The sequence below is a fragment of the Pseudomonas sp. SIMBA_041 genome, assembly GCF_046535095.1.
GTDB classification, from domain to species: Bacteria; Pseudomonadota; Gammaproteobacteria; order Pseudomonadales; family Pseudomonadaceae; genus Aquipseudomonas; species Aquipseudomonas mucoides.
Map to the genome: position 1 here is coordinate 230,273 of NZ_JAWRXJ010000003.1, position 115,343 is coordinate 345,615.

A 115,343-nucleotide genomic window follows, 5' to 3' on the forward strand; every position below is an offset into this window, starting at 1 on the left:
TGCGACTGGTCGATTTTGCGGTTGTTGCAGGACTTGGACGTCAAGGTCATTGAGGTGTCGTTACAAGCGGATGGCTGCCTGGACCTTGATCATCTGCAAACGCTGCTGGAGACCGAACCCGTTCGACTGATGATGTTGTCATCCGGCCTGAACATGCCGCGCGGCAGTGTGGTCGATGAAAGCAACAGGCTATCAACCGTGCAGTTGCTGGCGCGGCACGGCAGTTGGGTGCTTGAGAACGACTGTTACGGCGATCTTGAATTTGAACCCGCTGGCCCACGGTTCCGCGATTTGCTGGACCCGGACCGACTGATCGTGTTTTCCACATTCGAGAAGGTTATCGGGCCTGAAGCGCCTTACGGCTATGTGCTTTCGCGGCAACTGCGAGGTGAGCTGCAGCGACACTTCCTGCTGCGCTCGTTCCGGTTGTCGCCGATCCGTCAGAAAGCCATTGCGCGCCTGTACAACAATGGTCGCATCGATCAGCACTTGTTGGTGCTGCGCCGGCTCCTCAAGGAGCGCAAAGTACAGATGACCCAATTGCTGGAGGAACGACTGGCAGACGCGTTGCACTTCGTCGACCCCCAGGGCGGCGCGACGATCTGGGTGCGCTCGTTACGTCAGGTTGATGTGCGCGGCGTGTTCCACCGCCTGCTCAAACAGCAGGTAGTGGTGGCCCCCGGGGAATTATTCAGCTTGCGCGGGCTGCATGCGCAACATTTGCGGCTGAGCCATACCTTTGGTGGTGAGCATGACCTTGGCGTAGCGTTGGGTTTGCTGGGGGATGCCTTGCGTCTGGAAGCGATCGATTGAGCGACGCGGGATAACATCCGCGAGCCTCATGGATCTATAACATCGCGTTGCGGTCGAACTGCCAGTAAACTGCGATCCAATTCCTGAACCACTCAATTTCAGAGGTTTTGCATGACACTCAGTCCTTTTGCGGGCAAACCGGCACCGGCAGAATTGTTGGTCGATATCCCGCGACTGGTAACGGCCTATTACACTGGCCAGCCTGACGCCGCCATCTCAACCCAGCGTGTAGCCTTTGGCACTTCCGGGCATAGGGGCAGCTCGTTCGACTTGAGTTTCAACGAGTGGCACGTCTTGGCGATCAGCCAGGCGATCTGCCTGTACCGTGAAGCCCAGGGAATCACCGGTCCGTTGTTCGTCGGGATCGACACTCACGCACTGTCCACGCCAGCCGGTGCCAGCGCCCTGGAAGTGTTGGCCGCCAACGGCGTCACGGTGATGATTGCCGAAGGGGACGAATACACACCGACCCCGGCCATTTCCCACGCAATCCTTTGCTACAACCGTGGCCGTACTTCGGGTCTGGCGGACGGTGTCGTCATTACGCCGTCGCACAACCCGCCGCAAAGCGGTGGCTACAAATACAACCCTACCAACGGTGGTCCGGCCGATACCCACATCACCAAGTGGATCGAAGCCAAGGCCAACGAGCTGCTGGCGGCCAAACTCGCTGGCGTCAAACGCATCAGCTACGAGCAGGCGCTGAAAGCCAGCACAACCCATCGCCACGATTACCTCAACACTTACGTGGCTGATCTGATCAACGTGATCGACTTCGACGCCATCCGTGACGCCAAGCTGCGTCTGGGCGTTGATCCATTGGGCGGAGCAGGGGTGCGCTACTGGTCGGCGATTGCCGAGCATTACCGTCTGGACCTCGACGTGGTCAATACACAGGTCGATCCGACGTTCCGCTTCATGACCGTCGACTGGGATGGTCAGATCCGCATGGACCCATCGTCCACCCACGCGATGCAAGGCTTGATCGGTCTGAAAGATCGCTACGACGTCGCGTTTGGCTGCGACCCGGATCACGACCGTCACGGCATCGTTACGCCGTCCGGTGGTTTGTTGGCACCGAACAACTACCTCGCGGTATCGATTGACTACCTGTTCCAGAACCGTCCGCATTGGCGCGCCGACGCTGCCGTGGGCAAAACCGTGGTCAGCAGCGGCTTGATTGATCGCGTGGCCAAGCGTCTGGGCCGTCGTCTGTATGAAGTGCCGGTGGGCTTCAAATGGTTTGCCGACGGCTTGTTCGACGGTTCCCTGGGTTTTGGCGGAGAAGAAAGCGCTGGTGCCTCGTTCCTGCGCAAGGACGGCGGCGTCTGGAGTACCGACAAGGACGGCCTGATCCCGGCATTGCTGGCCGCAGAAATGACCGCTCGCACCGGTCGCGACCCAAGCCAGGCCTATCGCGCGTTGACCGATGAACTCGGCGAACCGTTCTCGGTGCGCGTGGATGCCAAGGCCAACCCTGAACAGAAAGCCTTGCTGAGCAAGCTGTCGCCAGACCAGGTCACCTCGACTCAACTGGCGGGCGAAGCGATCCAGAGCATCCTCAGCCACGCACCCGGCAATGACCAGGCGATTGGCGGCCTGAAGGTCATGACCGAAAATGGCTGGTTCGCGGCTCGTCCGTCGGGCACTGAAGACATCTACAAGATCTACGCTGAAAGCTTTGTGAGCGATGACCACCTCAAGCAGTTGGTGGCAGAGGCTCAAACGCTGGTGGATGGCGCCATCGCAGCCAAGTAATCCAGACAGTAAAAAGGGGCGACCATCACGGTCGCCCCTTTTTTGTGCCTGGCGTTTACTGAATCACGCGAGGTCTACCAGGACAATTTCGCTGTCCTCAATCGCCGTCACTCGCAACACCTGCTCATCGGCCACCGCAACCCCGTCTCGAGCTTGCGCACGTAAGCCATTGACTTCAATCACACCCGTGGCCGGAACCAGGTAGGCGCGACGCCCATTGTCCAGATGATACTCGGCAGATTCCCCAGCCTTCAGGTTCGCCGCTACCAGCCGCGCATCAGCACGGATGCGCAGGCTCTGATCATCGCCGGACTTGCCGCTGGCCAACGTGACGAAACCTTCACGATCACCTTTGGGGAATGGCTTGGCTCCCCAGGACGGCGCAAGCCCGGATTCGTTGGGGATGATCCAGATCTGGAAGATCTTGGTGGGTGTCGCTTCCAGGTTGTACTCGCTGTGGGCGATGCCGGTGCCGGCACTCATGACCTGAACGTCGCCGGCTTCGGTGCGGCCCTTATTGCCCAGGTTGTCTTCGTGAGTAATCGCACCTTCACGGACGTAGGTAATGATTTCCATGTCCCGGTGCGGGTGTTTTGGAAACCCGGTGCCGGAGGCAATCACGTCATCGTTCCAGACCCGCAAATTGCCCCAGTTCATGCGCTTGGGGTCATGGTACTCGGCGAACGAAAAGTGGTGATGAGCATCCAACCAGCCATGATGGGCACCGCCCAGGGAGTTGAAGGGTCTGAGTTCGAGCATGATCGTCTCCTGAAAGGGGGTTAATGGCGAGCATCATCTATCAGGCACTCATCGATAAAAAGCGTAAAAAATGCTGCATTACCATCGAATTGATTGATGTGAAATAACCTCGAAAGTTTCTCATCCAGCCTTCACTTCATCGCATAAGCCAATGACCTGTAAGCATTTCACTAGAACTCAAAGGCAAATGCAGACACCATAGCCCGCAACAGCCTCACACCCTGGAGTCAGCCCGCGTGCCGCAACACACCCCCGATCTTCCGCCCGAACTTCGTCCCTTGGCCGAGATGCCGTTGCTCAAGCGCCTGGCCGCCCGGTTCTTCGGTCATGGCTTGACCCGACTGCGTGCGCAGCACCGCGCTTCCTGGCTACACGGGCAAGCCGACGGTTTTCGCAGCGGTCACAGCGCGGGGTTTGATTACGGCTTCAAGGAAGGCAAGGACGAAGGGCTGGAGCAAGGCCGGCAAGTGCTGCTGATCCGCGATTCGCGCTCAACCGAACATCGGCCGCCCAATGTCGATGACAATCTGTTTGACGACTGGCGCCTGCCATTAAGTGCGGAGTTAAAGAAGCGCATGAAGGCCGATGTGGCCCGGCTGCTGCCACCCCATGCCCAGCCGAGCGTTGCGCAGTGGAAGATGATCTTCAGCGATACGCCGTCAACGTCGGTGATTGCCGGGGCAGGCGCCGGCAAGTCGACCACGCTGGTGCTGCGTATCCTGTTGCTGACCCACTATCTGGGCTTCGAACTGGATTCGATGACCGTCGTGACCTTTACCCGCGAATCGCGCAAAGACTTCATTAATAAGCTGATCGAACTGTTCGCGCTGTGGGGCCGGCCGCTGAGCCTCAAAGAGGCGCGTGATCTGGTGCGCACCTTCCATTCGCGCATTCTGCCGATGGTTCGCAGCCTGCCGGGGTTCGAGCGCCTGCAAGCCTTCGAAAACCTAAGCAACCGCACGCAAAACGCCGACGAAGACGTCGACAGCAATCCGTTCGACCTGCGAATCAATGACGCTCAGCGACAGCAGCTCAATGCCTGCTATCACCAGTTGCATACCCGCAATGAACGCTTTCGCGAGTTGATCAGGCCTTTGTCGCGCCATGCCTTGCAGCTCAAGGAGCTGGAACGCGACCATCCCGACGTGCAAAAACGCGTGGCCGTGACCGAACTGGCGGCCAGGCGCGATGAAGAACTGTGCGACGCCATTGAAGACCTGTGGTTTCGCGCGGGTGCCTGGCCGATCAAGGGTATCGAACCCAATCGGCAATCCTTCGATATCAACGGCGCGACGTTCCATTGTCACGGTTACATCCCAAGCCTCGATGCGTGGGTCGTGCTGGGGTTTGATCCGCGGGAAAACCCGCAGGTCTGCCGCCCGAATGCCAAGTTGACTGTCCGTGCAGAATGGGCAGTAAAGCGTACCCTGTTTCAAGCTTTCTGCCGTAAACCATTGATATGGCTGGATAGTTACGAGTCTTCAAAGCGTGTTTTGGCCTCGCTGGCAGGTGATGCCAGCGCCGGTCCGGGCTTTGATTACAAGGTCAAAGGTGAGCTGGCTTCGGCGCCGTTACTCGACTGTTTTGTCGCGGCTGCCGGTTTTATAGAAAACCTCGGCCTGGATGTTCCGAACGCTGTTGGCCAGATGAGTTTCGCCAAGGACGACCCTGACCGATTCTTCTTCGAGGCCTTGAGCTTGTTCTGGCGAGCGCTGGAAGATCATCTGCTCGATCAGAAACCACCGGTGATGACCTACAACCGGATGTTTGCCTTGTTCAGCGAGCACTCACCGGAAAACCTGAAGTTGTTGAGCGATGAACTGCTGCGGCCACTGTCACACCTGATGATCGACGAATTTCAGGACGTATCGCCACAAATCGTCTCCTGGATTCGCGCCAGCCTGACCGAGATCCGCAGTCGAGGCCCGGCAATGCACGTTGGGCGCGGTGCGCAACGCTCATCTCTGCTGTGTGTGGGGGATGACTGGCAGTCCATTTATGGCTGGCGCGGCAGTTCGCCGACGTACTTCATGGAGTTCAACAAAGAGTTCCGGTCGCCCAGCACCACCAAAGTCATGCTCAGCGACAACTATCGCAGCCATCAACACATCATCGACGCCGCCGAGCATATCGTTCGCGCGGCACCGGCCATCGCTGGCAAGAAAGCCAAAGCCAGCGGCGAGCCTAAAGCGCTATTGCCGGTAAACGTCCTGGACCGGGACGATCAAGGCATGGCCCAGCGCTTGATGGAGCATTACCGAAAGGGTGATTCAATCTTGATGCTTTATCGAAAAAGCAGCGATAAGTTATTGATTGAACAGCATATTCAGCCTGTAGTTAATGTGGATTCGAGCTTACCTTATGAGTCACGCCGACTAAAACAACTGACGTATCACAGTGCCAAAGGCTTGCAGGCCGACGCGGTGTTCTTGCTCGGCGATTGCCAGCATCTGACTAGCTCACCGTACAAGAATCAGGTGTACAGGATGGCGGGACTCGGCAAGTCCGGGGACAGCGAGCCCTATGACAGCGCGCAAAGGGACGAAATCCTGCGACTGGCTTACGTCGGCATCACCCGTGCCGTCAGTCATTGCTACTGGTATGTCGAGGGGCAGGACACGGCGGCGAATATGCCCAAGGCATCTGACCGGATCGGCAGCGGCAAAGCGTTTTTCGCCGATCATCGGGTCGGCCAGAAAGGGGCGTGATCCTGAGTCGTCCCCCACTAAAAAGCCCACATGATGTGGGCTTTTTGTTAAGTGTTCAGCCTTCAGGCATAGCTTCTGAGGGCCACAGGTGGAATGAATGCTTCAAGTTCATCCTCGACGGCTTCAATGATTCGCTCGACATCCGCTGCATTCATGACCGTTGCGCAAGGGATACCGGCAATGGCAATCATGGTCTCGCCACTGGCGCGATCAAACAGCCGGGCGATCATGCTGCCCGGTGCGTCCATGCTCGCCTCAAATCCCATGGGATGAAAATGCCAGCGCATCAGCTGGCAGGCGTTTGGAAACGTGACTTTGCTGAAAGATCCTTTATTCATATGTTGCCCGCCTTCTTCATCGAGCGCTTCCTTTAGCTCATGTTAGGAGGGAAGAGCCTTCAATGGCTCAACCGGTGACTGCCTTTAAAAGTAGCATCGGTATGTGAAAACCATGTGATTTTTTTCGGGCCGTTCGGCAGTTAATGGGATTTTCATGATCGAGGTCATGTCCCGGCACGCATTGGCTCGGCGACGGGTCTTGCCGGGTTGGTATTTCAGCAATTGAACCCGGTGGAGAACTTCGGCAAGCTCGGCGTTTTCCCGTCGAGACCTTTATGCACGCCGATGATGATGGGCCGCAACAAACCCGGGCCACGGGCGAGACGGTCATGCGCTACCACTTGTGCTGGAAGCACCGCGACCTGGACGGCGTCATGGCGCTTTATCACCCAGGCATCCAGTACCACGATTTTTTCCAGAACCGCGTGATGGGGCTCGACGAACTGCGCGAGTACGTGCGCGTCAGCATGCCGCGCAATCCGGGCGAAGCGCTGGAGCACTCGGACCGGATTCGCCTGGACGGTAATACCGCGTTTATCCAGTACCGAATGACGTTGCGTGGCGGTGAAGGGCTGGTGTCCTTCCACACCAGCGAAGCAATCACGGTCCGCGACGGGTTGATCTGGCGGGTCAACGAATACGCCACGCTGGTCCACGAGCAGCCGTCCAGCACGGCGACTAAAACTTTGCGCCCAGCGGTCAGTCGACTCGGGCTGTCCCCGCGCCAATTGAGTTTCATGGCCGACGACTTGCAGCAGTATTTCCAGCGCCAGCAGCCATATCTTGACCCCGAACTCGACCTGCAACGGGTGGCGAAGGAGTGCGGCTACAGTCGCAATCAGATTTCCTACCTGTTGAATCAAGTGTTGGGCCAGAGTTTCTATCGCTACGTGAACCAGGCGCGCCTGCAACATCTGCTCGACACGCTGGACACCGCGACGCCACCGCTGCGTATCGACGAACTGGCGTTTGCGGCGGGATTCAATTCGCTGTCGGCGTTTTACAAGTGTTTCCGCCAGCACACCGGCCTGTCGCCCAAGGCCTATGCCAAACAAATTTCCTTGCGTGCCCGCGCGCAAGACAGCCCCTGAGTTCACGCACTAGGATCGACGCCATCGAAGTTTGAGTGGCGGAATCCTGCATGTCAGCGTGGCGCACTATCAGTTTATGGATGGATCAACTCGACGAGCCGTTAGCGGCGCGTGCGGCGCTGGAACACGATCTGGATGTCGACGTGGCCATCATCGGCGCCGGTTACACCGGGCTCTGGACCGCGTATTACCTCAAGCGCCAGGCACCGGGCCTGAACATTGCCATTGTCGAAGCGCAAACCGCCGGTTTTGGTGCCTCGGGCCGTAACGGTGGCTGGTTGATGGGCAATATCCTCGGTGAAGACCGGCTGCTGGCCGGCCTGTCTCCCGACCATCGCCGCGCTTCATTTGACCTGCTGCACAGCATCCCTGATGAAGTAGAACTTGTCGTCGAACGTGAAGGTATCGCCTGCGATTATCGCAAAGGCGGGGTGCTTTACTGCGCCGCACGCTACCCCGAGCAAGAAACCAGCCTTCGGCGTTATCTGGACGATCTCTACCGCCAAGGCCTGACCGAAAGTGACTACCGCTGGCTCAGCCCCGAACAACTGGCGCAACAGATCAGAGTTGCGAAGCCTTATGGCGGTATCTATGCACCGCACGTCGCGACCATTCACCCGGCAAAGTTGGTGCGAGGTTTGGCACGCACGGTGGAGAACATGGGGGTCAAGATCTATGAAAACAGCCCGGTCACGCAGTGGCAGTCGGGGAGTCTGCGCACGGCCAAGGCCTCGGTTCGCAGTCGCTGGATCGTCCCGGCGGTAGAAGGCTATGCGACGACGTTACCGCCGCTGGGTCGCTATCAAATGCCGGTGCAAAGCCTGATCGTTGCCACCGAGCCTCTGTCCGCCGGGACTTGGGACGATATCGGCCTGGATCGCGGCCAGGCCTTCAGCGAAAGTAGCCGTCAGGTGACGTACGGCCAGCGCACCGCCGACAACCGTTTGGTATTCGGGGCACGGGGCGGCTACCAGTTTGCCGGCAAGCTGCGCCATGACTTCGACCTGACCACTCATGAAGTGGAGCTACGGCGCTATCTGTTCGGCGAGCTCTTCCCGCAACTCAAGAATGTACGGATTACCCACGCCTGGGGCGGCAACCTGGGCATGTCGCGGCGCTTCAAGCCGCACATGCTCTGTGATCACGCCAGCGGCATCGCCTTGTCCGGCGGTTATGGCGGGGAGGGTGTCGGGGCCAGCCACCTGGGTGGCAGAACCCTCGCCGATCTGATGCTTGAGCGCGATACCGAACTGGTCCGCCAGCCCTGGGTCATGCCCCAGGGCGGGCTCGACACGCTCAAGGCCTGGGAGCCGGAACCCTGCCGCTGGCTCGGTTACAACGCGATCATTCGCAGCTTCGTCCACGAAGACCAGACCCTGGCCAACCCGACCACCGCACCCTGGCGCCGAAAACTGGCCAGCGGGGTTGCGGGGTTCATGGAAGGCTTCATGCACTGAACAGCGCTTTATCCATCGACAGGTACGCCCATGAGCATCACGCAATTGAAGAATACCGCCACCCTGAAGCTCGAAGAGTCCAACCCGGTTGCCGTGCCACTGGGAACACCGGTGGCCGTGGCCTCGACCACCAGCGTCGAACGCGACGATGGTGTCGAAACGGGTGTCTGGGAATGCACGCCCGGACGCTGGCGTCGGCAGATCGTCGCCCAGGAATTCTGTCACTTCATCCAGGGGCGCTGCACCTTCACCCCGGACGATGGCGAAACCCTTTTCATAGAAGCCGGCGATGCACTGATGTTGCCGGCCAACAGTCTCGGCATCTGGGATATCCAGGAAACCGTGCGCAAGACCTACGTTTTGATTTTTTGATCTTCTGATTGCCTGCCAATAACAAAAGCCCCTACAGGAATCGACTCATGATCCGAAAGACACTGACACTGGCGCCCCTTGCACTCGTCGCGACCCTTGGCCACGCTGCTGAAACGGTCAAAATCTACAACTGGTCAGACTACATCGCCCCGGACACCACCAAGAACTTCCAGAAAGAAACCGGTATCGCCTTCACCTACGACGTCTACGACAGCAACGAAACCCTCGACGGCAAGTTGATGACCGGCAAATCGGGATACGACGTGGTGTTCCCGTCCAACCATTTCATGGCGCGACAGATTGAAGGGGGAGCGCTGAAGAAGCTCGACAAGGCTCAATTGCCGAACTGGAAGAACCTCAATCCGGTATTGCTCACAGCGTTGCAGACCAACGATCCGGGTAACGAACATGGCTTTCCGTACCTGTGGGGCAGCACTGGCATCGGCTACAACATCGCCAAGGTCAAGGCCGTACTGGGTGACAACGCGCCCGTGGATTCCTGGGACCTGATCTTCAAACCCGAAAACATGCAAAAGCTGCAGAAATGCGGCGTTGCCATCCTCGACAACGGCCCGGAACTGTTGCCCGCCGCCCTGAATTACCTGGGCCTGCCGCACCACAGCAAAAAACCGGAAGACTATAAAAAGGCCGAAGCGCTGCTGCTGAAAGTCCGGCCGTATGTCAGTTATTTCCATTCATCCAAGTACACCAGCGACCTTGCCAACGGCGACATCTGCGTGGCGGTCGGCTTCTCCGGTGACATCCTGCAAGCCGAAAACCGCGCCAAGGAAGCCCACAATGGTATCGACATCGGCTACTCGATTCCCAAGGAAGGCGCGGCCATCTGGTTCGATATGGTTGCCATGCCCGCCGACGCACCGGACGAGAAGGCCGGCTACGCCTTCATGAACTACCTGCTGCGCCCGGACGTCATGGCCGGTGTCAGCAACTACGTGCACTACGCCAACGGCAACCAACAGGCCGACAGCCTGATCGACCCGACGATCAAAAACGACACCAAGGTTTATCCGAGCCCAGAGATGATGGGCAAACTGTTCGCGCTCGAGGCGATGCCGCTGAACATTGACCGGGTGCGTACGCGGGTGTGGAACAAGATTCGGACGGGGAGTTGAGGGTTCATATTTTGTAGTGATTGGTGGCACACCGACTGCAGGCTGCGCCAGCTGCTACAAGGATCGCGGCGTACGAAAATCCTGTAGCAGCTGCCGAAGGCTGCGTTCGGCTGCGCAGCAGTCGTAAATAATCAAATTCAACACACATTTAACTGATATCAATCCGCTGGCACTCCTATTAATAAGTCCAACAAAAGTGAGACCTCTTAGACAAAAAACAAACTTACCCCTATTTAATATTTAAATATCAAATCGTCAGACAATTTGCGCAAACGCACATGCCTCCAAACAAACTTTCGACACCTCAGGCATTGTTTACGGGCACTTGCTGGAACAACACAATTTGACGTCAAAAAAAATGTAGACGTTTGATTTCGAATTGTGTCAGTTTTCTTTCGCCTGCATTGGGCGAGTGATAGGACGATCTCGCCAGAGATTGTCGCTATCTGAAAAAACTGTTCCATAGCCAAACAAGGAAGTGTGTTTATGTCGAAAGTAAAAAACAACGCTATTGATCTTGCTGAACTGGCCTTTGCCCCCTCGCATGCATTGGCAGCACCGAGTTCTGCTTTCAGCCAGATCGACAGCTTCAGCCATCAGTATGACCGCGGCGGCAATCTCACGGTCAATGGCAAACCCTCCTATTCCGTCGACCAGGCAGCGACCCAATTGCTGCGCGACGGTGCTGCCTACCAGGACAAGGATGGCAGCGGCAAAATCGAACTGACCTATACGTTCCTGACCTCGGCGTCGTCGAGCACCATGAACAAGCACGGGATTACCGGTTTCAGTCAGTTCAGTGCTCAGCAAAAAGCCCAGGCGGTGCTCGCCATGCAATCCTGGGCCGATGTCGCCAACGTCACCTTCGCCGAGAAGGCCACGGGCGGCGACGGGCACATGACCTTCGGCAACTACAGCGGTGGCCAGGACGGCGCTGCGGCATTTGCTTATCTGCCGGGCACGGGCGCGGGTTACGACGGGACCTCCTGGTACCTGACCAACAGCAGCTATACGCCGAACAAGACGCCGGACCTGAACAACTATGGTCGTCAAACCCTGACCCACGAAATCGGTCACACCCTGGGCCTGGCCCACCCTGGCGACTACAACGCCGGTGAAGGCGCGCCGACTTACAACGACGCCACCTACGGGCAAGACACCCGCGGTTACAGCGTCATGAGCTACTGGAGCGAAAGCAATACCAACCAGAACTTCAGCAAGGGCGGTGTCGAGGCGTATTCGTCCGGCCCGCTGATGGACGACATTGCTGCCATTCAGAAACTCTACGGGGCCAACACCACCACCCGTACTGGCGACACTACCTACGGCTTCAACTCCAACGCCGGTCGCGACTTCCTGAGCGCGTCTTCGTCGTCGGACAAGGTCGTGTTTTCGGTGTGGGACGCGGGCGGCAAGGACACTCTGGATTTCTCCGGCTTCACCCAAAACCAGAAAATCAACCTCAATGAGGCCTCGTTCTCCGACGTTGGCGGCCTGGTGGGCAACGTCTCCATTGCCAAGGGCGCGATCATCGAGAACGCAATCGGCGGTTCGGGCAACGACCTGTTGATCGGTAATGGCGTATCCAACGAGCTGAAGGGCGGTGCCGGCAACGACATCCTCTACGGTGCCGGCGGTGCGGACAAACTGTGGGGGGGTGCCGGTTCGGACACGTTTGTGTTCGCCGCCAGCAGTGACTCCAAGCCAGGTGTTGCCGATCAGATCCTCGACTTTGTCAGTGGCCTGGACAAGATCGACCTGACCGGTATTACCAAAGGCGCGGGCCTGCACTTCGTGAGTTCGTTCACGGGGGCGGTCGGTGATGCCGTGCTGACTAACTCGGGCGGGAACAGCCTGCTGTCGGTGGACTTCTCAGGGCATGGTGTGGCGGATTTCCTCGTCAGCACCGTAGGCCAGGCGGCGTTCTCGGACATCGTGGCCTGATTCAAGGCTGAAAAGGAGCGCGGTGCACGTTGCGCCGCGCTCTGTCCTTGCATCGATGCGCGCACTGCGTAAGGCTACGCGCCGGAGTGACAGATCCTATGGCCCCTGACGCCTTTACCTACAGAATGACCGCGTGGCTATTGGCGACGCTGATGATGTTTCTTGGAGATGTAGCCATGGCAAGCAGCCTGAAATTAGCGGACCCCTCTGAACTCGCCGGACATTGGCGAGCCACCTTGATGACCAAAGAGGATGCGTCCGAGCCCCGCACTGTGCAGGACAAACCGTCGAACGTTTGCCTGATTGACCTTCAACCCAACCAGACCCTGGCCGAGGGCGCCGAGTGCCTTGGGGCCTGGCTGCAAGTGTCGGCCATTGGCTGGTTCACAGAACCGGACGGGATTGCGATCACCGGCAAGGAAGGCTCAAGAATTTTCTTTTTCAGCCGACAGCATGATGGGCTTTATCAAGGCAATTTGAAGTCCGGTCTGATCATTACGCTTGAGCGCGCTGCGCGTAAGAGCAATTAGTGGGCGGACCGTGCAAATTTAAATAGAGAGCCCGCTGTTGTAGTTGTAAGTAGCAAAACAATACGCCAACTCTTTAGCGAGCATGGAGGTGGGTTGTTAATTTGTAAGCGATTACCGACAAAAAATGTCTCGAACCGCGCACACACAGTTAATTAAACCTCGTCAGATCAGGACGGGGAATTTCACCTCGGGAAAAATCAATGAAGATGGCTAAGGCCCCAGCCACCGCTCCGTTATTCAAGGCACTGGGCGACTATAAAAGCATCTTGATCAGCGTCGGTTGTTTTACCGCATTGATCAACGTACTGATGCTGGTCCCGTCGATTTATATGCTGCAAGTCTATGACCGTGTGTTGTCTTCGCAGAACGAAACGACCTTGGCCATGTTGTCGCTGATGGTGGTCGGCTTCTTTGCCTTCATCGGCCTGCTTGAGATCGTGCGCAGCTTCATCGTGATCCGCATCGGCAGCCAACTGGAACGACGCTTCAACCTGCGGGTGTATCAAGCCGCGTTCGAGCGCAACCTGTTCAAAGGCGAGGGCAATGCCGGGCAATCCTTGGGGGACCTGACGCACATCCGCCAATTCGTCACCGGACCCGCGCTGTTTGCCTTCTTCGACGCGCCGTGGTTTCCGGTCTATCTGTTCGTGATCTACCTGTTCAATGTCTGGCTGGGTGTCTTCGCGACGGTGGGGGCTGTGGTCCTGATCGGCCTCGCTTTCCTCAACGAAACGATGACCAAAAAGCCCTTGGGCGAAGCCGCCGGTTTTTCCCAGAAGTCCAGCCAGTTGGCCACCAGCCACTTGCACAATGCCGAGACCATCCAGGCGATGGGCATGCTCGGCGTGTTGCGCAAACGCTGGTTTCAAGTGCATTCGCGCTTTCTCAGTTTGCAGAATCAGGCCAGTGACACCGGCGCGGTTATCAGTTCCCTGAGCAAAACCTTGCGTCTGTGCTTGCAATCCCTGGTACTGGGGCTGGGTGCGTTGCTGGTGATCAAGGGCGAGATGACTGCCGGGATGATGATCGCCGGTTCGATCCTGATGGGCCGAGTCCTGAGTCCCATCGATCAGTTGATTGCGGTCTGGAAACAGTGGAGTGGCGCGAAGCTGGCCTACCGTCGCCTGGATGCGTTGCTGCAAGCCTTTCCACCGTCTGACGAAGCCATGGCGCTGCCGGCACCGAAAGGGCAGATCACTTTCGAACAGGTCAGCGCCGGCCCTCCGGGGCAACGTGCGGCGACGCTGCACATGGTCAACTTCAACCTCGGTGCCGGGGAGGTGATGGGCGTGCTCGGTGCCTCCGGCTCAGGCAAGTCGACACTGGCCCGGGTACTCGTCGGCGTCTGGCCAACCCTCGGCGGCACGGTTCGGCTCGACGGCGCGGACATTCATCGCTGGAACCGCGACGACCTCGGGCCCTACATCGGCTACTTGCCACAAGACATCGAATTGTTCAGCGGCAGCATTGCCGAAAACATCGCCCGGTTTCGCGAAACTGATCCGCAGAAAGTCGTCGAGGCTGCGCAACAGGCCGGCGTGCATGAATTGATCCTGCGCTTGCCGCAAGGCTACGACACGCTGCTCGGCGAAGACGGCAGCGGCTTGTCCGGTGGCCAGAAACAACGCGTGGCACTGGCCCGTGCGTTGTACGGCAACCCGAGCCTGGTGGTGCTGGACGAACCCAATTCCAACCTCGACACCGTGGGCGAAGCTGCGTTGGCCAGCGCCATCGCGCACCTGAAAGCCCAGGGCACCAGCGTGATTCTGGTGACCCATCGGTCCTCGGCCTTGGCCCAGGCCGACAAATTGCTGGTGCTCAACGAAGGACGCTTGCAGGCCTTCGGCCCGAGCCAGGACGTGCTCAAGGCACTGTCCGGCGCTCAGGAACAACACCGTGAAAAAGCCGCGCAGGCGCCGGGCGGGCTCAGCATGAGTCGACAGTATCAGCCCACGACAAGGAATTCGGGTGTATGAGCAGCGCACGCATGAACTCTGAAAGCGAAGCCCTGATGGAACACGATTACATCGCCGAACGGCCCGAGCGTGATGCGCGATTCTTCGCGCGCATGGGCTGGATACTGGCCATCGTCGGCGCTGGCAGCTTCTTCACCTGGGCCAGCCTCGCGCCGCTCGATCAAGGTATACCGGTGCAGGGCACGGTAGTGGTGTCGGGCAAACGCAAAGCCGTGCAATCGATGAGCCCCGGTGTGGTCAGCCGGATCCTGGTGCGCGAGGGTCAAGTGGTGACGTTGGGGCAGCCGCTGTTCCAGCTCGACCAGACCCAGGTCGCGGCCGACGTCGATTCGCTGCAGGCGCAGTACCGCATGGCCTGGGCCAGCGTTGCGCGCTGGGAAAGTGAACGGGATAACCTCAAGCAAGTGAATTTCCCGGCCGAGCTGAGCAAGGATGCCGACCCGCGACTGGCGCTGGTGCTCGAAGGCCAGCGGCAATTGTTCAGCAGCCGCCGCGAGGCGTTTTTCCGCGAGCAGGGTGCGTTGCGCGCCAACATGGAAGGCGCCAGCGCGCAATTGGCCGGCATGCGTCGTGCGCGCACCGACCTGACGGCCCAAGCCAACTCGCTGCAACAACAACTGAGTAACCTTCAGCCCTTGGCGGACAACGGCTACATTCCGCGCAACCGCTTGATGGAATACCAGCGTCAGCTGTCGCAAGTGCAGCAGCAACTGGCCGAGAACACCGGTGAAAGCGGTCGGGTGGAGCAGGGCATCCTCGAAGCGAAGCTCAAGCTGCAACAGCACATCGAGGAATATCAGAAAGAAGTCCGCACCCAACTGGCTGACGCGCAACTCAAGAGCGTGACCCTCAAAGAGCAACTGACCTCCGCCGGGTTCAACCTGCAACACAGCGAGATCGTCGCCACGGCTGATGGCATTGCGGTCAACCTCGGGGTGCACACCGAAGGCGCCGTGGTGCGTCAGGGCGATACCTTGCTGGAAATCGTTCCGCAGGGCACTCGGCTGGAAGTCGAAGGGCACCTGCCGATCAACCTGATCGACAAAGTCGGCACCCATTTGCCCGTGGATATCCTGTTCACCGCGTTCAATCAGAGCCGCACACCGCGAGTGCCCGGTGAAGTCAGCCTGATTTCCGCCGACCAGATGGTCGACGAAAAAACCGGCGCGCCTTACTACGTGCTGCGCAGCAGCGTCAGCGATCAGGCGATGGAAAAGCTCAATGGCCTGGTGATCAAGCCCGGCATGCCGGCGGAAATGTTCGTGCGCACCGGTGAACGTTCACTCCTCAACTATCTGTTCAAACCGCTGCTCGACCGGGCAGGCTCCGCGTTGACCGAGGAATAAGGATGTTCGGCTGTATGAATAAGCTTTCCCTGCTCGCAGCGACCCTGGCGTTGCTGACGTGCAACAGTGTGATGGCCATGGGGCCGTTCGACATTTACGAGCAAGCGTTGCGCAATGATCCGGTGTTCCTCGGCGCGCTCAAGGAACGCGATGCCGGCCTGGAAAACCGCCTCATTGGCCGTGCCGGCTTGCTGCCAAAGCTGGGATACAACTACAACAAGGGGCGCAACTCGTCCAAGGCCACCTACCTCAATGACCGCGGGCAAAACCAGACCGATGACCGCAACTACAGCAGTTACGGCTCGACCCTGACCCTGCAACAGCCTCTGATCGATTACGAAGCCTACGCGGCGTACCGCAAAGGCGTGGCGCAGTCGTTGTTTGCCGATGAAGCCTTTCGCGGCAAGAGCCAGGAGTTGTTGGTGCGGGTGCTGGAGAACTACACCAAGGCGCTGTTCGCTCAGGATCAGATCGACATTGCGCTGGCGAAGAAGAAAGCCTTCGAGCAGCAGTTCCAGCAGAACGAGCAGATGTTTCGCCAAGGCGAGGGCACGCGCACCGATACACTTGAGTCCGAGTCCCGTTACGAACTGGCGACCGCCGAGGAGATCGAGGCCCGCAACGAACAGGACGCGTCCTTGCGTGAACTGGGCGCGTTGATCGGCGTACCGACGATCGACATCGCCGACCTGGCGCCGCTGGACCAGAATTTCCAGACCTTCAGCCTGCAACCGGCCAATTACGACACCTGGCACGAAATGGCCGTGGCCAATAACCCGAACCTGGCCTCCCAGCGCCATGCGGTGGACGTCGCGCGTTACGAAGTTGAACGCAATCGCGCCGGGCATCTGCCGAAAGTCAGTGCCTACGCCTCGGTGCGCCAGAACGAATCGGAAAGCGGCAACACTTACAACCAACGTTACGACACCAACACCATCGGCATCGAAGTCAACGTGCCGCTGTATGCCGGTGGCGGGGTGTCGGCGTCCACCCGTCAGGCCAGCCGCACCATGGAACAGGCCGAGTACGAACTGGACGGCAAGACCCGCGAAACCATGATCGAGCTGCGCCGACAGTTCAGCGCCTGCCTGTCGGGCGTGAACAAATTGCGCGCCTATCAAAAGGCGTTGGTGTCTGCCGAAGCGCTGGTGGTCTCGACCAAGCAAAGCATTCTGGGCGGCGAACGCGTCAACCTGGATGCTTTGAATGCAGAACAACAACTATTTACCACCCGCCGCGATCTGGCGCAGGCACGCTATGACTACTTGATGGCCTGGACCAAATTGCACTACTACGCCGGAACCTTGAGCGAGCAGGACCTTGCCAAGGTAGACGAAGCGTTCGGCCAGGGCCCAAAGACTCAATGATGGATCTGTAGCAGCTGCCGAAGGCTGCGTTCGGCTGCGACACGGGACGTGTGAATTTGCAGGCGCCTTTCGAGGCAAAAAGGGATTTTGGCAACACAACTAAGGACGGTAGCTGGATGAATAACAAGCACAACACACTGGCCGTGCTCTGCGCACTGGCCGCACTCGGTCAGGCGCACGCCGCGCCTTACGTGGAAAGCGGACGCGCTGGCGACCCCAACAGCTGGCGCAGCGCCGAATTCAACGCCGATTGGGGCGTAGGCGCGATCAACGCACAGGATGCCTACGCTGCCGGTTACAGCGGCAAAGGCGTGAAACTGGGGATCTTCGACCAACCGGTCTACGCCCAGCACCCGGAGTTCTCCGGCGCCAATAAAGTCGTCACCCTGATCACCAGCGGCATCCGTGAATACACCGATCCGTACATCCCGGTCAAAGCCGGGGATGCGTTTCGCTATGACGGCGCCCCCACGGTGGGCTACGACGGCAAGCTCGGCTCCCACGGCACCCACGTCGGCGGGATCGCTGCCGGCAGCCGCGATGGCGGGCCGATGCACGGCGTGGCGTACAACGCGCAAATCATCAGCGCCGATAACGGCGACCCGGGCCCGGAGGACGGTATTATTCGTGGCAACGACGGTGCGGTGTACAAGGCAGGTTGGGATGCCCTGATCGCCAGCGGCGCGCGGATCATCAACAACAGCTGGGGCATCGGCATTACCGATCGCTTCGACCTCGGCGGACGCGATCCGGCGTACCCGCACTTCACCGTGCAGGATGCGCAGTTGCAGTTCAACGAGATCCAGCCACTGCTCGGAACCAAACCGGGCGGTGCCTACGACGGTGCGATCGCCGCCGCCCGCAGCGGCATCGTCACGATCTTCGCCGCCGGCAACGACTACAACCTGAATAACCCGGACGCCATCGCCGGCCTCGGCTATTTCATACCGCAGATCGCGCCGAACTGGGTGACCGTCGCGGCGTTGCAGAAGAACCCGGACCTCACCAGCCCGGACCTCTACAACATCAGTACGTTTTCGTCGCGCTGCGGCTACACCGCCAGTTTTTGCGTGTCGGCGCCCGGCAGCAAAATCTACAGCTCGATCATCGGCGGCACCAACGCAGATAACCTCACCACCGGTTACGCCAATTACAACGGCACCTCGATGGCCGCGCCGCATGTTGCAGGCTCCATGGCGGTGCTGATGGAACGCTTCCCGTACATGACCGGTGCGCAGGTCGCCAGTGTTCTGCGCACCACGGCCACTGACCTCGGGGCACCGGGTGTCGACGCGTTGTACGGTTGGGGCATGATCAATCTGCGCAAAGGCATTGATGGCCCGGGGATGTTTGTCACCGAGCAGGACATTCCCGAGGAATTTCGCATTCAGGGCGCCTACGGCTCCAGCCAGTTTGTGGCCGATTTGCCGGGCATCGGCGCGATCATCGACGCCGGCAAACCGACCGAACGTGTGTGCACGGACGTGCACTGCGGACTCGACGTCTGGCGTAACGACATTTCCGGCCATGGCGGCCTGACCAAGCAGGGCATCGGCACGCTGGTCCTGACCGGCGCCAATACCTACGCTGGCCCGACGCTGGTCAATCAGGGCCGGTTGGCCATCAACGGTTCGCTGGCTTCGACGGTCACCGTCAATGACAGCGGTATTCTCGGCGGTAACGGTCGCATCGGCGGGTTGATCGCCAGAAGCGGCGGCACTGTGGCGCCGGGCAACTCTATCGGGACCTTGCAAGTGGCGGGCGACGTGACCTTCGAGCGCGGCTCGACGTACGCCGTGGAGTTGTCGCCGACGAGCAGTGACGAGATCGTCGCCAGTGGCAAAGCCGTCATCGACAACGCCACAGTCAGCCTGTCCCTGGAAAACAGCCCGACATTATTGACTACCCGCGAAGTGAAATCCCTGCTCGGCCATCAATACACCATTCTGCAGGCGGCCGGCGGGATCGAAGGGCGTTTCGGCGCGGTGGTGCCGAACTACCTGTTCCTCGGGGGCACCCTTGATTACTCGGCCAATGGCATTCAACTGTCGGTAGTACGCAACGCCACTTCGTTCAGCAGCGCTGGCCAGACACCGAACCAACGCGCGGTCGCGGCGGCTGCCGAGCAACTTGGCGCCGGCAATGTGCTGTACGAAACCTTGCTGCTGTCACCCACCGCCGCCGTGGCCCAGCAGGCCTTCCAGCAATTGTCCGGCGAGATTCATCCGGCCATTGGCACGCTGCTGATCAACGACAGCCGTTACCTGCGCGATGCCGTCGGCGAACGCCTGCGTGAGCGGGACCTGTTCAACGCCGCCGCACCCACCGATGACCGCAGCAACGCCTGGCTCAAAGTCCTCGGCGCCTGGGGCAAGAGCGATGGCGGGCACGACAACGCCAGTTCCAACAGCTCCATCGGCGGTTTGCTGGCGGGGGTTGATGGTCTGATCGCTGACCACACGCGACTGGGTTTTGTCACCGGTTACAGCGACAGCTCGTTGAGCATGGGTGATGGCACGCATTCGTCGGCCTCGGTCGACAGCTATCACTTGGGCGCGTATCTGGGCCATGAAATCGACGCCCTGCGCTTGAGCGTTGGCGGTGCTTACAGCTGGCATCGCATCGACGTCAAACGTGACCTGCAATTCGGCGACGTCAGCGGCAAACAGAAATCCAAACGCGATGCGACCACGGCGCAATTGTTCACCGAAGCGGCCTATCGCCTCGACGTGCAACCGTTGGCGCTGGAGCCGTTCGCCAACCTGGCTTACGTGCACTTGAACAGCGACAGCTTCACCGAAAAAGGCGATGCCGCCGCCCTGAAGGGCGGTGAAGACAACCGTGATGCGGTGCTTTCAACCCTGGGCCTGCGGGCGAGCAAAGCGATTGCCCTGTCGGACAAACAACAGCTGGAACTGTCCGGCACCCTGGGCTGGCAGCACAACTTGAGCAGTACCCAGTCCGAAGATCACTTGGCGTTCGTCAATGGCAATACTGCGTTCAGCGTGCAAAGCGTGTCGCTGGACCGCAACGCCGCCGTGATCGGTGCCCGCGCCGGTTTGGCGGTGGCGCAGGATGTTCGCGTGAGCCTGGATTACAACGGTCTGATCGGTTCCAACGAGAAAGACCACGGTGTAGGCCTGACGCTGGACTGGCGGTTCTGATCATGCACTAAAGGCTCCGGGGCGCTTCGTGATCGAGGCGTCCTGGTTGTGAGCCATCTCTGACAATTCCAACAAAAGAGAGGCAATACCAATGGGTGTGTACGACTACAAAAACTTCAGTACTGCGGACTCCAAAGCGTTGTTTACTGACGCCATGGCAATCACGCTGTATTCCTATCACAACCTCGACAACGGCTTTGCCACCGGGTATCAGCACAACGGTTTTGGCCTGGGCTTGCCCGCGACATTGGTCACCGCGCTGCTCGGCGGCACCAATTCCCAGGGCGTCATTCCCGGCATCCCCTGGAACCCCGATTCGGAAAAAGCCGCACTGGATGCCGTGCAAAAAGCCGGCTGGACACCCATCACCGCCTCCCAACTGGGCTATGACGGCAAGGTCGATGCGCACGGAACCTTCTTCGGTGAAAAAGCCGGCTACAACACGGCGCAAGTCGAGATCCTCGGCAAGTACGATGCCCAGGGGCACCTGACCGAAATCGGCATCGCCTTTCGCGGCACCAGCGGCCCACGGGAAACCCTGATCGGCGATTCCATTGGCGACGTGATCAACGATCTGCTGGCAGCGTTGGGTCCCAAGGATTACGCGAAAAATTACGTCGGCGAAGCGTTCGGCAACCTGCTCGGCGACGTTGTGGCGTTTGCCCAGGCCAATGGCTTGTCGGGAAAAGACGTCCTGGTCAGCGGCCATAGCCTCGGCGGGTTGGCGGTCAACAGCCTGGCGGACTTGAGCACGGACACCTGGGGCGGGTTCTTCAAGGACTCCAACTACATCGCCTACGCATCACCCACCCAAAGCGCCACCGACAACGTGCTCAACGTCGGCTATGAAAACGATCCGGTGTTTCGTGCGCTCGATGGTTCATCGTTCAACCTGTCGTCGGTGGGGGTTCACGATGCGCCCAAAGAGTCGGCCACCGATAACATCGTCAGCTTCAACGATCACTACGCGTCGACGGCGTGGAATGTACTGCCGTATTCCATCCTCAACATTCCGACCTGGATCTCACATCTGCCCACCGCTTACGGCGACGGCATGAACCGGGTAATTGAATCGAAGTTCTACGACCTCACCAGCAAGGACTCGACGATCGTCGTGGCCAACCTGTCCGACCCGGCACGGGCCAACACTTGGGTGCAAGACCTCAATCGCAACGCTGAAACCCACAAGGGCAGCACGTTCATCATCGGCAGCGACGCCAACGACCTGATTCAGGGCGGCAACGGCAACGACTACCTGGAGGGGCGCGACGGTAACGACACGTTCCGTGATGGCGGCGGCTACAACATCCTGTTGGGTGGCAAGGGCAACAATGTCCTGGACTTGCAGCAGTCTGTGAAAGCCGTCGAATTTGCCCATGACGGCGCCGGCACGCTGTACCTTCGCGACGCCAATGGCGGCATCAGCATTACCCGTGACATTGGCAGCATTGTCAGCAAGGAACCGGGATTTCTCTGGGGGCTGTTCAAGGATGACGTGACGCACAGCGTGACGGCCAATGGCCTGGCGGTCGGTAACCATTTGACCGCGTACGCCTCATCGGTGAAGGGCGGTGGCGGGGCGGATACGCTCAAGGCGCAGGCGACGGGCGACTGGCTGTTTGGTCTGGACGGTAATGACCATTTGATCGGCGGCAAGGGCAACGATGTGTTTGTTGGCGGCGCAGGGAATGACGTGATGGAGTCGGGCGGCGGGGTCGATACGTTCCTGTTCAGTGGTTCGTTTGGCCAGGATCGGGTCGTGGGTTATCAGGCGAACGACAAACTGGTGTTTCTCGGCGTTCAGGGCGTGGTGGCCAATGATGACTTTAGGGCGCACGCCACGGCGGTGGGGCATGACACGGTGCTGACGTTTGGTGGAGATTCGGTGACGTTGGTGGGGGTTGGGCTGGACAGTCTGGCTGGTACAGGGATTGTGATTGCCTGATGCTTTTGGGGCGCCGGTAAGGGCCTCATCGCGAGCAGGCTCACTCCTGCAAGGGATTTGTGAACGGCACAAAACCCCTGTAGGAGTGAGCCTGCTCGCGAAGAACGATAACTGGGTCCTCAGTCTTCCTGGCGAACCGTCGCCACATCCTTGGCATTGACCTTGATTTTCGCCCCGGAAATATCCTCGAATTCGTAGAAGCCGTCCTTGGTCTTGGTTTTCGGCATGTCCTTGGTCAAATACTGGGTGCCGTTCTGCAGGGTTACCACCGTTGGCGTCGAGCAACCGGCCAGCACCAACAAGGCCGCTGCGGCCAGCGGAAAACCCAGGGCTTTGATGTTCATGTCCACCTCTCACAATGCTGAAAAAAACCTCTATGCCGGTTGGTGCCATCGATTGGCAGAAAGTTCGATGCCCGCCCGAAAATGACCGAATAACGCCGCCGCTTATCTTTTTCCGTTTGCACCACACGGTGGGTAGCTGTTATCTGTACGCATAACCAGTACTCGCTTGCCATGGCGCTTTTCCTTGTGACTGCAAATCCCCTCGATGACCCGTTCTATTACCTCAACAACTTCATGCAAGTGCTTGACTGGCTTGAACATCGTTATGCCGATGTATTAAGTGTAGAAGAGCAAGCGTTCATCGGTGATTTCACTCGGCTACCCAAGGCGTCGCGGGGGCTGCTGGTCAGGATGGTGATGCGTAAGGGTGTGCATTTCAGGGCCGGCAAACTGAGTTATGCCGAAATCGGTGACATCGTCAGCGCGGCCGAACCGTTGCTGGCGGCAGGCTGGATCTCTGATGAGTCGCCGTTGCACATCGGGGAGTTGTTCGACGTGCTGCTCAAGGCCGAGATTGTTCACTGCCTTGGCGCTGCGATTGATCAGCCCAAAGGCAAGAAAAGTGACTGGCTGCCGCTGTTAAGCGAGCAGTTTCCAGAACCAAAAAGCTTTGCCCAATGGTGCCCGGCACTGGATGACCGACTGTTCACCCTGACCATCAAGGACCTGTGTGACCGGCTCCGACTGATGTTTTTCGGCAACCTCTATCAGGACTGGTCCGAGTTCGTGCTGGCCGACCTTGGCATCTTTACCTACGAAAAAGTTGAATTCAGCGCCGAATCCCGGGGTTTGCGCAGCCGTGACGACGTGGACGCCTGTCTGTTCCTCCATCAGTGCCAACAGCATTTCGAAGCGGGTGAGCCGCTGGCAGCCATCGTCGAGCAGGTCAACGGGCTGATACTCGGCAACCCGTGGTTGCAGCGTCGACGTGGCAAGTTGCTGTTCCAGATCGGTCAGCACTGCGAGCGTATTGCCGATTTCTCCAGCGCGCTGACAATCTACCGCGATTGCGCCTACCCCGGCGCTCGGGTGCGGATGATTCGTGTGCTGGAGCGCTGCGGTGAGTACCAGCTCGCCCTGGACCTGGCGAACCACGCACAGCAGTTGCCGGAAAGTGCCACCGAGCATCAGCATTTACTGCGTGTACTGCCCAGACTGCGTCGCAAACTCGGCGGTCCGGCGCTCAAGCGAGCCGCCCCGCGGCCCATGCAACGGCTGGATCTGCAGTTGCCCAGAACCGATCTGGCGCTGTCGGTGGAATATTACGTACAGGCGCATCTGGAGGAAGAACAGGCACCGGTGCATTACGTCGAGAACAGCCTGATCAATTCGCTGTTTGGGTTGTTGTGCTGGCCGGCCATTTTCGCGCCGCTGCCGGGGGCGTTCTTTCATCCGTTCCAGCGTGGGCCGGTTGACCTGTTGAATGAAGACTTTTGCGCGCGCCGTGCCGAGCTGTTCGAGGCATGCCTGGCCGAACTCGATGACGCTCGTTACCGGCAGACGATTCGCGAACGTTATGCCGCCAAGTGGGGCGTGCAGTCACCGTTCGTGTTTTGGGGCATCCTGAACGAAACGTTGCTGGATCAGGCGCTCGATTGTCTGCCGGCAGAACATCTGAAGCACTGGTTCAACCGCCTGCTGCTGGACATCAAGGCCAACCGCGCCGGCATGCCCGACCTGATCCAGTTCTGGCCGCAGCAAAAAACCTACCGCATGATCGAAGTCAAAGGCCCGGGAGACCGCCTGCAAGACAACCAATTGCGCTGGCTGGAATTCTGTCATGAGCATCAGATGCCCATCGCGGTCTGCTACGTGCAATGGGCGGAGCAGAGCGCTTGAGCTATAGCATCGCGGTCCGGGCCCTGTGTGAATTCACCGCCAAGGTCGGCGACCTGGACTTGCGTTTCACCCCGTCACCGACGGCGCTGGAAGGCATCGTCGGGCACCGCACGGTCGCGTCCCGGCGCAGTGACGGATATCAAAGCGAAGTGGCCCTGGAAGGTACGTACAAAACCTTGAGCGTGAAGGGCAGGGCGGACGGTTATGATCCAGCTCAAAACTGCCTGGAAGAAGTCAAAACCTATCGTGGCGACCTGAGCAAACAACCGGCCAACCACCGACAGCTGCACTGGGCGCAGGCCAAGATCTATGGCTGGTTGATGTGTCGCAAGCTGGACCTGGCGCAGATCAACCTGGCGCTGGTGTATTTCGACATCGTCAGCGAAAAGGAAACCTGTCTGGTCGAGGCGTTCAGCGCGGCGCAACTGCAGCCGTTCTTCGAACAACATTGCGCGCTGTTTCTGCACTGGGCCGAGCAGGAAATGGCCCATCGCGATGTGCGCAATCAGGCCGCGCAACAATTGGCGTTTCCCCATGCGGGCTTTCGTCCGGGTCAGCGTCACCTGGCCGAATCCGTGTTCAAAGCCGTCAGTACCGGGCGCTGCCTGATGGCGCAGGCACCGACCGGCATTGGTAAAACCGTGGGCACGCTGTTCCCGATGCTCAAGGCTCTGGCGCCGCAAAAACTCGACAAGGTGTTCTTTCTCACCGCCAAGACGCCGGGACGCAAGCTCGCGCTGGATGCGGCGCAGGTGATCCTGCAAAGCACCGGTGCACCGCCGCTTCGAGTGTTGGAGATGATCGCCCGGGACAAAGCCTGCGAGCACCCGGACAAAGCCTGCCACGGCGAATCCTGCCCGTTGGCGCGAGGGTTCTATGATCGATTACCCGCCGCTCGCCAAGCTGCCAGCCAATTGAGCCTGTTGAATCAGGCGGCCTTGCGCGAGGTGGCGCTGGCCCATGAGATCTGCCCTTATTATCTGAGCCAGGAAATGGCCCGTTGGGCAGACGTGGTGGTCGCAGACTACAACTATTACTTCGATTTCAGTGCGTTGCTGTTCGGTCTCGCCCAAGCCAACAACTGGACGGTCGCGGTGCTGGTCGACGAGGCCCACAATCTGGTGGAGCGCGGCCGGCAGATGTACAGCGCCAGTCTCGACCAGTCGACCCTCAACGGCGTGCGCAAAACCGCGCCTGAAGTACTGAAAAAATCCTTGCAGCGGGTCAACCGGGAATGGAATGCCCTGCATAACCAGCAACCCGGTGCGTATCAGGCGTACGACAAGGCACCGGAAAAACTGCTCCAGGCTTTGTTTACATGCAACGCGAGCATTGGCGACTACCTCAACGATCACCCGCAGGGACTGGACAGCACGCTGCAAAGTTTCTACTTCGAGATGCTGCAGTTTTGTCGGGTCGCCGAACTTTTTGATGAACAATTCCTGTTCGACATCAGCAAACGCGACCTCGACCGCCAGCGTCCGTTGTCGCAACTGTGCCTGCGTAACGTCGTGCCGGCCGGTTTCATCCGTCCACGCCTGACCGCTGCGCGCAGCACAGTGCTGTTTTCGGCGACACTGAGCCCGCGACATTACTACAACGATTTGCTGGGCACCCCGGCGAACACGGTATGGATCGACGTGGAATCACCGTTCCATGCCGACCAGTTGCAGGTGCACATCGTCAGCCAGATCTCCACACGCTTCGTTCATCGGCAGGCGTCGCTTGAGCCGATTGTCGAACTCATCGCCCGACAGTTTGGCCAGCGCCCCGGCAACTACCTGGCGTTTTTCAGCAGCTTCGACTATTTGCAGCAAGTCTTGCAGTTACTGGCCGAGCGTCATCCGCATATCACGCTGTGGTCGCAATCCCGGGGAATGGGTGAAGCGCAGCGCCAGGACTTTCTCGACCAGTTCACCGCGCACAGTCAGGGTGTCGGCTTTGCGGTGTTGGGCGGTGCATTTGGTGAGGGTATCGATTTGCCGGGCGCACGGTTGATCGGCGCGTTCATCGCCACACTGGGCCTGGCGCAATTCAACCCGATCAACGAACAGATTAAACACCGCATGACCGCCATTTTTGGTGCCGGTTATGACTACACCTACCTGTTTCCAGGCGTACAAAAAGTGGTGCAGGCGGCAGGACGGGTGATCCGCACCCAGCAGGATCAGGGGGTGGTGATGCTTATTGATGACCGGTTTGGCGAGAGCAAGGTTAAACAGCTGTTCCCACGTTGGTGGTCGGTTGAACCGACGCATTTTCGCGCTATCGAGTAGGAACATTCCTTTTAAAAAACAGTGATATATCTTGAAAGACACACCGATTTGAACAAACGCCCAATCAGCGCTTTATTGAAAGGGCAGGTCATCACTTCCAAGCGATTCTTTGATAAGGAAATCAAGGTATGTCACTAACGCCGCAATACGTTTACACCCAGGAGCAGGTCACTGCCGCCTTCAATGAGATCAAAGCGACGTTGTTTCGCGGCATCACTGCCCAAGCGACGCCCAAAGTCCTGATCGTTGCCGGTTTGCAAGGCTCGGGCAAAACCTATCTACTGGAAAAAAACCTTCTGCCTTCAAAGCGCTATGAGCATTTTGTTCGCCTTTATTTGCCCGAGTATCGAGAAAAACACCCCCAATACGCCGAGATGATCAAGCGTGGCGTCCTGCATGCGTATAAGCATACGGAAGCTTTTGTCCGGGAGGTCAGCGGTAAGATTTTCACTGAAGCCTTCACCCTCAAATACAACATCATCATGGAATGCGCGTTCGACAGCCTCGACTTCGCCACTTTTCCTCCCTTGGCAACCGCCGCCGGCTATCAGTTCGAGACACATATCGTTGGATGCATTCAAGCGTTCGCTCACGTGTCGAGCATCAAAAGAGCCCTGAGCAGCCTGGAAAAAAAGGAACTGGAAAGGTTCGTCACGCTCGCCTCGCTCGACGCCAGCATGAGTAATGCACAGGCGATCATCCTGGCTTTTGAAACCGCTTCCAAAGCGGTGAGCGGCTCACAGATCACGGTGTATGAACGCGGCCTCGGCGGGTTGAAAGAGCGGGTGTCGCGCTTCCAGAAGACTTATACCAAAGACGCGACCGAGGTAACCCCTCCAACGGCTCCGACCGCGTACAGCACCTATGCCGACATCATCAATAACCACGTCTACACCAAGAGGGAGCGTGACGAGATGCTGAAGGAATGCCACCTGGCATTACTCAAAACCCAGGCACACGCCACACTGGTGCCTGACTTCGTTTACAACGACCTGTATGCCTACATCGTCAAATACGTGTACCGATAAGCCGTACCCATTCGGCGGCAAAGCGATGACAGTCTCCCGGCCAGCGAGCGGTCAATAACTGGCCATCGCTGACGACAAAACCTCGTCGTGGCTGGTCCGCCGAATCACGTACGGCGAGAAAGGGGCCCCGCAGGAAATCTGCGGGGCTGGAAAGGGCGGCAGTGACTTGCGCCTCGACCGTCTGCGGGTAAGTTCGGTAATAACGACCAAGCCAGGGCGCGGTCATTGCCCAGGCAGGCAGCTCCATGGTGTTGGCTAGCAACGCGGTAACCTTGCGCCCCCGAAGTACAGATAATCCAGTTTCGGGGTAGAGGGTGCGGGCCAGCAGCAGAACACCGTGACACACTGCGGCCACCGGTTTGTCTGCGTAAAAAAAGTGCAGGGCGATCCGCTGTGCCTGAGCAGATTCCAGCAAGCTGCGCATGCCCTTGGCATGGCCACCAGGAATCAACAACCCGTCGAACTTGCTCGGGTCCACAGCGTCATAGGACAGCGGTTTACGAAATGATGCGTCTTCGGTCATTTGCCTGTAGCTGGCAAGGTCGGGCTTGCGTGTCATCAGCAACGGGTTGAGCGGACCAAAGCCAATCTCCACCAGGCGCGAATCGGCGTAGGCAGGCAACCCCTGCGGTGTGGCAAAACGTACCTCGATCCCGGCGCTGCGCATCGCTTGCCAGGGCACGCTGCTCTCGGTCGGGTCGTAGTCGCAGGTCGGCAATAACATCAGGATCATGGAGGCGCCTTTTATCTGCCGGAAATGGCCGTTGGCGTCGAGCATAGGTGGTCTGCAGCCTGTACTCCACTGAACAAGCGAGTTGTGGCTTTCCAAACCCATGGTTTGCCGCATACTCCATAAAAACGATAGTCGCGAGTGTGATCGATGAGTGATGTGCCGTCCAAAACCAACTCCATCGAGGAGATGCGTTTTCGCCTGCTGATTGATGCTGTGGTGGACTACGCGATCTACATGATCGATCCCGATGGCATCATCACCAGCTGGAACTCCGGCGCCCGGCGTTTCAAAGGCTACGAGGAAGCGGAGATTCTCGGCCAGCACTTCTCGCGGTTCTATACCGAAGAAGATCGACGTGCCGGTTTGCCCCAGCGCGCACTGGACACGGCCATTGATGAAGGCCGTTTCGAAGGCGAGGGCTGGCGGGTGCGCAAGGACGGTACGCATTTCTGGTCGCACGTGGTGATCGACCCCATTCTCGACCCGACCGGCAAGTTGCTGGGGTTCGCCAAAATCACCCGGGATCTCACCGACCGTAAAATGGCCGAGGAAACCCTCAAGCAAAGCGAGCAACAGTTCCGGTTGCTGGTGCAAAGCGTCACTGATTACGCCATCTATATGCTCGCTCCGGATGGATGCCTGACCAACTGGAATCAGGGCGCCCAGCGCATCAAGGGCTACCGGCCCGAAGAGGTCATCGGTAAACACTTCTCGATGTTCTATACCCCTGAAGACCGAGAAGCCGGTGAACCGCAACGGGCATTGGAAACGGCCATACGAGAGGGACGATTCGAAAACAAGGCCTGGCGCGTGCGCAAGGACGGTACACGGTTTTACGCTCATGTCGTGGTGGACCCGATCTGGGGCGATACCGGCACGCTGCTGGGTTTTGCCAAGATTACCCGCGATATCACGGAGGCGACCCTGGCCCAGCAAGACCTTGAGCGAACCCGCGAGGCGTTGTTCCAGGCGCAAAAAATGCAGGCCATCGGCCAACTCAGCGGCGGGATTGCCCACGACTTCAACAACTTGTTGACGGTGATCCTTGGCAACCTTGAGATCGTGCGCAAACGCGTCGCTGATGATCCGAAGGTCATGCGGCTGATCGACAACGCCACCCAAGGCGCCTTGCGCGGTGTTTCCCTGACCCAGCGCATGCTGGCGTTCGCCAGACGTCAGGAACTCAAATCCGAATCACTTCAAATACCCGGATTGATCGAGGGAATCAGCGGTCTGTTGCGCAGCGCTCTCGGCCCGTCAGTGCAACTCGAGACCCGCTTTTCACCAGGATTGGTGCCGGTCATGGCGGACAATAATCAGCTCGAACTGGCGGTGCTCAACCTTGCCACCAATGCCCGCGATGCCATGCCCCATGGTGGCAAAATCGTCATCGGCGCCCAGACTGAAGAGGTTCACGAACATTGCGCGCTAGCCCTGGCGCCGGGCCAATATGTTTGCATGAGCATCACCGATACGGGCGATGGCATGGATGCCGTTACCCTGGCGTCGGCAATGGACCCTTTCTTCACCACCAAAGGCGTCGGCAAAGGCACCGGCCTCGGGTTGTCGATGGTTCATGGATTTCTCGAACAACTGGGCGGGCGATTTATCCTCAAGAGCCAGGTGGGCAGTGGCACTCGAGCCGAACTGTGGATACCTGCCGCCACGACGGCTTCGATCATTCCCGAGGTTGCCGATGACGAGGCAGTGTCCCCCGAGTACAGGCTGTGCGTCCTGGTCGTGGACGACGACAGCCTGGTGTTGACCAGCACCGGCCTGTTGCTCGAAGACCTCGGCCACCGGGTGATCAGTGCGACATCCGGCGCCCAAGCGTTGGAGCTGTTCGCGAGCACGCCGGGTATCGATCTGGTCATTACCGACATGGCCATGCCGCTGATGAATGGCGCACAACTGGCACACGCGATCCGGATCCTGCAGCCGGACCAGCCGATTGTCCTTGCCACGGGGTATGCCGAGCGGCTGGAAGGCTTTGCGGTCGAACTGCCGCGGTTGTCCAAGCCGTTTACTCAACTCAACCTTGTTGAAATCATTGCCCAGGCCATGAAGTGACAACGGGTAACTTGTGGCGAGGGAGCTTGCTCCCTCGCCACCGATACAGCGTCGAGTTTAAGTGAATGTTCAAGCGGCGAGATTACGGTCGCTCAGTTCTTTTTTGTACTGAACCTTCAGCGTTTCCATCTGCGCGCCCAGTTCGTCCAGCGTCGCTTTGCCCAGCAGTTTTTTCGCCTGCGGGAACATCTCGGTTTCTTCCTCTTCGATGTGGTGTTCCAGCAGTTCCTTGACCACTTTGACTCGACCGGCAAACTCCGGGGTGGAAGGGTCGGTGACTTTAAGGTCCGGTAGCACCAGCGAGTCCACGGTGCGGTGCTCTTCCTTGGCTTCGTAATACATCACGTCCTGCTCCTTGCCGCCGGCCTTTTTATAAGCCGGGTACAGGACTTCTTCCTCAAGTCGCGTATGAATGCTGATTTCCATCTCAAGCTTGGCCAGCAACTCCGTGCGTTTTTTAACGCCGCGTTCAGTGGATTCGCTCAGTTGGCTCAAGATGCCTTTTACACGTTCATGGTCAGCTTTCAACAGATCGATGGCGTTCATGGTCAAGTCTCTCAAGTCGTCACGGGGATGAGCGCACACGGTCTCAGTGGCCGATAGTCGCTTGAGGGAATAGAGCAGGAGTCGTGCCGATTTTTGGCTGGAATCAACCGTCTTTTAAATCAATTAGTTAAGCCGCCTAATGGGCAACTTCACCCGTGCAGGCTGCATGAGTCCGGCATTTGCCTCATGCAGTTCGCAGTGCCGCACGAGCAACCCGGGCAACGCGTCGTTTCGGAGGCAAAAAAAAACCCGGCAATCGCCGGGCTTCTTTTACGCTCAGGCTCGGTGTTCAAGTTGCTGGCGCAGAGGATGAGAATTGCTGACGGACAGCGGAATCGGCGGGAAGTCCTCGTTGAGCAGGCGCAAATGCTCAATCGCTTCCTGAAACTTCAAATCGGCTTTACGGCGTAATGCACGATAGCGATCAAACAGTTCCACATCCAGATCGCCGCCATCAAGCATCTCGAACGCACATCGGCTCAGGTCCTGGGCCTCTTCGAACATCTGACGGTTACGTTCCAGGGCGAATGCCCGGCAGGCTTTGATTTCATCGGGGGAGGAACATTCGATCATGACCGGCACCTTTTTCTTTTCCAGGGTTCCTTTGAATAGGCGTCGTTGCCACAGTGGAACCGAACCTGTCGGAGCCCGCGCGACACAAACACAGCGGGATTGAATATGTGACTGCCGGGAGAAAAAGGGATTTCAATTTTTTGCAGGCGAAAATTCGATAAATCCGCAGATGAAATGCAGAGAAAAAATCAAATAATCTGTTTTTTCAGGCGTTCGTAACGGGCGAGGGTCGGCTGGGTGGTGATGCCGTGAATCAGGATACTCAGCGCGACCACCGATAAGGTCAGATCAGTGCACAGCGACGCAACCGACTGCCCGAGCCCGTGGTTCAACGCATAAAACAGATAATAAAGACTGCCGATGCCGCGTATGCCGAACCAGCCGATCAAGGCTCGCTGACGCCAGTCAAGCAAGCGGCCCCAAGGCATGACGGCCACACTCAGCGGTCGGATCAGGCAAAACAGCACGCCACCGATGGGCAGGGCGCGCCAATCCCAGTGGGCAATCAGCACCACGCCCAGCAGCGTGACCAGAAACACCTCCATGGCCCGCTCCACGAGGCCGCCGAAGGCGAGCATGTCACTCATCATGATGCCCGCCGCCACCTGGCCGTCCTCCAGATGGTCGGTGTCGCCACGCATCGCATGTTGCGGTTCGACATTCTGATGACCCACCACGGGCTGGACCAGATGCTCGGCGGGCTCTTGCGATTCGCCCGTGGTACTGACTTCCGCCTGACGCAAGCCGAGGCCGGCGGCGAACACCGAGAGAAATCCATAGGCATGAATAGCTTCGGCCCCGACATAGGCCAGGGCAATCAATGCAAGGGCGAGGTAGTCATTCGGCGACAGCGTACTGTCATCATTCTGGATACGCAGCGTCAGCGTCACGCGCCCGATGCCGCGCCCCATCCAATAACCGGTGAGTAAACCGGCAGGGACGGCCCAGAGCAGACTGTTCAGCGCCCAGTGGCCCAGCCAGCCGGGATCGCCGTCGTGTTGCAACAACAGCAATCCTAGAATCACGAACGGAAACGCGATGCCATCGTTGAGTCCGGCCTCGCCCGACAGACCAAAGCGCACCCGGTCGTCATCCCGTGCATCGTTGACCTGTACGAGGGCAGCCAAAACCGGGTCGGTCGGCGCCAAAATCGAGCCGATCAGGACCGAGGCGCCCCACGATACGCCGAAGCCGTAGTGCAACAGCAGGCAGACGCCGCCAATGGTCAAGACCATGACCGGCCCGGCCAGCCCGACAGCGATTCGCCAGGTCTTGTCCTTGAGCGGCAGGCGCAATTTCAGCCCGCAGACGAACAACGAAAAGAGCACCGCGACTTCTGTCAGGTGCTCCATCCAGTCAGCGGCGTCATTGGTGTTGAGCTTCAGCAAACCAAGTGCACCCGGTCCGATGGCCACGCCCAGCACCAGGCACACTGCCGAGGTGGTCACCGGCATCCAGCGCAGGTACGACGACGTCAACGCCAGTGTCAACAGCACGGCACCCAGCACCGCCACCCATAGAATGAAGCTCATGTCTTAACTCGCCGGGCAGGAGGTGCGGTACAGGAATTGAGGCGATCACCCAACCGTTGCGCGCAGGTATTCAGGCGACAGCAGGTTGAACCACACCAGAATCATTTCCACCAGAATAGTCACTAAAACCAGCAAGCCCACGCCCCACACGCTGGCGGCGTACAGCAGGCCTTGTTCCTTGCGCTCGTGCATGAAGGTCGGCAAGCCGACAAACAGCAAGAACGTCGAGTAGATCGACGCGGCGCCTAGCACCAGAATCGCGAGCCAGCGACTCGGGTACAGCCCGGCGATGCCTGCCAGGAAGAACGGCGTCACGGTATACGCGGCAAACCCGATGCATTGATTGAGAGTAGGGCGCGCGTCAAACGTGCGCGACATCCAGCGGATGAAACCGCCCATCACCGCGACGCCGGCAACAATAGTCATGTACAGCAATACGCAGAGCTGCAGGGCGCTGGCACTGCTGAGCTTGACCGTTTCGTTCTCGGCCAGGCTCCAGCCGACATAGGTGGTCCCGATAAACAGGCACACGGCGGGGATCAAGGCGAGCAGCAGCAAATGAGCGAGATAGTGGCGCGGCTGCGCTTCTTCTTCGCGACGGATATCAGTCCACGCGAAGTTCGGTTGGGTGAAGAGTTTCACGATAGGTGCGGACATGACGACCTCCTCAGCGGCCCGTGATGGGGGCTTAACACTATTGAGGGGGGATATTCGCCGGGGGTTCATTTTTTCCGCTGAAACCCGCGCCCTGTAGCAGCCTTCGGCAACTGCTACAGGGGCCGGTTTCGGCAGCTGCTACAGGTCGGGTTCACAGGATCGGCTTGCCGCCCGTGATGCCGTAGCGTTGGCCGGTGATGTAACTGGCCTCATCCGATGCGAGCAACACATAAATCGGCGCCACTTCCACCGGTTGCCCTGGCCGCCCGAGCGGGGTCTCTGAACCAAAATGCTGCACTTCGTCATCGGGCATGGTCGAGACAATCAATGGCGTCCAGATCGGCCCCGGCGCCACGCTGTTCACCCGGATGTTTTTCGGCCCGAGCATCTGCGCCAATCCACCGGTGAAATTGGCAATCGCGCCCTTGGTGGTGGCGTAGGCGAGGAGTGTGGGTTTGGGCAGGTCCGAGTTCACCGAACTGGTGTTGATGATCGAACTGCCGGCCTTCATGTGTTTCAGTGCCGCCTTGCAGATCCTGAACATGGCGGTGATGTTCACGTCGAAGGTCATCACCCATTCTTCGTCCGTGATGTCCTCGATGCTGTCGTGGCTCATCTGGAACGCGGCGTTATTGACCAGAATATCGATGCGCCCGAACCGCTCGACCGTCTTGTCGACCAAGGCCTGGCACTGGGCTTTGTGCGCGATGTCGCCGGGCAGCAGCAGAGTTTGACGACCGGCCTGTTCGACCCAGTTCGCAGTTTCCTGCGCGTCTTCGTGTTCATTCAGGTAAGCAATGGCGACGTCTGCGCCTTCACGGGCGAAGGCAATGGCCACCGCACGGCCGATGCCGCTGTCGGCTCCCGTAATCAGGGCGATCTTGCCCTGCAACCGGCCCGAGCCTTTATAGGACTGCTCGCCACAGTCAGGCACCGGGTGCATGTTGCGCTGCGAACCGGGGACGGCTTGCGGTTGTTTGGGGAAGGGTGGTTTTGGATAGTCAGTCATCTTCAATCTCCGGATTCAAGGCAATCGGGTCAAAGGGTTGACCCTGGGGTTTTGTCTTGAGTTCGGTTGGATTTGAGGTGCCGACAATTCCAAATTCCCCACACATCCCCCTGTAGGAGTGAGCCTGCTCGCGATAGCGGTACACCCGTCAGCATTTATGTCGACTGACTCTCAGCTATCGCGAGCAGGCTCACTCTTACAAGGGAAATGTGGTGTGGGTCAGGTCCTGCGATTACGCAAGCTGCGCTCCATCCGCGCGATACCTTCTTCGAGCAACGCCCGTGGGCAACCGAAGTTCAGACGCACGAACTGCCCGGCGTCATCGCCGAAGTCCAGGCCCGGGCTCAAACCGACTTTGGCTTGCTCGAGGAAGAACTGCTGCGGGTTGTCCAGGCCCAGCGCCGAGCAATCGAGCCACGCCAGGTAGGTGCTTTGCGGCACGTTCATGGTGACGCCCGGCAGGCGGGTGCGAACGGCGTCGACCAGGTAATCGCGGTTGCTTTGCAGGTACGCGCTCAGTTCCGCCAGCCACGGCCCGGCTTCGCTGTAGGCGACGCGGGTGGCTTCCAGGCCCAGCGGGTTGACGCTGTCGACCATGCCGCAACGGGCGTGGTTGACCTTCTCGCGCAGGGCGCGGTCCTGAATGATCATGAACGAGGTTTTCAGGCCGGCGATGTTGTAGGCCTTGCTTGCTGACATCAGCGTGATCGTGCGCCGGGCAATGTCCGCGCTCAGGGTCGCCATCGGCACATGCTTGCGTCCGTCGAAACACAGCTCGGCGTGGATCTCGTCCGAGACGATCCAGGCACCCTGTTCCAGGCAGATGTCGGCAATCGCTTGCAGCTCTTCGCGCGGGAAGGCTTTGCCCAGCGGGTTGTGCGGGTTGCTCAGCAGCAAGGCGCCGCCACCTTGCAGCGATTGTTTGAGGGTGGAGAGCGGTGTGGTGTAGGTGCCGTCCGCCTGCGCATCGAAATTCAGCTCGACCTTGTTCAGGCCCCAATGCCCCGGCGCGTGACGCAGCGGCGGATAGTTAGGCACTTGCACCACAACGTTCTGGGGCGGCTGGACCAGCGCTTTCAGGGCCATGTTGAAACCCGACTCGACCCCCGGCAGGAAGATCAGCTCTTGCGGTTCGACGCGCCAGGCGTATTTGTTCCAGAGGTCGGCGACGATGGCGTCGCGCAGGTCATCCGGGGCCACGCTGTAGCCGACCATCGGGTGTTCCAGGCGTTTTTGCAGGGCCCGGATGATCATCGGCGGCGCGGCAAAATCCATGTCGGCCACCCACATCGGCAGCACGTCGGCCGGGTAGCGGCTCCATTTGGTGCTACCGGTGTTATGGCGGTCGAACACCTGATCAAAATCGAAAGTCATGCGCGGTCTCGTAACTACGGGCTGGTAATGGTCGCCATGATAATCGCCAATCCCTGTGGGAGCGAGCTTGCTCGCGATGAGGCCGCTACAGTCGGCATTGAGGGGGGCTGATACACCGCTATCGCGAGCAAGCTCGGCTCCTACAGGTTTTGTGGTTTGGCTGATGTCCCGGCGTGCCCGACGGTCGGTTTTCACACCGGGCGCGTCGGCGTTGTCTAGAGTTTCTAGTGTCGGCAGCCCGGCTGCCGTCACCGTGATTGATTGAAAAGTCCGGCAACGTCCCGGATTTCCACCTGATCAGGAGTGCACGATGGACCTCAGCCGTCGTCAGTTCTTCAAGGTCGCTGGTATCGGCCTTGCAGGCTCGAGCCTGGGCGCGTTGGGCATGGCCCCGACGCTGGCCTTTGCCGAGCAGGTGCGTCACTTCAAGCTTGCCGCCACCCATGAAACCCGCAACACCTGCCCGTATTGCTCGGTCGGTTGCGGCTTGATCATGTACAGCCAGGGCGATACGGCCAAGAATGTCGCGCAAAGCATCATCCACATCGAAGGTGACGCCGACCACCCGGTCAACCGCGGCACCCTGTGCCCCAAAGGCGCGGGCCTGCTGGATTTCATTCACAGCCCCGGTCGCCTGCAATACCCGCAGGTGCGCAAGCCCGGCAGCAGCGAGTGGACGCGCATCTCCTGGGATGAAGCGCTGGACCGCGTCGCCGACCTGATGAAGGCCGACCGCGACGCCAACTTCATCGAGAAGAATGCCCAAGGCCAAACGGTGAACCGCTGGCTGACCACCGGTTTCCTCGCCGCCTCAGCGGCATCGAACGAAGCGGGCTACCTCACCCACAAGGTCATTCGCAGTCTCGGCATGCTGGGGTTTGATAACCAGGCGCGTGTCTGACACGGCCCGACGGTGGCAAGTCTTGCCCCGACGTACGGCCGTGGTGCCATGACCAATACCTGGACCGATATCGCCAACGCGAATCTGGTTCTGGTGATGGGCGGCAACGCAGCAGAAGCGCACCCGTGCGGTTTCAAATGGGTGACGGAAGCCAAGGCGCACAACAAGGCGCGGCTGATCGTGGTCGACCCGCGATTCACCCGCACGGCCTCGGTGGCCGACTATTACGCGCCGATTCGCACCGGCACCGACATCGCCTTCATGGGCGGGCTGATCAATTACCTGCTGACCGAGGACAAGATCCAGCACGAATACGTGCGCAACTACACCGACGTGTCGTTCATCGTCAAAGCCGGTTATGGCTTCGAGGACGGGATCTTCAGCGGTTACGACGTGGCCAAGCGCAGCTACACCGATAAATCCGGCTGGGGCTATGAACTCGGTGAGGACGGCTTTGCCAGGATCGACCCGACCCTGCAAGACCCACGCTGCGTCTATCAACTGATGAAGCAGCATTACAGTCGCTACAACATCGACCTGGCGAGCCAGATTTGCGGGATGCCGGTCGATGCCATGCAAAAAATCTGGGATGAGATCGCCACGTGCTCGGTGCCGGGCAAGACCATGACCATCCTGTATGCATTGGGCTGGACCCAGCACTCGATCGGCTCGCAGATCATCCGCAGCGCGGCAATGGTGCAATTGCTGCTGGGCAATGTCGGCATGCCCGGCGGTGGCGTGAACGCCTTGCGCGGACACTCCAACATTCAGGGCCTGACTGACCTTGGCTTGCTGTCCAACTCGCTGCCGGGTTACCTCACCTTGCCGACCGACGCCGAGCAGGAATACGCCGCCTACATCACCAAACGCACGCAAAAACCGTTGCGTCCGGGGCAACTGTCCTACTGGCAGAACTACAGCAAGTTCCACGTCAGCCTGATGAAAGCCTGGTATGGCGGTAACGCCTCGGCCGAGAACAATTGGGCGTACGACTACCTGCCGAAACTGGACATTCCCAACTACGACATCCTCAAAGTGTTCGACTTGATGGGCCAGGGCAAGGTCAATGGCTACATGTGCCAGGGCTTCAACCCCATCGCGGCGTTGCCTGACAAAAACCGGGTGATGGCGGCGCTGGCCAAGTTGAAATGGCTGGTGGTGATGGACCCGCTGTCCACCGAAACCTCGGAGTTCTGGCGCAATGTCGGGCCGTACAACGATGTGAAGAGTGCCGACATCCAGACCGAAGTGATTCGCCTGCCCACCACCTGTTTTGCCGAGGAGGACGGCTCGCTGGTCAACAGCAGTCGTTGGCTGCAATGGCACTGGAAATGTGCCGACGGGCCGGGTGAAGCACAAACCGACATCCGGATCATGGCCGAACTGTTCCTGCGCCTGCGTCAGCGTTATGAATCGAAGGGCGGCGCCTATCCCGATCCGATCCTGAAACTGTCGTGGCAGTACAAGGTCCCCGACGAACCTTCACCGGAAGAACTGGCCAAGGAAATCAACGGCTACGCCACCACTGACTTCACCGATGCCACGGGCGCGGCGATCAAGGGCAATGCGCAACTGGCCGCGTTCAGCCAGCTCAAGGACGACGGCAGCACCGCGTCCGGTTGCTGGATTTTCTGTGGCAGCTGGACCGAAACCGGCAACCAGATGGCACGGCGCGACAACAGCGATCCGTATGGCATGCACCAGCACCAAGGCTGGGCGTGGGCCTGGCCAGCGAACCGGCGGATTCTCTACAACCGCGCCTCGGCCGATCCACAAGGCAAGCCCTGGGACCCGAAAAAACGCCTGGTGTGGTGGAACGGCAAGGTCTGGGGCGGCACCGACGTGCCCGACTACAAGGCCGACGTGCCACCGGAAGCGGGGATGAATCCGTTCATCATGAACCCCGAAGGCGTGGCGCGGTTCTTCGCCGTCGACAAGATGAACGAAGGCCCGTTCCCCGAACACTACGAGCCGTTCGAAACGCCGATCGGCATCAACCCGCTGCACCCGACCAACAAAAAAGCCACCAGCAACCCGGCGGCGCGGATCTTCGATTCGGTGTGGGATTCCCTCGGCGTGGCCAAGGATTACCCGTACGCGGCCACCAGTTACCGCTTGACCGAGCATTTCCACTTCTGGAGCAAGCACTGCAAGCTCAACGCGATTGCCCAACCGGAGCAGTTTGTCGAAATCGGCGAAGTGCTGGCCAAGGAAAAAGGCATCGTCGCCGGCGACCGTGTGCGGGTCAGCAGCAAGCGCGGGCACATCGAAGCGGTAGCGGTGGTGACCAAGCGGATTCGTCCGTTGCAGGTCAACGGCCAAGTGGTGCACCAGATCGGTATCCCGCTGCACTGGGGGTTTACCGGGCTCACGCGTCACGGTTACCTGACCAACACCCTGGTGCCGTTCCTCGGCGATGGCAACACACAGACCCCGGAATCCAAGTCATTCCTGGTCAACGTGGAGAAAGTCTAGATGGCCAGCCAAGACATCATTGCCCGTTCGGCCACCACGACTGTCCCGCCTTCGGTGCGCAATCAGGAGGAAGTGGCCAAGCTGATCGACACCACCAAGTGCATTGGCTGCAAGGCGTGTCAGGTGGCTTGTTCTGAATGGAACGAGCTGCGCGACGACGTCGGCCACAACCTCGGCACCTACGACAATCCGCAGGATTTGAGCGCAGAAACCTGGACCCTGATGCGCTTCACCGAGCATGAAACCGACGCCGGCAACCTTGAATGGCTGATCCGCAAGGACGGCTGCATGCATTGCGCCGAACCCGGTTGCCTGGCGGCGTGCCCCAGCCCCGGCGCGATCATCAAACACGCCAACGGCATAGTCGATTTCGACCAGGACCACTGCATCGGCTGCGGCTATTGCATCACCGGTTGCCCGTTCAACATTCCACGGATCTCGCAAAAGGATCACAAGGCGTACAAATGCACCTTGTGTTCGGACCGGGTTGAAGTCGGACTGGAACCGGCCTGCGTGAAAACCTGCCCGACCGGCGCCATCGTCTTCGGTACCAAGGAAGACATGAAGGAACATGCGGCCGAACGGATCGTTGATCTTAAAAGCCGTGGTTTTGAAAACGCAGGCCTCTACGACCCGGCCGGTGTCGGCGGTACTCACGTGATGTACGTGCTGCACCACGCCGACACGCCGCAACTGTACGCCGGGCTGGCGAAAGACCCGGCGATCAGTCCGTTGGTGGGGCTGTGGAAAGGCGTGAGCAAACCCTTGGGCTTGCTCGCGATGGGCCTGGCGGTGCTGGCCGGGTTCTTCCATTACGTGCGCACCGGGCCGCAGGTGGTGGAGGAGGATGAGTTGCCGCCGCTCAAGGACAATGCGGTGCACGAAGTCGATCCATCGGTGCATACCTTTGATCCGCGCGGGGAGGACAGACCATGATCCGCAAACAGATCCTGCGCTACACCGCTGGCCAGCGCACCAATCACTGGCTGGTGGCGATCCTGTTTTTCATGGCCGCACTGTCCGGGCTGGCGCTGTTTCATCCGGCGCTGTTCTGGCTCAGCAACCTGTTTGGTGGTGGCCCGTGGACGCGCATCCTGCATCCCTTCATGGGCGTGGTGATGTTCGTGCTGTTCCTCGGGTTGGTGTTTCGCTTCTGGCGGGCCAACTTCTTCATCCGCAATGACGGCTTGTGGCTCAAGCGGATCGACAGGGTGATTCAAAACGAGGAGGAGGGCGTGCCGCCCATTGGCAAGTACAACCCCGGACAGAAGCTGCTGTTCTGGACCTTGTTGGCCTGCATGCTTGCGCTGTTGTTGACCGGACTGGTCATCTGGCGCGCGTATTTCAGCGATTATTTCGGCATCACTGCGATTCGCTGGGCCATGCTGCTGCACGCGTTGGCGGGGTTTGTGCTGGTGTTGAGCATCATCATCCACATCTACGCCGGTATCTGGATCAAGGGCTCGGTCAGCGCCATGGTGCATGGCTGGGTCAGCCGCGCCTGGGCAAAAAAACACCATGAACTCTGGTACCGCGAAGTGACGCGCGACGAACACCCCGATCCGCCGATCAGCAAAAAAGGATAAGCCCTTGGCGACGATTCTTGAACCTGGAGAGATTGAAGCGGCGGCGAGTTCACCGCCGTTTCTGTACCTGCCGCCGCACAACCTGTTCACCTTGCGTGCCTTGAGGCTGGAACGATTGGCCGAAGGGCATCCGCTGGCCGATTACCTGCGTCTGGTGGCCGGTTTGTGTCATGTGCAGCAGCGCCTGATCGACGCTCCGCCGGTCACCACCTTGCCTGATCCTGAACGTATCAAGGTCTGCCAGGCGCACGGCCTGCCACCGTTGGCCGCCGACACATTGGTGCGCGAGGGCCATTGGTTGCCGTACCTTGACGCCTTGTTGCAGCACTGCCCGCCAGCGCCGCAACCGGCGGTAGCAAAAGCCCTGGCGACGTTGCGCAGTACCGACGCCGGGCAACGCAAGGCCTGGGCGGTGGCGTTGGTCAGCGGCCAGTTCACGCTGTTGCCCGCGGGGCTGGTGCCGTTTCTTGGCGCCGCGTTGCAAGCGGCCTGGAGTCATTGGCTGCTGAGCACGCCGGACCTCGCGCTGAAACCCGGCGACAGCCTCAATCAATGCCCGGCCTGCGGTTCACCGGCGATGGCCGGGGTGATTCGCCATCGCGGTAAACACAACGGTTTGCGTTATCTGGTGTGCTCCTTGTGCGCCTGCGAATGGCACGTGGTGCGGGTCAAGTGCGTGTATTGCGAGCAGAGCAAAGGCCTGGAATACGTCAGCCTCGATGACGACCGCCACGCTGCCAATCAAGCGCCATTGCGCGCCGAAACCTGCCCCGGCTGTCGCAGTTACCTGAAACAGCTCTACCTGGAAAACGACGCAGAAGCGGAAGCGCTGTCGGCAGACTTGAGCAGCCTGATGCTCGACATGCGCCTGGAACAGGAAGGCTACCTGCGTCCCGCGCCGAACCTGCTGCTGGCCCCCGGAGGCGACTGAACACTCAACGGCTACACTCAGGCGCGACGGTCAATCGTTTCCAGGAGCGCCTGATGCCTTCACCTTCCGCCAGCCAAACCTTGCGGCTGCCTTCCATCGACAGTCTGTTGCGCCATCCCGCCTGCCAACCCCTGGCCGAGCGTTATGGGCGTGACGCGCTGCTGGGAAGCCTGCGGCAATTGCTCGATGACTTGCGCGAACCGGTGCTGACCGGGCAACTCGATGCCGTGGAAATCAGCCCGCAGGTCTTGGCGGGGCGGGCCGGTGAGCGTCTGGCCCGGCATCACCAAAGCCATGTGCGCCGGGTGTTCAACCTGACCGGCACGGTGCTGCACACCAACCTCGGCCGGGCGTTGCTCCCGGATGTCGCCATCGAAGCCGTGCAAATGGCCGCACGTTATCCGCTCAATCTTGAATTTGATTTGAGCAGCGGCAAACGTGGCGACCGTGATGACCTGATCGAAGGCCTGATCCGCGAACTCACCGGCGCCGAAGCGGTGACCGTGGTCAACAACAACGCGGCAGCGGTGCTGCTGACGCTCAACAGTCTGGGTGCGCGCAAGGAAGGGATCATTTCCCGGGGCGAGCTGATTGAAATCGGCGGCGCGTTCCGCATTCCCGACATCATGGCGCGGGCCGGGGTTCGCCTGCATGAAGTCGGCACCACAAACCGCACCCATGCCCGTGATTACGAGGCGGCCATCGGCCCGCGCAGCGGTCTGGTGATGAGCGTGCACGCGAGCAACTACAGTATCGAAGGATTCACCGCACGGGTGCCGACCGCCGAACTTGCGCAGTTGGCACACCGTCATGGATTACCACTGCTGGAAGACCTCGGCAGCGGCAGCCTGCTGGACCTGACCCGCTGGGGCCTGCCCGCCGAACCGACGGTGCGCCAGGCGCTGCTCGATGGCGCGGACATCGTCACTTTCAGCGGCGACAAATTGTTGGGTGGCCCGCAGGCGGGGTTGATTGTCGGGCGCAAGGACCTGATTGCGAAGATCAAGAAGAACCCACTCAAGCGTGCGCTGCGGGTCGACAAACTGACCCTGGCCGCGCTCGAAGCGGTGCTGGGGTTGTACCGCGACCCGGATCGCCTGGCCGAACGCCTGCCGAGCCTGCGCCTGCTGACTCGCCCGCACGCCGACATCCTCGCGCAAGCCGAACGGCTGCAACCGTCGCTGGCCCACGTTTTGGGTGAAGGCTGGAGCGTCAGTGCGCTGCCGGCGCTGGGCATGATCGGCAGCGGCAGCCAACCGGTGGCGCGCTTGCCGAGTGCCGCGTTATGCCTGCGGCCTAACGTGTCCAAACGTCTGCGCGGCCGGCAGTTGCTGGGGCTGGAAGCCGCGTTCCGTCAGTTGGCCATTCCGGTACTGGGCCGCATCGACGACGACGCGCTGTGGCTGGATCTGCGCCAACTGGACGATGAAGTTGCATGGCTGGAGCAACTCGATCAGTTAGCCGTCGAGGGGCGGGCAGGGTGATCGTCGGCACCGCAGGGCACATCGATCACGGTAAGACTGCGCTGTTGCAGGCGTTGACCGGGCAGGCCGGTGACCGGCGCCGGGAAGAACGTGAACGCGGCATGACGATTGATCTTGGCTACCTGTATGCCGCGCTGGAACCGGGCGCGGAATTGACCGGGTTCATCGACGTGCCCGGTCACGAACGTTTCACCCACAATATGCTGGCCGGGGCGCAGGGCATTGATCTGGTGGTGCTGGTGGTCGCGGCGGATGACGGCGTCATGCCGCAGACCCGCGAACACCTGGCGATTGTTGAACTGCTGGGCATTCCCCGGGCGCTGGTGGCGATCACCAAGTGCGACCGGGTCGAGCCAGCCAGGGTGCAAGTCGTCCATGAACAGATGACCACGCTATTGGCGCCCGGCCCCTATGCCGATGCGCCGCAAATCGCGCTGTCGAGTGTGAGCGGGGAAGGTGTCGAGACGCTGCGTCAGGCATTACTCGACGCACAGCGTGACGTGCATCAACGCAGTACCGACGGCGGTTTTCGTCTGGCGATTGATCGCGCCTTCAGCGTCGCCGGCGCCGGCATTGTGGTGACGGGTACGGCGTTGTCGGGGCAAGTGACGGTGGGCGACACACTGGTGTTGAGTCCATTGGGCAAACCTGTTCGAGTGCGCGGTTTGCATGCGCAGAATCAGGCGGCGAACACCGCGGTTGCCGGCCAACGCGTGGCATTGAACCTGAGTGCAGAGCGCCTGGCGCTGGAGCACATCCACCGTGGTCAATGGTTGCTGGCGGAGTGGCTATCTGCGCCGACTCAACGACTGGACATCGAGCTGCGTTTGTTGGCCAGCGAAGCCAAAGCCTTCGAACATTTTCAACCGGTGCATGTTCACCTTGGCACTCAAGACGTGACGGGGCGGGTGGCGTTGCTGGAAGGTGCGAACCTGGCACCGGGCGGGCGGATGTTTGCGCAAATCCTGCTGAATGCCCCGGTGCACGCGGTGACAGGCGATCCGTTGATCCTGCGGGATCAGAGCGCCCAGCGTACCCTCGGCGGTGGTCGGGTGCTTGATCCGTTTGCCCCGACCCGACACCGTCGCAGCCCCGAACGACTGGCGCAACTTCAGGCGCTCGCCACCCGCCATTCACTGGAAGAACTCCTGCCGGCCTTGTTGGCCAACAGCGAGAGCGGCCTTGATCCACGGCAACTGGAGCGCCAGTTCAACCGTCCGCGCGGGACTTGGGTGTTACCCGATGACGTGCGCTTGATCGAGACCCGCCAAGGTCCGCTGCTGTTCAGTTCGGCCCGCTGGGAAGCCCTGAAGGCCCCTTTGCTGGAACACCTCGCACGCTTTCATGAACTTGAGCCGGATCAAATGGGCCCGGACCGTGATCGCTTGCGTCGCTTCACCGCCACCACGCTGGAACGCCCGACCTTCCTCCGTCTGCTCGACGATTTACTCGCCAGCGGCGCTATCGCCACCAGCGGACCCTGGCTGCATTTACCCGGTCATCAAGTGCGCCTGAGTGAAGAAGACGAGGCCCTGTGGCAGCGCTTGCAACCGTTGTTTGAACAGGCCGCTTTCGATCCGCCATGGGTGCGTCAACTGGGGCATGACGAGGCGAGCGTGCGCCTGCTGTTGCGCAAAATGGCGCGGCTGGGGTTGCTGCATCAAGTGGTGCGGGACCTGTTCTACACCGACGCGATGATCCGTCGATTGGCGGCTATGCTGTTGCAACTGGCCGAGCACGACCCGGTGATTCAGGTCGCGGCGTTTCGCGATGTGGTCGGCCTGGGCCGCAAGCGCAGCATTCAGATTCTGGAGTACTTTGACCGCATCGGCCTGACTCGACGCCTGGGCGACAAACGCCAGATCCGTCTCGACAGTGCCTTGGCGCAAAAAGACCACCACTGAGTTCAAGGAAGGCAATCGCGCCCGGTGGCGCGGCCGGGCTTCAAACCCGGTTGGGGACGGCATCCGTTCCCGGGCAGGTTCGACTCCGGCTGCCTTCCGCCATTTTTTGCTGAGCGGGCTTGCGAGGCGCCGAACAGGCTCGTGGCTTATTGCATCACATATCGCCCGGGTGCCGACTCCAGCGCCGGGTATTGCGCATTCCCGGTGTGCAGCACCGACGGCTGGCGCTCACCGGCATGTTCGTCGAGCCAGGCGAACCAGTCATTCCACCAGCTGCCGGAATGCTGCTGCGCGTTCATGAACCAGGTTTCGGGGTTTTTGGAGAGTCGGTTATTGGTCCAGTAGTGACGTTTTTCCTTCGCCGGTGGATTGATCACCCCGGCGATATGCCCCGAGGCGCCGAGCACAAAGCGCTTGGTCCCGCAGAGCAGCTCGGTGCTGGCATAGGCACTTCTCCACGGCACGATGTGATCGTCATGGGTGGCGAGGATATAGGCGGGCGCATCAATGGCGCGCAGGTCCAGCTTGACCCCGCAACAGTCCAGCTCGCCTGACTTCAAGTCGTTCTGCAAATAGGTGTGGCGCAGGTACCAGCAATACATCGGCCCAGGCAGGTTGGTGCTGTCGTTGTTCCAGAACAGCAGGTCCAGAGCCATCGGCTTCTGGCCCTTGAGGTATTTGTCGACGTTGTAGTTCCACCACAAATCGTTGGGACGCAATAGCGAGAAGGTATTGCCCATGTCCTCGCCCTTGAACAGGCCGAGGGGGCCATTCACGCCGCCGATGGTGCGCTCGCGGTAGTCCACCAGTTGTTCGTCGACGAAGATGTCGATGGGGCCGGTGTCGAGGTAATCGAGGAATGTGGTCAACAGGCTTATGCTGCCGACCTCTTTGTCCCCGCGCGCCGCCAGTACCGCCAGCGCCGTACTCAACAGTGTGCCGCCGATGCAGAAACCCACGCAGTTGGGACGTTGCTCGCCGCTGATTTCGCGGGTGACCTGCAAGCCTTTGATGATGCCGGTTTCGATCAGATCATCCCAGGTGGTGCCTGCGTGTTCCTGGTCGAAGTTGCGCCACGACATCAGAAACACCGGATGCCCTTGTTTCAACAGATGGGCAACCATCGAGTTGTCCGGTCGCAGGTCGAGTATGTAGAACTTGTTGATGGCGGGCGGTACGACAAAAACCGGGCGCCGGTACTGGGTTTCGCTTTGCGGGTAGTACTGAATCAGCTGGAACAGTGCGTTCTCGAACACTACGTCGCCGGGGGTATTGGCCACATCGACGCCTACCTTGAACGCGCCGCTGTCGCAGTGGCGCATCTTGCCTTCTTGCAAGTCGCTGGCCAGGTGCAGCATGCCGGTGAGGAGGCTGCTGCCTTGGGTGTCGACGACCCGTTGCAGCGCATCGGGATTACTCGCCAGAAAGTTGCTGGGGGCGCCGGCAGCGATGGCTTGTTCCACCAGGTAGAGCAAGCGCTGGCGCGGCTTCTTGTCCTTGATCGGCTTCTTGTCCTTGATCGGCAGCTTGTCGAGCAGTTTCAGCAAAAAACCGGCGTTGAGCAGGTAAAACGCGGCGAGTGAGCCGAACAGGGGATCACTCCAGTTTCCGCTGGCGAAACGGCGGTCTTCAAAGGCGAAGGGCTGACCGATCAACATACGGTGGCCGAGGTCGCTCCATTGCAGCTGATAGTCCGACTGAAGGCTGTCCAGGACATCGCCCGGCAGCTCGAACCACTCGTTGTACTCCTGGCCGTCAAACCACGGATTAGTGCTGACCCACACACGTAATTGTTGCACTGCAAAGGATGCAATGAACGGAACCTGGCCTGACCAGTAGGTGTTGAAGGTGTGTGCGTTGTTGTCCATGGAACTCCTTGCCCATATACGTAAAACGGGCAGAAAAAAAGCAGCGGCGCCGGACTTCGGCACCGCCGTCAGCAAGCACGCAGGCAGTTTTGAGTCTTTAGCATCGAGCGAGAGCTGGGGGCCATGCCCACAGGTCTACTGCATGTTCATGCCGCCGTTGACCGAGAAGTCGGCACCCGTGCTGTAACCCGACTCGCCGGACGCCAGCCAGGCCACGATCGAGGCGATTTCTTCGGGTTGACCGAGGCGCCCGACCGGTGTGGACGCAATCATGGTGTCGAGAATGTCCGGGCGGATGGCCGCGGTCATGCTGGTCTGGATGTAGCCTGGCGAAACGGTGTTGACGGTCACGCCCTTGCCGGACACTTCCCGGGCCAGTGCCATGGTGAAACCATGGATGCCGGCTTTGGCCGCGCTGTAATTGGTCTGGCCGAACTGGCCACGCTGACCGTTGATCGAGGAGATGTTGATGACCCGTCCCCATCCCTTGGCCAACATCCCTTCGATCACCTGCTTGGTGGTGTTGAACAAGCCGCTGAGATTAGTGCCGATCACGGCGTTCCAGTCTTCGGGGGTGAGTTTGCGAAAGGAGGCATCGCGAGTGATTCCGGCGTTGTTGACCAGCACATCGACCGGTCCGAATTGCTCCCGCGCGCCCTCAAAGGCCTTTCGCGTTGATTCCCAATCGGTGATGTCGCCATAGATGCATTCGAACTGATAACCCGCTACCAACTGAGCGGCGATCCAATCGTTCTTGCGGGCTGAATCAGCGCTGCAACCCACAATGACCTTGAATCCCTCGGTGTACAGGCGTCGGCTGATTGCCGTACCAATCCCACCCATACCACCGGTGACCAACGCAATACGACCAAGCGACTTCATAGATTGCTTCCCTTTTATTTTTTGCGCTGCAAGATGGGAAGATTGTTCGGTATTGGCGGGGTGTGCGGAAGTGTTGGGAGGTGACTGTCTGGTGTCCATAGGTGCCATGCAGGTGTTTTCGGATCACTGGCAGTCAATGACCTTTACCGGTACCGGGATCAATTCTTGGCATTGAACGGTCGGTTACTCTTTGATTCAACGTAGATCAGTCATGGCTCCGGACAGGATGTCCGGTTCCACAGGTCAGTGAGGACCCCATGTACAGAATGAGTTCAGGCTATGCCAACGTGTTGGTCAATACGCTTTCGGCCGAAGGACTGGATGTTGCCAGCCTGTGTCGGGAAGCCGGACTGGACATGCAGATCGCGAACACACCCGGGGCGCTTTGTGAGCGAAGGGTGATCTATCGGTTGTGGCAACTGGCCGCCCAGGCCAGCGGTGATCCGGACATCGGCTTGAAGGCCTACGGGCACTTTCATCCGGGCAGTTTTCAAATCGTCGGTTACACCATGATGTCGAGCCTCAACCTCAAACGGGCGCTGGAGCGCCTGGTGCGCTTCAGCCCATTGATCGGTAACGGGTTCAGTCTGTTTTTTGTTCCGGAGCAGCAGCATTACCGGCTCGCCTCGCTCGATCATCAACAGTCCGGTTCCATCAAGCCCCGTCAGTATGCCGATGCCGGGTTGGCTTCTTTGCTCGGCTTCTGCCGTTGGCTGGGCGGTGGCAAGTTACCGCAACCCTTGAGCGTCGAGTTCAGTTACCCCGAACCGAAAGACATTTCCGCGCATCAACGGCTTTTTGATTGCGACCTGACTTTTGGTTCGGCCTACGACAGCATTCTGTTTGACGGGCAGGAGCTGCTGCGACCGTTGAGTATGGCCAATGAGGCCTTAGCGGTATTGCATGACAGTTTTGCCGAGACGCAATTGGATCTGCTGTTCGGCTTGTCCATTACCGGCAGGATTCGGGCGCTGATTACCGAGCGATTGAGCCATGGACAGGGGCAATGCGACATGGAATCGATCGCTGCCGCCTTGAACATCAGTAAGCGCACGCTGCAACGGGCCCTGGAAAAAGACGGGACGCAATTCAAGGACGTGCAGAACGCTGTGCGCCGGCAATTGGCCGATTTCTACCTGCGCCATTCTCACTTCAACATGAAGCATGTCGCGTACCTCCTTGGTTTTCATGACCACAGCAGCTTCAACAAAGCGTGCAGCCGATGGTTTGGCATGACCCCGGGCCAGTATCGGGCTGACGAGTCGTTCGAGATGGAAGAAGCCGCGCCCGTCTGACGCGCTTCTCGCCAACCACTCAGCGTTATGTCACCGGCGGTTTCTTCGCGCCTTTTTTGCCCTTGGCAGGGGGGCGTACCGGATTCTTGACCTTGGCGACGGGCGTCGGTTGTGGGGGCTCCGCGGCGAGTATCTGCACGATCGGCTCAGGCGTCATGACCGGGACCGGTGCTGCGATGACATCGGCTTCAGCGGCTGGCTGGGTCAGGATGAAACCAGGCAGCGGGACGTCGAGCAGTGCGTGCAGTTCACACCATAACGCGTTATGGGTGCCGCTGATCAACAGTTCCGGCAACAAATTGGCGACGGCCGCCAGCACTTGTTGGCGTTCCTCAACCTCGACAAGCATCAAGGACAGGCTGTTAAGGCTTTCTTGCGGGTGAGTGGCGACCAGCAGTTTTTGCAGGCGCAACGTTTCGCGCAGGTCCAACGGCTGGGCACTGTAGTCCTGGAGCAGTACCTGCAATTGCTGGATCAACCGTTCGACGATTTCCTTGCCAGGCTCGTCGCTGTCGCGGTCCAGCAGAAACAGGATCCGTACCAAGGCTTCCATCAGACCGCCCAGGGGCAGGGCGTCCTGAAGACGATCGATCAAGACCTTGTCGTGCTGCTCGGCGTGCGCCTGCAGATCTCGCCCAGGCGCAGTGCCGGCGAGGCTATTGAGTACGCCATATACGCCGTAGAAACACATTTCCTGTGCTGCATCACGCAGGTCTCGATAGCCGTTCAAGGCGTCCTGCACCTGGTTGGAAAACAGTTCCTGCCAGACCAGCAACGGGTTGTTCTGGCTGGCGGGGTGACGATCCTTGTTCACCTGAGCGGCACTGCCTGCCAGCCACCACAGCGCCGGGTTCAAACTGCTCCAGGCCACTTGCTGCTGATGGAAAGGGTGGGTGCGGCGCAGCATTTCGGCGCTCGGTTCGTTGATCAGCTGGCGCAACCACGGGCGTATGAATTCGTCGTACACGCCATTGTTGATTGTGGACGCGCGCTGGACCAGCGCAAATTCCCGATCGTCATCACGGGGCGGCTGCACCTGGCCATGGATGTCGGCGATCCGCCGGCGTTCGAAACGCACGGCATACGGCGTCGGCGAATTCTCCGGCAGGTCTTCGATCAGCATCTCATACAGCCCGGCCGACAGCGCATTGATCGCATCGACCGCACCGAGCAATTCACGGTGTTCACGCCGCGCCACTTCACCGGACACGAAGATGCCCAGGTGACCGATGCTCGCGTGTCGCAGGTACACGATGGTGCGCCCGGCATTTTGCAACGCGAGATCGCTGGGATAGACGTCGGTGATCCAGTCCAGTGCCTGCTGCGGGGAGGTGATGTTGTCGCCATACGAACAGAACACCACCACCGGCGCTTCGATCAGCTTGAGGTCAAGCCCGGTGCTCTTGCGACCGAGGCCACCAGACAGCCGATTGCCGATGAACAGGTCGTCGACAATCATCTCGATCTCTTCGCCATTGAGCAGGGTCGGGCTGCCCCACCAGCGTTCGAAATCCAGAAAGCGTGCGGCCTCGCTGTCGACTTCACTGAACAGGTGGTAGTACTTGCCCCAATACGTATTGGCCGGGTCCAGGCTTTCGAAGTTGCTGACCAGCCAGGTACCGTCGAAACGGCCATTACCGAGGTCGCTACCGAGGCGTGCCATCCAGCCACCGCCTAGCAAACCACCGGTGTAGCGCATCGGATTGCGGCCATTGACACCGGCCCAATACGATAACGGCGCACCATTGACGATGATCAACCCCGGCAGCTCCGGTCGGGTAGCCGCCAGCCCCATCAATGCCCAACCGGCCTGGCAATTGCCAATCAGCACGGGGTTGGCGCTGTCCGGATGGCGGGCGCTGACGACCTCGATGAACTTCGCTTGGGCGTCTGTGATATCGGCAAGGGTTTGCCCTGGGCGAGGCGAGTGACTGAAGGAGATGAAGTAGGTGGGGTGGCCGGCTCTCAGGCTCTCGCCGATGACCGAATCCTGTTTGAAACCGCCGATGCCCGAGCCGTGACCGCCGCGAGGGTCAATGATGATCACGGGCTGTTTCTTACTGTCGATCGGTTGCCCCGGGCCGCCGAGGATTTGCAACAACGAATAGTTGACCGGGCGGGGCAGGGCTTCCCCGGCGACCAGCGTTTCATGATTGAACTTGAGCAGCAGCGGATACCCGGCGCGTTCGTGGGCCAGGGTGTTGTCGCCGCGCTGACGCAAGGTATCCCAGAACAACACGCTGCGTTGGCCAAGGTCCGTGAAGTATTCCTGCCAGTCAGCAGGCGTTGGCTGCCGGAGTTGCCCAAGGCTTAAAGGCGCGAAGGTTTTTGCCTGGCGCTTCTGTACGGCGTCGAGGACGTTGCGGGTATTAAGGCGTTGCAGATGATTGAGGTGTTCAAACAAGCCAGCGGGTTCGGAGAATTTTTCATCTTGCAGCGCAATATTTAATTCCTGACCCATCGTAATCTCCTGACGCGGTGCATGGGGACCGGCCCGTCTGAACCCTTTGGTTAAAGAGCGCTAGCCTGGCCGTTCGATGAGCAGGAGTCTACAGCGTATAAGGAGGGCTTTAGCAAAGTATATTTTGCACTGCACAAAAATAGGCGTTGCCAAATGGTTTTGTGCACTGCAATATCAAGGCTAACGCGATGACTGGCCGGATCGCTATCGCGTCCTCAGGCCCATCAGGGCCTTCCAGTACCAGGAGATTCAAGCATGTCTTTTTTCAATACGGAAAAACTGCAAACCGCTCAGAAAGCCAACCTCGATCTTTTGCAGCAAATCAGCGGCAAAGTCTTCGCCAGCGTTGAACAGCTCAGCCAGTTGCAGTTCAAGGCACTGCGCGACTCCACCGAAGAGCACTTCGAAGGCGTTCGCAAGCTGCTGGCCGTCCGTGATCCACAAGGTTTCGCCGATCTGCAGGCTTCTTTCACCCAGCCGAGCGCGCAGGCCGAACGTCTGGCCGAGTTCAATCGTCAGGTTCAAGCACTGATCGTCGGTACTCAGTCGGACATCGCCAAATTGACTTCGAGTCAGGTCGAAGCGGGCACCCAACAGGTGCAAGAGTTCGTTGAAACCATCGGCAAGAATGCACCGGCCGGCTCCGAACCCGTTGTGGCAGCGTTCAAGTCGAGCCTAGCGAATGCCGGTACCGTGTTCGAAAGCGCACAGAAAGCCGTAAAACAGGCTGCCGATGTGGCTCAGAGCAATTTCGACGCAGCGACTGCCGCGGCCACCAAAGCGGCCCCGGAAGCAAGCGCCAAGGCTACCAGCGGCAACAAGTAAGTCACGTCAAGCAAGCGGCACCAATGGCGATGGGTTTATTCCCCATCGCCATTTTTTTTCGGCCCGTTATCGGTGCCGGGTTTACCGCCGAACATGCCAAACAGGTTCTGGGTATTGAGGTACAACGCTTTGGACTGGTCGACATACTGGCGCATCAGGTCCTGCATCACTGGGGCCTGTTGATGCATGAAGTCGCTCCAGGCTTCGGACGACTGCGCGCCGGTCTGGGACTGAACGTCGATTACGGTCTGAATGCTCTTGTCCAGGTAACTGCCGAGTACACCCTGGTAAGGGCCGTAGAACTGGATAATCCCCATCAGCATTTCGGTAGTGAAGATCGGCTCACCGCCACTTTCAGCTTCCAGAATCACTTGCAGCAGGATGCTGCGCGTCAAGTCCTCGCCGCTCTTGGCATCGACCACCTGAAAGGCAATTTTGTCGACCACCAATTGCCGTATGTCCGCCAGTGTCAAATGACTGCTGGTGTGGGTGTCATACAGTCGGCGATTGGGGTACTTCTTGATCAGGCGGGGGGAGGTATCAGTCATGCGGGGCGTCTCGCGGCGGGCCTGGTTTGTAGGCATCTTAACCTACATTGGTGGTCTTCAGGCCGCCATCGCGGGCAAGCCCGCTCCCACAGTATTCTCTGTTGTTCACAAATTCTGCATTCAAAGAAGAACCCTGTGGGAGCGGGCTTGCCCGCGATGAGGCCCTCCAGCACATCGAAATTCCCAAGTCGTAAAAAGGGGAGCCCGCCGGTAGCGCGCCCCCCCTCAGAGAAATTGAATCGGCTTACCAGATCGGCAAGGTGTAGCTGACGATCAGGCGGTTTTCATCCAGATCGTTGCCAAAGTTGGTCGAGCGAACCGTCGCATTACGCCATTTCACGCCGACATTCTTCAGCGGCCCGCCCTGCACGACATAACCGATGTCGGTATCACGTTCCCATTCCTTGCCTTCCGGGCGGTTGCCACCCAGATCGATATTATCGCCGGTGAGGTAGCGGGTCATGAAGGTCAGGCCCGGAACGCCGAAGGCTGCAAAGTTGTAGTCGTAGCGCGCCTGCCAGGACTTTTCGTCCTTGCTGGCGAAGTCGCCGATTTGCACGAAGTTCACCAGGAAGGCGTCGGTGCCGTTGATGTAGGCGTAGCCGGTATCGCCGCTCATGCCTTGATAGCCCAGGCCCAACGCATGCCCGCCAAGGTTGTAGGTGAACATCGCGCCAATGGCATTGTTATCGACATTACTGCCACCATCGTCCGTGGAGCGGGCGAAGCGCAGATCCGTCTTCAGCGACTGGCCGGTTGTGACCGGCAACACGTAGGTCAGGTTGACCAGGTGCTGGCTGTAGAAGTTGTCGAGGTGACCGTAGCTGTAGCCGGTGGCGAGGTTGCTGGTCCATTTGTAGTTCAGGCTGGCGAAATCGAAGCTGTCGCTATCGACATGACGTGTGGTGATGCCCTTGGCGCCAGTGCGGGTGATGCCCATGTCCTCGTAGTTCGAGGAGTCGCGCTGATTGACCTGCGTCAGTCGCCCGGCATCCACGGTCAAGCCTTCGAGTTCCAGCGAGGTCAACTGACCGCCCTTGAAGGTTTGTGGCAACAGCCGTGAATCGTTGGCCAGTACCGTCGGCAGTTTCGGCAGCAACGTACCGAGTTTCAGCGTACTTTTTGAGGCGCGCACTTTGGCGGTCAGCCCCAGTTCGCCATACTCGTCCTGCGCACCTTGGCTCGTGTCGCGGTGGCGTTTTAGCAGGCCGGAGCCTGCCCGATCAGGGCTGGAATCGAGCTTGACGCCGACCAGTCCGATCGCATCGAATCCCACGCCAATCAACCCTTCGGTGAATCCCGATTCATAGCGCAGCAGGAAACCCTGTGCCCATTCCTCTTGTTTGGATTGCGCAGCGTTGTCCTGGCGATAGTCACGGTTGAAATAGAAGTTGCGCAGCTCAAGGCTGGCCTTGCTGTCTTTGACAAAGTCAGCAGCGGCGGGGGCCGAGAGGCTGATGACGCCGCCGGATAGCAACAGTCGGGTAGCGAGGATGCGGGTGTTGCGGTCCATGGTGAAGCCCCTTTATTTTTATTATGGAAAGACAGGTCCCGCGGCCCTCGCCAGGTGGGCGAGGGCTTATCAATAAAAAACGCGAACGCCAAAAGAGAGGAGCGTGGCGCCGCGTGCGGTTCAATCGTTAGAACTGTTCGGCGCAAAGGCCAAACAAGGAGGCACTGCCCGCGCGAATGGATTGCTCCAGACTCAAAATGCGTGGCAGCAGGCGATGGATATAGAAGTCGGCGGTGGCGATTTTCGCGCCATAAAACCCTTCGTCTTCGGGCAGCTTTTGCTTGGCAACCTGTGCCATGCGCGCCCAAAGCCAGGCGTAGGCGACGTAACCGAACAGGTGCAAATACTCCACCGAAGCGGCGCCGACTTCGTTGCGGTTGGTCGCGGCCTGATCCTGTAGCCAGTCGCTCAGGTCTTCCAGACGCTGCACGGCATCGAGCAGTTGAGCGCAGTAGGGCGCATCAGGCTGATCGGCGAAATGACGAATCTCACTGGTGAACTGGCGCAGCGCGAAGCCTTTGTCGGCGAGCACTTTGCGTCCGAGCAGGTCCAGGGCCTGAATGCCGTTGGTGCCTTCGTAGATCTGCGCGATGCGCACGTCACGGACCAATTGTTCCTGGCCCCATTCGCGGATGTAGCCATGGCCGCCGAACACTTGCTGGCCGTTAATGCAGCTTTCGAGGCCGGTGTCGGTGAAGAACGCCTTGGCCACCGGAGTGAGCAGCGCAACCAGGGTTTGCGCGCTGTCGCGTTCCTTGGCGTCATCGGAAAACTTCGCCAGGTCCAGTTGCTGCCCGACATAGCTGGCAAACGCACGGCCACCTTCAGTCATGGCTTTCATGCTCAGCAGCATGCGGCGCACGTCGGGGTGAACGATGATCGGGTCGGCCACTTTGTCTGCAGCAATGGCACCCGTCGGCGCGCGGCTCTGCACACGTTCGCGTGCATAGGTGACAGCGCTCTGATAGGACGCTTCGGCGCAGCCAATGCCTTGAATGCCGATGGACAAGCGCTCGTAGTTCATCATGGTGAACATCGCCGCCAGGCCTTTGTTGGCTTCACCGACCAGCCAACCGCTGGCGCCGTCGAAGTTCATCACGCAGGTGGCCGAAGCCTTGATACCCATCTTGTGTTCGATCGAACCGCAACTTACGGCGTTGGCATCGCCGAGGGAACCGTCGGCATTGACCAGCACTTTGGGCACGACGAACAGCGAGATGCCTTTCGGCCCCGCCGGTGCGTCCGGCAATTTGGCCAGCACCAGATGGACAATGTTTTCGGTCAGGTCCTGATCGCCACCGGTGATAAAGATCTTGCTGCCGGTGATGCTGAAGCTGCCGTCGGCCTGAGGTTCGGCGCGGGTGCGGATGATCCCCAGATCGGTGCCGGCGTGGGCTTCGGTCAGGCACATGGAACCGGCCCAGCGGCCTTCGTACATCGGCGGCAGGTAGAGCTTTTTCAAGGTGTCGCTGGCGTGGGCATCCAGCGCCAGGCAGGCACCGGAACTCAACGCTGAATAGAGTGCAAAGCTTGAGTTGGCGCCATAGAGCATTTCTTCGAACTGCACGGCGAGCATCTTCGGCATGCCCATGCCGCCGAAATCGGCGCTACCGGAAAGACCCACCCAGCCGCCTTCGATGTAGGTGGCATAAGCCTGTTTGAAACCGATTGGCGTGCTGACCTGGCCATCGACCCACTGGGCGCCTTCCTCGTCGCCGCTGCGATTCAATGGCGCAATCAGGTGCGAGGTGACTTTGGCCGCCTCCTCAAGAATCGCGTCAGCGGTGGCGGCGTCGACACTGTCAGCCAGGGCTGGCAGGCGTGCCCACAGGGCCGGGGCGTCGAATACTTCATGCAAGACAAAGCGCATGTCGCGCAGCGGGGCGTTGAATTCGGGCATAGCGTGAACCTCAAAAGGTTGTGCGATGGGCACGGCGCCGCTAGAGCAGGCCGTGCCCTTTCTATCAATGAGCGGAAGCGCTGGCGGCACCGAGGCCGGTCTGGGCGCGAACGAATTGGTCGGCGTAAGCGTCGCGTTCCTTGTCGGCGCGCACGCTGCGGTCGAGTTTCGACACCACGACGATCACGAAGAACGCCAGCGGCATGGAGAACAGCGCCGGGTGGTCGTACGGGAAGATCGCGTGAGCATGGCCGAGCACGGTGACCCAGACGGCTGGCGACAGGATCACCAACACCAGCGCACAGATCAGGCCGGCGAAACCGCCGGTGATTGCGCCTTTGGTGGTCAGGCCTTTCCAGTACATGGCCATGATCAGCACCGGGAAGTTGGTCGACGCAGCGATGCCGAAGGTCAGGCCCACCAGGAACGCGACGTTCATCTTCTCGAACAGAATGCCCAGCAGAATTGCGATGATGCCCAGGCCGACAGTGGCCATGCGGGTCACGCGCATTTCCTGTTTCTGGCTGGCTTTGCCTTTCTTGAACACCGTGGCATAGAGATCGTGAGATATCGCCGAAGCACCGGCCAGGGCCAGACCTGAGACCACCGCCAGAATAGTGGCGAAGGCCACGGCCGAGAGGAAACCGAAGAACAGGTTGCCGCCCACGGCTTTGGCCAGGTGCATGGCGACCATGTTGCCGCCGCCAATCAAGGCGCCGCCGACTTCACCATTGACGTAGTACTGCGGGTCAGTGCCGATGATGACCATCGCGGCAAAACCCAGGGTGCAGACAACAAGGAAGAAGAAGCCGATGAAACCGGTGGCGTAGAACACCGACTTACGCGCTTCCTTGGCGTTAGGCACGGTGAAGAAACGCATCAGGATGTGCGGCAGACCGGCAATCCCGAACACCAGGCCCAGCGACATCGAAGCCGTGTTGATCGGGTCGGCGAGCATTGAGCCAGGGCCCATGATGTTCCAGCCGCTGGCGTGGGCTTCGACGGCTTTGGTGGCCAGGGTTTCGTAGCTGAAGCCGAATTGCGACATGGCCATGAACGCCAGGGTCGTGCCGCCGGCAAGCAGCAACACTGCCTTGATGATCTGCACCCAGGTGGTGGCGATCATGCCGCCGAAAATCACGTACACCAGCATCAACGCGCCGACGATCACCACGGCAACCGGGTAGTCGAGGCCGAACAGCAATTTGATCAACTGACCGGCACCGACCATCTGCACAATCAGGTAGCAGCACACCACCGTCAACGAACCAAACGCGGCGAAGATCCGCACTTTGTTCTGGTCCAGTCGATAGGACACGATGTCGGCAAAGGTGTAGCGCCCCAGATTGCGCAAGCGCTCGGCCATCAGGAAGGTGATGATCGGCCAGCCGACGAAGAAACCGATGGTATAGATGAAGCCGTCGTAGCCCTTGGCGAACACCAGGCTGGACAGCCCCAGCAGCGTGGCGGCGGACATGTAGTCGCCGGCAATCGCCAGACCGTTCTGGAACCCGGTAATGCCACCGCCTGCGGTGTAGAAGTCAGAGGTGGATTTGGTTTGTCGCGCGGCCCACCAGGTGATGGCCAGCGTGCCCAGCACGAAGACGAAGAACATGCCGATCGCATGCAGGTTGAGGGGTTGTTTTTCCACCGCACCCAGCGCGGGTGCAGCCAGCACGACGGAGGCCGGCAATAGCCCGGCAGCGGCAAGGAGAAGTTTACGCAGAAGAGTCATTACTTGCTCTCCTCGAGAATGGCGGCACCCAGTGCATCGAAACGCGTGTTGGCGCTGTAGACGTACCAACCGGTCAGTAGCCAGGAAAAAATGATGATCGCCGCGCCAACCGGCATGCCCAGGGTCAACATCCGATGCTCGGCGAGCGGCGCATGCAGCCACTGCGGGGCAAACGCCACCACCAGCATGAACGCGTAGTAAGTGCCCAGCACCGCAGCACTCAGCGACCAGGCCAGGCGCGAACGGCTGCTCACCAATTGAAGGAATTTCGGATTGGACCGAATGCGTTCGCAGCGTTGGGTATCGGTTGAATGGATGTCGATCATGGGTGGCTCCACCTTGTTATTGTTATCGATGCTTTTGGCATTTAAGGGCAGGGCAGCGCCGAATCCGGCCCGCACGAGCCCGAAGCGGCCGGTAAATACACCGGCCGCTTGACGGGTACAACGTCGATTCGGTTAGAGCGCCTTGGCCCTGTCGCGCAGCACGTACTTCTGGATCTTGCCGGTTGAAGTCTTCGGCAGCAGGGTGAAAACCACCGTGCGCGGCACTTTGAAACCGGCCAGATGCTCGCGGCAGAAACTGATGATGTCGGCCTCGCGAACGTCCTGGTGATCAGCCTTCAACGTGATAAAGGCGCAGGGCGTTTCGCCCCACTTCTCATCGGGACGGGCGACAACGGCCGCTTCCATGACGGCTGGATGGCGATAGAGCACACCTTCCAGTTCGATGGTGGAAATGTTCTCGCCGCCGGAAATGATGATGTCCTTGAGTCGGTCCTTGATCTCGACATACCCGTTCGGATGACACACCGCCAGGTCGCCGGTGTGGAACCAGCCGCCTTCGAACGCTTCGGCCGTGGCGGTCGGGTTCTTCAGGTAACCCTTCATCACGGTGTTGCCGCGCATGAAGATCTCACCGATGGTCTGACCATCTCGCGGGGTCGGCTCCAGCGTCTTCGAGTCGCCGACCATCACGCCTTCGAGCGTCGGATAACGCACGCCCTGACGGGATTTGATTTGCGCCCGTTCGTCCAGCGGCAACTCATCCCATTCGGCATGCCAGGCGCAGAGCGTCACCGGACCATAGGTTTCGGTCAGGCCATACACGTGGGTGACCTTGATGCCCATTTCTTCCACGGCACCGATTACTTTGGCCGGTGGCGCGGCACCGGCGACCATCGCGTTGACCGGGTGATCAATCGCGGCTTTAGCCGACTCCGGCATGTTGACCAAGGCGTTGAGCACGATCGGCGCAGCGCACAGATGGGTGACTTGATGCTCGCGGATCAGCGTGAGGATTTTCTGTGGATCAACACGGCGCAGGAACACATGCACACCGGCCATGGCGGTAATAATCCATGGGTAGCACCAACCGTTGCAATGGAACATCGGCAGGGTCCAGAGGTACACAGGATGATTGCCCATGGCCCAGGTCATCTGGTTGCCCAACGAGTTCAGATAAGCACCGCGATGGTGGTAAACCACGCCTTTGGGGTTACCGGTGGTGCCTGAGGTGTAGTTCAGCGAGATGGCTTGCCATTCGTTCGCCGGCCACTGCCAGGCAAAGGCTGGATCGCCTTCGGCCAACAGCGCTTCATAATCCAGATCGCTGACCGCCTTGCCTTCGCCGTATTCCGGATCATTGACGTCGATGACCAGCGGCGGGTGATCCAGCATCCCAATCGCCGCGTGAATCACATCATGGAACTCGCGGTCGGTAATCAGCACCTTGGCTTCGCCATGCTGCAGCATGAAGGCGATGGCTTCGGCATCCAGACGCACGTTGAGCGGGTTGAGCACCGCGCCAATCATCGGCACGCCGAAGTGCACTTCAAGCATCTCGGGAATGTTGGGCAGCATCACCGCCACCGTGTCGTTCTTGCCGATGCCGCGACCGGCCAATGCCGAGGCCAGGCGGCGGCAGCGGGTGTAGGTCTGCGCCCAGGTGCGGCGGATAGAGCCATGGATGACGGCGGGGTAGTCCGGATAAACGCTGGCGGTGCGCTCGATGAAGCTGAGCGGAGACAAGGCAATATGGTTGACAGCCGCAGGGCCTAGCCCTTGTTCATAGATCGACATGTGCGGGTACTCGGTGGCTGATTGTTAGCTCTATAGATGTCCTTGCAGCGTCGCCGCTGAGGGCATCTTTTATGTCCGATCTGCTTTATATAACATTCAGCTACAGATATGGAAGTACAACCTACGTCATATAGGATATGTACTATATTTGATTCCAGCCGTTCTAAATCAATACAGTCTTACCGCCAAGGCCGGTATATCCTTGGCTTCCCCAACGAAGCGGACCTGTGATGACCCTGACTCCCGTTCGATTGCACAGCTGGTTGCGCCTGCAGCGCGAGGGTGTGTCTCTGGCCGCCCGGGCTGATGCGTTGTGCCGTGCCTTGCAGGAATGTCCCGAGGTGCGCCGCGCGGTTTATTTGAGTTGGCAACCCAATGCCCGGATTTACAGCCATGAGGGTGCTGCCCAGCACTTTCCACCGGGGCTGGGCGACCCTTCGCTGGCCAGCGATCAGTTGTTGTTTGATCGGCTGGTCGAAGCGGGGCGACTCGATCTGGCGCAAGTGCGGCAACTCGATTGCTGGTTGTCCGGTCGATTGCGTCGGGCCGCAATCAGCCATGGCCAGGTGTTTGATCTGGCCTTGCAATCGGGACTGCCGGGGTTGTTGCTGGTGGAGGTGTGCGACGGCGTGAGCCTTGGTTGGCTGGGTTGGGTCCAGGATTTGCTGACGACCTTGCTGAGTAGCGTCAACGGTATGCTGCGCGGCTCGCCGCTGTTGGGTCACGATCCGCAACCGAGTCTGTTGCTCGACGCGCAGGGCCGGCCGCTGGAGTTCAACGGAGCGCTGCTGGCACTGCTCGCCGAAAAACCGCTGACTGATGTGCTGGGCTTTTTGCCGGTCAATCACCGCGTGCTGGTGCGCGCCTGCCTGGACCAGAAGCGTGCCATCGAAGGGGTTGAGGCGCAGTTCGAAACACAGATTCTGATCTGGACGTTTATCCCCGATCCTCAGGACAACCGCGTGCTCGCCCGTTGCCGCGACGCCACCCTCCAGGTGTTGGCCGAACGTGAAGCGGCCACGGCACGCCGGCTGTACCGGTTGATCATCGAAAACACCACTGACCTGATTTCCCGGCACACTCCAGACGGGCGCTTTCTGGATGCTTCGCCCGCGTCCTGGACCTTGCTCGGCTACTGGCCGGAAGAGTTGCGCGGGCAAATGGCCCAAGGCCTGTTCCATGGTCAGGACCTGGCCAGCCTGGTGCAGCGCGCACGGGATGCCCTGGAGCAGGACGGTTATCACACGATGACCTATCGCATTCGCCATCGAGACGGGCATTACCTGTGGTTCGAAACCGCGAGCCGGGCGATTCGTGAAACCTACACCGGTGCGGTGGTCGAAGTGGTCAGCGTGTCTCGGGACATTACGGCGCGGGTGCAGGCGGAAGAGAACAAGCGACGCCTGGCCGAAGTCGTCGAGGCCAACATCGACCCGGTGTTGTTCATCGCCCCTGAAGGGCAAGTGACCTACCTTAACCCGGCGGCGCGCCGCATCCTCGGAATCGAGGAGCAACAGGCGATGCCAGCGCTTGCCGAACTGTTCGCGAGCGCGGACCTGATACGTCTGCAGCGTGATGGCTGGAGCAGCGCCGAACGTGATGGAGTCTGGAGCACCGATGCACGCTTGCAACCCCTCGGTGGCGGCATGTCAGTGCCAGTGTCGCTGGTGCTGTTGGCGCACCGATCTGCAGGCGGTGAGCGCTACTACTCGTTGGTGGCGCGGGACATGACCGAACGCGAATTGCGTGAGGTGCAACAGCGTCGTCATCAAGACGAACTGGCGCACACCGCGCGTTTGGTAACACTGGGTGAACTGGCCTCGGGCATTGCCCACGAAATCAACCAGCCATTGGCCGCGGTGGTCAATTATGCGAATGCCAGCCAGCGCTATTTACAGACTCTGGATTCCAATCCTCAGGCCGCCGAACGAGTGGCACAGGGGCTGCAGCGCATAACCCAGCATGCCACCCATGCCTCGCAAGTGATCAGCCGTCTACGGGCGTTTCTGCGCAAGGGCCAACGCCGCATGCAAGCCCTGAATTTCACCGACGTCGCCCGCGAGGCCGTGCGTTTGTGTGCTTGGGAGGCGAGCAATTGCCAAGTGACAATCGAGGATTGTCTGCCGGATAATCTGCCGCCCGTTTATGCCGACCGGGTGTTGCTGGAGCAGGTGCTGCTCAATCTGTTGCGCAATGCCATTGACGCCAACCGCGAACAACATCCGGGGCAACCGTCACTGATTGTGATGGCCGCGGGGCAGGGTGCTAGTGCAACCGTGGAAATCAGTGTGCAAGACCAGGGACCGGGTGTCAGCGAGCCGGAGCTGGAGCAGATATTTACCCCGTTCTATACCAGCAAGGCTGATGGCCTGGGGCTTGGTTTGTCCATGAGCCGCAGCATCATCGAAGGTTTCGGTGGCGAATTACAGGCCCTGCGCCAACCGGTCGGGCTGCTGATGTGCTGCCGTCTGCCGCTGGCCGGCCCAACAAAACAACAACAGGAATAACGTAATGGCAGGTGTGACGGAGCACGTGGTGTATGTGGTCGACGATGACCAGGGCATGCTTGATTCAACCGTCTGGTTGTTGGAATCGGTCGGGCTCAAGGCCTTGCCGTTTACCAGTGGTGTGGCGTTTCTCAATGCTTGTGATGCCACGCTCGATGCCTGCGTGCTGCTCGATGTTCGCATGCCCGGCATGGGCGGGCTGAACGTGCAGGAGGAAATGCGCGCGCGTGAACTGAATCTGCCGATCATCTTTGTCAGCGGGCACGCCGATGTGCCGATCGTGGTTCGCGCTTTCAAGGCCGGCGCCCATGACTTCATCGAGAAACCCTACAACGAGCAGTTGCTGCTGGACAGCGTCCAACAGGCGCTCAGCAACTGCGCGGCCAACCGCTCCGGCAGCCAGGGGCACGATGCGTTGCAGGCGCGGTTGCTGACGCTGACCCCACGTGAGCGCGATGTCTTGCTGCCGCTGGTACAGGGTTACACCACCCGGGAAATAGCGGAGCAACTGGGCGTCAGCGCAAAAACCGTCGACCTGTACCGCTCGCGTGTGATGAAACGCATGCAAGCCACTACCTTGCCGGACCTGGTGGGCATGGCGATCGCGGCCGAGATGGTCGACCCACTGAAACTGCGTTGAAGTTTCGCGTTTCGTACTTCCGCCAACTTCCCGATCAAAAAGGCCCGAAGTTCAACGGGTACTGGATCACCACATACACCCGGTCGATGTCATCGCCTGCCTGCGCCGCGTTGGCGCGGTGCGACACATGGGACAGTTGCAGCGACAAATCCTTGGCCGCTCCTGATTGCACGATGTAACGCAAATCGATGTCGCGCTCCCAATGCCGTCCGCCGTCGCCTTGTTGCGGTACGAAGGTGCCGGTCGCCTCATCGAAGGGGTTGTAGGCGCCACCCTGGGGCGCATGGGTTCCGTCGATCTGCGTGCCTTTGACGTAACGCGTCATGAAGGCCAGGCCGGGGACGCCGAAGGTGCTCAGGTCGAGGTCGTAGCGCACTTGCCAGGATTGTTCGTGGGCGCCGTTGAAGTCCGCGTACTTGATCGAGTTGGCCAGGTAGATGGAGTCGCCACCGACGAAATCGAAGGGGGTGTCACCGTTGACTTTCTGATAGGCCAGGGTGAAGCCGTGGGCATTGACCGTGTATTTGCCGGACAGGCTGAACGCAGTGTTGTCGATGGCGCCGGCCAATGCCTCACCCGTGTCCCGCGTATGGTAGAGATTGGCGTCGACGAAGACACCGGGCTGCTTGAGGTGAAGATTGCCGTAGTACTGGTGCCAGGTGTCGGTCAGCGTTGACGCATAGAGCGCGCCGCCGACTGGGCTTTGGGTGAACAGGTCGGCGCCGACAAACGAAATGCCGCCAGCATCGGTGTTGGCCCCGTAACCGGAAAAATTGCCCTTGCTCGATGAACTGTCCTGATTCTTGAACGCCGTGAAGTGACCGGCCTGCACATTGATGCCATCGATTTCGCGGCTGTTGAGCAGGAAACCGGTGGCGTATTCCGGTTGCAGGCGTTTGTCGGCAGTATCGAACACCGGCGTTTCAACCATCATTTCGCCGTACGCCACGGTGGTTTTAGACGCCTTGATTTTCAGCGCGCCGCCAGCGCTGGAATAGTTGTTCTCACTGCGGCCGTCACTGTCCACCGGCAGCAATCCGGTGCCGGAACGACCCTTGCCACTGTCAAGCTTAACGCCCAAAAAGGCGTGGCTATCGAGGCCAAATCCGAGGAGGCCGGGGGTGAATCCAGACTCGAAAGCGCCAATGAAGCCTTGCGCCCATTCCGCCTTGTAGCTTTTGCCGGAAGCTGAAGGGGACCGGTAATCACTGTTGAGGTAGAAGTTGCGGCTGAGCACATTCAGCGTCGCACCGTCGAGGAACCCTTGCCCGGTTTGCATCGCTTCATCCGCGTGCGCCGTTGCGGTCGTGCTGGCGACTATCACCGATAACCAGAAAGGCAGACCGGATTTGCGCTTGGAAAACGTCATCGATCAATCACCACCGGGCAGCGACTCCGCGATTACGGAGTCGCTGGTTGTTGCTTAATGGGCTTCCGAGGCACCGAACATGCTCTTGGCATAGATCAGGCCCAGACCGTAGGCACCGCCGTTGGCGATCGAGGTTTTGACGGTTTCGTCATAGGTTTCGCTGCGCGCCCAGTCACGCTGCAGTTCCAGCAGGTATTGCAGGGACGTCATCGGGCGAGCGCCGATCTGGATCATGCGCTGCATAGCCATTTCGTGGGCTTCGGTGGTGACGTCGCCACAGGCGTCGGCGATTACGTACACCTCGAAACCCTGGTCGATGGCCGACAGCGCCGGGCCGACAATACACACCGAGGTCCAGAGACCGGCCAAGACGATTTTCTGCTTGCCGAACTTGTTGACTTCAACGGCGATGCGCTCGTCTTCCCAGGTGTTCATGCTGGTGCGGTCGATCACGTTGTGATCCGGGAACACCGATTTGATTTCATCAAAAATCGGCCCGGAAAAGCTCTTCTCGGCCACAGTGGTAAGGAGGGTCGAGACCTTGAACCCACGAGCCGCCTTGGCCACGAGCGCGGCGTTGTTGCGCAAGGTCACGGCGTCGATTGACTTGGTCGCAAAGGACATCTGCGATTGGTGGTCAATCATGATCAGGGTGTGGTCGGAGGGGGTCAGCAGGGTTTTGCCGGGAACTGCTTTCGCAATGGCCATGATGAGGTCCTTACGGGGTGAGTGAGGGGGCCATGGTTGCGTGGTTTGAGCAGCGGATATTGAGTCCATGTGCTGTTTTTGCGGTTTTTTTCGCAGCGCAGCGATACAGAGCACATTGTGGATGTCGCACGGTGAAATCAGCGTCTATGCTGCCCTAACCGTTCCCCAACTGTTCTTTGCAGCTATCAGCAAGGAGGCATCCATGGTGCCCTTACCACTGTCCGAGAAATCGCTGACCCGCAGCATGCTCGATGTCCTGATTCGTGCCGGGTTGATTGTCGTTTTGGTACTGTTCTGCTTCGAGATTTTCCGTCCGTTTCGCGACCTGATGCTGTGGTCGGTCATCCTCGCAATCACCCTCTATCCGTTGCAACTGCGACTCATGGGCTCGATGGGGCGTAGCGAGGGGCGTGCTGCAACCGTAATTGTGGTGATTTCCATCGCGATTCTGGTGGTGCCGGTCTATCTGTTGGGGACCTCGATTGCGGAGTCGGTGGCCAAGGTCGTCGACCTGGTGAAGGAGGGCAGTTTCCATATCCCGCCGCCACCGGATACGATCGCAACCTGGCCGCTGGTGGGTAAATCGATCTCGGCGATATGGCTGCAGGCCTCAACCGATCTTCCCGACCTGATGGTGAAATACCTGCCGCAAATAAAAGGCGTCACGCTGGGCGTGTTGGCCAAAATCGCGGGCGTCGGGGCAGGTTTGCTGATGTTCATTGTTGCCTTGATCATCGCCGGTATTTTCATGGCCCATGGCGAAGCCGGCGGCCGTTGTGCGGTGGATATCGCGTCACGCATCAGCGGTCCGGACAAGGGGGCGCAGATCGCCGAGCTCTGCACGGCGACCATCCGTGCCGTTGCACTCGGTGTGGTCGGTATCGCGTTTATCCAGATGATGCTGGTGGGGATCGGCTTTGTGCTCAAAGGCATCCCCGGTGCCGGTCTGCTGGCCATCGGCGTATTGCTGCTGGGCATCATGCAGTTGCCGGCCACGCTCATTACGCTGCCAGTGATCGCCTATGTCATGGCCACCGAAGGGCCCAACACGAGGACCATTATCTTCTCGGTCTTTGTGTTCGTTGCGGGCCTGGTGGACAACGTCCTCAAACCACTGTTGCTGGGGCGCGGTGTGGATGTGCCGATGCCGGTCGTGTTGATTGGCGCGTTGGGCGGCATGGTCACCAGCGGCATCCTCGGGCTGTTCATCGGGCCGGTGGTGCTGGCGGTGGGTTACCAATTATTCTGGCAGTGGGTTAAGGATCGACCGGAGGGTGTCTGACGTCCTCAGGTCATGAGGAGGTGTGTTGAAACCATTCCAGCCCGGACCCGGTGCGTCAACGTGGAACATGTTGCGCCAGGCGTGCCTGCAACGCCGGGATGCCGTGCCGCCGACCTTGACGGAACTGGCGGTCGTCCCCGGCATTCCCGAGGCGCGTTACTGGCTGGACCGGGACCTCGCGCCGCTGATTCGGGATGTGCACCAGTCCAACCTGCGTGAGGCCGAAGCGCTGGCCAGGGCAGGGGAGCCGAATGACACCTTGCCACTGGCCAACATGCTGGCGATTTCCGGCGGTGGTGATGCCGGCACCTTTGCGGCGGGGATTATCGCGGGATGGACGTTGCATGGTTCGCGTCCACCTTTCAAAGTCGTCACGGGCATCAGCGCCGGGGCCCTGGTGGCCCCGTTCGCGTACCTGGGGCCTCAGTACGACGACATCATCCTGCGCATTTGCAGTGCCATCGGCCCCAAAGACGTCTTCCATTCACGCAGTGTGCTGACCCGGCTTGCCAGCGACGGCATTGCGGACAGCAAGCCATTGGCGCGGCTCGTCGCGCAGTGCATTTCTGCGGACATACTGGCGGCGATTGCCGCGCAATACGCCAACGGACGCTTGCTGATGATCGGCACCACCGACCTCGATGCGGGGCGGCCCGTGACCTGGAACATGGGCGCCATTGCTGCCAGCGGCGCACCAGGAGCGCTCGACTTGTTCCGGCGGATCCTGATCGCGTCGATGAGTATTCCCGGCGCCGTTTCTCCAGTCATGATCGACGTGGAAGTGAACGGCCAACCGTTTCAGGAGATGCACGTCGACGGCGGTGTCATTACACAGGTCTTCCTTTATCCGCCAGGCACCGTCATGGCACTGAACAGCGTGACCGGCGCGCGTTTGCGCCGTGATCGGCATTTTTATGTGATTCGTAACGGCAAGATGGAACCGCAGTGGTCGGGGACCAAACGCCGCACGTTGAGCATTGGTGGTCGCGCCATCAGCGCATTGATTCAGATGCAAGGTATCAGCGACCTGGAGCGGATCTACCGAATCGCACAGCAGGACGGGGCGGATTTCAATCTGGCGTACATCGGGGCGGATTTTCTTCACCTGCGCAATCGCCAGTTCGATGGGGAGTACATGAAGCGGTTGTTTGATTACGCCTTTGAGCAGAGTGCGAAGGGGTATCCGTGGCATAAGTCGCCCAATGCCTGAGACACGTCGGGATTTTGGGTGGTCTGGGCTGGCCTCATCGCGAGCAAGCTCGCTCCCACAGGTGATCTTGGTCGCGCACAAAATCTGCGTCTGATGGAGATCTACTGTGGGAGCGAGCTTGCTCGCGATGGCGTCAGCCCAGGCATAGAAAAATTACGCTGGTTGCCCATATGAAATTAATCCTGTAGTTTTTCATGAAATTATAAAAACATAATTTCATGAGGCTTGTATGTTCCAGCAGTCCACGCAGCATGTCGCCAGCTACTACGCCCACAGCTGCGCGGATCGCCTGACCACTCGGCCCGCACTCGCCGGTGAACACGACACCGACATCCTGATCATCGGCGCCGGTTTCAGTGGCCTGCACACCGCGTTGCGCCTGGCGCTGGCCGGCAAACGCGTGACACTGCTGGAAGCCAGTCGCGTGGCGTGGGCCGCCTCGGGTCGAAACGGTGGACAGGCCATCCTCGGCTGGTCGTGTGACATGCCACCGCTGGAAGCCGCGCTGGGTTATGAGCGTGCACGGCGGTTGTGGGACGGCATGCGCTGGGCGGCGCAGGAACTGCGTGAATTGCCAGCTCGCCACGGCTTCGATTGTGATTATCGCGCCGGCCATGTGTGGACCTCCGTGTTGCCACGACGTATCGGCCTGCTGACCGAGTGGCAGCGCGAGGCCAGTCACAAGTGGGGGCACCACGGTTTGCAGCTCATCAGCCGTGAACAGTTGCCGGAATGGATCGCCAGCGAGCGCTATCAGGCAGGGTTGTACGACCCAGAGGGCGCTCATTTGAACCCTCTGAAACTGGCCATCGGCCTGGCCGCCGCCATCGAACGCGCGGGTGGCCGTATCCATGAGCAAAGCAAAGCGTTGAGTTATCGCGAGGAGGGTGGCCGCTTCGTGGTGAACACTGAGCGCGGGGCGATTCGCGCCGACGTTCTGGTGCTGGCCTGCAACGCCTATCTCGATCGGCTCGACCCACAACTGGCCAGTTGCGTATTGCCTGTCGGGACGTATCAAGTGGCGACCGCGCCCCTGACGCCGGAGCAAGCCACTGCGCTGCTGCCGAGTAATGTCTGCGTCACCGACAACCAGTTTGTCCTCGACTATTTCCGTCGCACACCCGACAACCGCCTGCTGTTCGGCGGCGGCTGCACCTATCTGGGCGGCATGCCCAAGGACATCGCCGGTGCCACACGACCGTTCCTGGAACGGGTGTTCCCGCAGCTCAAAGGTGTGGAACTGGAGTTCGCCTGGGGCGGGCACATCGACCTGACGCTTAAACGAACGCCCGACGTTGGCCGCTCCGGTGATCGCTATTGGATGCAAGGTTATTCCGGGCATGGCGTGCTGCCGACACTGGCCGCGGCCCGTGCGGTGTCCGACGCCATTCTGGGCCAGGACGATGAATTGTCCTTGTATCAGGGCCTGGACAACGGCAGCTTTCCCGGCGGCAAATACCTCGCCGCGCCACTGGAAGCCATCGGCAAAGCCTGGTATCGACTGCGCGACAGTATCTGATGAGTCATCTAACGGAATTCCAGGCATGAACAAGCAAGAAGAAATCGCTGCGCTGGCGATCCTGATTCACGATTTGCGCAAGCACAAGAAATACACCTTGAAGGAACTGGCCGACAAAATCGGCCGCTCCGTCGGCTTTCTTTCGCAGGTCGAACGCGGCCTGTCACGGCCCACCGTGGCCGACTTGACGGCGATCAGCGAAACCCTGGGCGTACCGACCACGTACTTCTACAGCCTGCCAAAACCCAAGGAGTTGCCATGGGTCACACGGCCCGATGAACGCCGCACGCTGTACTACGCCAACGGCATTACCGACATTCTGGTTTCGCCAAAAATGCGCGCGTCATTTTCCATGCTCGAAAGTCATCTGGAAGCGGGTGCCAGCAGCGGCGACCGGCACATGAGTGACAGCTCGGAGCAGGGCGGCTATGTGCTCGAAGGCGAGTTGACGCTGTGGCTGGGCGACGACGAAGAACCTGTGACTTTGGTGGCTGGCGACAGTTTCCAGTTCGACAGCCATACCCGTTGCCGCTACGGCAACCTCACCGGACAACTCACGCGAGTGCTCTGGGTTTACACCTGATAACAAGACAAGGACCCACAATGATGGATGCTACCTGCTCTGACCTGCTGGCCGAGGTGCGTGCTTTTCGCCAACGCTACCCTGACGTGCGTTATGTCGACCTGATTTCCCTCGATATCCCCGGGCATTTCTACGGCAAGCGCTACCCGGTGGACATGCTGGAAAAGGTCGCGGCCGGCAGTGCGCTGAAACTGCCGCAGAACTGCGTGCTGCTGGGCGTGCAAGGCGGGTTGTTCAAGATTGGCGACTACTGCTTCAACGATGGCGACCCGGACGCCGTGCGTCGGCTGGTACCGGGTACGCTCAAGCCAGTGACCTGGGAAGCGCAACCGCTGGGGCAAATGCTGATCACCTCGGACGGCACCGCAAAACCCATCGTGTTCGAACCGCGCCAAGTGCTGGCGCAGGTCCTGGACAGGCTTGCCGGCAAAGGCATTCATCCGGTGGTGGCGTTCGAGCTGGAGTTCTACCTGTTCGATAAAAAGCTGCGCGACGGGCTGCCGCAATTTCCCCGCGATGACCTGACGGACGATGCCGACGATCAACCCAACATGCACATCGAACGACTGTCGCGCTTTGCGCCGGTACTTGATGACATGGTCGAAGCCTCGCGGGCCCAGGGCATCGACAGCACGGTGATCACGGCTGAACTCGGACCGGGTCAGTTCGAAATCAATTTCGGCCACCTGGACGATGGCTTGCGTGCCGCCGACTGGGCAGCGCTGTTCTGTCGCAGCAGCCGTGGCGTGGCGCTCAAGCACGGTTACCGTGCGAGTTTCATGGCCAAGCCTTACTTGCAGCATCCGGGCAGCGGCATGCATGTGCATGTCAGCCTTTACGATACGGCCGGGAATAACATTCTGGCGGCCAACCAGCAGCAATCGTTACGTCACGCAGTGGCGGGTTGCCTCCAATTGCTGCCGCATTGCATGCCGGTTTTCGCCCCGAACCAGAACGCTTATCGACGCCTGGGCGGCACGACCAACATCGCCACCCAAGCGAGCTGGGGGTTTGAAGACCGCGATGCGTGCCTGCGCATTCCGGAATCGGACTCGAAGAACTTGCGCATCGAACATCGCCTGGCCGGTGCCGATGCCAACCCCTATTTGGTATTGGCGGCGATTCTGGTCGGATTGGAACATGGGCTGGAGTCCGGCAAGGAACCGATTCTGCCGCTGAACGAAGACCGCAACAGTGGCGTCGACTTTCCTAAGGAAATGCTCGAAGCCGTGCGCGCAATGCAGCATCAGCCGCAATTGCGTGAAGGGCTGGGAGCGGAGTTTGTGGACGTTTATTGCGAGAACAAACGTCAGGATCACCTGGCGTTCATGCAGGAAATCAGTGCCCGGGAATATCGCTGGTATCTATAAAGCGAGGTCGCGGGCAATCGCCATGATTGCCCGCGAACCTAGCGCACGGGCCGGCGATGGCCCAGACGATTAATCGCGAGCAGGCAACCGCCAATCAACAGTGCGGCGCCGATGACCAGCAGCGGCGAAGGTCGGATGGGCCTGATGGGCGCCAACGGGGACGTGTTTAGAATGTCATCAGTCATTTCGGTGGGCAGGTATCTGGGGGCGTCGTATGCCATCTCGTTCAGTTTCAGGCGCGCGCCATCGGCGAGGACCAATGTCAGGTTTTCAATAGTGCCGGCGACACGCCCGGGATACACCGGTTCGCCCGTCGGATCGAGTTGGTCATACAGAAACTGCTGCCCTTCAACCCAGCCGACCGCCGTCTGCAACTCGGGTCCGAGGTAATACTTTCCATCGAGGAAGAAGCCGGGAAAATGCGGCGTGCGTTCGAGGCACTCGACGTTATAGCGCTCGCCCGCCCTCATGCCGGTTGCTGGGTCGATCATGGTGAATTCCTCCGTCTGCTGGTCCTGCAATAGAGAGCGAGCTGAATCTTTAGGTTCCGTTGGGCTGATCGAGTTTATCTCGCAGTGTTCAGGGTTAAATGATCGATTGGACTGCCTGCTCGTGCAGTTGCCGCCCTCATTGGCATTTGATCATTCAGTAGCTGACAGCTTTTTCATTGAACGCAGACAGCAGTATGCCGGCCACGTAGTGCCCGAACCCCGGCACGAATCCTGGCTCGATGCCGAGCGGCTGTTGATCCATCACCGTATTACCCGGGCCACGGTTGATCCATCACGCATCAGCCATGACGCGCTGCCGGGGGGCTGGCCGGGATTGAAGTATTGGCGACTGCACGGATCGCCCCGAACTTACTTCAGCCCCTACGAACTGCTCACGCTGCAAAGCCTGGCAATCACTCTTCAAACAGCCACCACCGACAGCGAAGCGACGTGGTGCATGTTCGACAACACTGCCAGTGGTGCTGCATTGGGCAGCGCGCTAACGCTCTCGGCATTGCTCCGCTGAGGGGGGCAGGGCCGTTCGTCGGCCGCGATGAACACCTTTGAGCGCTCGCGGCTCTCTACTTTTTATTGGGTGGAGACCGACTATGTCTTGTTTGATCTGTGAAAATCCTTTTGCACGAACACTCTGCGCAGGCGTTGGGCAGGAATTTCATTGCCCTGAATGCGGCCAGGGACGTATTTCCCAAGAACTGCTAAGCCTGATGATGTTGTTGAATCTGCAACTGGATATTGGACGCAGCCGCCAATGGCTTAAAGAACGTCGCCAGACCGACCCGCTGCCGATCATGCGCGTGTCCGACATCTTGCTGTGCTGCGCCGCCAAGGACGCAACCGGTCCGGCCACCGGCGCCGAGGGCTAGCCACTCGTCTGTTCGAACGCACGCTGCAACTCGGTCCACTTCCAATTTGTACGGCCCGGAGAATCCGGACCCTTGAGCGGTGAGGTGGGTATGTCCGACGATTCGACTTTCCAGCAACAACACCAGTACCCGGTGCAAGACGCGGTTCCATCCAGACCGGAGCCAGGCACTGATGACCCGATGGCCAATCCTGACGATCCCGGTCGATATGATCCGCTGACACGGCCAGACGACCAGCGACCTGACGACTGGGAAGATCCGGACAGGGACATGCCGGAGGCGGATGAGCCAACTCCGCTATCGGATGACAGACGCTGAACAACGACAGGGGGGGATGGGAGGTCGGCCATCGACCTCCCGTTTCCCCAGGTCGCTAATTACCATCCGCCACCTTGCGTTCTATTTCCGCGATTTTATCGCTGAGCTTTTCAGCGTCCTGCTCCTTGGCGCGGGTGGAAGAGGGCGTGATGGCTTCATCGACGCCCTCGGTTTCTCTTGATGTGTCGTGCAGGTCCCTTTCGACCACGTTGACCGGTTTGCCCGACACATCAGTGGAAGGGGCGTTGGATGCTTCATTCACATCGTCATCGTTGTGCATGTCGTGTACCTCCGTTGACTGCGTTTACTCGGTTTTTTCTTCGCCCTTCGAACCGCTCGACGTAGCGGCGTCTTTTTCCGTGGCCTGCGAATCGGCGCCGGAGTTTGAGCCCGAGGCTTCCTCACCCTTTTTGTCGGCCTTCTGCTCATTGGATTCGGCGCCCTGGGCCTGGTTGACGCCGGGAACGGCGGTTGGCGGAACGTCTGCCTTCTCGGCGGCCATGGCGAAAAACGAGCCCGTCGACAACAGGCTCGCGACGGCGAGGGCGGTGATTGTTCTGTTCATCATCCGGATCTTCCTGCGAGGGGTATAAAACGTTGGAAGAGCCGGGCGGGGGAAGGTGCTGAGGCGCTGACGAGTGGCATGGCAAGCACACCACAAATCCCCTTAGGAGTGAGCCTGCTCGCGATAGCGGTGTGTCAGTCGATATTGATATTGATATTGAATGTGAGACCGCTATCGTGAGCAGGCTCACTCCTACAGGGGGATTTGTGTACATAGCCATCTTGCAGGCATAAAAAACGCCGCACATCTCACGATGGGCGGCGTTTTCCATTGCGTTGCAGCGTTAGGCTTGAACCACCGGAATGTTCGCATTCGCAGCGACTTCACGGAACTCGGCGATCTGGTCGAAGGACAGGTAGCGGTAGACATCGGCCGCCATGCTGTCGATCTTGCCAGCGTATTCCATGTACTCCTCGACGGTCGGCAGGCGACCCAGAATGGACGCCACGGCCGCCAGCTCGGCCGAAGCCAGGTAGACGTTCGCGCCATCACCCAGACGGTTCGGGAAGTTACGGGTCGACGTCGACACCACAGTCGAATTCGGCTCTACACGTGCCTGGTTACCCATGCACAGCGAGCAGCCCGGCATCTCCATGCGCGCGCCGGCCTTGTTATAGATGCCGTAGTAACCTTCTTCGGTCAGCTGGTGTGCGTCCATCTTGGTCGGCGGCGACAGCCACAGACGGGTTGGCAACTGACCGTCGACCTGCTCCAGCAGCTTACCGGCTGCGCGGAAGTGACCGATGTTGGTCATGCACGAACCGATGAACACTTCGTCGATCTTCTGACCTTCAGCGGTCGACAACAGACGGGCGTCGTCCGGGTCGTTCGGTGCGCACAGAATCGGTTGAGTGATCTCAGCCAGATCGATCTCGATGATTTCGGCGTACTCGGCGTCTTTGTCCGCCACCAGCAGCTCAGGGTTGGCCAGCCAGGCTTCCATCGCTTGAGCACGGCGTTCCAGGGTGCGTGCATCGCCGTAGCCTTCGCCGATCATCCAGCGCAGCAGGGTGATGTTCGAGGTCAGGTACTCGGCAATGGCCTTTTCCGGGAGCTTGATGGTGCAGCCGGCAGCCGAACGCTCAGCGGAAGCGTCAGACAGCTCGAACGCTTGCTCGACGGTCAGGTTGTCCAGGCCTTCGATTTCCAGGATGCGGCCGGAGAAAGCGTTGACCTTGCCTTTCTTTTCCACGGTCAGCAGACCGGCCTTGATGGCGTAGTAAGGGATCGAATGGACCAGGTCTCGCAGGGTGATGCCCGGTTGCATCTTGCCTTTGAAACGCACCAGAACCGATTCCGGCATGTCCAGCGGCATAACGCCGGTGGCCGCGGCGAACGCGATCAGACCGGAGCCGGCCGGGAATGAAATACCGATCGGGAAACGGGTGTGCGAGTCACCACCGGTGCCGACGGTGTCTGGCAGCAGCATGCGGTTCAACCAGCTGTGGATGATGCCGTCGCCTGGCTTGAGCGATACGCCACCGCGATTGCGCATGAAGTCCGGTAGGGTGTGGTGAGTCGTGACATCGACAGGCTTGGGGTAAGCCGCGGTGTGGCAGAAGGACTGCATCACCAGATCGGTCGAGAAGCCCAAACACGCCAGGTCTTTCAGTTCGTCACGGGTCATAGGACCGGTGGTGTCCTGAGAACCCACGGTGGTCATCTTCGGTTCGCAGTAGGTGCCAGGACGCACACCGGCTACGCCGCACGCCTTGCCGACCATTTTCTGCGCCAGGGTATAACCCTTGGTGCTTTCTGCCGGCGCCTCAGGCTTCTTGAACAGATCCGAAGGCGGCAGGCCCAGCTCGGCACGCGCCTTTTCGGTCAGGCCACGGCCGATGATCAGCGGGATTCGACCGCCGGCACGGACTTCGTCCAACAGCACCGGGGTCTTCATTTCGAAGGTGGTGATGACGTCGTCAGTGCCGTGCTTGCAGACTTTGCCTGCGTGCGGGTACAGGTCGATCACATCGCCCATGTGCATGTTGGACACATCAAATTCGATCGGCAGGGCGCCGGCGTCTTCCATGGTGTTGTAGAAGATCGGGGCGATCTTGTTGCCGAAGCAGAAACCGCCGGCACGCTTGTTCGGCACGAACGGAACGTCGTCGCCGAAGAACCACAGCACCGAGTTGGTCGCGGATTTACGCGACGAACCGGTACCCACCACGTCACCGACGTAAGCGATCGGGAAGCCTTGACCGCGCATTTCCTCGATCTGCTTCATCGGACCGGTGACGCCTTGCTCGTCCGGTACGATGCCGTCGCGGGCCATTTTCAGCATGGCCAGGGCGTGCAACGGGATGTCCGGGCGGGACCAGGCGTCCGGGGCAGGGGACAGGTCGTCGGTGTTGGTTTCGCCGGTGACCTTGAACACGCGCAGGCTGATCTTGTCGGCCAGTACCGGGCGGTTTTTGAACCACTCGCCGTCAGCCCAGGATTGCAGCACGCCTTGTGCGTGAACGTTACCGTTCTTGGCGCGTTCAGCGACGTCGTGGAAGGCGTCGAACATCAACAGGGTGTGCTTGAGTTCTTTGGCAGCCACTGGCGCCAGTTCGGCGTCGTCCAGCAGGTTGACCAGGGTCACGATGTTGTAGCCACCCTGCATGGTGCCGAGCAGTTCTACAGCGCGCTTCTTGTCGATCAGGGGGGACTTGCCTTCGCCTTTGGCGAGGGCAGACAGGAAGCCGGCCTTGACATAGGCCGCTTCGTCCACGCCAGGTGGAACGCGATGGGTGATCAGGTCAACGAGGAAAGCTTCTTCGCCAGCCGGAGGATTCTTCAGCAGCTCAACCAGGCCTGCCGTTTGTTCGGCATTCAGCGCCAAGGGTGGAAGCCCTTGCTCGGCACGTGCTTGTAATTGTTGTACGTAGGTCTCAAGCACTGGGTTTCTCCTGTCATACCGCGTGTTGGGCGAAAAGCCGCCCGGGTTGTGTCCGAAAAAATAAAAGTAGGAGCCGTTGCTCAGCGATCGAGGGTGACCACCGTAACCACTGGAGCAACGGCTCCTACAAAAGCTGTTCTGAGCTAGCTGCGATGCAGATTGTCGACACTATCTCGTTATCGAGGCGGAATATAATGATTTATGCGGGGCGCATCAACAGAATTGTCGACACATTTGAGGCGTCACTTAAATGCATGCGATGTGCGGTCGCCTGCTCAAGCGAGCAAGATCATGGTCCCAGAGCGGTTGGAGCGACAGATGCAGACCGGATATCGCCAGAGCCTTCAGCTGACCGGCTCGGCCGTACAGTTCATTTCTCCAGAGCCCGGTTTCTGGAAAAACACCCCGTTTTCGTTTTGCCGAAAGCTGTAGTTCCCCAAGACATCCTTGCCGGTGTATTGAGTTCCTGAATAGCTTTGCACCTGGATGAGGGTGACCGAGGTGTTCGCCCATTTCAGGTACACGACACCCGGCTGCGTATTAAAGAAAGTCGCGGCAACCGGCACGTTAAACCCGGCGCAACGAAACACCTGAGGGCCTTCGGTCAGCCGGTCTGGATCCTTGGTTCGCACAATGGCCGAGCCTTGACGCAGCTGGTAGGCACGCTGGGCATAACTGCGGATCGTGCATGCCTTGCCCTCGGACCCGGCGCCACACTGGTTGCGGGCGTCGATCCAGAACTGCTGGTCGATGATGACTTTGTCGGGAGGCGGTACGGAGTGTTCATCCGTAAGCGCCAGGCGATAGAGACGCGTCAGTTCAACGTCCATCTGTGCCAGTTGTGGATCGCGGCAAATGAGTTTTTCTACGGGGGCTCTGGCGCTGGCACAGTCGAAGCTGGTCTTGTAGGTTCGCGAAGGTGATGCGGCATTGGCGCAAGAGAATGTCGCCGCGCTGATGCTGGCGAGCAGGCAGGTGAAAAGGGCCGTGAGCGTTTTCATGTTGACGTCACTCAGATCATTTTCCGTAGGGGACTATAACCCCAAGCGAAGGAAGTTCCACCTGGGCGCGGGAATTACACCTCGGACCATGAGCCATCACTCTGTCCAGTTAGTAGCGTTGAATAGCATTCGTCACCTACTACAGCTGTAGCAGGTACGTAGACAGAGGTATCGGCAATACTCTGTAAAAGGTCGCCGCTCTGGAGAACGAAATGCATATTTTGCTGATTGATGACCATGGGATTCTCAGGGCAGGGGTGCGTAGCCTCATCCAACAGGTTCACCAGGATGCTCAAGTCTTTGATGCTGCGTGCAAGGATGAAGCGCTTGCGGCCGTCCGGGCTAATATTTTCGATGTGATATTTTTGGATCTGTGCATTCCGAGCACCAACGACAGTCTCGATTTGAGCGCCGAAAACGGATTGGAATTGCTTACTCTTTTTAAAGGTTTTCGGGAGGATCCGCGGGACAAAGACTTGGCAAAACAAATTGCCGCTCCGGTAATCGTAATGTCTGGCGAGTCACAAAGGCAGTTTGTGGATGAGGTGATGCGACGCGGTGCATCCTCCTTTGTTCCCAAAAGCGCGTCCCACGAAGTCATGCTGGAAGCCATTCATCGGGCATTGCATGGTGGGGTTTATCTTCCAAGTTCTGCCATCGGGAAAGGCGGTATCGAGCCCGAACCCAGTGGCAACCACCTTCAGCAAGAAAAGGTGATTCCCATCACCAACAAGGACTTGGGCATCACTCCTCGAGAGTTCGATATTTTGAGGTTGGCCCTGCAAGGAAATGCGCCTTGGAAAATAGCGGTGATCCTTGAAATCAATCCAGTCAACGTCAGGCAATACCTGAGCAAGCTATACGGGAAATTCGGCGTTATCGATCTCTATGGGCTGCAAGGGCTTTTTGCCAAGACGGGTCAGGTGCTGGGTGTACTGTCCTCATCGGAAGGCAGCGCATTGGCTGCGCGCCCGGTTGCGACCAGCTCATGAACACAATGGAGCAAGGTGGTGGCTTCAGAGCCTTTGCTGATTAGAACCAGCATCTTCTCTTTGTTAGTCAGGTCGGGCAAAGATTCGGCGGAAAATATTATGACGGGGACCGTTGCCCAGTCGTAATAGCTTCTAACCATCTCGATGACGTCCAGGCCAGTCGTTTCTTCACCCAGGTTGTAATCAGTAACGAGTATGTCGGGCTGCCGGTCCGGAGCGCTGCTCAACAATTTTTTCACGGAAAGCAAGTCCGGTGCCGTTACAACAATCGCTCCAAACAACTCAAACGTCTTGGCGAGGGAATTGAGTATCCGGCTGTCGTCATCCACCAGCATGATGTAAGCCCCTTGCAGGTTGACGTCATTTGCGTCACTCGGGCGTACTAACGCGTCCGAAAGGATTACGCTTTCGGTGTGCAACGGGCAATCAATAGAGAAACGGGAGCCGCGTTTTTCCAGCGAGGAGAAGCTAATACGGTGCCCGGGTAAATTGCTTATGAAATTTCGTACGATGTACAGCCCTAGTCCCAGCCCCATTTCAGCGTTCCGGCTTTGATTACCTACTTGGAAGAACTCCTCGAAAATCCTTTGCTTATATTTGTCGGGCACGCCAATGCCGGTGTCGATGATATCGATCCGAATGGTGGCTTTTCCGGCGACACTTCCAACTAAAACGCCCCCCTTGTGGGTGTATTTGATCGCGTTTGAAGTCAAGTTCCCCACGATTCTTTTTATCAGCTGCGCATCACTGTTTATGAAAACATCCAGTTTTCTCTTGACGACTCTCAGGTCTAGTCCTTTCTCAATCGCCCTTGAACGATAAACCTGTTCTATTTCTTCAAGTAGATTGTTGATAGAAACAGGCTCGATAACCGGCAGTGTTTCACCAATCATGAAGACGTCACGCAAACCTCTGAAAAGCATGTCTATTTCTCTGCCGGACGTCGATATTTCCTTGAATATCCTCGCCAGTTCTTCAGGAGAACTTTGCTCCACAGCCTTGCCACCGGCTACCGCCAAGTTAGCGATTGAGGCCAAGGGTTGCATGGTGTCGTGATAGGCTGCGCGTACGAAGCGAGCGGTGGCTTCTGTTCGATCCCTTGCGGTGTGGGCTTTCTGGATTTCCTTGTCAAACAGTTCCTGAAGCGCCTTGTCTGCTTTGCGCCTCTCTCTCAGCATGCCTGCGTTGGACTTTTCGAGAGATCTATTTTTAACTTTCAACTCTTGGGAGGCTAAAAATCCTTCTCTCGCTGCTCGCTCAAATCTGACACTCACCGCCCACCCAAGAGTAGCGAAAGACAACAAGTAAAATATCGCGGGGAAGAAGTAGATCCCCAGTGGCGAATGAATGACGTCCTGAATGATCAGGAGAAAGATAGAGAGTGCTGTCGTAAACAATGAGTATTTAGCTAGGAGCGCCATGGTTCCGTACTGAAAAAACAGTACAAGAACCACCCCGACAAAATAATACTGATAATTCAAAGGTGCCGGCACCAGGCTCATCATCAACGTCAGACATATGATCGATACAGACACCGTTACAACGATGAGTATTGCGGCTTTCTTTTCATTGAGAAAATAGTCGCCAAATCCTTTTGCGCAAGCGTACACAATAAAAATTGCACCTGAGGACCTCAGTGCAATGACATAAACAAAAATGTTCCATGTGAAGGTTTCCTGATGATGAACTTTGTGGTGGTAGTCCCAATATGAAAAAACGCACCACAGTGTTATTGCCATCAGCAAGAACAAACGCCGTTGCAGTAAGTGCTTTTTTGAGTGTGTGGTAAGAAATGTAGCTTCGACTTTCTTTTCCGGGAAGGCAGGAGGAGGGACAAAAAGCTCAAAAATCCCGTCGGATATTTTCTTCATGGTCTCGAATGTCATTTTCGGCCTCCTACTACGGCTGTAGCACTACGCCTGTTGTATTTTATTTAAATCCGGTTGATGAGAATCTAACTCCGTCGAAGCAAAACAACCTGATGAACCGGAGAACGAAAATGAACATCAAAAATACTATTAAAGCAGTGATCGGCTCGGTTGTCGTTGTATCCGCCCTCGGCGCAGGCAACGCAGCCTTTGCCGGCCCGTACTGCATGACTCCTTTCGGTACATATTACATCGGTATCATGATGCCAAGTGGTGCCCCTTGCTGGGTGGGCCACCCCATCTACGGCCCTGTATCCGGTAACGCAAATTAAGTTTGTAGATTTTAAATTTAGTATAACAAAAAGCTCGCCTCGTCGCGGGCTTTTTTGCTGTTGCTCCACACAAACAATAATTACTTAATTGTGAACACTGCTTTTATTATTGATCCACTACAGCTGTAGCACTACGACTGTTGTATTTTCTTTAAATCTGGTTGTGAGAATCTAACCCCGTAGAAACAAAACAACCTGATCAGCCGGAGAACGAAAAATGAACATCAAAAGCACGATTAAAACAGTTATTGGTTGCGTTGTCGTTGTTGCCGCTCTCGGTGTAGGCAATGCAGCCTTTGCGGGGCCTTACTGCATCACTGAATACGGTGCCTACTATCTGGGCCTTCGTATGCCAAGCGGTATTTCCTGCTACGTGGATACTTACTGGGGCAGGGTATGGGGGTTTGCCAACTAAGCATTATTAAATGCAGGCCGAGCATAATAAAAAGCCCACTTTCATGTGGGCTTTTATTGTTTGCGTCATTCTAGACAAAACATGGGAATCACTTTGAATGTTTACAATCCCCATGTCACCTCAAACCAACAACCGCAGCGCTTCAAACAGCTGCCGATCTTCTGTCCGGCGGCCAGCAGCAAGACGTGGCCATCGCTAGCGCGCTGGCCATGGAGCCTCAGGTGATGCTGTTCGACGAGCCGACCTCCGCCCTGGATCCCGAACTGGTGGGTGAGGTACTCAAAGTCATGCAGCAACTGGCCGAAGAGGGGCGGACAATGGTGGTGGTCACCCCCAGACAAGTGTCGAACCACCTCATGCTTCTGCATAAGGGCCGGATGGAGGAGGGCGCGCCAGGCACCGTGCTCGAACAGCCGCGTAGCGAGCGGTTGAATCAGTTTTTGTCGGGCAGCCAGACGTAGCCTTTTCTTGCGCTCTCAATCAGGGAGCAGACCTTTCTGTCTCGCGACATGAGTCGCCATGGCGTCCATCAAGTCCGGCGACAGGCAGTCATAGGGCTCCAGGCCGATCGAACGCAGGCGCTCACGGATTGCCTTCATTTGCCCTGGCGGTGTGCCGGTTTCGATGATGGAGGACACGAACGCGGCGAACCCCGGTGCAGCCCATCCGCTTTGTGGCGAGAGCTCGGTGTGGACGAAGTCCAGGCCATAAAACGCATGGTCCTTGTTCTCAATGCGCCCAAAGAGATGGGCATGACACTGCTTGCAGGCGTGGCGCTGAATGGTCGCGGCGGCGTCGACAATTGCCAGTTTTTCGCCGTGAGCCGTGACGCTGACCTTGTCCCGAGGTACCACGGCGATGACGGCGAATGTCGCACCTTGCGGTTTCCAGCATTTGCTGCAGCCGCACGCGTGGTTATGCTGCGTTTGTGCGTCAATTCTGACCTCGACCTTGTCGGTCGCACACAGGCATTGCATCGTGCCACCTGTGAAATTCGCGGCGGCGGGTTGGATACCATTGTCCAGTGCAGGGTGAAGTTTCAAAGTGGTCATGCTGGCGGCTCCTTTTCAGGGTATCCCCGGATAAAGAATAGCTCGCTCGTGCGCTTGGATCATTTCAACTCGATACGTTTGTCTGCGGAGACTCAAAACTCAGTTAGAGTGTTCATCACTGTCTGTTCATAAGGGCCCTCCAATCGATTCGCGTAGTCGCGGCAAGCGGTTTTAGCGCACGATCCGGGCAAAAACAACCGTACATCAATCGATATTTGAAGAATGAATCGTCCGCTGTTTGTTTCTCTAGATGGGCCCAAGGGAACTGGCAAAACCACACTGTTGGAAGCCGTTACGAAAGCACTGAGGGCTGACAACAAAAAGGTGATCCGACTTTCCGAGCAAAAAAGCGATCCCTATCGGGGTGAAACAATGGCCCTGGTAAACAAGCTCGTCAGAAATCCCACCCGCGATTTGGAATTGGAGGTTTGTGAGCGCCTTGCTGATAGCCGTATCTGGATTTCGCAGCACGTTCTGGCCAAACAGCCAACGGACAGCATCATCTTGATCGATCGCTGGTACCCATCTGATGCTGCGTTTCGCCGGACAATCCCGTTTGCAGAGATTCTGCAGTTGAACATTGATCGAAACGTGCAAGTGCCAGACCTGCATGTCGGGGTTGTCACCAACCCTGAAATTTCGTGGGCAAGGGCAGCAGCACGACGGCGTGGGCTGAGCAGTACGGTGATCCATAAGCTGGAAGAACATGTCGCGTGTACTGAGGCGTTCGAGCAAGCGATTACAGATCACGGCTGGGTTTTATGCCGTAATGAAGGAACGATCGAAGAGGCAACGATGCAGGTGGTTTCTGAGATCTATAAAGTACTTCGGTGTCACGTAGGCGAAGTTCGTTGCCAGGGTTTGTGTTCATGAGCTTGGTTTTCATGAATACAAGAGAAGACCTCGGTAGAGGTTCCACTCAGACACATCATTTAACTTGTGGGCGATGTCAGGTGTTCACCGATAACTTAACTCCTTAAAAAGCAATAACTTTAACTGAAAAAAGTGAACCGCATGTTCACCGGAATACGTTCATGGCCGACCTTTCATTCGACTCTGAAGCAACAAAGGCTGCCTAGCAGTCAGCCACTCTTTCGATCGTCGCACGACCGCTGGGCAACAGATTGCGCAGCAATTGGCTTCATCCGAACAATCCGGCGATGTTTTGAAACGCTCGGATTCCAGGCGCTTTAGCCAAACGCAAAAGCCGTTGCGCTCCCGATACAAAATCTTCACTCGGTTTCGAGGCTTGTTGAGGAACACGAAAAGCACCGGGTCAAACACCACGACGTTGATGTCCAGTTCGACAAGAGCAGCTAGGCCGTCGATGGATTTTCGGAAGTCGACGGGCTTGGGGTAGAGATAGACTTTTTCTACTTTTGCGTCGGGACGCAGCATGAGGTGCTGGCTTCAGAAAGGAATCGGGAGCACAGCATCGAGGATCAGGTGGTGACTTTGAATGTGGGGTTTATGGAGCGCTTACCCTCGAGTTTCTCATCTTTGCTCATTGCTGCAGCTTCGCCAGTCGTACCGCAGACGACTAGACCTCTCACGCCCTCAGCCAGGAGCGTTGTCACCACGGGTTGTAGGGCAACAAAATCGACGTGTTCCGCCCCGCTGCAGCTATTAGATGTCTAGCGAATGTCCATCTTCGTCGGATCCATATTCGGTAGAGTAACTGAAGCGCGATTGCCACTCTGTTCTTGACCATTTGGAGTTGTACTTGCTACTCACATTGAAAAGCAACCGTACTGAAGTATTTTCCCCATAATGTAGGATAGACGCTATCCCCTCGTCGTCGGGATGTTTATGTCGACTACCATCTGTGGATATCAGCCAGTTTGGGCAATTAATGGTTGCAATCAACCGTTCGGAAATATTTCCACGGCTACAGTGGTGGGGCACCTTGAATGCTGCGAGCTGTAGAGGGCGTTCAGGCGATAATTGTGTCACTGCTTCAACTAAATCCTCCGCGAAGGAATCGCCGGCAAGAAGAATTTTTTTATCTTCGTATTCGAGCAGCAATACTATGCTGCTTCCGTTTGCAGCTTTAGTGTCGCGCAACGGTTTTTGCTTGGCTAGGTTTTTTAGGGACTGAGCGCTCGGAAGCTCCAAAGATAAGCTCGCCCCCATGGGTTCTAAAACGGAAACTGAACGCGCCTGCTCTTTCTTCTGCGTAGCGATTTTTATTTCTTTTTCCCATTCAGGCTTGAGCTCTTTAAGTCGCTGCACAGTGGGCCCTAAGACAGTTACCTTCATCCCACCTGCGAGTTCAATAACTTCAAGCGGCTCTCCCTCGCGGCGACAGATTGCCCCACCGTTAAATAAAGTGTTCCATGGCTGAGTGATCAGCCAGTTGGTGAGCCTTTCGGCTTGAACAGCGCCTAATGCTTCTAATGTAGAACTGCTTCTGCGTCCATCGAGGTGCATGTAACCGTTGAACCAAAAATCCTTAACGGAGACACCTGAGGGCTTATCGGAGTCAACGAAACAACTCAAAAATCCCCCGATATGGTCTGCGTCTATATGTGTCACTACAATCGCTTCGAAAGTTCGCTGCGCTTGGGGCAATGCACTAATTTTCTGGCTGAGCGTCTTCCCAATTTCCTCAGTACCCATATCAATAAGCATTTGATAGGGAGTGTGCTCCTCTCCCCAGCGTATCCAGATCGCATCTCCTTCGCGTGCGGGCAGCATTTGAATCGAGAACAACTTAGCCTCCAGGTGCTGTGGTAGTAAGATACATCGAATTCCAACTGACGGACGGTGCGATTTTCGCTAAACGTTTGAGGGCTTCATTTCTTTGTTCATTGTGAGTAGCGTCCGGCCAGTAGCGGAGCAGGTCTAACAGTAACGAGAAATTCTCAGTCAAAAGTATGCGCTGTTTGCTAGCTTCACAAGCCAGGTTCAATGCATCTTCTGAGTGTTTAGTGCTGGCAAGGTATAGTGCCAATATTATTTTGCAGTCTGGCAGCCAGCCATGGTGCTTTGTCAAGTTAATTAAATACCTCTTGTTCCATTCATCAAGCTGACCTGTTTTGTAAAGAATCAGTGCTGCGAGTAAGGCGCCCGTAGGGTCCGTGTATTTCTCGATCAAAGCTTGAAGCGCATTACTGGCTACCTCGCCAGCTTTCATAATTTGCCCACTTCTGAGCATGCTTTCTAACCCGAAAGCTATGGATCTAGACTGTGAGATGTTTATCTGTACAGGGGCGTGTTGCGAATCGATACTTAGTTTCACGTGACAAGTAACGGAGTAGTGGTGGCCTTCGCTAATAGGGAGGCTCGCTTGAATACGTGACCCATTTTTTTCGAATGTTATAACCGATACTTTACGCATTGCATCTCGGTGTTGCACTATCCAATAGTTTTCGGCCGGATACACGGTAAAGTCGGCCTCAGTGTCAAGCAGTCTTGCCCCAGATATATCAATTTGCTCTAGGTTGTCAATTGTTTTGAATTGACTGTCTTCTTCTGGGGGGGCGGGCTGATAATCGAGGTCTGGCTCAAATTTCAGCTCGGTTTCATTTGATGAGAGTACTTCAACAATCTGCGATGCTCTCTTTCCATCTCCAAGAAATGCGCTAACTTCATAAAGTCCCGGCGGTAGATGGAACTCTCTCTCTGTAGTGCCTTTTTCAACAAGTATCAGCTCGCTATCTCGGATATCGATCGCAGTTCCACGCCCGCCGTAGTTAAACTTAGACTTCACTTTAATCTTGAGATTTACTTTTTCGGGGATGGTCTCGTTCATAGTGGAAGCTCCTTCAGCCGGCTTGGTGGTGCAAGCTTGAGATTATCTGAATCTTTCTCTTTAGTCGTAAGGGTTATAACCTCAATCTTGTAGAGGCCGGCTGGTATTCTTGCGCAGAGCGGCCAAGTTGTATGATCGTCATACAAAACTCTGTCTAGATGAGACAGCTTTGCGCTGTAGTGCCCCCCAATCATGCCATCTTTTATTTGAATGGTTAGATCAACTTTCGGGGTATTTTCGCACTCATGAAAAACCTCATCATTAAAAATTCCGGTGCATTCGATTAATTGTTTTTCATCCCCATTGTCAGCCAGCAAGTCGACAGTTTTCCGGAGATACATCTGTAATCCGCTAGTAGACACCAGCCAAGGCGAACTGCGCTCCCCGTCAGAGGAAGCAGCATGACCTTCAACAAGAGCCAACATCAATGCCTCGCAGAAAAGTGTCAGCTCTCCAGGTTTTGCAAATGCTTGCTCTCCAGTTGATGCCGATAAAAATAGAGGAGAACAGGCGGCCGCACCATAAATATCTTTGTTGAATTTTAATACGCCAGCTAACTCTTCGAAATCTTGGGCGTCTGGAGCTCGTTGTCGGCATATGTCCACAAACCAAAACTGACTCCGCGCACCGTTTGTATAAGTCATGCTTTCATGCATAGCTCTCATATCTACCGCCCCCCTGTATCTCTCTTCCTCATGATCTGGGTGGGCGAAATCGCTCAATAGCAGTACAGCTCCTGTGTTGGTGAATTGAACACCATGACCCGCTACATAAACAATCGCGATATTGTTAGGGTTTCTTGCCGCAGCCTTTTTGAATTCTCTGAAAGCGGTTGCGACATTATCTCTTGTTGGGATTGAATCCTTTTCAAGCATATCCTTCAGGTTTTCACTTACTTCGTCTTCGGTCGCTGGCGATAAAAGTACCCGCAAGCTCCGGAGGGGAAATCCCTTGCGCCGATAATCATTCATCAACCAGGTCGCAAATCGCGCAGCAGATCTTGCGGCCGCAGTTAGCTGTCCGAAGCCAGAAGCTGAGCCTTGCTTACTGAATCTGCCTTTACTGTTACCTAAAAGATAGTCATACGCGCTTACACCGATGATCAGTGCATGGGTTCCGGGGGAGCCCGAGCTATCATCTATAACTGCTGTCATGCGGTAACCCACTCCTTGATTGGGGCCCGGGTATCAACCCTAAACGCTCTGTATGCCTTGAACCATGGAATTTTACTGCATCATGGTTCCCTGTAGCTAATAGGTTGTTAAATTTTTCTTTGAGAGGTCTAATTCTCAGCTACTCTATCTATCTTACGCTATTCAGCATCAGGTTTGATAGCCAAATAATAAATGCTAATAGGGCTTTACTTCTTTCTGCCTGATCCGAGCTGTGTGCTACGTCATTCCGTAACTTACTGGAATCAAGCATGGCTTCCATGATTTTGCTTTTGTTTTCTTCCGGTATTACCTGACTTGTTTTTATTAGCGCCTGATAGATAAATAGCATCATCATCCTCTGGTTAGAGCTGTTTAGCGTCTCTCTTAGCTTTTTGCTGTCGGACCCAAACAATACAGTCGTCACCTTGTCAAGAAATTTAGTTGTTTTGAATGCAGTTTCGATCAACTTGTAGTAACAAAGAAAGCTCTCATCATAAAATCCAAGAAACTGATAATGCACACCTTTTTGGTAATGTTTTCTGATATTTTGGGGGACTGCCGAAAACCATTCATGGTGCTCTATTACATTCTTTTTTTTGATTAGGTAGGGGTGGAAGGGATGATGACCAGCAGAGTCGTGTCCGCCGCCTTGCTGAAGAATTCGGAAATCCCCCTCGTCAGCTGTAAGGTATAGATTAAGTGAGGCTGGTGTGTGCTTTGCAAAAAATCCTGAAAGTTCGATGTGGGCAATAATCTTATCTTTCAGGGATGTTGCTATTCCTCCAAAAAAACTTGAGAAATACACGCTCAAGTGCGTCTGTCGCGGTATACTTGGATTACTATCTAATGCGCTGGCTATATATTTCTCAATCTCCCCGTAGTCTATTTTTTTCAGGGAGAACAGTGCTGAGATTTCGTATTTATCTGTAATTTCATAGGTGGGGCTGAGTAGACTTATAATGCTTACTGTCTTTAAGTGCACACCTTCATCTTTCAAATAATAGTCGACATCAAGTACCACCTCAGGAACTTCGAGGGTGTGATCAAGGGTTACTGAGCCAGCACCTTTTTTCATTTTTCTTTGGGCAACTGCAGCGGCGAAGCTGAAGCCGGCGTCAATTTCAAAATCAAGTATAAACTTCGCACCAGCATTTCGGCGAGCAATGAATTGCTCCCAGTTGACAGGATCAATGGTTCTTATATATGTCATCATTTGCTCCTTAGTAGAGTGTTTTTTAGGATATTTAAGATAGATGAAGGTCGATTGACGCTTACTGCATTACCACCGCCTACCCTCTGGCCCAATACATCCAAAATTCTTGATCAGTAGTTTTGTTATTTTTGGAATTGACATATCCCTACATCTCTCATACTCGTATTTGTAGTGTTAGGCCGACTGCATGACTGGCTAGGTGAGGGTACTCGTTCGTCCAATGATGGCATAACGCCCTCGCTCAGATCAGGGCCCATGCTTTAGTGGTTGGAGATGCCTGGCCTGCCACTCTGGCTACTGATTAGCGAAATCCTTAGCTCTCGCCTTTTCGAACCACTCAGGCACTGTATCCACTTGGCTGAAACACACTTCAAGCGGCATACGTTTCCAGAATTCGGTGATGGCCAGCGAGAGCTCATCAAGTTGCGCTTCGCTGATGGTCAAGGATGTGAAGTCTACCCAAAGCAGCTCGGACGGAATCTCATCGCTTAGAGATGTGCGCAGAAATTCTGGGTGTTTGGCCTTGAGCTTTTCAAAGGCTGGGCCGTCGCCATGCTTGTAAACATTCACAACGTAGCGGTAGGCGCTAAGCCGCTCCATATAAGCGGTATCTTTGCTGGCAAGACCTGTCGCATCGAGGAGGCCTGCAATCTCATCAAAATTCGCGGACCAGACTTTCTTCAAAGTTACATCACCATCATGCCAATGGTGGATCTCCTTGACGAGCCAGCTACGCAGTTGCTTGTCCCACACATGGAACATGCCCGCTACGAGGCTGAGACGGGTCTGGTCCCGCATCTCGCTCAACAGGCGATAGTATTCGATGCCTTCGTGATAGGCATTTTCGAAGTCGGCCGCCGGGTCGTCCCGATCGGGATTGAAATACAGCCCCCGGCTTTCCAGCCATCGCTCTGCAGCTTCATCAGCCTCCTTATCCATTTCGTTGAACTGCGAGAGCAGTTTTTTCTTTCCTTGGTCGAGATAGAACCGGTGCTCTTCGATCAAGCTTTCCCGAAAAGGCTCCCACATTTGGAAAAGCACGATGCCGTTTTGCTTCGGTTCGACGTTATCGCGTTGTGCCATGCTTGAGCTCCCCTTTGACTAGGTTGGTAAGTGGCCATAGAAAGGCCGTGATCAACTGTAGCTGCAGGACGTCAGACCGGCAGGAAAGCGAGCCGATTCGCAGTTAACTTGAAGAAGCGGGGTAGCCACAAAATGCTAGTTTGGTTTGGGACGGTGCGCTTTCCGGGCGCCTCTATCTCAAGGATCTCTTCGCCGCTATTCACTCACCAGCCAATAAGCCTTGGCCGCACCTTGGCGTGCGTAACCGATGCAGAAGGCCATCAAGTCACTGAGGCGCTCGTCCACCATGGTGCGACGTATTCCGGGCTGGACGCCGACAACTGTAAAAGTGAGCTTCGTTGCAGGTGTCGACTCTAAAAGCTGGAAGGTTTCCTCCTTATCTCCTCTGACAAAATAAGAGGGCGATGTGTGTCGCCGGTGCATGCGATCTTCCATGTGATGCACCAATGTCGAGACCTCGCAGTAATAAGCGGACTTCACCAGTTGTCCGGCGACCTCATACACATCACCGACACGCCCGCCATTGGCCGGCCCTCCTGCACCTTTGCAGTGGTAAAGGGTTACATTTACGTCCTGGGCCTCATCGGCCGTGACACAGATGTAATCGGCAGCTTCACCTGATCGATGGTCGTAGTACAGGCACTGCAGATCAGGCAGCGTCAGGAGGTATTGCTCCAGATGCTCCTGTACCGTTGCATTGCCTTCCAGCTGCGCGCGGCGCTCCAGGGTTCGAGGTTCCTGATTGTTGGGCAGGAATTCGACCTCAATCGCGCATCCTGTCCAATCGATCGACTCGGCATCTCCCGGGGCGAGGGCAAGTGTTCGAAGCAGAGGGGCGGCGATCTTGTTCATCCCCTCAAAGGAAGACTTGTCGGAGGCATAAAAGATGGGAGGGTGCTCGCTTAGCCATTCGGCCAACGGCATCCATGCGTCATAACTGGACTCAACCAAGATTGATGCTTCAGGATCCAGGCAATTGATGAGTTGGCCACCTTCGAGGCTGAACCGCATCCGGATCTGTCCCTCGGTGTGCACGATGGAGAAATCCAGCTGCCCAGCCTGAGGATTGCAGTCAAAATCTTGGATATCCCATTCCACGAGCCTGGAGAGTAGGGGGCGTTGCTCCGGTGAAGGTCGGAACTGGATTCGTGGATTGCCCTTGAGGCCTTGCCGTGGCCAGTTTGCGGCAATCAGCGCGTCCGGCAACTCTCGAAGGGTTGTAGTGGTGCGAACTAAGTCCAGGTGAGAAGCGCTAAATTGAGCATCGCCCGCGATGCGCCCGTTTAGCGTCTGAACCCAAGCGACGAAGTCGGGGACTGAAAGACGCTGGTTGCTCCAGATTCTTGAACTGCTGCTTGCACCGATGGTTTCGCGAATCAGCCCGTTCATGCCGCTCCCGAAGTAGTGACCTTGGGCGTAAGCACGGCTATCACCTGCTGTCACGGCGCGCTCTGCTTGCGGGCCGGTCAGGGTTCTGTAGGTTTCGACCTGTGAATTGAACGTGGTGTTCTGCAGGCCAACAGCAAAGAACTTCATGCCTTCCAGTCCCGCTCGCGCACGACTGGTCTCCTCGTAGCTCAGTCCGCGGCTAGCTGCTCGGCAAACAATCTCCATGATCGTCAGGTACAGCTTTTCTGTTCTGAGCGTTGATCCGATATAACAGTAGTTTGACTCAGGGAAATACATGAGTAGGAAGGCTTCGTGCCTCACGTCAGTCAGCGTATTCGAAGTGGCCCAATTCGGAGGCGCTTCATCCGCCGTCAGTACGAGGGAGATCGTGCCGTCTGGCGTTCCCCACTGTTTAACGATTCGAAGAAGCCAACCCACCCTCTCGCCAAGAAGCCCGAAGTCCGGTTGGCGGCTGCAGTGGAAGACGCGGACGTGCGCATAGAGGTTGAAGGAAAGAGCGGACACTGACTCGTAATCTGATTCGGTGATCCGGCGTACCGGTAAGCTCTCGATGAATTCTTGAGCCTCGACCGCCCCCTGGATCTGAGCGAGAGCAGCCTCATCAATCATTTGAGCTAGGTCGACACCTTCTTTGAGCAGAGTCGCCGTCGCTTCGCGAACCCGGAACGCCGGCGCTATCAATGTAGGGCGTCCGGTCGTGTAATCAATCCTTGCAAACCTGCCGATAAACTGGATGGTGGGCACCAAGGACTTGTGAGGCGCGTGCAGCGCAGCGACCTTGAGCTTTGGGAAGTCGTAACCTTCGCCGAACATGTCGACGCAAATGATTGCCTTGAGCTCGCCCGAGACAAGCTTCTCTTCGATCGCATCCTGCTGACGCTTGGTTAGTCTGCTGCTAATGGCGGCCACGGGTACACCCAACTGCTCATAGACTGGCACGAGCGCTTGCGCCGATGAAATTGTCGCGGCTCGAACAAAGAGCCGGTGGTCGAAGCCGTTGGCTAGATCTTCTTCCAACTGTGCAACGGCAGTCTGCGCAATCACGCGATCGACGTGGTCGTCATCAAGTTCGTTTTCAATCACAGCCTGCCGAAAAGTGATCGGGTCAAACGCGCCTTCAGAGACAGCTCTCATCACGGGGTATCGGTACACCAATTTTCCTGGAATTACGCGATTATCGCGCCTGAACGGTGTAGCCGTAAGGAAGATGAATTGAGCATTGGCGTAGTGCTCCAAATAGGCCGCCCAGGAATCTGCGGGGGCGTGATGTGCCTCATCGAAGATCACCAAGTCAAACAGGTCAGATGCTGCTCCTGGGGCAACCATTGGGGACGAGCTGCCTGGGGTCGACACCACCACGTCGTAGTCCCGCAGCAGCTCCCAGTTCTCCGGCGTCAAGGGGCGACCCGAATGAAGATGAACTGAGGGGAGGGGCCCATCTTCAGGTAGTGCACCGATGCGCCGGAGTGTCGAAAGGGCGGAAAAATGCGAATGCACCTGTTTGCGCAGCGCACTTGATGGCTCGACTATCAGAACGCGGCCTGTTCCGAGCAGAAGTGGTAGCGACATCATGAGCGATGTCTTTCCATAACCGGTAGGCAAACAGATGATTGCTGGATCATCTTGAACCGAGAAGTGAGCCAGGGTCGCATGCATTGCGCCTAGCTGACCTGGTCTGAAGCCGCTGTTTGGGCTGTCCGATTGCTGAAAAAGTTTAAGGGTTCCAGCCTGTTCAACAAAAAATCCAGCCATGCTGTCCTTCCTTGGAAATTTAGCGCTAATCGTAATCTGCGGTGCACTTTAAACAAGAGTCGAAAGAGCAACGCGCCATTAGATGCCGTATGCATTCCCCAAATCAACCTCCTCAGTGCCGCTAGTTTTCGTCGATACTGAGCCACGAGATGCGCAAGAAAAGAGGGGCGACCAGTGCTCGTTTTGGCTGCCGCTGAGGTTTGATGTGATGCCCGACATTTGACCAATCCGTCCGCGCATAGGGATTCCATTCGAGAATTGCGCGCATGCCACAGGTAGGACATGCGCATCAGTCAGCAGCGATTATCCTTTTACAGGCCACTCCTCTGGCACCAGCGCTGGAGGTTTAGACCATGGATCCTCTACCAGTGCATCCTGAAACCATTGGTCTCGGAGGTTGGCGTGCTCAGTGACGATAATCTGAAAGCCAGGAACCTCATCCTGGGTGAATTTCAGAAGCAGCTCGAACAGTTTCCGTACCGCCACCATGTCAGCGTCTGCCTCAGTTTTTTGCACCGAGCCATCGGCCTCCTGATAAACCTTTTCGGAAGGGAAATAGACCTGCGTTGGCTGGTCGATCATCAGGAAACGAGGAAGAGGACGATTGCTCTTGGCCGCGAACCAGTGAAGCGCAAGTAGCGCACTGAGATGGTAGGCAAGATGGTTTTCCCCGCCGCCAGTTCTGGCCATTGGTACCGGGCGTTCGGTTTTGTCGAACACCACTGTCAGTTGCTTCAGATCGAGCCGCGCAGGGTAATCACTGAACTCTGCCCCAAAGCGTGTGATGTATCGCGACATTTGCGCAGAAATGTTGTTCAGGATCGATATCAGACGATCATCGCTGTCATCCAAGCCAATCGCATTCTCCAGATCCTTGACCCGCAGCTCCCGACGTTGATACTCGGCTCGAAGGTTGCTCAGGTCAGCATCGGGGATTAGTTGCTCCAGAAACCAGCTGATTCTGCCGACAACAACGGAGGCAGCGGTGGTGCGAGCTTCTGCTGAGGCGAGCGCTGTACTTGCGGCGATTGCAGCACTCAATTCGGCATCTTTCTCGGAGATCTGATCGGAGATTTTTTGATGGTTTTCTTCCTCCGTAGTCAAGTAGGCCTGCAACTTCGGCCTCTGCCCGACTACTACCGTCATTTCCTCCTCTAGCGTGGCTAGTTCCTGCAGGAGCGATGCGGCAATGGGAGTATCCATGGCCAGGTTGCTTTCACAGAACGGCCACTGCCATTCGCCTGTAGCGACGTTCTTGGGAAGGGATTTGATCGAGCCCAAGCGATCAATATGTTGGCTAGCCTCATTCGAAAAGCCGCTGGCTCGCCTCTCAAACTGCTTACCGGCATCGATCCGGCCCTTGATCTCTCGCCGCGTCTTACGCAGATTAGCTAGCTCAGCTTCTAATTTTGTGACCCTGTCCCCGTCGTCAACTACACGTTTTTGGGGTACCCATTGAACCGCCTCGCGCAGCGCCATAATCAATCCATTCTCGCCGCTAGGCGTAGCGTTGGAGCTGATGATGCCAACAGCCTTGGCCTCTGAGTACAGCGAGATGGCTTTGAGTTGAAAGGTGTCGAGCGTCTGCTGTGCTTCCGAGAGCACTTTTGCCTGAAGCCTCAAGTCTCGCTTCGCAATTCGTAGCTTTGCTTCGTGCTCAAACCGTTCATTTGTCGACACGCCCAGCAGGATTGGAAGCGTATCTCGAATGGCCTGTGGCTGAAATTGCTCGTTCTGTCGGTAAAACAGCTGGTCTTTGTTTGCGACCAAACCCTGCTTCTGGAACATGTAGTAGTACGTGTGCTTGATGTTCGCATCAAAGCTCACACGGCTATGCTCAGCGTCAACGTCAGTACGGTTTTCCGGAATCCCGATCAAGCGTGAGAGCAGGGACGTGACGGTATCGTCATCCGCATTAACCGCTAGCTCGCCGAAGGGCAGTGCAACCACCTGGTCACCATATCTCACCATCGCGGTGCTACAGCTCACACCCCCCGTCGGCGGCGTGGGCTTCGCAATCATCACCTGGACGCCAGGTAGCTGGTAGATAACTGCAAACCAAGACACCTTGTCACGGATGATCCCTTCCGGGACGTTGAACGTGGATCGCCCCATGCAGTATTCGATGATGTCCGAAAGCGCGGATTTACCGGTTGAGGATCTACCCGTAATTACGTTCAGTCCGTCGACCTTGAATTTGAGATCTCGACGCTGACCGTCGTGGCTATACACATGGATGGAGCTGATCTTCATGGTCTGATTCCGAATGCTGTATATATCGTTACTCTGTCGCCAATGCGCGCAAATTCGCGGCCCAGAAGGCGGGCCGCTCGCTGGCAACTGATCGACTCCTCAGTTCCTGTAATCGCTTTCTTGGTCGTCTTGGGCGTACCGATTAGTCGACCTTCTGGCGTGACCTGAAAGCAGCCCATTTGCATGGCCAGCCCGAACGCTTCAAATGTATACGGGATCATCTCGGTTACCCGCTCCGCAAACGCAATGAGAAGCTGGGGATTATCCTCGATGGTCTTGAGTAGGTAGCTTCGACTGCTAGGGGCGAGGACGTCCCGGCTACCCTTGTGAAGTGATAACGGTAGTATCAATAGGGATAACGAGAAGGGAATGCCCCTTGCGTCTTCGAGCTCAAACGCCTCAAGCGAGCGCATCAGCAGCAGAGCGCAAAAAGCAGGATTGAAGAGATTTTTGGTTTCAAATGGCCTCAAGTCCCAGCGCTTCATGGGTTAACTCCCACGATTCGCTGAACCCCGGCGAGGAAAGACGGATGCCAATAGACCCTAGGGGTAGGGCGATGGTTGGCCAGGATATGAAAACCTCCGCGCAGAACATATGGCTCGGTAACGCGAGCTCGGATCTGCAACGAGGCCATGTTGCCGCTTCCCAGTTCAGCCCATTTGTACAGGGTCTTACCGGCATCAGTCAGAATTGACTCAGCGCTGTGCTCGTTCAAGTCCTCGAAAACTACCTCGCGGTACCGCTCCCATTCGTCAACTAGGCGATCCTCGTAAAGTTCGATTTCCTGGGATACGAGAAGATTCTCACGGGCCCATGCGGATCGCTGTTCGAACGCGCGATAGTAGTCCAAGATCGCATTACGGATGCGGGTAGAACTGATGCCAAGCGCTCGTAGCTGCTGAACGAACACTCTGGAATCAGACTCCACATCGATCTCTTCAGCGGGGGATACATTTCTGAACGTGATCGGCAGGTTGTCCGAGGCGTACTCTTCGCAAAACGAAGAAAGCTTGTCGGAGATCTCGTGGTTGTAGATTGGAGCATCCTGCTGGCCCGATAGCAGCCGCACGATCAAATCGTTCCACCACCCCTCAAGTCGCTCGTAAACAGCGTCCCTTATCTCGCGGCGGACGGTTCTCATTTTACCTTTGATAATCGCAGGGATATCGACGATACGAGGGCTTTCATCAAAGATGGTAATCCTCGCAAAGAAGTCCTCTTTCTCTAGGTCGGAGAAAGTGCGCAAGGCTGCCTGGATAGGGAGCAGAAGCTTGGAATTACTGGTTTCCAGCGTATCGACCGCCGTGACCCAAAGCTTGGGCCCTAGCTCAGCGCGCGAGGCGTCCGGCAAGAAGTGGCGTAAAAATGAGTCGGATGCGACCGTGGCCGTGCTAAATAGAAAGAACCTCAGATCAGACTGGCTCCTATCCTGGGCATCGTACCTATGGATCCAGATGTTCACCGACTTCCAGAAGTCGACCGAAAGGTTGGTGATTCGATCCCCTACGGCCTTGTGTTTCAACGACGCGAGAGTCTTAACACCGCTTGCGTCAATGAAGTCCAAATCATCTTCTTTTTCGATCAGCACGGATGTGCTTTCGGGCATTTCCAGCATTTTCAACAGGGCAAATCTAGGCTGGTAAATATAGCCAAGTCCCTGCTCGCTCGCGGAAAAGCGATCCATTGCATACCTCCGATGTACACGCTAGCTTGGTTTTTTTGCGCAACGCCCGCACGAATTGCAGCACGATACGGTGTTTGGAGGCCCTCTTGGATGAGTGCAGAGGCAGGGCGCAAGAAACGGTATCAAGATGATATCATCGGCATTGGGATGGGCACGAGCGCCTAAATATTTCCAGGGCGTTTTTTCAGCACCTATACCTCTCAGCGTCGGCGCCGTACCTTGAGCAGGATCACTGATCTTAAGCACCCACTTTTGGCAAAAGCTGCTCGTAAGCCGCAGCTAGGTGTCTGCAATTTTCAAGACGCTGCAATGGCAATCCGGCTCCTGCACGTTCGACGGGAGCCGAAGCTTTGTCCCAATAATGAGTGTTGAGCAGCAGGCAAACGTTCGACGAGTCGTAAGCGTCTGCCAAACTTGTGTTGACCACTACAGTCGGATGATGGCTCCGAAGATCAGTTCCCAAGTTAAGATCTCTTCAGGGCTGGCGTTTTAGCAACCGCCGCCCGGACTACCTAATGGGCATGTGAATGGATCAAGCGTTAAACCAACGGCTTTTGGTGCCGGACGACAAGATTGTGGTCGTTCTGGACACCGCGCCTGCTCGAGAACTAGCCTATGTTGATGAGATACCAGCATGGGTAAACATTTTCGCTGAGATGTCCCAGCACGGGTATAGCTTTTCACTGGCCGACGGGACGTTTGCAGAGTTGCTCAACCAGCGTGGGAAAGACGCGATTTCGGGTGATCAGCTACTCAAGATCATTCAGCGTCTGGCACTCTTTCTAGCTCCAAACCTACCGGTGCTGCTAGGGAAGCGTGATCTGCGAGGAATGTTGCAGCTTGAACGTCTGGACTTGGATGAGAGTGAATGCCAAGCCCTTTCCCAGGCAGCGTGGGGGGAGCTCAGGCGTCGAGTGGACGCCGTGGATGCCCAAGGCTCACCTGAAGCGATTCTCCAGAAAGAGCGTGATGATTGGATTGACAACTTCATCCGTTGGCGGACGCAAATTGCAGGCATGATCGCCCGGGAGACTGCTCTATCGACGACAGCAGAAGCAGTCGAGCCAGAGCCATTTGACTTGAACTCAAAAACTCAAATAGTGCTTCAAGCGATGGAGAGGGTGCAGGTATCTCAGGACTTGATTACACCACCGATGTCCGTACGGAATCATCTTCAGAATCGCTATCTCTGGAGGCAGATCGTGCGCTCCCTGAAGCCGGAGTGCCCTTACGATCCACTGGCGCGAAAAAAACGGAACGACGGAATCGACGCAGATCTTTATCGCTTCCTGATACTCCCCGCGTTGGTGGTGACAAGGGACAAGGCTTTCTTGGGCGGGCTCGCTGATATCGACAGTTTTCAGACTGGCTGGTTTTTCAGCCCCGAGGATCTTGCTGGCGAATGGCTCGGCGGTACCAAGCCTGCACCGACCTGGCCGGGATGCCTATAGGGTAAGCTCGCTCGGTATGGAAGGCTACAAGGGCACGTTAGTAGGCATTAAGAACGATGGTGTCTGCGTTTTTTTACGCGGTCGCGATCACCCTTATCGCCAGGATTTCCTTTCGCCAACGAAGCTTTCACCCCAATCCGTTCAAACCTAGCTCGTCCAAGAATACCTACAACCCGGGGCCACCGCTTCCCGCGTTCAATATGGGTCTGGGGCTCCTAGAAGCCACAGTTCCAAGTCCGAGCATCAGCGAACCGGTCGTTGAAGCCCAGACAGGTAGCTAGCCGCACACACGTAAATGTTACAAGTGAGCCAAAGAGAATAAATTCAGGCGCTTAGCGAGATTACGATTCTGCTGATGCTACCTTGCTCGACCTCCAGTCCAGGGTCACATGAGCTGGTGTAAACCGCTCCCTCTTCGACCTTGTAACGGTAGTGACGGGCCGTGCTCTTTGACTTCGGAACGTATGCTATCTCCATGAGCGGCTCCATTAGCCATCTTTCTTTGCCGTTCATGGCAGGAGGCGTGGCTAGGAGAATTGACTCAATTACCACGCTCGATGACCCGACCAAGCTCAGCTCCTCCAACGTCAGGACGTCAGAAATCATGAGCATGTGTCGCGACGAGGAATCTCCACCGGATTTGAGGACTGTGAGATAAAACCATGGCAGGGGGATAATCTGCTCCACGCACGACCACAACTGGAGATCCGGTTCCAACTGTGACGACAGGATCATTGCGTCTCGCCGATAGGTTCTGAACATAAAAAAACCCTAATGAACACTATAGATTGTAGCCCTATAGTGTGCGAAAAGGCTTCATCTTTCCATTTGCGAGTGAAGCAAATGGAGTTAAAACAAGCCTTCGGGTTAGCGCTTCGCGCCTTGCGTACCAGCAGAGGCTTAACCCAGGAGGATTTTGCTTTAGTCAGCAGCCGCACGTTCATGAGCTCGCTGGAGAGAGGTATCAAAGGCGCGACCCTAGAAAAGATCGACGAGCTAGCAGGTACAATTGGAGTGCATCCGGTATCCGTCATCGTCGCTTGTTACCTTGAGAAAGACCCAGCCGTTAAGCTGGAGGATCTGCTTGAGCAGATACGCAGCGATCTCAAGTAGTTTGCGCCTCTCGCGCGGGATTTTGGACTTACACCAGACCGGACTACCATACTATGGGCTTCGACGTGAGTGAGCCGCAGGTGAGTGATGATCCGCTCACTGCTTTCGCAACGGCTCCAGTACGCCTTCTACGTCCACCCCTTTCAATAGGCAGTTATGCGCAATTACGGACAGCGCTTCATACAGCCTATCGCGCTGTGTAATCAGGGCGGCATTTTCCGCCTGTAGATTAGCAATACGCTCTTCAAGGCTTCTTCGCCGGCGGGCACCGTCTGGATCTCTTCCGCTTTCCTTCAGTTGTGCGATACGGGCGGACTCGATCCGCCGACCACGATCTCCCACTAAGGTCGCGCGGCTCGTCAGGCCCAATCTACGCTGCACTTCGGGGCGTGAAATAGGCGCGAGCTCCAATCCCAAGCTAACCATTTGGGCGAGGAGGGCGTCGATCGCCTCGTCCAACGTGCCGCCCCTCAAGATCTGTCGTTGCGCCATGGTCGCCTCTAATCGTCTGAAACCGAACTGTGTCGTTTGGCCGTGTCCGCAACCGTCATTGGATGCCCATTTGGAAACACGCGTTGCACACCTGCATTGGTGTCGCGTGCGAGGACGGATTTTAAATTGTTGAGTTTGTCCTCCTGGTCCGCCAGCCATAGATCGCTGCCTGCCTCTCCGGCACCGGCATCTCGCATGATAGTAATTGCGATCGTAAGATTCTCGGCTTGTTTCTCAAGGTTGGTCCGTTCCGATGGCGTGCCCATCAGATGGAGATGCGAGCAGCCATTCCAGCACTGAAGATGCTTAGGGCAGGGCGCTTGGGAGAAATCGTGAATGCAACCTCCAAAGGGGGTCACATGCAGCGCCGTGGCGTGTACGGTAAGGAATGCTTCTGCTGTGGTCGTGCCTTTATCTGACAGCAAGGCATGGTAACTGTCGGTCAAGGCGCCCTGAATGCGCTTATCTCTTATACCACTATGTAGAAAGTCGATACGCTCGTGATGACTATTGAACGCCAAGAACTCCTGATGGTCAGCAGTGTTTTCTTCAATACTTGTGTGCTGGTAATAGACATTCTGGTCGAGGCGCTTTCGCCCCAGGGCCAACGCTTGCTGAACGTCACTCATGCCGGTCAGATGGTAAATCGTGTTCCGCCAGTGTCGAGGTTGGTGGCTTGTTAGCCGAATCGGAGCTCCATCAGACTCGGTCAATGACCGACGCGAAAAAATTGACGGATACTTTTCATCATTACCCAACGCGCGATTGATATCCACGAGGGTTACCCGACGCGGGATTGCCCGAAACACATTTGCTTCCCGCCCACCGAGGCGGAATTGACCATCAAACGCGATGGCTAATGTTTCGCTGGTTTTTAGGACAACACAGAGCTTACCTCCAACATTTTCAGTAAGCGCTGCATGACCGCGAAGTTTGGGAACGAGAAAACGCTCAATATCACCGGCCAAGTATCTGCGCTTGATCGCCTTCGCTCCATCCTTGGTCTGGTTGCAGGGATGAATTTTATTTCGTAAAAAGTACACATACAGATTCCTAGCGGTGTCTCGGTTCTGGCTAAACCCGAGCCAACGCAGAACTTCAACCTCTGACATTGCCGTCTGCGGAGAGTAATCCCAGAGACGGCCTGGATGGGCCTCTTGCCACCTAGCGATTTCTCGCTGCTCTTGCGTCAGCACCTTCAATCGTTCGACTGCGCGCCTGGCTAAAGGAACGTCGCTTTCTGCTAACCAATGAACACGGGATTGAAATTGCTTTTCCGCAAAGTACCTGATCCCGCATTCGACCAGAGGCCTGCCATTGGCATCTACAACCACCTCACCTATCACCCCTTTGATCGGTCTCTCGACCCAGCAATCATAGGGAATTACTGCTACCTCATTGCCCCTTTGCCCAGTCGCGATCAGTAAATCAATCACGCGCAGTAAGATTTCTTCGCCCTCATTAAGCGGGTTGTTCGAACATAAGGCGTAGGCCTCCATCGCCTCGCGAGAAGGTAACCGGTCATCAGATTTACGTTGTTTTACCGCACGATCAGGATCGTGCAATGAAATATAATCGTGACGACGCTTTTCTGGCTTTGCATCATGCTCAAAGTGGATGGCGGTCTCGGTTAATTGCAGATTATCAATCGTATCCGCAACTACTTGAAGATGAGAGATCGCGTCGTAGAGATTCTTGTAGCCACTGTCGCGGAGAAATCCTACGACGCGGTCGAAATCGACTCGCGTCAACAGTGTGGGGTCGGATACGCCGCGTTCAAACAAGGGATTGTAAAGCCGGCGGACGGCAATATTGTATGCAGCCGCCATCGAAAACTTCAGGTTTCGGGTGCGTTGCAGATACACAATCAAGGCCTTGCTAAAATCTTGGAAAGTGACGGGGAGTGGCCCCTTAGGCGGGGCGGGATAGCCTGTCTTCTCGAGGGCTTGCCGATGCGTTTCGAAGGTAAGAGCATGTTGGTTATCCCGTTGTGGTAACCAACTTCCGACGTCCCACACCGATGACGCCCACGATGTTGAAATTGGCAACGACTGAAAAATCGCTTGCTCCTGTGTAATAAAGCCCTCGAGGCTCTGCCTTGCCCTAGACAGCGTCATCTGCGGCATCCTCCGTGTACTGCCGGCAGCGCTCGATGGTAGCGCTTACCGCCAGGATGGTTGTCTGATGCTGCGCGAGGGGCCGGTTGTGAATGAGGTCACCGGCTTGTTCTGCCATATCAATGAACCGTTGGGCTTCTAGTTGCAACGCTTCTTTCACCTGCTCATGGCGGCCGTCAGCAAAGGGATGAAACTTCTTGCAGGTGTAGCAGGCATACACGGGATTGTAGGGGCAGTGCGTATGAACTGGCAGGGCACAGGCACCGATGTCCCCGATGTACTGCGTATCGATGACGCCGCGGATGGCTCTTTCTGCGACTGTATTTCGACGCTGAACGATTTCCCCGGTTAATAAACTGCGCATGATGCGCTGATAGGAGGGGCTCTTACCGAGTGCTTTCTCTTTAATCCGGGCAATGTTGGGGGTTGCCGTAACATAAGCACGCGCCGCAACCGTGCTGTTGTGGCCGAGCAGTTCGGCAATCATGGTTGCCGGAGTTCCCTGATCCGCCAAACCTTGCCCGAGGTGATGACGCAGCAACATAGTTACCTGGTTCGGCTTGTCTATTCCTGCTTCACGCAGCTCCTGTTTAAGGCCCATACCTATTTCGGTTACCGATAGGCGCCTTCCGTTAGGATTTACAAATAAGGGGCCGCAGTCGCTGCCAAATTGGCGTTGAATTTCCGAGATATGGCGTGAGATTTTTTCACCCAGTCGGGAGGTAACTTTGCGGGGCCGTCGCTCAGGTCTGCGTTGTCCGACCTTTTTGGCCATGGGTAGCCACAGTGTGTAATACCTCTCATGATCAGCGCTTTCAATGAACTCAAAATCCGCGATATCAAGCGAGTGGAATTGAATCGAGCGTGGTGCGAGTTCGAACCCTAAGTGAAGCACTATATTAAACTGGGCTTCCTCCCAAGAGTTAGATGAAACCTCTCGTTCAATGCGTTTGAGCAATCGAACTTCCTCATCAAGGTCTAAACCAGACTGCGAGAGAAAAATTCGCGCATACGGGTCAACCCGATCTGATTTCACATCCTTGATTTTTAAGTAGGTGATTGGATCGAAGCCATTGATTCCTCTATCCATTGCCCAACGGTAAAGCCTTCGAAATCCTATAAGTACTGTCCTCGTTTTTTTGATTTCTTCGAGAGCAGTGACCAGTTGATGGGTGTCCCAAGGAAGTCCGGTCGCGAGATTTGTACTAGATAAAAAGCGTAGGGTATCTGCGAACATTACCGCGGTTCGAGGCGCATATTTCTCAAGTGCATAGGCCATAAAGCCTTTGCCTATTTCGATTAGCTCCGAATTCAATTGGAGTGCAGCCCAATCGATTTTCATTGCGAGTCCACCGTCGTACCACGTCCACACCTTTAGCCGGGTATCGACGTATCGTGGCTGATCATTGGTACGTGTTCGAATAGCAACCTGAGCCGGCCCTTGGAACAAATAACCCGCAAAAGAGGAGGAGGGTGAAGCATGATCTTGGCCAACTGATTTAGTCACAGCGAACCTCCTTAACTGTCAAATCGGCTCCAGGCTGCCGAGGCACGCTGGGCATTGTGGAGGTTGGCCGACTCGGCTAGATAACGACTTGCATAACGGCGTGGCATCGTTGAGGTCTCAGACCAACCGCAGACTCGTCGGAGTTCGTCCGTGGCCCGCTCCAGGTCATGCCCACGCTTCTCGACCAGGTAAGCCAAAAAGCGGTCGGCAAAGGTGTGGCGAAAGTCATGCGCGGAAAGTGTAGGCAACAACCCCGGATGAGCCAGTTCAATGGTCGAAAACAGCCGATCAAGGACGTTAGACAACGCGCGAATCGACAGCGGGCGACCTCTGTCAGATATGAACAGATAGCGGTACAGCAATTTCATCGGTTTTCCGTCACGCAGTGGGCGCCGTTCGCTCTGGATATAGCGCTCATAGACCTCATACAACTGTGCGGAGATACCTACGGTCCGTCCGTGCGTTTTCAGCGCAGGCTCTTCAGCGCGCGGGTCACCTGGGTCATGTTCTCGATCATTGACGCTGACATAGGCATGCTGTGAACCCTGATTGATATCCGTGGTGTAGAGCTTCAGAAGCTCACCGCGACGGATACCGGTCTCCAACAGCAATTCAATCATTAGCCAATTGCGCAACTGCAATCGTTCTGGAAACGGATTCTCCGTAGTACCCGGGCGAATCAGCGTGCGAATGATCTGGAGTTGAGTATCTGTCAGGCTTCGATAACGAGTGCGGTCCGGCTGAGCATTGATGATATGGCTCTCAAAGCGCCGTTCAATGACGTCGGCAACATCTGCAAATGCAACCTCGATGTTTGCTAGGGAGGTTGAGTTTTGACGAGCACGCGGGATGTAACGTGTGACACACCAGGACAAGTATTGCTTCAGCAATCGTAGGTACTGGTCACGAGTACGCGGATCGATATGCGGAACAGGTGCCATCGCAGCTGTGCCGATTCGGGCGATCAGATTATCGGCGTGACGGCCGCTTTGGAGCCAGATGGCGTAACCATCCAGCAAAGCCAAAATCGCATCAAAGTGGCAGGCCAAGATGGCCTCATCGATATCCAGATCTCGTGTTTTGGCATAGGTATAGAAAGCCTGGATCGCGCGCAGATGTGCCGCAGCAGTGTTGTAAGCGCGGTACCTTAACTTGAGTTGAACGTAGATGAACGGGGCAAGCATGGGCAATGGCGCCGCATCTCCGGTCTGCACGAGCAGCGGTACACGCTGACCAGAAGAGTAACGGCACTGAATCAGCTTCATCGGCAGCCACCTCATTCAAGGACTCGCCATGAACAAGAAGTACATGGCCCGTTGAGAGCGTGGACGCCAGATGCAGGTTTGTCGAATCAGTGGCTTAGGCAGCTCATGAACATTTATGACATGACCTGTCGTTTAACATAATATACATTACACGTAACAACGTATTTCAGGATCAGCCCGGTTGCACGCAGATTTCGCAGCCCTCAATTCACAGTCCGCGGAAGCCATTCCGACCCTAATTTCGGAAGTAAACTCACCTAAGCGGCATTTAGCACCTATTACGATCCATTTTATTGGTCGAATTGCACTTCCGTCCTGTAGACCCGTTTCGCGATTCTGTCCACTGATGCCATTGGTACGAAATTGCTTCCTGGTGCGGTTTGCCTGAAACTCGGCATCTGTTCAAGCGCCCTCAGATTGCGATGACGGTATCAAGCGGTCTAGATAGAGCCTTAAGAGCGCAGCGAACCGTGAGTCATAGGCAACGAATATCCCCGTTCGCTTCTTGATTAAGACACGATCTGCAGTTAGCGCTCGGATTTCTGACGAAGGGTCTCAATCGTCTAATTGGAAGAAATACCCACCTCATTGCATTTGGAAGCAATTTAGGGCCGATGGCATCACTTTTATCCCACGAACCGACGCTCCCATCAGGCACGAATTTGATCAAGCGCACAGTGACAGCTGCTTCATAAAGGATAGCCATGAAGCCTTAAACCATAACCTATGTTTGATCTCCGGCTTACCGGCCAGCCTGGCGAAGCGCAAATCTGTCACCTCAACCTGCCAGATATCCGAAAATCCTGATACTTTACCGATCTGATCATGTTCCAGCCAAGTTGCGAACCCGGTCTAACTCGATCCTGCTCGGTTTGGTAACCGAGAATCGCCGACTTCGAAATCCAGGGCAACCGACCTTTGCGCGTTGCACTTCAATGCAACAAATACAAAACTACCCTTCTTTCTGATGTAACTCCGACCCTAACTCAACTAAATGAATATTTAGTTCAGTTAATTCTGAGTGATTTCGGAAAGTGACCGCCTCCTCCTATACAGAGTTGCCCTTTCGTTGAAAATACTCAGGATCTAGTAACACTATGATTTCCCTCGGCGAGGCACCATGCTGCTTCGCCAAGCTGTCCAGATCAGCCAAGAAACGCACCATACTTGCAACCCTGGGTTCTGCCAGTTCTGCACACGCGTCTGCGTATTCTTTACCAATTACATTATTGATATCGAACAAGCGCGCCACGCTTTCAACATCAAAAAAGCCCTCTTTCACAAGCCCATGCAGGGCTTTGTTGCGCTTACTCGACATTGACATTCACCCAGCCTCTCACCCGAAAAGGCTTTTCCGAGCTGTGGGAAGCCTCCACATCGTTGAGACCTAGGATGTAACGAAGCTTCAACACGGTCTCAAGGCTCAAGGCTCGTTGATCCAGATCCCCTCTGACCAGCAGGAGAGCAATGACCTCCTCCGAACTGAGCTTGTATTTCTTCATCAGCTTGGAGAGCTTTTCCGAGAAATCAAAGTCAGGCGTGGTGCTCTCACCTTTCTGAAGGACGCTTATTTCCTGCTCCAGCTCACTTATACGCTGCTGAGCGAGGCGGATCGCTTCAAAGCGGTTCGGGGCATTCATGAACTGGCCTCCACCTGCCGGTCTGTTGCATTTTAGCTGACTAAGTTTGACCGTTTGTCTGATCAAAAAACCGATATTTACCGATCGTGTAAAGGTTCAAGTGCCCCCCTGATGCTTCGTGGCGGTACTATGCCTAATACGCATAGGCGTGGCCGATAGCCGGCAGGATGGCAACTAAGGCACTGCTAGGCCTCTCTACAATATTTAGCATAAATTGACATAGAGCGCCGCTTTGCGCAGCCTAGGTACTGAACAGATCCGGCAATTTATGTGATAAATGTGCCAACCACTTTGGGTCGGCTGTCGTAAGCTTAGCCATCGGCTAGCACCGCCGTCTCTACCCGGTGGGCTTCGATCCTCTCGCCTGCGCGCTCCTTTTGCCTGATCATGCCCCGTTGGTGGTAGTCAGAGGAAGGAGTCAGGGTGACGCCGGTCTGGTACATCATCGCCCTGCCCCAGTTTCTAATCCTCTACAATCCTCGACTGAATCCCTGCTACCTGTGCTGACCTTGGACGGTGACCGGCCAAGAGCTGCGTAGTTCGAATCTCCGCGCCGCGCAAACTCTGGCTAAATCAAGGCTACGCATAGCGTTGAATGATCGATAAGATGGGCGGTATCTCAGTTGTGCGAGCCAGGTATGGCAAGGCCTTCAAAGGCAAGGGGAGAAAAAGCTCCCAACCCGAAACCCCAGCAGAAAAAGGTCGCGAGCCCTATTTCAACGGGCGGGCGTGGCGGCGCATTTGAGCAACGCGTACAGGCGGTGCGACTACTCGCTATGTGCCTAGGCATCCCATGTGCTGGGCTGCGCGAAGGATTTGTCATCGTAAGGTTGCTGTTCCAAGGTCGAGGATTTGACCACAACACTGACGACTTGGTTGTCCATGCTGCATCGCTGAGCACCGGGCAGAAAGCAACCATCAGAATGCAGATGAAGCGATCGCTCAAGGCGACTGCAAACGATGTTTTTACTGAAGCAGTGGGCCTTGCGTGGCTAGACTTCAGTAAGCCGACCTTCCAGCGTGGGCTGGATGACAATCTCATCGTTTATCACGTGTCCAGCTCGTCATACATGGAAGGTGCCGTGGAGGTAGTCAGGCTGGCCTTGGCATCTCTATCGCATGAAAACTGGTATACCCGAGTGCATTCAGAGGGTCTGAGTAACGCTCGGAACCGGACGGCTTACGCGGCCATCAAGGCTGCAGCTGAGCAATACAATGAGGCCACGGTTAACGACGAAGACCTGCGCCAGTTCGCGCTCCACCTGAAGTTCGTCCCGCACGACCTGGACTCGGATCGCACTCAGGAAGTCGGATACCAAAAGCAATTTATCGCCCAGGCATTACCTAGCCGGGACAGCGGCGCAGTGTGGTCGCAGTTGTTATCGGTGTGTGCTGAGCTCAATGGCACGGCCGGAGAAATCGATCTCTCTTCCGCTTTAGCCCATCTGGGTGAGCTTGCCAAGGAATTTCATACGGCCAAGCTGATACGCGAGAGCGTGCGGGCCTACCAAATGGGTACGATGCCTGTCAGTCATGAGCGCGCGTCAGAGCTTACCCCGCTGGCGGAATATCTCGCTCCCCTCCTCTCCGTTGGCCGCGCTTCCGGCAGCACACTGCTGACTGATGACCTCCCCATCGCAATCCAAGGGTCGGAAACTACATTTGCTACGCGCCAGCTCGACCGCATCAGCACGCTGCACAACGATCGCCGATACAAGGATGCCTTGACTCAGCTGGAACTCCTCGAGGACGAGCTGGGCACGTTTGATATTCACCAGAAGGCCCGTTGGTATTTCCTTCGTGGGATGTGCTTCTGGCATCTTGGGGACGATGAGATCGCCTCGACAGATCTTGAGGCAGCCGCAAACCTCTATACCCATGATGATCGTATCGCTGCGGGTCATGTCCGGGCTCACATGCTCAAAAATGATGTGCAGGCTGCTCTCCAGGTTGGCCAGGCGGCACAGGCTCGCTTTCCGGAGTCGTATTCGGTCTGGATCGCTTACACCAACGCAAGAGTTCTCAATAGAGAAGAGCTAACTGAAGACGAGATCCCCGAAGCCTTTCGCGATAAATCCGGTGCCTGGCAGATGGTGGCCAGTTCCAGGGCTGGCGCCGGGGACGATCTTGGTGCCGTCAACGCTATCAAGACAGCGTTGGAGCAGCCTGACAGCTCCATTTTCATCGTTGAAAACTATCTGCGCTTTGCCCTGCGACTCGCCACAGATAACCCGTTCCACGTGAATACGCGATCCCAGCCTCAGGATCGACGCGAGCTCATCATGGATGCCATGTCCAAGTTTGAGGATCGTGAGGCTATGCTATGGGCCGAGCAAAGTCCCAGGACGAAGACTGACGTCGTGTTTCACCTCGCCTATGCGTATCTGCTATTGGGGCAGCCGGGTCAGGCGCTGGACATGATCGAGCAGGGAAGACAGCGCGGCGTCCCAGAGCATGAGACATCTGCCCGAGTGGAGCTTGAGGCCCTTTGTGATTTGAATCGTGAAGGTGAAGCGGTTGATCGCTTCTCCGATCGCCTTGACCAGCTTCCTGATGACGCACTGGTGATCTTCGGCCAAGCATGCTTGGTTGCGGGTAGAGAGCCAATGCTCGAGTCTGCCTACGGTGTACAGGTGCAGCGGCCTGTCACGGAGGAGTCGGCGAAAGTGCTGCGGATACTCCGCCACATGCACTGGGAATTATTGCTGCGTCAGCAACGCAATGATGCAGTTCAGCAAGAGCTTTCGCTGCTAGGTGTCACTCCCCAGAACAGCAATATTACCGATGGGGTTTTCGCTGCTCGGGCCTATATCGAAAACGAAGCAGTGCGCCAGGCGTTCGAGAATCGTGTGGCTGAACTGGCGCCGCAAAGCAGCGATTTGCTGGAGCTATCCATGGCATCGCAGTGGATGCTCCATGCACGGCGTCACGATGATGCTATCGCGATGCTCGAACGCGTGCTTCCTCGCGACTCGTTCACTCCATTGCACGTTGATCTTCTTCACGCCTACGCCCTAACTGATCAGCGCGCGAAGGTTCGAGATCTGCTGGAGTCGCTTCCTGGGGAATGGCGCCAGTCCGCGGATGTCCGAAACGTGGCTTTGAACGTTTATGGTAACGCCGGTGATTGGCCCAGGATGCGTGAAATCGCAGAGATGATCGTTTCTGAGAGTCCTCTTGATGCCAGTGCATGGTTGTTGCTGATCCAGGTTCTAGCCAACATAAACCCTGAGCAGATGGACGCGTGCATAGCCACGCTTCCTGTCTTTCTCGAAGGCTCCGCTCAGGATCAATTGAAACTTGCTAACGCAGAGATCAGTCGGGGGATGCATGATCGAGGCATCGCCCGCATTTACCGCACCATGCGAGTGAACTCGGGCAATCTTGAGGCCGCGGCCGGTCACATTTCACTCATGGTCATGGCATCCGGCACGGTGGACTCTTTCCTCACCAACCCAGTTGAGGGCGCTTGTGGTACGTCAGTCGAACTCGAAGACAGCAACGGCGGCAGCGGTTACGTTTCAATAGATTTTGACATTGACCCACCTCTCTCGCCGACCGCGGAGTTTATCGCTGCGGATTCCGCGCAGGCTGTCGCGCTTATTGGTCTCAAAGTTGGCGAAACCACATCTATCCGTAGTTTGATCGGAGAGCAGACGCTCAAGGTTAAGCAGATAGTGACCATTCACCGGCGTCTGCTCGACCTCTCATATGGGCAGGTCTCAAGCGCAGTCGTTCCGAGCAAAAGCTTAGTCGCCATGACCATCCCCACACGTGAGGATGGCGAGCTGGATATCTCCTTCTTCATCGAGCAAGTTGAACGAAGAAAAGCGCAGGGTCTGAACACAATTGGACTCTACGGCCAGCACATGGCCACGCTTGAACTGATCGCGCGGATGCTCGGTGTGGATGTGATCGACCTCGTGAGGGGCTGGCCCGATGAGGGGCCACTGTTGGAGGTCTCGATGGGCGTGGGCCATACCCACGATGCATTCCCCGTCGACGCTGCCCGCGATCTCCCGTGGGTTGTCGATCTCTCAATGTTGGTTGAGCTTGCGACGTTGGGAATGCTCGATGCATTGGAGCACATCCCAAGGCTGTATGTAGCTACTGCCACCAAGCAGGCGATCGAAACGAAGATCGAGTCGTCATCGCGATTTCGCAAGGGAGGGACACTCTTCTCGCACGATGGGCAACTCGGTATACAGGAGCAGACTGAGGATAATTGGCATCGGGAACGTGCTTTTCTAGTCTCAATCTGCGCGGCTATCGATGAATATTGTGGGGTGGTACCGGCGTACGGCCCATTCTTACTACCGGCACAGATGCATACGTTCAAAGACATCCTGGGTGACGGAGATTACGCAGCCCTACTTGTTTGCCTGGAATACGGCGGTGGCCTACTGTCGTTAGACGCCCGCCTCCGAGCTATAGCAGGGTGCCTGGAGATCAAAGGAGCATCTCCTCAAATGCTACTGACGAATGAGCTGATCTTAGGGCGTTTGGTGCGTGCCGAGTACTCCCGGGCAATTGTTCAAATGGTGATGACCAGGCGCAGCTTCGTCTCGATCCAAGCTGCAGACCTTATAGCCATGATGGATCAGGGTGAGACGTTTGCAAACATAGGGATCAACCGGTTGCGAAGTTACTTGGCCGAGCCGAACCTAACATTTGATACTGCTGTGCCCGTCATAGCCGATTTTGTCTGTCTGATGTTCCTGCAAGTGCGCTGTAATCTAGGTGTGATGCTGCAGCTGATCGAGTATTGCTTTGAACCGATGTTCCGCCACCCAAGCTGCCCTGACGATTTTCATCGGTTGGCGTACACACGGCTCCTGCTCACGTTAGCTGGTGTGGAAATCAATTCCGTGGCCCGGAAAGCCATACGGCAGAGACTACATGTTGCGATGCAGCGCGCAGAGCGACCTAACAAGCCGGTGACACTGGAAGCGAAGGTTTCCTTCGCTTATGCAGTCCCTTTCTGGGCGGTCGCGGTGCCCTCACCACTGGCTTCTATTCGGCTAGAGGCCCAAAATCCTGCACCAGCATCGTTTGAGAGCGGTCATACCGAGGAAAGCAGGAAAGTGGATTAGCATTCGTATAGGCGAGCATGTACAAGCCAGGCATTGGATGCACTAGACCAGCATTAGCCACGGAACCCAGTTCACAATTTCCGTCTATGCAAGACTCACCAATCATCTGGTGCTTCAGGATCTACAGCTAGATTTCCTTTACCGGCTCCTGCCGCGCCCTGCTCCTCGTCTTCCTCATCAGTATCCGTTACAGCCGAATCGAAGTATTCCTCATCCATACTGTCAAACTCGAAATCACTGTCGATCTCGTCATCCGAGTCGAAATCAATAGCCTCCGCTACTTCGATCTTGACTTGGAATATAGCCGGCAGCCTGGCTTCCTGGTCATAAAAGCTAACGTCAGCATTTAGCAGTGCTGCGAAGCAGGGGTCGGCTTCTATGAAAGCGATATCTGGATTTCCGAGCCACAGCCGGCGACCTCCTTCGTAAGCCAGTAACCAGTTGTTCCCTTTGAGTGCCTGATCTGTGAGCGGTAGACCCGCTAAAGCCGCAAGATCTACCTCACCGTCGACTAAATCTGAATGAATGAGATCCAGAGCGATGAGCGAACATACGGAGCTCTCCATCTGAAGCACCTGAAGGATCAAAGGGGCGTCAAGATGGATGCTGAGCTCCTTGCACAGCCAAAGGAGCCAGGCAGTCTCACTGTGGTGATTCGCGGCGGCAGCCGACTCCAACAGATTTCGGCTGAAAGCGCCCAGCGCGTTCATATTCAATGGATAACCATAGCGATGGTAGGTCGCGAGGATTTGGGTAATTACCTGCAACGTGTTGGGAAATCCATACCCACATTTGAGAAAGTACGCTTCGGCGATCGCCCAGTTGGACTTTTTAACGATGGATGAGGACAGCTGCTTCAGACCATATTTGACTAGGCTCTCGTCCTTGAACCTTGATTCAAGTGAGAACAGCATTTCGAAATAGTGGTGAATATCGTCTTTCTGCTGACGCTTTTTCGCTGAGACGGTCAGTTTTTTAAGGCTGTATTTCCAGGATTCCTGGACGAGCTCTCGCACTTCGACGATCTTCGTCTTGGAGGCGTTGATCTGGAGCTCGTAAGCACTGACGCATTTGATGATGATTGCCAGCGCCCTCTCAGCTTCCTCACGTTTGTTGAAGAAGAAAGTGAAGTCGTCGACGTAGCGAAACCCCTTCGGCCACCCACCCAATTCTGCGCAGATGGCCTCATCAATCGACACCCCGATGATTTCCGCGATGATGTGGGAGGTGTCGGGGCCAATAGGCAAGCCAATGGTTTGGCCATCCTGTGTCCCCATGCAACGGCCATCTAGGATATTGCCAAAAAATTCAGGAGTTTTTCTGGTCTTGTTCGCCTTGGCAACCGGCTTGGTGTGCAGTGCCCACGGGATGGTGTGCGTGTACACAGTGGGGAAATAGCTCGATATGTCGGTAATCAGCGCGTAACGGGCCCCTGCAGATTGGCATACGCGCTCCTCATACAAGTCGCTGAACTTCGTCAGCTCGATCGCTCTGAGACTACCGTCGGTGCCGGGTATGCTGCGAGAGATTTCGCTTTTATCGTAATGCGCCTGGATCTGAGGCCAGTACTCACAGATCTCCTTAGCCAATGCATAGAAACTGACAGGATTAGGGATCGAGGTTGTGCGCCTGCTGTAGGAGGATCTCGCGACCGAGAATTTCTCTGACTGAGAAGCGCCGGCCTGTTTACCCGGCGCTCCGTCCCATACAGCCTTGATCTGCTCAATGCTGTCGGCGAGTCGCTTCGTGCCGAATCCCACCGGTAGCTGAATTGGGAAATATCCTTTAGCAAGCAGATCCTGCAGCTGCATAACGCTAATTCGCTCTGTATTTGAGGCTGATGATTTGTTCTTGGCGTACGCAGCACACTGCCACCGCAGTACCGTGCCGCCAAAGCCGGATTAAGCGTATTGAGGTCTGACGAGATGTGAAGGTGTTGCGGTCAGAACAATGGACAAGCAGTACGTGGCTGTCCTGAGATTTTCAACTTGATCATTGAGTGTGTCGAGCGACTTGAGCCCATGGAAGAGGTTGTTTCGCAGCCTGTAGATAATGATGAGCGTTGCCAGTAGCACATCATGCGGTTCATCGTTCTGCCCCAATAGAACACTTTCTACCAACACCCTGCGATCTCTAGCGCGAAACTCCAATCTGTCGAATCTGGGCAGTATGCCCTCTTCATCCGTATAGCGAGACCGCCAGAAGGCCACGCAACCACAAACCCCCTGATGCTGCTCAGCGCTCGGTCGATACAGATCTGCAACGCGTTCGAAGGCAGCGATATTACCCTCATTGCGGCACAGATTACCCTCGAAGAAATTCCACATGGTGGTGAAGTCAGCGATGGAATGCTGAGTCTCAGGGGTAAGTCGCGAGCCGCCCGCGGTGTTATCGGAGAACCACTGTGCGGCGTTAAACTCGGCGGGAACAGCCATAAATAAATTCCTTTTAGAATCGAACGTGAAATTCGAGTGGCCTCGTAAATCCATCACATGAGGAGCTATCGTACGCGCCCAATGGCCTGTCGATTTGAGCCACGATGCGGCAAGCTACTCGATGCGATGCTGCCTGACTACCTCTCCTGCCCAATACTGATACGCATCATTGCCGTCTCCCCCGCTCCGCTCGGCAAGCCTCTTCAGGAACCGCCACACCCGATCGCTGTGGCCTGAGGCCCTCGACCGATCAAGAAACTCTTGTGGATCGGCTACAGGGTTGGTGCCCTTTTCGGTTCTAAATCGTGCCAGGGGCTCTGCGCCGCTTTGTGCCCAAAGGAGATTCGCCGCCTGGCCCGCAGCTTTCCGGTCTGTCCCGGTGGATAGAGGATCACCATGCCGACGAGCAGGAATACCCATCAAGCCGTCGTATAGCGCTTGGAATGAGTGGGATGCCATCGTCATCACATCGGGCTCGAACGAGCACTCCAAGCGCTGGGCAAACAGTTGCAGTTCATGTAACCGATACTTTGTCGCAGCCCCCGATTCGTCGCTTAGCTTGAGGTCTGCCAATAGGCTCGACCTGCGGTACGGGCTGTCTGAGAGCGCTTCTTTGCCCAGCGGGCTGAGGGCCTCTCGCTTACCTCATGGTCATTGACATCAAGGTAGGAAAAACGACCATCATACTTACGACCTGACAGGCAGCATGTCCGGTGATAATACGTTTCTCGAGCATCATCTATTCACGCACGACTGACATTCTGACCCGATACCAAGGAGTCCGCCCTACATATGGAAATTGAAGCGCTCAGCACCTACGCCAAGGGCGACCGATTCGAGGAGCAGGTCTTTGAGTTCCTCTCTCG

General features: G+C 57.2%; 89 protein-coding genes, 1 tRNA gene and 2 pseudogenes (2 of these 92 running past the window's edge). 45 read left to right on the plus strand and 47 right to left on the minus strand.

Features of this window, described 5'->3' with window-relative positions:
• Window positions 1–813, plus strand: the 3' portion of a protein-coding gene (locus SB725_RS08180; RefSeq protein WP_027923223.1) for a PLP-dependent aminotransferase family protein. Its footprint begins 588 nt before the window's first position; 813 of the gene's 1,401 nt are visible here — the last part of the coding sequence; its start codon lies off the left edge, out of view; its stop codon occupies window positions 811–813.
• 111 nt (window positions 814–924) lie between these two features.
• Window positions 925–2,571, plus strand: coding sequence for a phosphoglucomutase (alpha-D-glucose-1,6-bisphosphate-dependent) (pgm, locus tag SB725_RS08185; RefSeq protein ID WP_410921534.1), 1,647 nt, complete (start codon window positions 925–927; stop codon window positions 2,569–2,571).
• 63 nt (window positions 2,572–2,634) lie between these two features.
• Here pgm and SB725_RS08190 read toward each other — a convergent pair whose 3' ends face one another.
• Window positions 2,635–3,330: a pirin family protein gene (locus SB725_RS08190; protein ID WP_027923221.1), complete on the minus strand. Its 696-nt coding sequence runs from the start codon at window positions 3,328–3,330 to the stop codon at window positions 2,635–2,637.
• Window positions 3,331–3,566: 236 nt separating this feature from the next.
• On the opposite strand from SB725_RS08190, the gene SB725_RS08195 reads away from it, so the two are divergent.
• Window positions 3,567–6,038 carry a UvrD-helicase domain-containing protein gene (locus tag SB725_RS08195; protein ID WP_410921535.1) on the plus strand — a complete coding sequence of 824 codons (2,472 nt, stop codon included), beginning with the start codon at window positions 3,567–3,569 and terminating at the stop codon, window positions 6,036–6,038.
• A gap of 62 nt (window positions 6,039–6,100) precedes the next feature.
• Here the strand turns inward: SB725_RS08195 and SB725_RS08200 are convergent, their stop codons facing one another.
• The gene (locus SB725_RS08200) at window positions 6,101–6,376 is read right to left on the minus strand and encodes a DUF1652 domain-containing protein (protein ID WP_027923219.1); all 276 of its coding nucleotides are present in this window, start codon (window positions 6,374–6,376) and stop codon (window positions 6,101–6,103) included.
• 275 nt (window positions 6,377–6,651) lie between these two features.
• Here SB725_RS08200 and SB725_RS08205 point away from each other — a divergent pair, with 275 nt between their 5' ends.
• The 11 genes from SB725_RS08205 to SB725_RS08255 all read left to right on the plus strand — a co-directional run bounded on the left by SB725_RS08205 (window position 6,652) and on the right by SB725_RS08255 (window position 22,701).
• Window positions 6,652–7,467 carry a helix-turn-helix domain-containing protein gene (locus SB725_RS08205; protein ID WP_027923218.1) on the plus strand — a complete coding sequence of 272 codons (816 nt, stop codon included), beginning with the start codon at window positions 6,652–6,654 and terminating at the stop codon, window positions 7,465–7,467.
• Window positions 7,468–7,517: 50 nt separating this feature from the next.
• Window positions 7,518–8,924: an NAD(P)/FAD-dependent oxidoreductase gene (locus SB725_RS08210; protein WP_410921536.1), complete on the plus strand. Its 1,407-nt coding sequence runs from the start codon at window positions 7,518–7,520 to the stop codon at window positions 8,922–8,924.
• A gap of 30 nt (window positions 8,925–8,954) precedes the next feature.
• The gene (locus SB725_RS08215) at window positions 8,955–9,296 is read left to right on the plus strand and encodes a cupin domain-containing protein (protein WP_027923216.1); all 342 of its coding nucleotides are present in this window, start codon (window positions 8,955–8,957) and stop codon (window positions 9,294–9,296) included.
• A 47-nt stretch (window positions 9,297–9,343) separates the two neighbouring features.
• The gene (locus SB725_RS08220) at window positions 9,344–10,429 is read left to right on the plus strand and encodes a polyamine ABC transporter substrate-binding protein (protein WP_027923215.1); all 1,086 of its coding nucleotides are present in this window, start codon (window positions 9,344–9,346) and stop codon (window positions 10,427–10,429) included.
• Window positions 10,430–10,915: 486 nt separating this feature from the next.
• Window positions 10,916–12,373, plus strand: a complete 1,458-nt coding sequence (locus SB725_RS08225) for a serralysin family metalloprotease (RefSeq protein ID WP_059182982.1) — start codon at window positions 10,916–10,918, stop codon at window positions 12,371–12,373.
• Between the two features lie 98 nt (window positions 12,374–12,471).
• Window positions 12,472–12,903 (plus strand): AprI/Inh family metalloprotease inhibitor, encoded by a 432-nt coding sequence (locus SB725_RS08230; protein ID WP_059182981.1) that lies wholly within the window; start codon window positions 12,472–12,474, stop codon window positions 12,901–12,903.
• A gap of 200 nt (window positions 12,904–13,103) precedes the next feature.
• Window positions 13,104–14,879 carry a type I secretion system permease/ATPase gene (locus tag SB725_RS08235; protein ID WP_027923212.1) on the plus strand — a complete coding sequence of 592 codons (1,776 nt, stop codon included), beginning with the start codon at window positions 13,104–13,106 and terminating at the stop codon, window positions 14,877–14,879.
• Window positions 14,876–16,225: an HlyD family type I secretion periplasmic adaptor subunit gene (locus SB725_RS08240; RefSeq protein WP_027923211.1), complete on the plus strand. Its 1,350-nt coding sequence runs from the start codon at window positions 14,876–14,878 to the stop codon at window positions 16,223–16,225. The genes SB725_RS08235 and SB725_RS08240 overlap by 4 nt, the downstream gene beginning before the upstream one ends.
• A gap of 2 nt (window positions 16,226–16,227) precedes the next feature.
• Window positions 16,228–17,592, plus strand: a complete 1,365-nt coding sequence (locus SB725_RS08245; protein ID WP_027923210.1) for a TolC family outer membrane protein — start codon at window positions 16,228–16,230, stop codon at window positions 17,590–17,592.
• A gap of 116 nt (window positions 17,593–17,708) precedes the next feature.
• Complete coding sequence (locus tag SB725_RS08250) at window positions 17,709–20,756, plus strand: autotransporter domain-containing protein (RefSeq protein ID WP_410921537.1); 3,048 nt, start codon at window positions 17,709–17,711, stop codon at window positions 20,754–20,756.
• Window positions 20,757–20,847: 91 nt separating this feature from the next.
• The gene (locus SB725_RS08255; protein ID WP_027923208.1) at window positions 20,848–22,701 is read left to right on the plus strand and encodes a polyurethanase; all 1,854 of its coding nucleotides are present in this window, start codon (window positions 20,848–20,850) and stop codon (window positions 22,699–22,701) included.
• A gap of 119 nt (window positions 22,702–22,820) precedes the next feature.
• On the opposite strand, the gene SB725_RS08260 is transcribed toward SB725_RS08255, so the two are convergent.
• Entirely contained in the window at window positions 22,821–23,045 is a 225-nt protein-coding gene (locus SB725_RS08260) for a YgdI/YgdR family lipoprotein (RefSeq protein WP_027923207.1), read from the minus strand.
• A gap of 171 nt (window positions 23,046–23,216) precedes the next feature.
• Here SB725_RS08260 and SB725_RS08265 point away from each other — a divergent pair, with 171 nt between their 5' ends.
• The 3 genes from SB725_RS08265 to SB725_RS08275 all read left to right on the plus strand — a co-directional run bounded on the left by SB725_RS08265 (window position 23,217) and on the right by SB725_RS08275 (window position 28,188).
• A complete protein-coding gene (locus SB725_RS08265) occupies window positions 23,217–24,884 on the plus strand; it encodes a VRR-NUC domain-containing protein (RefSeq protein ID WP_410921538.1) in 1,668 nt (555 codons plus the stop codon).
• Window positions 24,881–27,160, plus strand: a complete 2,280-nt coding sequence (locus SB725_RS08270; RefSeq protein ID WP_410921539.1) for an ATP-dependent DNA helicase — start codon at window positions 24,881–24,883, stop codon at window positions 27,158–27,160. The genes SB725_RS08265 and SB725_RS08270 overlap by 4 nt, the downstream gene beginning before the upstream one ends.
• Before the next feature lie 128 nt (window positions 27,161–27,288).
• Window positions 27,289–28,188, plus strand: coding sequence for a zeta toxin family protein (locus SB725_RS08275; protein ID WP_027923204.1), 900 nt, complete (start codon window positions 27,289–27,291; stop codon window positions 28,186–28,188).
• Here SB725_RS08275 and SB725_RS08280 read toward each other — a convergent pair.
• Complete coding sequence (locus tag SB725_RS08280; protein WP_410921714.1) at window positions 28,169–28,921, minus strand: DJ-1/PfpI family protein; 753 nt, start codon at window positions 28,919–28,921, stop codon at window positions 28,169–28,171. The two genes, SB725_RS08275 and SB725_RS08280, sit on opposite strands and share 20 nt — an antisense overlap.
• A gap of 147 nt (window positions 28,922–29,068) precedes the next feature.
• On the opposite strand from SB725_RS08280, the gene SB725_RS08285 reads away from it, so the two are divergent.
• A complete protein-coding gene (locus tag SB725_RS08285) occupies window positions 29,069–30,991 on the plus strand; it encodes a PAS domain-containing sensor histidine kinase (RefSeq protein ID WP_027923202.1) in 1,923 nt (640 codons plus the stop codon).
• A 69-nt stretch (window positions 30,992–31,060) separates the two neighbouring features.
• On the opposite strand, the gene SB725_RS08290 is transcribed toward SB725_RS08285, so the two are convergent.
• The 6 genes from SB725_RS08290 to SB725_RS08315 all read right to left on the minus strand — a co-directional run bounded on the left by SB725_RS08290 (window position 31,061) and on the right by SB725_RS08315 (window position 36,682).
• Complete coding sequence (locus tag SB725_RS08290) at window positions 31,061–31,537, minus strand: hemerythrin domain-containing protein (RefSeq protein WP_027923201.1); 477 nt, start codon at window positions 31,535–31,537, stop codon at window positions 31,061–31,063.
• A gap of 276 nt (window positions 31,538–31,813) precedes the next feature.
• Window positions 31,814–32,110, minus strand: a complete 297-nt coding sequence (locus SB725_RS08295; protein ID WP_059182974.1) for a hypothetical protein — start codon at window positions 32,108–32,110, stop codon at window positions 31,814–31,816.
• 188 nt (window positions 32,111–32,298) lie between these two features.
• Window positions 32,299–33,642 (minus strand): cation:proton antiporter, encoded by a 1,344-nt coding sequence (locus SB725_RS08300; RefSeq protein WP_410921540.1) that lies wholly within the window; start codon window positions 33,640–33,642, stop codon window positions 32,299–32,301.
• Window positions 33,643–33,687: 45 nt separating this feature from the next.
• Complete coding sequence (locus SB725_RS08305) at window positions 33,688–34,299, minus strand: Yip1 family protein (RefSeq protein WP_194940030.1); 612 nt, start codon at window positions 34,297–34,299, stop codon at window positions 33,688–33,690.
• A 151-nt stretch (window positions 34,300–34,450) separates the two neighbouring features.
• On the minus strand, window positions 34,451–35,308 hold the full coding sequence (locus SB725_RS08310; protein WP_194940031.1) for an SDR family oxidoreductase: 858 nt from the start codon (window positions 35,306–35,308) through the stop codon (window positions 34,451–34,453).
• Between the two features lie 219 nt (window positions 35,309–35,527).
• The gene (locus tag SB725_RS08315) at window positions 35,528–36,682 is read right to left on the minus strand and encodes a MalY/PatB family protein (RefSeq protein WP_410921541.1); all 1,155 of its coding nucleotides are present in this window, start codon (window positions 36,680–36,682) and stop codon (window positions 35,528–35,530) included.
• 310 nt (window positions 36,683–36,992) lie between these two features.
• Here SB725_RS08315 and fdnG point away from each other — a divergent pair, with 310 nt between their 5' ends.
• The 7 genes from fdnG (at window position 36,993) to SB725_RS08350 (ending at window position 46,065) form a co-directional block, all read left to right on the plus strand.
• Complete coding sequence (gene fdnG, locus SB725_RS08320) at window positions 36,993–40,058, plus strand: formate dehydrogenase-N subunit alpha (RefSeq protein WP_410921542.1); 3,066 nt, start codon at window positions 36,993–36,995, stop codon at window positions 40,056–40,058.
• The gene (gene fdxH / locus SB725_RS08325; RefSeq protein WP_059182968.1) at window positions 40,059–40,994 is read left to right on the plus strand and encodes a formate dehydrogenase subunit beta; all 936 of its coding nucleotides are present in this window, start codon (window positions 40,059–40,061) and stop codon (window positions 40,992–40,994) included.
• On the plus strand, window positions 40,991–41,644 hold the full coding sequence (locus tag SB725_RS08330; RefSeq protein ID WP_027923192.1) for a formate dehydrogenase subunit gamma: 654 nt from the start codon (window positions 40,991–40,993) through the stop codon (window positions 41,642–41,644). The genes fdxH and SB725_RS08330 overlap by 4 nt, the downstream gene beginning before the upstream one ends.
• A gap of 4 nt (window positions 41,645–41,648) precedes the next feature.
• Window positions 41,649–42,575, plus strand: a complete 927-nt coding sequence (fdhE, locus tag SB725_RS08335; RefSeq protein WP_410921543.1) for a formate dehydrogenase accessory protein FdhE — start codon at window positions 41,649–41,651, stop codon at window positions 42,573–42,575.
• 53 nt (window positions 42,576–42,628) lie between these two features.
• On the plus strand, window positions 42,629–44,059 hold the full coding sequence (gene selA, locus SB725_RS08340; protein WP_410921544.1) for an L-seryl-tRNA(Sec) selenium transferase: 1,431 nt from the start codon (window positions 42,629–42,631) through the stop codon (window positions 44,057–44,059).
• The gene (gene selB / locus SB725_RS08345; protein ID WP_410921545.1) at window positions 44,056–45,963 is read left to right on the plus strand and encodes a selenocysteine-specific translation elongation factor; all 1,908 of its coding nucleotides are present in this window, start codon (window positions 44,056–44,058) and stop codon (window positions 45,961–45,963) included. The genes selA and selB overlap by 4 nt, the downstream gene beginning before the upstream one ends.
• 6 nt (window positions 45,964–45,969) lie before the next feature.
• Window positions 45,970–46,065, plus strand: a tRNA-Sec gene (locus SB725_RS08350).
• A gap of 44 nt (window positions 46,066–46,109) precedes the next feature.
• Here SB725_RS08350 and phaC read toward each other — a convergent pair.
• Complete coding sequence (phaC, locus tag SB725_RS08355) at window positions 46,110–47,831, minus strand: class I poly(R)-hydroxyalkanoic acid synthase (RefSeq protein WP_410921546.1); 1,722 nt, start codon at window positions 47,829–47,831, stop codon at window positions 46,110–46,112.
• 135 nt (window positions 47,832–47,966) lie between these two features.
• Window positions 47,967–48,713 carry an acetoacetyl-CoA reductase gene (gene phbB, locus SB725_RS08360; RefSeq protein ID WP_027923187.1) on the minus strand — a complete coding sequence of 249 codons (747 nt, stop codon included), beginning with the start codon at window positions 48,711–48,713 and terminating at the stop codon, window positions 47,967–47,969.
• Window positions 48,714–48,970: 257 nt separating this feature from the next.
• Between phbB and SB725_RS08365 the strand changes: the two genes are divergently transcribed.
• Window positions 48,971–50,008 carry an AraC family transcriptional regulator gene (locus tag SB725_RS08365; protein WP_027923186.1) on the plus strand — a complete coding sequence of 346 codons (1,038 nt, stop codon included), beginning with the start codon at window positions 48,971–48,973 and terminating at the stop codon, window positions 50,006–50,008.
• A gap of 25 nt (window positions 50,009–50,033) precedes the next feature.
• Here SB725_RS08365 and SB725_RS08370 read toward each other — a convergent pair whose 3' ends face one another.
• Window positions 50,034–52,469: a DUF3141 domain-containing protein gene (locus tag SB725_RS08370; RefSeq protein WP_410921547.1), complete on the minus strand. Its 2,436-nt coding sequence runs from the start codon at window positions 52,467–52,469 to the stop codon at window positions 50,034–50,036.
• A 255-nt stretch (window positions 52,470–52,724) separates the two neighbouring features.
• On the opposite strand from SB725_RS08370, the gene phaP reads away from it, so the two are divergent.
• A complete protein-coding gene (phaP, locus tag SB725_RS08375) occupies window positions 52,725–53,294 on the plus strand; it encodes a TIGR01841 family phasin (RefSeq protein WP_027923184.1) in 570 nt (189 codons plus the stop codon).
• A gap of 35 nt (window positions 53,295–53,329) precedes the next feature.
• Here the strand turns inward: phaP and phaR are convergent, their stop codons facing one another.
• The 6 genes from phaR to SB725_RS08405 all read right to left on the minus strand — a co-directional run bounded on the left by phaR (window position 53,330) and on the right by SB725_RS08405 (window position 61,071).
• Window positions 53,330–53,878 (minus strand): polyhydroxyalkanoate synthesis repressor PhaR, encoded by a 549-nt coding sequence (phaR, locus tag SB725_RS08380; protein WP_155953719.1) that lies wholly within the window; start codon window positions 53,876–53,878, stop codon window positions 53,330–53,332.
• Window positions 53,879–54,086: 208 nt separating this feature from the next.
• A complete protein-coding gene (locus SB725_RS08385) occupies window positions 54,087–55,355 on the minus strand; it encodes an OprD family porin (RefSeq protein ID WP_410921548.1) in 1,269 nt (422 codons plus the stop codon).
• A 127-nt stretch (window positions 55,356–55,482) separates the two neighbouring features.
• Window positions 55,483–57,255, minus strand: a complete 1,773-nt coding sequence (locus SB725_RS08390) for an acyl-CoA dehydrogenase C-terminal domain-containing protein (RefSeq protein WP_310264257.1) — start codon at window positions 57,253–57,255, stop codon at window positions 55,483–55,485.
• 64 nt (window positions 57,256–57,319) lie between these two features.
• On the minus strand, window positions 57,320–58,990 hold the full coding sequence (locus SB725_RS08395) for a cation acetate symporter (RefSeq protein ID WP_027923180.1): 1,671 nt from the start codon (window positions 58,988–58,990) through the stop codon (window positions 57,320–57,322).
• Complete coding sequence (locus SB725_RS08400; RefSeq protein ID WP_008146418.1) at window positions 58,990–59,316, minus strand: DUF485 domain-containing protein; 327 nt, start codon at window positions 59,314–59,316, stop codon at window positions 58,990–58,992. The genes SB725_RS08395 and SB725_RS08400 overlap by 1 nt, the downstream gene beginning before the upstream one ends.
• A 132-nt stretch (window positions 59,317–59,448) precedes the next feature.
• Complete coding sequence (locus SB725_RS08405) at window positions 59,449–61,071, minus strand: acyl-CoA synthetase (RefSeq protein WP_027923179.1); 1,623 nt, start codon at window positions 61,069–61,071, stop codon at window positions 59,449–59,451.
• A gap of 230 nt (window positions 61,072–61,301) precedes the next feature.
• Between SB725_RS08405 and SB725_RS08410 the strand changes: the two genes are divergently transcribed.
• On the plus strand, window positions 61,302–63,578 hold the full coding sequence (locus SB725_RS08410; RefSeq protein ID WP_027923178.1) for a PAS domain S-box protein: 2,277 nt from the start codon (window positions 61,302–61,304) through the stop codon (window positions 63,576–63,578).
• A 4-nt stretch (window positions 63,579–63,582) separates the two neighbouring features.
• Window positions 63,583–64,218: a response regulator transcription factor gene (locus tag SB725_RS08415; protein WP_410921549.1), complete on the plus strand. Its 636-nt coding sequence runs from the start codon at window positions 63,583–63,585 to the stop codon at window positions 64,216–64,218.
• 34 nt (window positions 64,219–64,252) lie between these two features.
• Here the strand turns inward: SB725_RS08415 and SB725_RS08420 are convergent, their stop codons facing one another.
• Window positions 64,253–65,587, minus strand: a complete 1,335-nt coding sequence (locus tag SB725_RS08420) for an OprD family porin (RefSeq protein WP_410921550.1) — start codon at window positions 65,585–65,587, stop codon at window positions 64,253–64,255.
• Window positions 65,588–65,641: 54 nt separating this feature from the next.
• Window positions 65,642–66,295: a hydrolase gene (locus tag SB725_RS08425; RefSeq protein WP_027923175.1), complete on the minus strand. Its 654-nt coding sequence runs from the start codon at window positions 66,293–66,295 to the stop codon at window positions 65,642–65,644.
• A gap of 202 nt (window positions 66,296–66,497) precedes the next feature.
• Here SB725_RS08425 and SB725_RS08430 point away from each other — a divergent pair, with 202 nt between their 5' ends.
• From SB725_RS08430 to SB725_RS08450, 5 genes are all read left to right on the plus strand, one after another.
• Window positions 66,498–67,577, plus strand: a complete 1,080-nt coding sequence (locus SB725_RS08430; RefSeq protein WP_410921551.1) for an AI-2E family transporter — start codon at window positions 66,498–66,500, stop codon at window positions 67,575–67,577.
• Between the two features lie 25 nt (window positions 67,578–67,602).
• The gene (locus SB725_RS08435; RefSeq protein ID WP_027923173.1) at window positions 67,603–68,787 is read left to right on the plus strand and encodes a patatin-like phospholipase family protein; all 1,185 of its coding nucleotides are present in this window, start codon (window positions 67,603–67,605) and stop codon (window positions 68,785–68,787) included.
• Window positions 68,788–69,016: 229 nt separating this feature from the next.
• Window positions 69,017–70,306, plus strand: coding sequence for an NAD(P)/FAD-dependent oxidoreductase (locus tag SB725_RS08440; RefSeq protein WP_027923172.1), 1,290 nt, complete (start codon window positions 69,017–69,019; stop codon window positions 70,304–70,306).
• A gap of 25 nt (window positions 70,307–70,331) precedes the next feature.
• Entirely contained in the window at window positions 70,332–70,889 is a 558-nt protein-coding gene (locus SB725_RS08445) for a helix-turn-helix domain-containing protein (RefSeq protein ID WP_027923171.1), read from the plus strand.
• A 23-nt stretch (window positions 70,890–70,912) separates the two neighbouring features.
• A complete protein-coding gene (locus tag SB725_RS08450; RefSeq protein WP_059182956.1) occupies window positions 70,913–72,259 on the plus strand; it encodes a glutamine synthetase family protein in 1,347 nt (448 codons plus the stop codon).
• Between the two features lie 38 nt (window positions 72,260–72,297).
• Here the strand turns inward: SB725_RS08450 and SB725_RS08455 are convergent, their stop codons facing one another.
• Complete coding sequence (locus tag SB725_RS08455) at window positions 72,298–72,750, minus strand: short chain dehydrogenase (protein ID WP_410921552.1); 453 nt, start codon at window positions 72,748–72,750, stop codon at window positions 72,298–72,300.
• Here SB725_RS08455 and SB725_RS08460 point away from each other — a divergent pair.
• Together SB725_RS08460 and SB725_RS08465 are read left to right on the plus strand one after the other, a co-directional pair.
• Window positions 72,749–73,276: a DUF72 domain-containing protein gene (locus SB725_RS08460; RefSeq protein ID WP_410921553.1), complete on the plus strand. Its 528-nt coding sequence runs from the start codon at window positions 72,749–72,751 to the stop codon at window positions 73,274–73,276. The genes SB725_RS08455 and SB725_RS08460 overlap by 2 nt on opposite strands.
• Window positions 73,277–73,475: 199 nt before the next feature.
• Window positions 73,476–73,634, plus strand: coding sequence for a hypothetical protein (locus SB725_RS08465; RefSeq protein WP_155953718.1), 159 nt, complete (start codon window positions 73,476–73,478; stop codon window positions 73,632–73,634).
• Between the two features lie 373 nt (window positions 73,635–74,007).
• Here SB725_RS08465 and SB725_RS08470 read toward each other — a convergent pair whose 3' ends face one another.
• The 4 genes from SB725_RS08470 to SB725_RS08485 all read right to left on the minus strand — a co-directional run bounded on the left by SB725_RS08470 (window position 74,008) and on the right by SB725_RS08485 (window position 78,402).
• On the minus strand, window positions 74,008–74,232 hold the full coding sequence (locus SB725_RS08470) for a hypothetical protein (protein WP_027923168.1): 225 nt from the start codon (window positions 74,230–74,232) through the stop codon (window positions 74,008–74,010).
• A gap of 24 nt (window positions 74,233–74,256) precedes the next feature.
• Window positions 74,257–74,517, minus strand: coding sequence for a hypothetical protein (locus SB725_RS08475; RefSeq protein ID WP_027923167.1), 261 nt, complete (start codon window positions 74,515–74,517; stop codon window positions 74,257–74,259).
• A 283-nt stretch (window positions 74,518–74,800) separates the two neighbouring features.
• Complete coding sequence (acnB, locus tag SB725_RS08480; RefSeq protein WP_410921554.1) at window positions 74,801–77,401, minus strand: bifunctional aconitate hydratase 2/2-methylisocitrate dehydratase; 2,601 nt, start codon at window positions 77,399–77,401, stop codon at window positions 74,801–74,803.
• A gap of 344 nt (window positions 77,402–77,745) precedes the next feature.
• Window positions 77,746–78,402, minus strand: a complete 657-nt coding sequence (locus SB725_RS08485) for an MliC family protein (RefSeq protein ID WP_027923165.1) — start codon at window positions 78,400–78,402, stop codon at window positions 77,746–77,748.
• A 212-nt stretch (window positions 78,403–78,614) separates the two neighbouring features.
• On the opposite strand from SB725_RS08485, the gene SB725_RS08490 reads away from it, so the two are divergent.
• A complete protein-coding gene (locus SB725_RS08490; protein WP_410921555.1) occupies window positions 78,615–79,394 on the plus strand; it encodes a response regulator in 780 nt (259 codons plus the stop codon).
• On the opposite strand, the gene SB725_RS08495 is transcribed toward SB725_RS08490, so the two are convergent.
• Window positions 79,322–81,280 (minus strand): hybrid sensor histidine kinase/response regulator, encoded by a 1,959-nt coding sequence (locus SB725_RS08495; RefSeq protein WP_410921556.1) that lies wholly within the window; start codon window positions 81,278–81,280, stop codon window positions 79,322–79,324. The genes SB725_RS08490 and SB725_RS08495 overlap by 73 nt on opposite strands.
• 113 nt (window positions 81,281–81,393) lie before the next feature.
• Here SB725_RS08495 and SB725_RS08500 point away from each other — a divergent pair, with 113 nt between their 5' ends.
• From SB725_RS08500 to SB725_RS08510, 3 genes and pseudogenes are all read left to right on the plus strand, one after another.
• Window positions 81,394–81,594, plus strand: a complete 201-nt coding sequence (locus tag SB725_RS08500; protein ID WP_410921557.1) for a hypothetical protein — start codon at window positions 81,394–81,396, stop codon at window positions 81,592–81,594.
• A gap of 217 nt (window positions 81,595–81,811) precedes the next feature.
• Window positions 81,812–82,009, plus strand: a complete 198-nt coding sequence (locus SB725_RS08505; protein ID WP_410921558.1) for a hypothetical protein — start codon at window positions 81,812–81,814, stop codon at window positions 82,007–82,009.
• 143 nt (window positions 82,010–82,152) lie between these two features.
• Window positions 82,153–82,470, plus strand: a pseudogene (locus SB725_RS08510) (ATP-binding cassette domain-containing protein); the annotation flags it as partial.
• Between the two features lie 15 nt (window positions 82,471–82,485).
• Here SB725_RS08510 and gfa read toward each other — a convergent pair.
• Window positions 82,486–83,061, minus strand: coding sequence for an S-(hydroxymethyl)glutathione synthase (gene gfa, locus SB725_RS08515; protein WP_410921559.1), 576 nt, complete (start codon window positions 83,059–83,061; stop codon window positions 82,486–82,488).
• A 222-nt stretch (window positions 83,062–83,283) separates the two neighbouring features.
• Between gfa and SB725_RS08520 the strand changes: the two genes are divergently transcribed.
• On the plus strand, window positions 83,284–83,934 hold the full coding sequence (locus SB725_RS08520) for a dTMP kinase (RefSeq protein WP_410921560.1): 651 nt from the start codon (window positions 83,284–83,286) through the stop codon (window positions 83,932–83,934).
• 159 nt (window positions 83,935–84,093) lie between these two features.
• On the opposite strand, the gene tnpB is transcribed toward SB725_RS08520, so the two are convergent.
• From tnpB to SB725_RS08575, 11 genes and pseudogenes are all read right to left on the minus strand, one after another.
• Complete coding sequence (gene tnpB / locus SB725_RS08525) at window positions 84,094–84,459, minus strand: IS66 family insertion sequence element accessory protein TnpB (protein WP_410921561.1); 366 nt, start codon at window positions 84,457–84,459, stop codon at window positions 84,094–84,096.
• Window positions 84,460–84,548: 89 nt separating this feature from the next.
• Window positions 84,549–84,665: pseudogene (locus SB725_RS08530) on the minus strand (dihydrodipicolinate synthase family protein); the annotation flags it as partial.
• Between the two features lie 22 nt (window positions 84,666–84,687).
• Entirely contained in the window at window positions 84,688–85,773 is a 1,086-nt protein-coding gene (locus SB725_RS08535) for a hypothetical protein (protein WP_410921562.1), read from the minus strand.
• Between the two features lies 1 nt (window position 85,774).
• Window positions 85,775–86,815 (minus strand): hypothetical protein, encoded by a 1,041-nt coding sequence (locus tag SB725_RS08540; RefSeq protein ID WP_410921563.1) that lies wholly within the window; start codon window positions 86,813–86,815, stop codon window positions 85,775–85,777.
• Window positions 86,812–87,969 carry a caspase family protein gene (locus SB725_RS08545; RefSeq protein ID WP_410921564.1) on the minus strand — a complete coding sequence of 386 codons (1,158 nt, stop codon included), beginning with the start codon at window positions 87,967–87,969 and terminating at the stop codon, window positions 86,812–86,814. The genes SB725_RS08540 and SB725_RS08545 overlap by 4 nt, the downstream gene beginning before the upstream one ends.
• Window positions 87,970–88,117: 148 nt before the next feature.
• Complete coding sequence (locus SB725_RS08550; RefSeq protein WP_410921565.1) at window positions 88,118–89,179, minus strand: hypothetical protein; 1,062 nt, start codon at window positions 89,177–89,179, stop codon at window positions 88,118–88,120.
• Between the two features lie 297 nt (window positions 89,180–89,476).
• A complete protein-coding gene (locus tag SB725_RS08555; RefSeq protein ID WP_410921566.1) occupies window positions 89,477–90,265 on the minus strand; it encodes a hypothetical protein in 789 nt (262 codons plus the stop codon).
• Window positions 90,266–90,460: 195 nt separating this feature from the next.
• Entirely contained in the window at window positions 90,461–93,427 is a 2,967-nt protein-coding gene (locus SB725_RS08560; protein ID WP_410921567.1) for a DEAD/DEAH box helicase, read from the minus strand.
• Window positions 93,428–93,730: 303 nt separating this feature from the next.
• The gene (locus SB725_RS08565; protein WP_410921568.1) at window positions 93,731–95,680 is read right to left on the minus strand and encodes a DUF3732 domain-containing protein; all 1,950 of its coding nucleotides are present in this window, start codon (window positions 95,678–95,680) and stop codon (window positions 93,731–93,733) included.
• Window positions 95,677–96,165, minus strand: a complete 489-nt coding sequence (locus tag SB725_RS08570) for a three component ABC system middle component (protein ID WP_410921569.1) — start codon at window positions 96,163–96,165, stop codon at window positions 95,677–95,679. Before SB725_RS08570 ends, SB725_RS08565 begins: the two co-directional genes overlap by 4 nt.
• Entirely contained in the window at window positions 96,162–97,364 is a 1,203-nt protein-coding gene (locus SB725_RS08575; RefSeq protein WP_410921570.1) for an ABC-three component system protein, read from the minus strand. Before SB725_RS08575 ends, SB725_RS08570 begins: the two co-directional genes overlap by 4 nt.
• Window positions 97,365–97,891: 527 nt before the next feature.
• On the opposite strand from SB725_RS08575, the gene SB725_RS08580 reads away from it, so the two are divergent.
• Together SB725_RS08580 and SB725_RS08585 are read left to right on the plus strand one after the other, a co-directional pair.
• A complete protein-coding gene (locus SB725_RS08580; protein WP_410921571.1) occupies window positions 97,892–98,815 on the plus strand; it encodes a hypothetical protein in 924 nt (307 codons plus the stop codon).
• Window positions 98,816–99,658: 843 nt separating this feature from the next.
• Window positions 99,659–99,928 (plus strand): helix-turn-helix domain-containing protein, encoded by a 270-nt coding sequence (locus SB725_RS08585; RefSeq protein WP_410921572.1) that lies wholly within the window; start codon window positions 99,659–99,661, stop codon window positions 99,926–99,928.
• A gap of 96 nt (window positions 99,929–100,024) precedes the next feature.
• Here the strand turns inward: SB725_RS08585 and SB725_RS08590 are convergent, their stop codons facing one another.
• The 6 genes from SB725_RS08590 to SB725_RS08615 form a co-directional block, all read right to left on the minus strand.
• Complete coding sequence (locus SB725_RS08590) at window positions 100,025–100,420, minus strand: hypothetical protein (RefSeq protein WP_410921573.1); 396 nt, start codon at window positions 100,418–100,420, stop codon at window positions 100,025–100,027.
• An 8-nt stretch (window positions 100,421–100,428) separates the two neighbouring features.
• A complete protein-coding gene (locus SB725_RS08595) occupies window positions 100,429–102,537 on the minus strand; it encodes a hypothetical protein (protein ID WP_410921574.1) in 2,109 nt (702 codons plus the stop codon).
• On the minus strand, window positions 102,524–104,044 hold the full coding sequence (locus SB725_RS08600; protein WP_410921575.1) for a site-specific recombinase: 1,521 nt from the start codon (window positions 104,042–104,044) through the stop codon (window positions 102,524–102,526). Before SB725_RS08600 ends, SB725_RS08595 begins: the two co-directional genes overlap by 14 nt.
• 11 nt (window positions 104,045–104,055) lie before the next feature.
• Window positions 104,056–105,309 (minus strand): tyrosine-type recombinase/integrase, encoded by a 1,254-nt coding sequence (locus SB725_RS08605; protein WP_410921576.1) that lies wholly within the window; start codon window positions 105,307–105,309, stop codon window positions 104,056–104,058.
• A 1,048-nt stretch (window positions 105,310–106,357) separates the two neighbouring features.
• Window positions 106,358–106,627 carry a hypothetical protein gene (locus SB725_RS08610; RefSeq protein WP_410921577.1) on the minus strand — a complete coding sequence of 90 codons (270 nt, stop codon included), beginning with the start codon at window positions 106,625–106,627 and terminating at the stop codon, window positions 106,358–106,360.
• On the minus strand, window positions 106,617–106,949 hold the full coding sequence (locus SB725_RS08615; protein WP_410921578.1) for a hypothetical protein: 333 nt from the start codon (window positions 106,947–106,949) through the stop codon (window positions 106,617–106,619). Before SB725_RS08615 ends, SB725_RS08610 begins: the two co-directional genes overlap by 11 nt.
• A 638-nt stretch (window positions 106,950–107,587) precedes the next feature.
• Between SB725_RS08615 and SB725_RS08620 the strand changes: the two genes are divergently transcribed.
• The gene (locus SB725_RS08620) at window positions 107,588–112,042 is read left to right on the plus strand and encodes a PIN domain-containing protein (RefSeq protein WP_410921579.1); all 4,455 of its coding nucleotides are present in this window, start codon (window positions 107,588–107,590) and stop codon (window positions 112,040–112,042) included.
• Window positions 112,043–112,137: 95 nt separating this feature from the next.
• Here SB725_RS08620 and SB725_RS08625 read toward each other — a convergent pair whose 3' ends face one another.
• The gene (locus SB725_RS08625; RefSeq protein ID WP_410921580.1) at window positions 112,138–113,853 is read right to left on the minus strand and encodes a reverse transcriptase domain-containing protein; all 1,716 of its coding nucleotides are present in this window, start codon (window positions 113,851–113,853) and stop codon (window positions 112,138–112,140) included.
• Between the two features lie 90 nt (window positions 113,854–113,943).
• Window positions 113,944–114,477, minus strand: a complete 534-nt coding sequence (locus SB725_RS08630) for a hypothetical protein (RefSeq protein ID WP_053269063.1) — start codon at window positions 114,475–114,477, stop codon at window positions 113,944–113,946.
• Between the two features lie 792 nt (window positions 114,478–115,269).
• Between SB725_RS08630 and SB725_RS08635 the strand changes: the two genes are divergently transcribed.
• Window positions 115,270–115,343, plus strand: partial view of an ImmA/IrrE family metallo-endopeptidase gene (locus SB725_RS08635; protein ID WP_410921581.1) — the 5' portion only. 1,222 nt of this gene lie beyond the right edge of the window; only the first 74 of its 1,296 coding nucleotides appear in the window; its start codon is at window positions 115,270–115,272; the stop codon falls past the right edge of the window.

What these genes read in the sequence shown, in the direction of transcription:
- SB725_RS08405 (WP_027923179.1), bottom strand. Translation starts at nt 61,071, where the DNA reads ATGTCGATCTATGAACAAGGGCTAGGCCCTGCGGCTGTCAACCATATT.
- SB725_RS08520 (WP_410921560.1), top strand. Translation starts at nt 83,284, where the DNA reads ATGAATCGTCCGCTGTTTGTTTCTCTAGATGGGCCCAAGGGAACTGGC.
- SB725_RS08555 (WP_410921566.1), bottom strand. Translation starts at nt 90,265, where the DNA reads ATGGCACAACGCGATAACGTCGAACCGAAGCAAAACGGCATCGTGCTT.
- SB725_RS08475 (WP_027923167.1), bottom strand. Translation starts at nt 74,517, where the DNA reads ATGAACAGAACAATCACCGCCCTCGCCGTCGCGAGCCTGTTGTCGACG.
- selA (WP_410921544.1), top strand. Translation starts at nt 42,629, where the DNA reads ATGCCTTCACCTTCCGCCAGCCAAACCTTGCGGCTGCCTTCCATCGAC.
- SB725_RS08260 (WP_027923207.1), bottom strand. Translation starts at nt 23,045, where the DNA reads ATGAACATCAAAGCCCTGGGTTTTCCGCTGGCCGCAGCGGCCTTGTTG.
- SB725_RS08400 (WP_008146418.1), bottom strand. Translation starts at nt 59,316, where the DNA reads ATGATCGACATCCATTCAACCGATACCCAACGCTGCGAACGCATTCGG.
- SB725_RS08280 (WP_410921714.1), bottom strand. Translation starts at nt 28,921, where the DNA reads ATGATCCTGATGTTATTGCCGACCTGCGACTACGACCCGACCGAGAGC.
- SB725_RS08205 (WP_027923218.1), top strand. Translation starts at nt 6,652, where the DNA reads ATGCACGCCGATGATGATGGGCCGCAACAAACCCGGGCCACGGGCGAG.
- SB725_RS08330 (WP_027923192.1), top strand. Translation starts at nt 40,991, where the DNA reads ATGATCCGCAAACAGATCCTGCGCTACACCGCTGGCCAGCGCACCAAT.
- SB725_RS08395 (WP_027923180.1), bottom strand. Translation starts at nt 58,990, where the DNA reads ATGACTCTTCTGCGTAAACTTCTCCTTGCCGCTGCCGGGCTATTGCCG.
- SB725_RS08290 (WP_027923201.1), bottom strand. Translation starts at nt 31,537, where the DNA reads ATGAACGCCATCGATCTGTTGAAAGCTGACCATGAACGTGTAAAAGGC.
- SB725_RS08410 (WP_027923178.1), top strand. Translation starts at nt 61,302, where the DNA reads ATGACCCTGACTCCCGTTCGATTGCACAGCTGGTTGCGCCTGCAGCGC.
- pgm (WP_410921534.1), top strand. Translation starts at nt 925, where the DNA reads ATGACACTCAGTCCTTTTGCGGGCAAACCGGCACCGGCAGAATTGTTG.
- SB725_RS08565 (WP_410921568.1), bottom strand. Translation starts at nt 95,680, where the DNA reads ATGAAGATCAGCTCCATCCATGTGTATAGCCACGACGGTCAGCGTCGA.
- SB725_RS08500 (WP_410921557.1), top strand. Translation starts at nt 81,394, where the DNA reads ATGAACATCAAAAATACTATTAAAGCAGTGATCGGCTCGGTTGTCGTT.
- SB725_RS08215 (WP_027923216.1), top strand. Translation starts at nt 8,955, where the DNA reads ATGAGCATCACGCAATTGAAGAATACCGCCACCCTGAAGCTCGAAGAG.
- SB725_RS08615 (WP_410921578.1), bottom strand. Translation starts at nt 106,949, where the DNA reads ATGAATGCCCCGAACCGCTTTGAAGCGATCCGCCTCGCTCAGCAGCGT.
- SB725_RS08265 (WP_410921538.1), top strand. Translation starts at nt 23,217, where the DNA reads ATGGCGCTTTTCCTTGTGACTGCAAATCCCCTCGATGACCCGTTCTAT.
- SB725_RS08490 (WP_410921555.1), top strand. Translation starts at nt 78,615, where the DNA reads ATGCATATTTTGCTGATTGATGACCATGGGATTCTCAGGGCAGGGGTG.
- SB725_RS08445 (WP_027923171.1), top strand. Translation starts at nt 70,332, where the DNA reads ATGAACAAGCAAGAAGAAATCGCTGCGCTGGCGATCCTGATTCACGAT.
- SB725_RS08495 (WP_410921556.1), bottom strand. Translation starts at nt 81,280, where the DNA reads ATGACATTCGAGACCATGAAGAAAATATCCGACGGGATTTTTGAGCTT.
- SB725_RS08620 (WP_410921579.1), top strand. Translation starts at nt 107,588, where the DNA reads ATGGCAAGGCCTTCAAAGGCAAGGGGAGAAAAAGCTCCCAACCCGAAA.
- phaP (WP_027923184.1), top strand. Translation starts at nt 52,725, where the DNA reads ATGTCTTTTTTCAATACGGAAAAACTGCAAACCGCTCAGAAAGCCAAC.
- tnpB (WP_410921561.1), bottom strand. Translation starts at nt 84,459, where the DNA reads ATGCTGCGTCCCGACGCAAAAGTAGAAAAAGTCTATCTCTACCCCAAG.
- SB725_RS08220 (WP_027923215.1), top strand. Translation starts at nt 9,344, where the DNA reads ATGATCCGAAAGACACTGACACTGGCGCCCCTTGCACTCGTCGCGACC.
- phaC (WP_410921546.1), bottom strand. Translation starts at nt 47,831, where the DNA reads ATGGACAACAACGCACACACCTTCAACACCTACTGGTCAGGCCAGGTT.
- SB725_RS08305 (WP_194940030.1), bottom strand. Translation starts at nt 34,299, where the DNA reads ATGTCCGCACCTATCGTGAAACTCTTCACCCAACCGAACTTCGCGTGG.
- SB725_RS08465 (WP_155953718.1), top strand. Translation starts at nt 73,476, where the DNA reads ATGATGTTGTTGAATCTGCAACTGGATATTGGACGCAGCCGCCAATGG.
- SB725_RS08430 (WP_410921551.1), top strand. Translation starts at nt 66,498, where the DNA reads ATGGTGCCCTTACCACTGTCCGAGAAATCGCTGACCCGCAGCATGCTC.
- SB725_RS08245 (WP_027923210.1), top strand. Translation starts at nt 16,228, where the DNA reads ATGTTCGGCTGTATGAATAAGCTTTCCCTGCTCGCAGCGACCCTGGCG.
- SB725_RS08370 (WP_410921547.1), bottom strand. Translation starts at nt 52,469, where the DNA reads ATGGGTCAGGAATTAAATATTGCGCTGCAAGATGAAAAATTCTCCGAA.
- SB725_RS08485 (WP_027923165.1), bottom strand. Translation starts at nt 78,402, where the DNA reads ATGAAAACGCTCACGGCCCTTTTCACCTGCCTGCTCGCCAGCATCAGC.
- SB725_RS08225 (WP_059182982.1), top strand. Translation starts at nt 10,916, where the DNA reads ATGTCGAAAGTAAAAAACAACGCTATTGATCTTGCTGAACTGGCCTTT.
- SB725_RS08250 (WP_410921537.1), top strand. Translation starts at nt 17,709, where the DNA reads ATGAATAACAAGCACAACACACTGGCCGTGCTCTGCGCACTGGCCGCA.
- SB725_RS08550 (WP_410921565.1), bottom strand. Translation starts at nt 89,179, where the DNA reads ATGACATATATAAGAACCATTGATCCTGTCAACTGGGAGCAATTCATT.
- SB725_RS08390 (WP_310264257.1), bottom strand. Translation starts at nt 57,255, where the DNA reads ATGCCCGAATTCAACGCCCCGCTGCGCGACATGCGCTTTGTCTTGCAT.
- SB725_RS08560 (WP_410921567.1), bottom strand. Translation starts at nt 93,427, where the DNA reads ATGGCTGGATTTTTTGTTGAACAGGCTGGAACCCTTAAACTTTTTCAG.
- gfa (WP_410921559.1), bottom strand. Translation starts at nt 83,061, where the DNA reads ATGACCACTTTGAAACTTCACCCTGCACTGGACAATGGTATCCAACCC.
- SB725_RS08210 (WP_410921536.1), top strand. Translation starts at nt 7,518, where the DNA reads ATGTCAGCGTGGCGCACTATCAGTTTATGGATGGATCAACTCGACGAG.
- phaR (WP_155953719.1), bottom strand. Translation starts at nt 53,878, where the DNA reads ATGCCTACAAACCAGGCCCGCCGCGAGACGCCCCGCATGACTGATACC.
- SB725_RS08585 (WP_410921572.1), top strand. Translation starts at nt 99,659, where the DNA reads ATGGAGTTAAAACAAGCCTTCGGGTTAGCGCTTCGCGCCTTGCGTACC.
- SB725_RS08580 (WP_410921571.1), top strand. Translation starts at nt 97,892, where the DNA reads ATGGATCAAGCGTTAAACCAACGGCTTTTGGTGCCGGACGACAAGATT.
- SB725_RS08365 (WP_027923186.1), top strand. Translation starts at nt 48,971, where the DNA reads ATGTACAGAATGAGTTCAGGCTATGCCAACGTGTTGGTCAATACGCTT.
- SB725_RS08590 (WP_410921573.1), bottom strand. Translation starts at nt 100,420, where the DNA reads ATGGCGCAACGACAGATCTTGAGGGGCGGCACGTTGGACGAGGCGATC.
- SB725_RS08575 (WP_410921570.1), bottom strand. Translation starts at nt 97,364, where the DNA reads ATGGATCGCTTTTCCGCGAGCGAGCAGGGACTTGGCTATATTTACCAG.
- SB725_RS08200 (WP_027923219.1), bottom strand. Translation starts at nt 6,376, where the DNA reads ATGAATAAAGGATCTTTCAGCAAAGTCACGTTTCCAAACGCCTGCCAG.
- SB725_RS08285 (WP_027923202.1), top strand. Translation starts at nt 29,069, where the DNA reads ATGAGTGATGTGCCGTCCAAAACCAACTCCATCGAGGAGATGCGTTTT.
- SB725_RS08450 (WP_059182956.1), top strand. Translation starts at nt 70,913, where the DNA reads ATGGATGCTACCTGCTCTGACCTGCTGGCCGAGGTGCGTGCTTTTCGC.
- SB725_RS08230 (WP_059182981.1), top strand. Translation starts at nt 12,472, where the DNA reads ATGGCCCCTGACGCCTTTACCTACAGAATGACCGCGTGGCTATTGGCG.
- SB725_RS08425 (WP_027923175.1), bottom strand. Translation starts at nt 66,295, where the DNA reads ATGGCCATTGCGAAAGCAGTTCCCGGCAAAACCCTGCTGACCCCCTCC.
- SB725_RS08385 (WP_410921548.1), bottom strand. Translation starts at nt 55,355, where the DNA reads ATGGACCGCAACACCCGCATCCTCGCTACCCGACTGTTGCTATCCGGC.
- phbB (WP_027923187.1), bottom strand. Translation starts at nt 48,713, where the DNA reads ATGAAGTCGCTTGGTCGTATTGCGTTGGTCACCGGTGGTATGGGTGGG.
- SB725_RS08610 (WP_410921577.1), bottom strand. Translation starts at nt 106,627, where the DNA reads ATGTCGAGTAAGCGCAACAAAGCCCTGCATGGGCTTGTGAAAGAGGGC.
- SB725_RS08595 (WP_410921574.1), bottom strand. Translation starts at nt 102,537, where the DNA reads ATGACGCTGTCTAGGGCAAGGCAGAGCCTCGAGGGCTTTATTACACAG.
- SB725_RS08275 (WP_027923204.1), top strand. Translation starts at nt 27,289, where the DNA reads ATGTCACTAACGCCGCAATACGTTTACACCCAGGAGCAGGTCACTGCC.
- SB725_RS08190 (WP_027923221.1), bottom strand. Translation starts at nt 3,330, where the DNA reads ATGCTCGAACTCAGACCCTTCAACTCCCTGGGCGGTGCCCATCATGGC.
- SB725_RS08300 (WP_410921540.1), bottom strand. Translation starts at nt 33,642, where the DNA reads ATGAGCTTCATTCTATGGGTGGCGGTGCTGGGTGCCGTGCTGTTGACA.
- SB725_RS08625 (WP_410921580.1), bottom strand. Translation starts at nt 113,853, where the DNA reads ATGCAGCTGCAGGATCTGCTTGCTAAAGGATATTTCCCAATTCAGCTA.
- SB725_RS08545 (WP_410921564.1), bottom strand. Translation starts at nt 87,969, where the DNA reads ATGACAGCAGTTATAGATGATAGCTCGGGCTCCCCCGGAACCCATGCA.
- SB725_RS08505 (WP_410921558.1), top strand. Translation starts at nt 81,812, where the DNA reads ATGAACATCAAAAGCACGATTAAAACAGTTATTGGTTGCGTTGTCGTT.
- SB725_RS08415 (WP_410921549.1), top strand. Translation starts at nt 63,583, where the DNA reads ATGGCAGGTGTGACGGAGCACGTGGTGTATGTGGTCGACGATGACCAG.
- SB725_RS08255 (WP_027923208.1), top strand. Translation starts at nt 20,848, where the DNA reads ATGGGTGTGTACGACTACAAAAACTTCAGTACTGCGGACTCCAAAGCG.
- SB725_RS08310 (WP_194940031.1), bottom strand. Translation starts at nt 35,308, where the DNA reads ATGACTGACTATCCAAAACCACCCTTCCCCAAACAACCGCAAGCCGTC.
- SB725_RS08420 (WP_410921550.1), bottom strand. Translation starts at nt 65,587, where the DNA reads ATGACGTTTTCCAAGCGCAAATCCGGTCTGCCTTTCTGGTTATCGGTG.
- SB725_RS08440 (WP_027923172.1), top strand. Translation starts at nt 69,017, where the DNA reads ATGTTCCAGCAGTCCACGCAGCATGTCGCCAGCTACTACGCCCACAGC.
- SB725_RS08240 (WP_027923211.1), top strand. Translation starts at nt 14,876, where the DNA reads ATGAGCAGCGCACGCATGAACTCTGAAAGCGAAGCCCTGATGGAACAC.
- SB725_RS08315 (WP_410921541.1), bottom strand. Translation starts at nt 36,682, where the DNA reads ATGACTTTCGATTTTGATCAGGTGTTCGACCGCCATAACACCGGTAGC.
- SB725_RS08540 (WP_410921563.1), bottom strand. Translation starts at nt 86,815, where the DNA reads ATGAACGAGACCATCCCCGAAAAAGTAAATCTCAAGATTAAAGTGAAG.
- SB725_RS08295 (WP_059182974.1), bottom strand. Translation starts at nt 32,110, where the DNA reads ATGATCGAATGTTCCTCCCCCGATGAAATCAAAGCCTGCCGGGCATTC.
- SB725_RS08460 (WP_410921553.1), top strand. Translation starts at nt 72,749, where the DNA reads ATGGTGAATTCCTCCGTCTGCTGGTCCTGCAATAGAGAGCGAGCTGAA.
- fdxH (WP_059182968.1), top strand. Translation starts at nt 40,059, where the DNA reads ATGGCCAGCCAAGACATCATTGCCCGTTCGGCCACCACGACTGTCCCG.
- SB725_RS08570 (WP_410921569.1), bottom strand. Translation starts at nt 96,165, where the DNA reads ATGAAGCGCTGGGACTTGAGGCCATTTGAAACCAAAAATCTCTTCAAT.
- SB725_RS08235 (WP_027923212.1), top strand. Translation starts at nt 13,104, where the DNA reads ATGAAGATGGCTAAGGCCCCAGCCACCGCTCCGTTATTCAAGGCACTG.
- SB725_RS08630 (WP_053269063.1), bottom strand. Translation starts at nt 114,477, where the DNA reads ATGGCTGTTCCCGCCGAGTTTAACGCCGCACAGTGGTTCTCCGATAAC.
- SB725_RS08470 (WP_027923168.1), bottom strand. Translation starts at nt 74,232, where the DNA reads ATGCACAACGATGACGATGTGAATGAAGCATCCAACGCCCCTTCCACT.
- SB725_RS08605 (WP_410921576.1), bottom strand. Translation starts at nt 105,309, where the DNA reads ATGAAGCTGATTCAGTGCCGTTACTCTTCTGGTCAGCGTGTACCGCTG.
- SB725_RS08455 (WP_410921552.1), bottom strand. Translation starts at nt 72,750, where the DNA reads ATGATCGACCCAGCAACCGGCATGAGGGCGGGCGAGCGCTATAACGTC.